Source organism: Glutamicibacter ardleyensis (assembly GCF_014644555.1).
Taxonomy (GTDB): Bacteria; Actinomycetota; Actinomycetes; order Actinomycetales; family Micrococcaceae; genus Glutamicibacter; species Glutamicibacter bergerei.
The window spans coordinates 159,313-269,679 of sequence record NZ_BMKX01000005.1; the positions used below are offsets into that span (position 1 = coordinate 159,313).

Below are 110,367 nucleotides of genomic sequence, written 5' to 3' on the forward strand. Positions count from 1 at the left end.
AAAAGTGCTTGTTTTCGCGCCGTTTCCGTTCGCTCCAACGAGTAAAAACTCTATACGAGTTTCCGCAGGCTTCCAAATCGAGAGCGTGAGATCTGGTTCACAAAGCCTAAAACCCGCGGAACTACGCGGAATATTCATGAATCTCGTTCGGACTAGGAGCAAAGCGTCCACAGGCCGTGCCATGATCGTGTGCATGACGTCACCAAAACTTGCTATTCAAACCGAATTGGGTCGAATGTACAGCCGTCAAGTGGGAGGGGAAGCCACCGTCCCTTCGATCACCACGGTCATCGGTATGGACAAAATGGATCTCTCCGGATGGGCCGGCTATCTGGCAGCCAAGACCCTGTCTGAAGATCAACGTTTGTCCGAGGCGTTGTCGCAACCGAGCAAAATGCGTTCATTGGTGCGTGAATCTGCCGCGGCCGCCGAACGCTTCCGGGACTCGGCTGCCGCTCGCGGGGATCGGGTGCATAACTACGCCGAACACTACGCATTGCGTGCCTTAGGAGAACCCGAGCAACTGGAGAAGGCGTACGCCGAACTGGAAGCCAATAACGAACTGGGCTTTGCGACACACTTTGAAAAATGGTGGGAACAGTATCAGGTGCAACCATTAGCCACCGAGGTGACGGTGTGGAATCACAGTGTCGGCTACGCGGGAACCATCGACCTGGTGGCCCGAATTGGCGGCAAGGTGTGCTTGGTGGATTACAAAACCAAGGCCATGGATCGTGAGGGGTTCGTGAAAACCCCGGATGACAAAGTCATCATGCAACTTGCGGCAGCCGCCAAGGCCGAGGAGCAAGTGCTCGACGCTGAAGCCGGCGCCTGGCAGGATTGGCCTCATGGCACCGATTCGATGCTGCTGGCGGTCGCGCTAGGGGAGGGCGGGAGTCGAACTTTTATGGCTCCGGTTCAGGCGCTCCCCGATTATTGGTCGAAGTTTTACGCACTGCGCCGCAACTGGGAAGCGCAGTTCAAGATTGCCCAAGCTCGTGCCTCACTGGTGGAAATCACGCCGCCGCCTCAGGACCAGTCGCCTGCGGCACCGTAGACTGGTGTAGTTAGTGTTGGTGCGCCCGACACTGACACTTCGCACAGCACTACTAAGGGAGCCACACGTACTATGGCGATTTTGGGAATTCGGATCATCGGTGATCCCGTTCTACGCACACCAGCGCAGGAGGTGACCGAGTTTGGGCCGGAAATCCAGAAGCTGGTCGACGACATGGATCAAACCATGGAAAACGTTGACGGTGCGGGCTTGGCGGCCCCTCAGGTAGGTGTTTCGCTGCGCGTTTTCACGTACCAAATCGGTGCCGAACGTGGCCATATCATCAACCCGGTACTTGAACTGAGCGAAGACTTTCAGGCAGACGAAAACGAAGGTTGCCTGTCCATTCCAGGGATATCCGCACCGGTTGCCCGCCGGCGCCACGTGGTAGCTACCGGCTTCGATAAGTTCGGAAAACCGGTTCGTATTGAGGGCGAAGGCATGCTTTCCCGGTGCGTGCAGCATGAAACCGATCACCTCGACGGGGTGCTGTTCTTGGATCGACTGGCCCCGGATGAGAAGAAAGCTGCCTGGCGCACACTGCGTGCCAGCAACTATGAGCAGATGACCACCGCTACCGTGGCGCAACGCGCAGGATTCCTCGGATCCAGCTTCGGCGCCGGACTGGGGAACTAACCATGCGCATCCTCTTTGCTGGAACTCCGCAGGTTGCGGTCACCTCACTGAACTACCTAAATGACGCGGGTTTTGAGATTGCCGCGGTGCTCACCCGCCCGGATGCCCCGCTAGGACGCAAGCGCGTCATGACTGCCTCCCCGGTGGCCGCGCGCGCCGCGGAACTAGGGTTGGAAACCATCAAGTCGAATAAAATCGATGCGCAGGTGACGGCCCAATTGGCGGAGCTGAACCTCGACGCGGCAGCCATTGTCGCCTTCGGCGGGTTGGTTCCCCAAGCCGCGCTGAACGTTCCTACCCACGGCTGGATCAACCTGCACTTTTCCTTATTGCCCCAGTGGCGTGGTGCTGCACCGGTGCAGCACTCGATCATTCACGGCGACGACATCACCGGAGCGGTCACCTTCCAGTTGGAAGCTGGGTTGGATACCGGGCCAGTCTTTGGTCAGGTCACCGAGCGTATTGGTGAGCTAGATACCGCCGGAATCATGCTGGAGCGGCTGAGCATTTCCGGCTCAATGTTATTGGTGCAAACTCTGCAGGCAATCGATTCGGGCCAAGCGCTAGCGGTTGCACAAAGCGGGTCTCACACCTATGCACCAAAAATTCTCGACGGTGACGCGCAACTAGATTTCACTCGCACCGCCACCGAGATTCGCCGCCGCGCCCACGGCACGAGCCCCTTCCCGGGTCCTTGGGCTACCGCCGACGGGTCCAGATACAAGTTTGGACCGCTTAGTGAACGCCGCGAGCGCACCGATCTGGCACCGGGCGTTGTGCATATTGAGCCGGGCAAGCACCCCCAAGTGTTTATCGGCACCGCCACCTGGGCGTTGGAACTGTCAACTATCCAGCCTCCAGGTAAAAAAATGATGAACGCCTCCGACTGGGCTCGCGGAATCTTGACCCAGGGAACGAAAGTGAGCTTCGCATGAGCGAACACGATCGACACAACGAACCTCGACGCAACGAAGCCGGTCGTACCCGCAACCGCGGGCAGGGGGACCGCCCTCGCCAGTACAGCCAGTCGGCCCCTGGGCAGCGTAAACGCGCCGCCGATCCGGCTCGACTAGTCGCTTTTAAAGTGTTGCGCGAGGTCTCCGCCAAGGACGCCTACGCCAACCTGGTATTGCCCAAGATGATTCGTGAGCATCAGCTCGAAAAGCGCGACGCCGGTTTTGCCACCGAGCTTGCTTATGGTGCGCTGCGCTCACAAGGTTTTTACGACGCGATCCTATCCACCTTGGTGGACCGGCCACTGTCCGAGCTTGACCCGGCGATCCTCGACGCACTGCGTCTGGGCGCCCACCAGTTGCTGGCGATGCGCGTGCCAAAACACGCGGCGTTAGATGAAACCGTGTCGTTGGCTCGCGCGCAGATTGGTGCTGGCCCCTCGGGACTCATCAACGCGGTCCTGCGCAAGGTCAGCCTGCAGGAGCCCGAACAGTGGGTCGCACAGCTGACCGCGGCTACTACCAGCGAGTCAGAAAAACTGTCCATCGAGCACTCGCACCCGGACTGGATCGTGCGTGCACTACGCGGCGCATTGATCGCGCACGGCCGCGAGGCCACCGAACTTTCCGCGTTGCTCGAAGCAGACAACCTCGCCCCGGTAGTCAACTTGGTCGCTCTGCCCGGTCTGGGCACCGTGGATGCGGCGCTGGAAGCTGGCGCCGAGCCGGGCACCCTGGTGGTGGATTCGGCGACCTATAAGCATGGCGATGTGGCCCGCGTGCCAGGCGTGCGTGAGGGAACCATCCGCGTGCAGGACGCCGGCAGCCAGCTGGTAGCCCGCGCGCTGGCCAACGTTGAGTTGCCGGTGCCAGGCGAAGATACCTACTGGCTCGATCTCTGCGCAGGTCCCGGCGGCAAGGCGGCGTTACTTGGTGCACTAGCCGTACAGCGCGACGCCAGACTAACCGCAAATGAGCCTACCGAACACCGTGCCCGACTGGTTGAACAGTCCATGTCCGCGGTGCCCGGAGACTTCTGGATGGTCACCACCAAGGACGGCCGCGACTACGGCACCGAAGAATTCGCCGGAGACTATGACCGCATCATGGTCGACGCGCCCTGCTCCGGGCTTGGTTCGCTTCGCCGCCGGCCAGAATCTCGCTGGCGCAAACAGCCTCGTGACATTCCGGAGCTGACCAGCTTGCAAGGAGAACTGCTCAGCGCCGCGTTCAGCGCGGTGCGCGTGGGCGGGGTCATCGGGTTTGTCACCTGTTCACCACATATGGCAGAAACTCGTCTGGTGGTCGAGGATTTCCTCAAATCCCAGCCGAACGCCACACTGCTAGATACCGGTGCCGCGGTCAACGCCGTTGCCCTCGAAGGTTTCCCCGCCAGCGGTCACGAACTTGCCGGTGGCAGCACCGCGCAGCTGTGGCCACATGTGCACGGTACCGATGCCATGTTCATGGCGATCATCACCAAAACCGCATAGTTCGCGACCTATTTCCCAGCGCCCCACCCAAGGAGCACCGATGAGTCACCCGCGCATTAACCCGTCGATCCTATCCGCAGACTTCGCCAACCTCGCCAGCGAGCTGGACCGTATCCACACCGCAGACGCCGTCCACGTGGATGTGATGGACAACCATTTTGTGCCAAATCTGACCCTCGGGCTTCCCGTGGTGGATTCGCTGCAAAAGGTTAGCAAGCTGCCGATCGATGTGCACTTGATGATCGAAAACGCCGATCGCTGGGCCCCGGAATATGCGCAACTCGGCGTGGATTCGGTGACTTTTCATGCCGAGGCCTCCGCCGCGCCGATCCGTTTGGCCCGCGAATTGTCTGCCGCCGGGTCCAAGGCGGCGATGGCCTTGCGTCCGGCCACCCCGATCGAACCGTACTTGGACATGCTCGGTGAGTTGGACATGATCTTGTTGATGACCGTTGAACCGGGTTTTGGCGGACAGAAGTTCCTGGACCTGGTGCTGCCGAAAATTAGGCGCACCGCGAAGGCTATCGCCGGCACCGGAAAGCCGATCGCCCTGCAGGTGGACGGGGGCATCTCCCGGGACACGATCCTGCGCGCCGCCGAGGCCGGCGCCGACGTATTTGTGGCGGGTTCAGCGGTGTATTCGGCACCCGAACCGGCCGCAGAAATTGACGCATTACGAAACCTTGCGCGCATCACCCACTAGGATGTGTCAGACTAGGTGTAAATAAACACGAATACGTGCTCCGGGGTCGGTGTAAGTCCGAACCGGCGGTGATAGTCCGCGACCCGCTTCCAAGGCCACAAGCTAAGGTAAGCGGTTGAGCCGGTGAAATTCCGGTACCGACAGTTAAAGTCTGGATGGGAGAAGCACGGGTTTGATTTGCCGTTGGCGTTGCTGACCGGACCGCTCTTTTGAGCCGTTCGAGCACCACGTCTAGGCCATCAAATGCACACCCCCGGAGCCGCCGCTTCGAGAAGGGTGAATGATGGATATTCTGCGGTGGCTCATTGAAGCTTTTAACTCACAAATTGCGATCGGTACCTCGGCACTTTTGGTGCGTGAGGTCGTCGGCAATATTTTTGGTCTAGCCAGCGCGCTAGGCGGCATGCGCCGTAAAATCTGGGCCTGGCCCGTAGGCATTATCGGCAACCTCTTACTGCTCACGGTCTTTTTGGGCAGCATTTTTGACACCGGCTACACCGCCAACCTCTGGGGTCAGGCAGGCCGGCAAATCATGTTCATCGCCGTGTCCTTCTACGGATGGGTGCGCTGGAAGCAAGCCCGCGATGAAAACGGTGCGGGCCACGCGGTCACCCCACAATGGGCATCAAATAGGGCCCGAGTCTCTCTGGTTGCGATCCTCATTGTCGGCACCGTGGCGCTGACTCCACTCTTTAGGGCACTAGGCTCCTACGACCCGGTCTGGGCCGACGCCTGGACCTTCGTCGGTTCGCTGCTGGCCACCTATGGCATGGCCAAGGGCTGGGTCGAATTCTGGCTGATCTGGGTCGCGGTGGACGCGGTCGGCGTCCCCTTGCTCTTCTCCGCCGGCTACTACGCCAGCGCCTTCATGTACCTGTTCTACGGTGGTTTCACCATCGTTGGCTTCTTCGTCTGGATGAAGGCTAAAAGGAACGAAAAACCGGCGATCGAAACCGAAATGCTCGATCCGACGATCAGGGGGAAACAGTCATGATCGAAACCACAGACCTGGACCAGGCACTGCGCACCGCACTGGAAGCTGCGACGCGTGGCGCCCGCGGGGCCAACCCACTAGTTGGCGCGTGCGTGCTAGACGGGGCGGGACGTGTGATCGCCACCGGTTTCCACCTGGGCGCCGGCAACCCGCATGCGGAGATTGACGCGCTGCGCCGTTTAGGCCGGATGGATCGTGACCAAGCGGCGGAGCTGACCATGGTGGTCACCTTGGAACCGTGCAACCACACCGGACGCACCGGTCCGTGCGCTCAGGCTATCGCCAACGCCGGCATCGGACATGTGCACTACGCGATGAGTGATGACACCAGCGCTGCCAGTGGCGGCGCGCAGTTCCTGCGTTCGCGCGGGGTGCAGGTGACACAGAGCGAAAATAATCAGCCGGCCTGGGAACTAAATCACCGCTGGTTCCGCGCCAAAGCAGAAAATCGCCCCTTCATCACCGTGAAGACCGCACAATCCCTGGACGGGCGGATCAACGCGCCCGACGGCAGCAGCCAATGGATTACCTCCGATGCCTCGCGCAACCACTCGCACGGGCTACGCGCCCGAGTAGACGCGATCGTTGTCGGTACCAATACGGTGATAGCCGACGATCCGCGGTTGACCGCACGCACCGCCGCCGGGGGACTGCACGAGCATCAGCCTTACCGCTTTGTGATGGGGCACCGCGAACTGCCAGAAAACCTCGCCTTAGCCTATGACAACAACTGGGAACAGCTGCGCACTCACGAGGTCTCCGTGCTCATCGAGCGCGCCACCGAGTTGGGCTTTAATCACCTGCTCATCGAGGGCGGTTCGATCATCGCCTCGGCCTTCATCGAAGCCGACCTGGCAGATGAAATTTACTGCTACCAGGCCCCGGTGATCATCGGTGCGGGCAGTACCTCGGTGAATATCGCCTCGGTGACCACCCTGTCCCAAGCCCGGCATTTTAGGCTCGACGCCCACCAGTCTGACGCACTGACCAGGCTGGATGCCGACGTGATGATGCATCTTGAACCGTTGCCGCAGCGCGTCGCCCAAACTTTTTAGAAGGAAACCACACCATGTTTACCGGAATTATCACCGGCACCGGAACGGTACTGGCAATCACAAACCACCCCGAGCAAGACCTCGCCGTACTGACCCTCAAAGCTCCCGGGCACGCCGAAGACCTCGGACTCGGTGGCTCCCTGGCGGTCAACGGCGTCTGCCTGACCGCCACCGAATTAGACGGCGACACCGTCAGTGTGGACGTGATGGGTGAAACCCTGCGTCGCACCAGCACCGGAGCACTGCATCCTCAGTCGGTCGTTAACTTAGAGCGCTGCACCCCTGCGGGCGCCAGACTCGACGGGCACGTCGTACAGGGCCACGTCGACGCTGTCGGCACCGTACTGGCCCGCGAGGATCACGGACAGTGGACCACCTTCCGCATCTCGGTACCCGATGACTACGCACCGCTCACCGCAGAAAAGGGCTCCATCGCACTGGATGGCATCTCGCTGACGATCACCGCGGTGTCCCCAGCCAGCGCCACCGGCGCACACTGGGTGGAGGTCGGCATCATTCCGATCACCCTGCAGGAAACGACCATGGGCACCCGCCAAGCCGGCGACGCCATCAACATCGAGGTAGACGTGCTGGCCAAGTACGTGGCACGGCTGAACGAGTTTGGAGGCCGAATCTAATGGCCGGCAAAGAACTTGATTCGATCCCTACCGCATTAGCCGCGCTAGCCGCCGGTGGCGCGGTAGTAGTAGTGGACGACGAAGACCGCGAAAACGAAGGTGACATCATCTTCGCCGCACAATTTGCCACTCCAGAGCTGATGGGTTTCACCATTCGTTACACCTCCGGGGTCATTTGTGTGCCACTGGACGCTGCCCGCGCCGATCAGCTCGGTCTGGCCCCCATGGTCGGTATCAATCAGGATTCCAAGGGCACCGCCTTCACCGTGTCCTGCGATGCCGCCAGCGGGATCAGCACCGGAATTTCGGCCGCTGACCGGGCGCTGACCTCACGCCTTTTGGCCGATCCTGACACTGTGGCGGCTCAGCTATCGAGGCCAGGGCATATTTTCCCGTTGCGCGCCGCAGCCAACGGCGTGCTCGAACGCCGCGGACACACCGAAGCAGCCGTGGACCTGTGCCGCGGTGCGGGCTTAGCACCAGTGGGTGTGATCGGAGAAATCGTCAACGATGACGGTTCGATGATGCGCCTCGATGAGCTGCGCGTCTTCGCCGCCGAGCACCAATTACCGCTGATCAGCATCGAGGATTTGGCTCGCTGGCGTCGGGTCAACGATGAAATCGCGTTGACCGAAGCGGTAAAGTTGCCCACCCCCTTTGGTACCTTCAGCGCACGGGCCGCCTCTGTGGAAGGGCATGAACATATTGTGCTCAGCCACCCGGCCCCCACCTTGGACGGACCGACTAACCTGGTGCGGATTCACTCCGAATGCCTCACCGGCGACGTATTTGGGTCCTACCGTTGTGATTGTGGCGAGCAGCTTCACGCGGCACTTCAGCAGATTGCCGCTGAGGGCGGACACCTGGTGTACGTACGTGGGCACGAAGGCCGCGGCATCGGGCTATTTAACAAGCTGCGCACCTACGCGCTGCAAGAAACGGGTGTTGATACGCTCGACGCAAACCTGCACCTAGGCTTCCCGGCAGATGCCCGCGAATACTTCGCGGTCGCCGCCATCCTCAAGCACCTGGGTATCGACGAGATCCGCTTGCTGACTAACAATCCCGATAAGCAGGCACAGCTCATCCAAGCCGGCGTGCACGTCACCGAGCTGGTCCCCAGCCGCATCGCCCCGCGCAGCGAAAATGAAAGCTACCTGCGCACCAAACAGCAGCGCTTCGGCCACGACCTGCAATTGCCGCACACTAAAACCAGCTTCTAACCCAGCTGCAAACCAAGATTTTCAAGGAGAACCCCATGAGCAAACACGGAGCCCCGAGCAACGTCGCCGATGAACTTACGGCACTTGACCTCTCCGGAGTTAAAGTCGCGATCGTTGCCGCCAGCTGGCATGAGGTCATCATGAACGGTCTGATCGACGGCGCACAGCGTGCCGCTCGCGACGCTGGCATTGTGCCCACGCTGGTCCGTGTACCGGGCACCTTCGAACTACCGGTGGCAGCCAGCCATCTGGCACAGAGCTACGATGCGGTGGTCGCGCTCGGCGTGGTCATCCGCGGCGGAACCCCACACTTCGATTACGTCTGCCTGGCTGCAACCAACGGGCTCACCGACGTTTCGGTAAATACCCGCACCCCGGTGGGCTTCGGCGTGCTCACCTGCGATGACGAAAAGCAGGCGCTAGACCGTGCAGGTTTGGAAGGCTCCAGCGAAGATAAAGGCTACGAGGCCTTCTCCGCTGCTGTGATGACCGTCGCAGCACTACGCTGAAATACGGTTTTGGCGTCACAAAGCGAGCTAGAAGTTCGGGCGTCGGCTGGAAAACCGATAAGCTGGTGCACGTGAAAACTTTTGACGAGCTCTTCAGCGAATTGTCGCTCAAGGCCCAAACCCGCCCGGAAGGCTCTCGTACCATCGCCGAACTCGATTCGGGTGTCCACGGCATCGGCAAGAAAGTTGTCGAGGAAGCCGCCGAAGTATGGATGGCCGCAGAGTACGAAAGTGACGAAGAAACAGCGGAAGAAATCTCCCAGCTGCTCTACCACTTGCAGGTTTTGATGATTGCCAAGGGTCTAACCTTGGCCGACGTTTACAAGCATCTCTAGCCGTCGCGCTGCTGCGACCGGGTTTTTGAACTCGGTCGTAGGCATCGCCCGGCGGCAGTAACAACGGCCAATTAATCCCTTGGCGCTTGTTTTTGGCATCTCGCCGCAGCGCCACACTCATGAAACGAGTAAATAAATGCTACGCGTAGCCCTGCCCAACAAAGGCGCACTGTCCGAAATCGCTTCCACCATGTTCAAGGAAGCCGGTTACCTCCAGCGACGCGACACCCGCGAACTGGTGCTCGTTGATGAGGATAATCAGGTTGAGTTTTTCTACCTGCGCCCCCGCGACATCGCCGTTTATGTCGGCCGCGGCATCCTAGACATTGGAATCACCGGTCGCGATCTATATCTAGACGCCGATGTAGACGACGATGTGGAGGAGCAGCTCTCGCTCGGAATCGGCAAATCGGCCTTCCGCTTTGCCGCCCCGGTGGGCGCCTTCAATTCCATTGAGGAACTTAACGGCAAGCGTATCGCCACCAGCTACGACATTCTGCTCGATCACTTCCTGAAGAAGAACGGTATTAACGCCAGCGTGGTCCGCCTGGATGGTGCCGTGGAATCCTCGGTACGCCTTGGCGTAGCCGACGCCATCGCCGATGTTGTCGAAACCGGCAACACCATCAAGGCTGCCGGGATGGAGATCTTTGGCGACGTGCTTCTCCAGTCCGAAGCCGTGCTCATCGGCCGAGTCGGACACAAGCCAGCCGGCCTTGACGTGCTGATTCGCCGCCTCTCTGGTGTGCTTGTTGCACGCCAGTACGTGATGCTGGACTACGACATTCGTCGCACACAGGTCGAAGAGGCTTGCGCGCTGACCCCTGGCTTAGAGTCGCCTACGGTCTCTGACCTAGCGAACTCCGACTGGTGCGCGGTGCGCGCGATGGTCAAAAAATCGCAGACCAATAACATCATGGACGAGCTGTACGACGTCGGCGCCCGCGCGATTCTGGTCAGCCAGATCCACGCCTGCCGCATCTAGTCACGCCAACTTAGGAGAAACAGCTCATGACCGTAGCAATCCGTGTCATTCCCTGCCTAGACGTTGACGCCGGCCGGGTAGTTAAAGGCATCAATTTTGAGGGCCTGCGTGACGCCGGTGACCCGGTGGAACTCGCCCGTCGATACAACCTGGCCGGAGCCGACGAACTAACATTCCTCGACGTCACCGCATCCAGCTCCGATCGCGAAACAACTTTTGAAGTTGTACGACATACTGCGGAAGAAGTTTTCATTCCGTTGACCGTTGGCGGGGGAGTACGCGCCGCAGAAGATGTAGATCGTCTGCTGCGCAACGGTGCCGATAAGGCCTCGATCAACACCGCCGCAGTGGCTCGCCCTGAGGTCATCAACGAAATTACCGAACGTTTCGGTTCGCAGGTATTGGTTCTGTCGCTCGATGCACGTCGTACCGATGATCCAAACATCGCTTCCGGCTACGAGGTCACCACTCATGGTGGCCGCAAAGGCACCGGTATGTGCGCGGTGGCTTGGGCCAAAGATGCGGCAGAGCGCGGCGTGGGTGAGATTTTGTTGAACTCGATCGATGCCGATGGGACCAAGGACGGGTTCGATCTGGAAATGATTCGTGCCGTGCGTGCCGCGGTGAAAGTTCCACTGATCGCTTCCGGCGGCGCGGGTAAGCCCGAAGACTTCCCGCCTGCGATCGAAGCTGGAGCGGACGCGGTATTGGCTGCCTCGATCTTCCACTTCGGCCCAACCGACATGATCGCCAAGGTCAAGGATAAGATTCGCGAAGCCGGTTATCCGGTCCGCTAATAGGTGCTTCTTAGATGGGTCAGTTCTCCGTGAACTGGCCCATTTTTTATACGTTGATCATTGTTGCTGTTGACCAACTAGTCTCGTGCGATGAGTTCTTTCTTGGTTCTCCAGACATCGATTTCAATTGGGTCGCTAGGCACCGCAGCTTGGCCTGGGATTGACTGCCAGGGGCCGCCATCAACACTAAATTCGCCTCGGAACAATGTCGTGAGACCGACACTGTAAGTGCCGGTTTCCTTGTAGGAATGGCTTGTTGGTGTCTCGTCGCGGAGCGTATGGTTTGGAGCCGGCTCACCGGGGAAATCTAGATTCCTCGTAGTCCCATCGCCGTACTGCCAATTCCACCCGTCAGGAATTGCTTTCACTCTTACTGGTTCACCATTCATACTTATATTGAAATTTTGGCGCACAGCATCGGCCCAGAAATGTGAGTTTCCATTGCGAAGAGAGAACTTTTCGGGATCACTTTTAACCTTGGAAGCTAGAATCGGTAAACTTCGAAATTTCGAAGGACTGATTATGACTTGTTCTTGGCGCAACTCAGCGTCGGGAATATTTGGCGGGGTTTCCTCTCCCGGACAGAGCCCGTGGGTGATTATCTGTTCACCTTTTCGCGGCCCTTCTATGAAACGAATGATACGCGTGTATGGAGAAGAGCCGTCTTCGCACAAAATAGCGTCAGGGTTTTGGTGACACCCACGCATATGCTCAATGCCAACAGAGCAGGGGTTGAGATATTGGATTTCGTACAGCGGTTTTGGTGGATTTTTATCTCGCTTACGTTCATCATTATTGTCGTTGTAAAAACGATCCTTCTCAGGGAGAGTCTCGCGACATTCTCTCTTTTTTGTTTCTCCATGGTCCTCTATGAATTCAATTACTTCCTTACAATCACTGAGAGCGAGGTCTTGCTGGAATCCAGTGAAGTACGGTGTGGTAACCATTGCCATTAAGAGCAGGACTTTTAGCATTGGAGATCACTTCGAAAAATCTACTTGAGACATCATCCAAGCTTTATCCCACTGGAGAGTCGCGATCCCCAAAGCTTCCTTTTTCCTTGCAGGGCTGTTAGCAACTTCTAGCGTAGGCGCTGAATAAACTGCTACTTCGTCTGTTCTCGTACCGAACTCGACTAGGGCCTCATCATCAGAGGTTAGCTTTACCCCGTAAACATTGGTTCGGTACTCTCCATCAACTTGCCAGTATTTCTTTTTTGCGTGGCTCTGGATTGGATCGATAAAGTTATCGCCGCATATACGACAAGTCCGGTTCGTAATCGCGATCAAATCGTCGACTGAGTAGGTTTCCAACGAGTAGTTCATCACGTCAAAGTAGTACTTGACGAAAGCGATTGCGCCTTCCTCATTGTGTTCCTTAGCAAGCTTTGGCATTTCAGGCTTTGGAACATTCTTTGCGGGACCTTTAGCCGTCGCAGGCTGATACTTGGGCTTCGTCGGAGATGGCGATGGTGTCGGCGAGGGGGATTGTTCAACCGAGGGTGAAACCGATTCTGGAGGCTGCGGTGGAGAAGCGCCACCGGTGCAGGCAGTAACCGTCAACGCACAGGCCAAAAGGATCGATTGTGCCATTGCATTTTTCCGAGTGTTCATCAGAACTCTCCGAGCATGTCGAGGATAGCGTGTGAGCGTTAGCCTAGACCCATTGCGCGGCTATTGGGAGAGTTAAACCGAAACCTGTGGATAGCGAAAGTTAGACCTTCGGCTAGGGAAAGTGCCCATCGGAGTTAAAGCGAAGGGTGATATCCGCGGATAATTTGCAACGCGCTCTCGCCAGCTTCGAAGGTGACTAGGGCTTCCGAGGTGCGACCGGAGGCATACATGGTCAACTCGGTCACCGGACCATTGACCGAAACCGCGTTAGGCGCTTTCTTCGCCACATGACGCTGTCCATCAGGGCGGCAAAGAATGATTCCGACCGGAGCCTTGCGGAAAAAGTAACGCGAGGTTTTGAGCAGTGACTGCCACAACAGCTCGGTGTATTCCTTGTCCAGTACGCGCGGGGCCCACTGACTGCGTGCGCGTCGAACATCTTCGGTGTGAATGAAAAACTCGTTCAGGTTCAGCGCCTTATCAAGTTTCTCGAATGCGAACGGAGAATAACTTTTGGGCCCAGAACGGAAACGTCGCACCAGAGCAGCGTAGCGTTCGGGGGTTTGCGATTCATCGGCGATCTCTTGCAGGCGCGCTTCAAGTTTCGAAGCAACGGGCTTGAGCACAACGCCAGCGCTGAGCAATGAATTTTCGCGGAGAACGAGGTGCGCGGCGAGGTGCCGAGTCTGCCAACCGGCGCACAGGGTATCGGCGGTGGGGCCTGCTGCGAGCAGGGTCTCGGCCAACGCTAAACGGGAAGCTTGAACTAGGTGCATCACCTCTGAAACTAGCACGTGCAGCAGGTTCTTGCGCGTTCTATACGGCGGGTGTCGCCCAACGGTTAACTTTGGCTTCTAGCGGTGCGTCATGCTCGGGCACATGGTCGGTGAAACCCAGTATGCTAAAGGGGATGTCTACTTCGCATAGTGGCTCGAATTCGAGCTCTGAAACAGAAAAACTTGACCCGCAGATCGCGCAAAAATTAAAGCGCGATGCCAATGGGCTCTTCGCCGCGATCGTGCAGCAGCATGATACCGGGATGGTGCTCATGCTTGGCTGGATGGACGACGAGGCATTGCGCCGCACCCTCTCTAGCGGCCGCGTCACCTTCTACTCGCGCTCGCGGCAGGAATATTGGCGCAAGGGCGATACCTCCGGGCACGCGCAGTATCTGAAGTCTGCCGCGCTGGATTGTGATGGCGACGCGCTGCTGCTCACGGTTGATCAGGTGGGAGCCGCTTGCCATACGGGCACACAATCCTGCTTCACCGATCGTGAGCTGCCAGCCACCATCGGCCACCGCCCGAGCTAGTTCTGCGCCGGTAGTACGGTCGCGCCCGGGCCGATTTCGGGCAGCATCACCAGGTTTAAGCGTTGAAAAGAAGTTGAATGAAAACCCTAGGCAAGATTTCCCCGTCCCGCGAAGCCTTTTTGGCCATGGCACCTACCCGCCGCGTCATCCCGGTCACCATTTCGGTGCTGGCGGATTCGCTGACCCCGATCGGTTTATACCGTTCCTTGGCCGGCGGACGCCCGGGCACCTTCTTGATGGAGTCTGCCGCCCCCGGTGGGGTGTGGAGCCGCTACTCCTTCGTGGGGGTGAACTCTCCGGCGACGCTCAGCACCCGCGGCGGCGAAGCGTATTGGCAGGGGCACGTGCCCGAGGGGTTGCCCACCGGCGGGGTGAGTGTCGAGGTTTTGCGCGACACCGTGCGCGCGCTACACACCGAACCGATCCCGGGGATGCCGCCCTTGACCGGCGGCATGGTCGGCTTCATCGGCTGGGAATGCGTCCGGCACTGGGAGCATCTGCCCAATCCGCCGATCGATGACCTGAACATCCCGGAACTGAGCATGAACCTGGTCGCCGATATGGCCGCCCACGATGCGACCGAGGGGACCGTGACGCTGATTGCCAACGCGATCAACTTTGACGGCAGCGCGCAACGTGTGGAGCAGGCCTATGACGGTGCTGTGGCTCGGCTTCAGGTGATGCTCGATCAGCTGGGCAGCCCACTAGAAACGACCGCCACCATCTTGCAGGGTACCGATGTGCCCCGCGAAAAATTGATGGAAGAGGTCACTCATTCCTGGGCGGAAAACGAGTACCTGGACGCGCTCGCCAAATCAAAAGAGGCGATCGTGGATGGGGAAGTCTTCCAGATCGTCGTTTCGCGGCGCTTTGAACTTCAGACGCAGGCCGATGCGTTGGACGTCTACCGGGTGTTGCGGGCGACGAACCCGAGCCCGTACATGTACCTGTTTAACTTTGAAAACGAGGATGGCGAGGCGTTCCAGATCGTCGGTTCATCCCCGGAAGCGCTGGTCACGGTCAACGACTCCCACGTGGTCACGCACCCGATCGCCGGATCCCGGCCACGCGGGGCAAACTACGAGGAAGACCAGCTGTATGAAAAGTCTTTGCTGGCCGATGAGAAGGAACGCGCCGAGCACCTGATGCTGGTGGATCTCTCACGCAATGACCTGTCCCGTGTCTGCCAGGCCGGCACCGTGGAGGTCACCCAGTTTATGGAGGTCGAACGCTTCAGCCACATCATGCACCTGGTCTCCAATGTGGTCGGTAAGGCGCGTGCGGACGTCGACGCCTACGACGTGCTCGCCTCCACCTTCCCAGCCGGCACCCTGTCCGGGGCTCCCAAACCACGCGCCCTGCAGCTGCTCGATCAGTACGAGCCGTACCGCCGGGGGGTGTACGGTGGCGTGGTGGGTTATCTGGACTTCGCCGGCGACATGGATATGGCCATCGCGATCCGTTCCGCATTGCTCAAAGACGGCCGCGCCTATGTGCAGGCCGGAGGCGGCATCGTGAACGATTCGAATTTCGCCGATGAGGCGCTAGAAACCGTGAATAAGGCCGCGGCTCCGCTGCGTGCGGTATATGCCGCCGCGACGATGCGCCAAGCCCAAACCGAAATTGGTGAAAGCAAGTGAACAAACACCTATCTGCCCGCAATACCGCGCTGCTTGGAATGCTCGGTGCGTTGCTGGGCCTCTGGACCGCGACGCGCACCTGGATTACCGTCGACGTGGAATCGGGTACCGTGCAGGTCCCGCAAATTATCGTTGCTGGGTCCACCGCCGCAGCCTCGGTCACCGCCGTCTGTGTGGCGGTGCTGGCCGGAGCGCTGGCGCTGCTGATCGCCGGAAAGATCGCCCGCTATGTCATCGGGGTCATCACCGTGCTGGCCGGTGCCTCGGTGATCACCTCCGGAATCAGCGCCTTGGCTAACCCGCAGGCGGCGGCGGCCAGTGCCGTGGCCGAGGCCACCGGGCTGACCACTAGCGCCGGAGAATATGCGGTGTCCGTGTGGCCCACGATCACCGTGCTGGCCGGGGTGATCATCGTGCTCCAAGGCCTGCTAGTACTGGTGATCAGCGGGCGCTGGAAGAAGAGCTCGAAGTACGACCGGAAGGTCAGTACCGCCGGGCAGCCGCCGGCGGATGCACAATCGCGTGGCATTTCCGATTGGGAGCAGTTGTCCAAGGGGGAGGACCCCACCACTGGCGAACGCTAAGTGATGCCCAACACCTGCTTGAAATGAAGCGCCGTGGAATAGGCCAACTGCGCGGGCAAGTGGCAGAATAGTATTCGAAGACCAAAGCGCTGACCGTCTCACGCGGACGGAGCGCACCCCCAGAAGAGTAAAGGGACACATCTAGTTATGTCGCAAAACACCGAGATTGATCCGGTCTACACCGAAGAAATCGGCCACGGCAACTCGATCGCAGCCTGGGCCTGCGTCGGCATTATGACCATCGGCTTCATCATCGGCGGGATCGCTTTCGCTTTCCACAACGCCACTGTGGTGTACGCGAGCATCGGCGTCGTAGTGCTCGGCTTGATCGTCGGCTGGATCATGAAGAAGGCCGGTTTTGGTGTGGGCGGTTCGCGCAGCGGAGCAGCACACTAAATTGAGCGTACTTGATGACATCATCGCGGGCGTCCGGGAAGACCTGGGCGCCCGTCGCGCCATCCTGAGTCTGGACTCGGTCAAAGCCGCGGCGCAGGACACCCCGGCAGCACTCGATGCCTACGCTGCGCTCGGTGGACACACCGAGCCAGGCGCACGAGACACCACCTTAAAGGTGATCTCCGAGGTGAAACGCAAGTCCCCTTCCAAGGGCGCGCTCGCGCAGATCCCGGAACCAGCGGTGCTTGCCGCGGCCTACCAGGCCGGCGGTGCGTCGGTCATTTCGGTATTGACCGAAGCCCGGCGTTTTGGCGGTTCGTTGGCCGATCTGGACGCGGTGCGCGCAGCGGTGCAAATTCCGGTGCTGCGCAAGGACTTCACGGTCGATGAGTACCAGATTTTCGAGGCCCGCGCCCACGGTGCGGACCTGATATTGCTAATTGTTGCGGCCCTAGATGATGAAACCTTGGCCAGTTTCCTACAATTAACTCACCAGCTAGGCATGAATGCCCTGGTGGAGACGCATACCGAAGAAGAAATCGCCCGGGCCGTGAAGGCCGGAGCGAAAATTATCGGTGTGAACGTGCGCAATTTGAAAACGCTCGAAGTGAACGTAGACACCTTCGCACAGCTGGCTCCACTGTTGCCGCTCGACGCGGTGATCATCGCCGAATCCGGTGTGGAATCGGTGGCACAGGTGCAAACCTATGCGGCGGCCGGCGCCGACGGTGTTCTGGTAGGCGAGGCGTTGGTGAAACACGCTGACCCGCAGGCTACCGTTGCCCAGTTCATCGCCGCCGGGACAGCTGCCAAGCCGGCACGCTAACCACGGCGCATCCAGTTTTTGATGCCCCGCCAAGGAACGCTCCTTGGCAGGGCATCGCCCAACATTTTCAAGAAAGAGGGAGTCGATGAACGCATCGGATGACTCATTGAAACATGCAAGTGGACCCTACTTTGGCCAGTATGGGGGACGTTGGATGCCCGAATCCCTGATGGCTGCCATGGACGAGCTGACGCAGACCTTTGAGGATGCGAAGGCCGATCCAGCGTTCATTGAAGAGGTCAAAGAGCTGAACCGGAACTACTCCGGACGCCCCTCACTGCTCACCGAGGCAAAGCGTTTCTCCGCGCAGGCCTGCGGCGGGGTGCGGATTTTCTTGAAGCGTGAAGACCTCAACCACACCGGCAGCCACAAGATCAACAACGTGCTCGGCCAAGCACTGCTGGCCAAGCGCATGGGTAAAACCCGGATCATCGCGGAAACCGGTGCCGGCCAGCACGGCGTAGCCTCGGCTACCGCAGCGGCCTTGATGGGGCTTGAATGTGTGGTCTACATGGGCGCAGAAGACACCCGCCGGCAGGCGTTGAACGTCGCGCGCATGCAGCTGCTCGGCGCCACCGTGATCCCGGTGACCGTAGGCTCCCAAACGCTAAAAGACGCGATCAACGAGGCGTTGCGCGACTGGGTCGCGAACGTTGATAACACCCACTACCTATTAGGCACCGCTGCCGGCGGACACCCATTCCCCGCCATGGTGCGTTACTTCCACCAGGTCATCGGCGAAGAAGCCCGCGAACAGGTGCTCGCGCAGACCGGACGCCTGCCGGACGCCGTCACCGCCTGCATCGGCGGTGGCTCGAACGCCATTGGCATTTTCCACGGCTTCCTGGACGACAAAGACGTTGAACTCTACGGCTACGAGGCCGGTGGCGACGGTGTGGATACCGACCGCCACGCCGCGACCATCACCCTGGGCAAGCCCGGCGTGCTGCACGGCGCGAGGAGCTACCTGATGCAGGACGACGACGGCCAGACCATCGAATCACACTCGATTTCCGCCGGACTGGATTACCCCGGCGTTGGCCCGGAGCATGCCTACCTGGCCGACATTGGCCGGGTGCACTACGAACCGGTCACCGATACCGAGGCGATGGACGCGTTTAAGATCCTGTGCCGCACCGAGGGTATTTTGCCGGCGATCGAGTCCGCTCACGCACTGGCCGGAACCATCCGTTTGGCCCAGCGCAAGCTCGCCGAGGGCGCAAAGCCCGAGGAAACGATCATCATCGCGAACCTCTCGGGGCGCGGGGACAAGGATGTCTCCACCGCCGCGCAATGGTTCGGAATGCTCGAAGACGACGCAGCTAACACCCCGGAAGGCAACTAAATGTCGCGTGTGACAAGTGCAGAAAAGATCGCGGCGGCACGTGCCGAAGGACGTCCGGCACTGATCGGCTACCTGCCAGCGGGCTTCCCAGATGTGGAAACCAGCATCGAGGCGGCCGTCGCGCTAGCCGAGAACGGTGTGGACGTCATCGAAATGGGCATCCCCTACTCGGATCCGGTCATGGACGGGGCGGTGATTCAGGAAGCCACGGTACAGGCACTGGCCAACGGTTTCCGCGTCGCACAAATTTTTGACATCGTACGCGGAATTACCGCGCGCACTAACGCCGCCGTGATGGTGATGACCTATTGGAACCCGGTGCTCAGCCTGGGCGTGGACGAATTTGCCAGGCGCTTCGCCGAAGCTGGCGGTGCCGGGCTGATCACCCCGGACCTGGTGCCCGACGAAGCCGATCAATGGTTTGCCGCCAGTGAAAAGTACGGTCTGGAGCGGGTCTTCCTGATCGCCCCAAGTTCCACCGAAGCCCGCGTGAAACGAACCGTCGAGGCATCCAGCGGATTCGTCTACTGCGTTTCGTTGATGGGTGTTACCGGCGCGCGCGCTGAGGTGTCCTCCGCCGCTCAAGCGGTAGTGGACGCGGCACATGGCGCCGGGGCAGAAAACGCCTGCGTCGGTTTGGGCGTCTCGCGCCGCGAACATGTGCAAGAAATCGGCAGCTACGCCGACGGCGTGATCGTCGGCACCGCACTGGTTGCCGCGCTACGCGACGGGGGAGTACCGGCCGTGGGCCGGTTGGCCGCACAGTTGAGCGGGCGGGCCTAAGAAATGTTTCCGACTTCCATCCCGTCACCGCCGGTCGAGTTTTCAAAGTTTTCGATCGGCCCACTGACTATCCACGCCTATGCGCTGTGCATCTTGGTGGGCATCGTGCTGGCGCTCTGGCTGACCAGCCGGCGAATGCGCGCCCGCGGCGGGGACTCGGATCAGCTCTGGGACATCGTTATTTGGGCGATCCCTTTCGGCATCGTCGGCGGACGGCTTTACCATGTGCTGATTACCGACCCCGGCTACTATTTTGGGCTCGGCGGGCGGCAATCGCACTGGGCCGAGATTCCGCAGTTGTGGCTGGGCGGATTGGGTATTATGGGGGCGATCTCGCTGGGCATCGTCGGCGCCTGGATAGGTTGCCGGCGCACCGGGGTACGGCTCTCGGCGTTTATCGACGCGGTAGCGCCCGGCGTATTGCTGGCCCAAGCCGCCGGCCGCTGGGGCAACTGGTTTAACCAAGAGCTCTTTGGTGCGCCGACCACCCTGCCCTGGGGACTGCAGATCGACCCGGAGCACTACAATTTCCCGGCCGGGCTCCCGGCAGATACGCTCTTCCACCCCACGTTCCTCTACGAATCACTGTGGAATGTACTGGGCGTGGTGGTACTGCTCGCGCTGGACAAAAAGTTCAAACTGCGCCGCGGGGCGATGTTCTGCTGCTACGTGATCTGGTACGGCATCGGCCGCACCTTCACCGAGTCGCTACGTCTGGACCCGGCAGAAATCATCACCATCGGGCCACTGTCCCTGCGCATCCACCAGTGGTTGGCCATCGGCTTGGTAATTTTTGGTTCGTTGGCGCTGAGCTATGTGTTGGCAAAGCTACGCCCCGAGGGCAAAGATTCGCTGTTCGCCGAGGGCCGGGAACCGGCGGCGGTGCAAGCGTCCGCGTCCGCAGAGAAGCATAAATCTCCCGGAGTCGAGAAAAAATCGAGCTCCGACGATGAATCCCAACCGCTAGCCTAAGCACTAGGCCGCGGCGAAAACCGGGGAGCAGACACCGAGACAGGGTGTCGGCTCCCCGGTTTTTTGTGTCCGCTGCAACACGCATTAACATTTTCGAAACAAAACTGCGTGCCAGCAAGAAACATAACGCGCGTACTGTGAAGCTACACGTCCGGACGAGCCGCACCGTCGGTGAGCCCGATCGGACGTCAAAAAGAACCACAGCGCGGTGGATTCCTGCACCCTGCAATGCAGGTATGGCGAGCGGCAGTAATTACCGATCAACGATTTATCGGCCCGGCCCGGCTCGCCTTTCACCGTACACCCCACGAAAGGCACGCTCATGAGCACGACCGGAGTCCAGCTGAACGCCTCCCCAGGTTTAGGCGGGGAAGTTACCTCGCCCTACACCCGATTCTCCGCGATTCCACCGGCTCAGGGTTTATATGATCCGGCCGCGGAAAAGGACGCCTGTGGTTTAGCGATGATCGCTTCGCTGAAAAATGCTGCCTCGCACCAGATCGTCACTCATGCACTGACCGCGTTACGCCGGCTGGAACACCGCGGCGCGATCGGCGCCGATGAAGGCACCGGCGACGGAGCAGGCATTCTGCTGCATCTGCCCGACGGATTTTTTCGTGCGGTCACCGAGTTTGAACTGCCCGCCGCCGGAACCTATGCCGTAGGCATGGGCTTTTTGCCGGCCGAGCCCGGCGAAGCCGAATTTGCCCGCCACGAGCTGGAAGCGCTGGCAGCCGAAGAACAGCTGCGCGTGCTCGGCTGGCGTGAGGTGCCCGTTGATGCTTCGGTACTCGGCGCCTCCGCGCGCAAGGTGATGCCGAAGATCACCCAATTTTTTGTCACCGGCTCCGCTACCGCGTTGAGCAGTCGTGAGCTAGATTCCGCGGCCTGGCGTATCCGCCGCCGCGCGCACAACAAGATCGGCGTGTACTTCGCCTCATTCTCCGCGCAGACCATCGTCTACAAGGGCATGGTTTCCACCGCGCAACTCGAACCGTTTTACCCAGACCTGTCCGATGCGCGTTTTGCTAGCCGCTGCGCGATCGTGCACTCACGCTTCTCTACCAATACCTTCCCTTCCTGGCCGCTGGCCCAACCCTTCCGGAGCATCGCGCATAACGGCGAGATCAACACCGTCAAGGGCAACCGCAACTGGATGCGCGCCCGGCAGTCCACGCTGTCCTCGTCGCTACTTGGCGAGGTACCCGAGGAACTATTCCCGATCTGCACGCCCGGCGCCTCGGATTCGGCCTCCTTCGACGAGGTCGCCGAGATGCTGATGCTCTCCGGCCGCAACGTCAGCGAAGCGATCATGATGATGATCCCGCAACCATGGGAGAACGATGAGACCATGGACGCGGACCTGCGCGCCTTTTACGAATACCACTCGATGCTCATCGAACCGTGGGATGGCCCGGCCGCGGTGTGCTTTACCGATGGGCAGATGGCCGGCGCCGTGCTGGACCGCAACGGTCTGCGTCCGGCCCGCTGGTGGGTGACCGACGATGACCTGGTGGTGCTTGCCAGCGAGGTCGGCGTCATCGACACCGCAGAGGAGCATATCCTCGCCAAGGGCCGCGTGGCCCCGGGCAAAATGTTCGCCGTGGACCTAGCCGGTGGACGCATAGTCCCCGACGCGGAAATTAAGGCACAGGTGGCGGCCGCGAAACCCTGGCGTGAATGGGTGAGCGCAAACCTGAAGACGCTCGATGATTTTCCGGATCTTGAACATGTGCGCCACTCCTCGGCCTCGGTGCAATTGCGCCAGCTGACCTTCGGCTACACCACCGAGGAACTGCGCATCCTGCTGGCACCGATGGCGAGAACCGGCGCCGAACCACTAGCCGCGATGGGCACCGACACGCCGATCGCCGCGCTAGCCGATCGTCCGCGTCTGCTCTTTGACTACTTCACCCAGTCCTTCGCCCAGGTGACCAACCCGCCGCTGGATGCGATCCGTGAAGAACTTGTCACCTCCATGGGCACCAGCATTGGCCCGGACGGCAACCTGCTCTCGCTGGATCGTGTGCCGCAGACCCATATCTCGCTGGACTACCCGGTGCTCTCCAACGACCAGCTGGCCAAGATCGTGAACCTGCGCGATGAGCAGGGGGAGAAGTACTCGCTGAAGGTGCGCGGGCTGTACCGTCCGGCCGGCGGCGAGTCCGAGCTACGGGCCCGGCTGCAAGAAATTTGTGAGAAGGTCTCTGCCGCGGTGAACCGCGGGGTGCGCTACCTGGTGCTCTCGGACCGTGATTCTTCCGCCGCGTGGGCTCCGATCCCGTCGTTGCTGCTGACTTCCGCGGTGCACCACCACCTGCTGAAAAGCTCAAACCGTACCCGTGTGTCACTGATTATTGAATCTGGCGATGCTCGCGAGGTGCATCATATCGCCGCGCTAATCGGTTACGGCGCCTCGGCAATCAACCCGTATCTGGCCCTGGAATCCGTGGAAGAAATGGCCGAGCAGGGCGAATTGTCCGGGGTTGACGGTGCACTAGCCAGCTCGAACCTGCGCAAGGCCCTGGGCAAGGGGGTGCTGAAGATTATGTCCAAAATGGGCATTTCAACGGTCTCCAGTTATTGCGGTGCGCAGACCTTTGAAGCCATCGGGCTGTCCCAGCGCGTGGTCGATCAGTACTTTACCGGTACCACCACGAAGCTTTCGGGCATTGAACTGGAGGTGGTGGCCGCGGAGGCTGCCGCCCGCCACGCGCGGGCCTACCCGGAAAACTCCGGTGGCGCCCAGCCCAACGAGTTGGAAACCGGTGGTGAATACCAGTGGCGCCGTACCGGGCCACCGCATCTTTTTGATCCGCAAACCGTGTTCCGCCTGCAACACGCAACACGCACCCGACGCTACGACGTGTTCAAGCAGTACACCCAGGCGGTAGATGACCAGGCAACGCAGCTTAAAACCTTGCGTGGCCTGCTGGAATTCGACACCTCCGGGATCACCCCGATCGACATCGACCAGGTGGAACCGGTTAGCGAGATCGTGAAACGTTTCGCTACCGGGGCGATGAGCTACGGCTCGATCTCCGCCGAGGCCCATGAGACGCTGGCCATCGCGATGAACCAGCTGGGGGCAAAATCTAATACCGGCGAGGGCGGCGAAGATCCCGAACGCCTGCTCGATCCGGCGCGCCGCAGCGCGGTGAAGCAGATCGCTTCGGGCCGTTTTGGGGTGACCAGTCTCTACCTGACGAACGCCGATGACATTCAGATCAAGATGGCCCAGGGTGCCAAACCCGGCGAGGGTGGCCAGCTGATGAGCCAGAAGCTCTACCCGTGGGTGGCGAAAACGCGTCATTCCACCCCCGGCGTGGGACTGATTTCTCCGCCGCCACACCACGATATCTACTCGATCGAGGACCTGGCCCAGCTGATTCACGATGCGAAGTGCTCCAATCCTTCGGCGCGGGTGCATGTGAAGCTGGTCTCCGAGTCAGGCATTGGCACCGTGGCCGCCGGGGTGGCGAAGGCCAAGGCCGACGTGGTGCTGATCTCCGGTCATGATGGTGGTACCGGTGCTAGCCCGATGAATTCGCTCAAGCATGCAGGAACCCCGTGGGAGCTGGGCCTCGCCGAGGCGCAGCAGACACTGATCCTCAACGGGCTGCGCGACCGGGTGACCGTGCAGGTTGACGGGCAGCTGAAGACCGGGCGCGATGTGCTGATCGGTGCGCTACTGGGCGCCGAAGAGTTCGGTTTCGCCACCGCCCCGTTGGTGGTTTCCGGTTGCATCATGATGCGCGTATGCCATCTGGACACCTGTCCGGTAGGCGTCGCCACACAGAACCCTAAGCTGCGTGAGCGCTTCACCGGCAAGGCCGAATTTGTGGTGAACTTCTTCGAGTTCATCGCCCAGGAGGTACGCGAGTTATTGGCCTCATTGGGTGCGCGCACGCTGCAAGAAGTGATCGGCCGAGTTGAACTATTGACCGGTTCCGCCACGCAGCTAGCCGCGCACGAAAAGATTCAGGGATTGGCGCTGGATGCGATCACTCATGTGCCGGGCGTGGAACTGACAGCGCGCAGCCGCCGGATCGGCCAAGATCATGGGTTGGAAGCGCACCTGGACCAGAAGTTGCTAGCTGCCGCGCAACCGGCGTTGCGCGATCGGCTGCCGGTGGTGCTGAATGCACAGATCGTGAACACCGACCGTTCGGTGGGTACGCTGCTTGGCCATCACGTGACCAAAACCTTCGGAATCCAGGAGTTGGACGCAGACACCATCACGGTGAACCTGACCGGTCGCGCCGGTCAGTCGTTGGGCGCGTTCCTGCCCGCCGGGATCACCGTGCACCTGGCCGGAGACGCCAACGACTACGTGGGCAAGGGCTTGTCAGGGGGCCGAATCGCTATTCATCCGCCGCACACCACCTTGTCTCAACCGGAAGAGCAGGTGATCGCCGGAAATGTTGTCGGTTACGGGGCAACGAGCGGCGAATTGTTCATCAACGGCATGGTGGGCGAACGCTTTGCGGTGCGTAACTCGGGAGCGGTAATCGTTACCGAAGGCATCGGCGAACACGGTTGTGAGTACATGACCGGCGGTCAGGTCCTGATTTTGGGGCAGACCGGGCGCAACTTCGGCGCCGGGTTCTCCGGTGGTACCGCCTGGGTGCTGGACTTTGACCCGGCCAAACTTAACCCGCTGGCGGCCGAACAAGGCGATGTGCTCATCGGCGCCATCAGCGATGCGGAAGCTGACATCATTTTTGCGCTGCTCACCGAGCATATTGCGCTGACCGCCTCACCGTTGGCGCAACGTTTGGTGCTCGATTGGGAGCACACCCGCACCCGGCTAAGCAGCATTATCCCGCGCGATTTTGCCGCGGTTCAACAAGTTCGTGCCCAAGCCGAAGCGTCGGGGGAGAACCCCGATTCGCCGCAGGTGTGGAGCAAAATTCTGGAGGTGACCCGTGGCTGATCCACGAGGATTCTTGAAGGTGACCGAGCGTGTCACCCAACCTAAACGCCCGGTGCCGATCCGCCTGATGGACTACAAAGAAGTTCTGCAACGGCAAACGGCGGGCACGCTCACCGAGCAAGCTGGCCGTTGCATGGACTGCGGCGTTGCCTTCTGCCACAACGGCTGCCCGCTGGGAAACCTGATCCCGGAGTTTAACGACTTGACCTACCGGGGCCGGATGGACGACGCTGCCGCTAGGCTGCTGAGCACCAACAATTTTCCAGAGTTCACCGGAAAACTGTGTCCGGCGCCCTGTGAAGCGTCCTGCGTGCTGGGCATCAACCAGCCTGCGGTGACGATCAAGCAGGTAGAGGCCGAGCTGGCCGAACATCTGATGGAGCAAGGCGATTTTGTGCCTTACCCACCGGCACGTCATACCGAGCACCGCGTGGCGATCGTCGGTTCGGGTCCGGCCGGACTGGCGGCCGCGCAGCAGCTGACCCGCGCCGGTCACACCGTGGCCGTGTACGAGCGTGACGAGGCGATCGGCGGACTACTGCGCTTTGGCATTCCTGACTTCAAACTAGAAAAGCAGGTGATCGACCTGCGCCTGGCGCAAATGGAAGCCGAAGGGACGATTTTTCGCACCGGCATCGAGATTGGCAAGGACATCAGCTGGGAGCAACTACGCCGCGATTATGATGCGGTGATCGTTGCCACCGGGTCCACCGTTGCGCGTGAGCTGCCCTTAACCGGGCGTGAGCTGGGCGGGGTGCATCATGCGATGGAGTACCTCACCGAGAACAATCGTGTGGTTTCCGGTTCGCAGCAGAGCACCAGCATCGACGCCAAAGGCAAGCATGTGATCGTGCTTGGCGGAGGTGACACCGGTTCGGATTGCATCGGTACCGCGCTGCGCCAGGGGGCCGCCTCGGTGACCACACTGGCGATCGGTGTGAAGCCGCCGACCGAACGTGGCGAAAATCAGCCGTGGCCGATGATGCCGTTGCTCTTTGAGGTGCAATCTTCGCATGAGGAAGGTGGGCAACGTAATTATCTTGCCTCAACGGTGAACTTCGTTTCCGGCGAGGGAACCGAGAAAAATAAGGTGATCGGTGTTACAGTTGCAGAGACAGAGATCGTTGCTGGCAAGCGCCTGCCGAAGCCTGGAACCGAACGCGTACTCAAAGCGGATCTGGTACTGCTGGCTCTTGGCTTTACCGGTCCGGAACCTTCCGGACTCACCGAGGCGCTGAGCATCGATTTTGACAACCGGGGCAACGTCGCCCGAGATGGCTACTACATGACAAATACCGAAGCGGTATTTGTCGCCGGAGATGCTGGTCGGGGGCAGTCGCTGATCGTTTGGGCTATCGCCGAGGGTCGCGCATGCGCCGCCTCGGTCGATAAATTCCTGACGGGAACGACTAACCTTCCTGCACCTGTTGCTCCAAATGATAGAGCCATCAGCATCATTTGAATGGCATAAGCTTTGATGCGACGAATCCACCACGGGTTCGTCGCATTTTGCCTATGTAAACATGAAAGGCATTTGGCTGACGGTATGAGACGCGCAAAAATTGTGGCAACATGGGGCCCGGCCCTAGCAAGCTATGAAAACACAGTAGCGGTACTCCAAGCGGGCGTTGACGTAGCCCGACTAAATATGAGCCATGGGGATTACTCCATGCATGCTCAATCCTTGGCGAATGTGCGTAATGCAGCCGCCGAGGTGGGACGTGCGGTCGGCATCTTCGCCGACCTGCAGGGCCCTAAAATTCGTTTGGGACGCTTCAAAGACGACGCCAAGTTCATCTTGGAGGTCGGCGAGAAGTTCACCATCACCATTGAAGACATCCAGGGCACACGCAACCTGTGCTCCACCACGTTTAAGGGCTTGCCAACCGACGTGAAGCCCGGAGACTTCCTGTTGATCAATGACGGCAAGGTCAAGCTCAAAGCACTTGAGGTGACCGACACCGAGGTTCGCTCCGAGGTTGTCGTCGGCGGCGAAGTATCGAACAATAAGGGTATTAACCTACCTGGCGTTGCGGTTAATGTGCCGGCGCTGAGTGAAAAAGACGAAGATGATCTGCGTTGGGCGATTCGCGCCGGCGTGGACATGGTTGCTTTGTCCTTCGTGCGAAACGCGAGCGACATCGAACGCGTGCACGAAATCATGGACGAGGAAGGCCGACGCCTGCCGGTGATCGCAAAGATCGAAAAGCCGCAGGCAGTCGCCGCCCTAGAAGAAATCATCCACGCCTTCGACGCGATTATGGTCGCCCGTGGCGATTTGGGTGTGGAGCTGCCACTGGAAGAGGTTCCACTGGTGCAGAAGCGTGCGGTGGAGCTTGCTCGCCGCTGGGCTAAGCCGGTCATCGTCGCCACCCAGGTGCTCGAATCGATGATCGAATCGCCAACCCCAACCCGTGCGGAAGCTTCGGACTGCGCCAACGCGGTGCTTGATGGCGCCGACGCGGTCATGCTTTCGGGGGAGACCTCCGTTGGTGCTTACCCGGTGGAAACCGTGGAGACGATGTCACGCATCATTTCCTCCACCGAACAGCACGGACTGGACCGCATCCCACGTCTTGGCTCGCAGCCAAAGACCCGTGGCGGCGCGATCACCCGCGCCGCGGTGGAGATCGCCGATCAGCTCGACGCGAAATACATCGTCGCTTTCACCCAGTCCGGTGATTCTGCCCGTCGCCTATCACGTTTGCGCCCGAAGAAGCCTGTGCTGGCTTTCACCCCGCTGCAGCAGACCTACAACATCATGACGCTGATGTGGGGCGTGCAGGCCCGTTTGGTCGCTTACGCGGATCACACCGATAAGATGACCGCGCAGGTTGACGAGCAGCTGCTCAGCGAAGGGTTGGCGCAGATCAATGATCTGGTCTGCATCGCTGCCGGTTCCCCTCCGGGACAGGCCGGTTCGACCAACTCGCTACGCGTGCACAAGGTCGGTGACCTGGCCGATGCCGGACAGCTGGTTGACGGTAAGCCGATGCCAGTGCGTGAACATGTTGGGCCGTGGGCACCATCAAATGTTTCAACACCTAAGGACCTGTAAACAACCGTTTCGGGTAGTTAGCTAAAAACCTGCCCGCACGCCTTCAAATTTGAGGCGTGCGGGCAGGTTTTTCCGTTACCGCACAGTATTGGGTGTTTTTGCGAAATGCATCACATTTATGCTCAGAGGTTAACAAAAAATGCCGTCGAGCAAAGTTTTCACTTTGCCCGACGGCATCTGCCTTGTGCCCAAGGTGGGACTCGAACCCACACATCTTTCGATACTGCATTTTGAGTGCAGCGCGTCTACCGATTCCGCCACTTGGGCGAGCACATTGACGAGTTTACTAGAGGTTTCGTAGATTTCCTAATCGAGAACCTCGCGTCATCGCCTCGATAATCGTACATGCAAGTAGGCTTAGAAAGGAAACCGGAGCAACGCGGCTCGCGGAGAAATAATTCTTTACTTCTGTCAGCACCCCGGCAGAAACGCAGACCACGAAGGAAGGCGCCCTATGAGCGAGCTACCAGAAATCACCAAAATCCCCTCCAAGGCGCCCACCAGTGCGCGCCGGGTGCTCGTGGCCGAGGACGAGACGCTGATTCGCTTGGACATCGTCGAAATCCTCCGCTCCGAAGGCTACGACGTGGTCGCCGAGGTCGACAATGGGCAAAGCGCGCTAGAGAAGGCACGCGAATTGAAGCCAGACCTGGTTTTGATGGACGTGAAGATGCCGGTGATGGACGGTATCACCGCCGCAGAGGCGATCGTTAAGGAACGCATCGCCCCGGTGGTTCTGCTCACCGCGTTTAGCCAGAAGGAACTGGTTGAGCGCGCTCGCGAGGCCGGTGCCATGGCCTACGTGGTTAAGCCCTTCACTCCGGCGGATCTGACGCCGGCCATTGAAATTGCGATCTCCCGCAACGATGAGCTGCGTGCCTTGGAATCCGAGGTGAGTAACCTTGCCGAACAGTTCGAAACCCGTAAATTGGTCGATCGAGCCAAATCGTTGCTGATTACCAAGATGGGGCTGACCGAACCAGAGGCGTTCCGTTGGATCCAGAAAACCTCCATGGATCGCCGGTTGAGCATGCGTCAGGTCGCAGACACCGTGATCGACCAGGTTAAGTAACCGAAGCAAAGTACCCCAACGCCGGGAAATCCGGCCATGTGCGCCAAGCCACCTATGGTTTGGCGCACATTTTTTGGTTAAAAAATAAAATAATCCGGCCAGTTTGCGCGAGTTTGATCAAAACCCACTAACTGTTCACCCAGATTTATACGTCTAGCAGTTGACAGTTCAGATTGACGTATCTGCTCAGGGGCATAAGATTGAAATTGCGCTTTGAGCCCAATCTGGCACGACACTATTTGCACCGGATTTTGTCACTCTAAGCCCAAGTTCTTTTTCCTTGCCGTTCGACCCTCAGGCTGGTATTCAATGGATTTGACGCTAATCGTCGTCCTTGTCATCGCCTTGGCGTTGTTTTTCGACTTCACCAATGGTTTCCATGACACGGCCAATGCGATGGCCACTCCAATCGCAACCGGAGCAATCACTCCAAAAAAGGCTGTAGCTCTTGCCGCAATTTTGAACCTTGTTGGCGCGTTCCTCTCCACCGAGGTAGCAAAGACAATTTCAGGCGGCATCATTAACGAAGACCCCACTACGGGCGTGCAAATCATGCCCGAAATGATTTTTGCGGGTCTGATGGGTGCCGTGGTCTGGAACGTATTCACCTGGTTGCTTGGACTTCCTTCGAGCTCTTCGCACGCATTGTTTGGTGGCTTGGTGGGAGCGGCGATCGTCGGTGCCGGGTTTGGTGCAATCGATTATGGCGTGCTGCTGTCCAAGGTGCTGCTGCCAGCACTGTGCGCTCCGCTGATTGCTGGTATTTCCGCCTATATGTGCACGAAGCTGGCGTATTCAATTACCAAACGTCAGAACGGTGTCTCGCCTAAGCGCGGAGGCTTCCGTTACGGACAGATCTTCTCCTCGTCGCTCGTGGCACTTGCCCACGGCACCAACGATGCGCAGAAGACCATGGGCGTTATCACGCTGACCCTCGTGGCCTCCGGCCTGCAGACCGCAGGCACCGGCCCGCACCTGTGGGTTGTAGCAACCTGTGCGATCGCGATCGCACTTGGCACCTACACCGGTGGCTGGCGCATCATCCGCACCATGGGTTCGGGACTGACCGATGTTAAGCCAGCACAGGGCTTTGCCGCTGAGGTTTCTACCGCATCGGCGATCCTCACCTCCTCACACCTGGGCTTTGCACTGTCAACCACGCAGGTCGCCTCCGGTTCCGTGATCGGTTCCGGACTGGGACGAAAGGGCGCCGAAGTGCGCTGGGGTACCGCCGGTCGCATCGCTTTGGGCTGGTTGTTCACCCTTCCAGCGGCGGCCATCATCGGCGGCCTAGCAGCCTGGCTCACGCACACTGGTGCGGTGGGCGTGGGCATCGTCGCCGTAGTCGGTGTCGGAATGCTCTTGCTCTTCTGGTACCTGTCACGCAAAAACCATGTAGGACATGAAGACACCCTGTCAGACATCGATAATTCGGGTGCCGCGGTGAACATTCTGTCGAAGAAGGAGCGTCGTGCTCGTGCTAAGGCTGACGCGAAGGCTGCCCGCAAGGCTGCCCAGGAAGCCATGGACAAGGAGCCAGATAACTCATGATCGATTGGTCAGCTTTTCTTATCGTCGCGCTGGTTAGCTGGGTTGCGGCCCTTTGCATCGTGACTGCCTATTCCTTTGGCGTTCGGCTACTTGCCGTGGCTCGCGACGAAGACAGTAATACGTCGGTTAATAAGTTCGGCGCGTACCTGTGCTTCGGCGTGTGCGGCGTGATCGTACTCTTTGGCGTGGTGCTTATCGTTCCACAATTGAGCCGGGCAATTCTGGGTGCGTAGCAGCGCCTCACCGGTAGTGCGTAACAACTAAATATTGCCTTCGATGGAGGCACCCCTAGACTGGAGCTATGACTAGCTTCAAGTACTACGTGGGTGCCTCCATCGACGGTTTTGTGGCCGATGAGGCGGGCGATACGCACTGGCTCCGCCCATTTCGCGAACTCGCTGGCTTCCACGGCGACCTGCAAGAATTTTTTGACGGCATCGGCGCGGTGGTGATCGGCGGGAAAACCTACGAAACCATCGTCCGAGATGTCAGCGAAGGGCACCTGCAGTGGCCTTTTGGCACCAAGCCGGTGTGGATTTTCACGCATCACGAACTGCCTACGCTGCCCGATACCGACCTCACATTTATCCGCGGTGAGATTAGTTTCTGGAGCCGGGATATCGCCAAAAGTGCCGGGGCGGGAGATGTCTGGCTGGTCGGTGGAGCGGATCTGGCCGGTGGTTTCATTCAGGCCGGGATACTTGATGAACTGACGGTCATCACCGTGCCAGTGTTCCTGGGTAGCGGAGTGAACATCTTTGGGCGCAACGCTAAGGCGCAATTGTCGGAACTGAAAATTCGCGAGCTCGGAGACGACATCTTCGCCTCCAGCTACGCGATTTCCTAAGTACCAGTCAGCTCTCGATGGGCAGGAGCATGTTGGTGATTCGTGCGGTGGCCACCCGGTGGCCCTCGTCGTTGCTGATGATGATTTCATGGGTGGTGATGCGCCGGCCCAAATGTATCGGCGTGCACACACCGGTGACCAGCCCCGCGCGTCCGGCCTTATGGTGGGTGATGTTCAGATCAACACCGACCGGGTTGGCCTTGCCCGCGCCATGCAACGCGGCGGCCATCGAGCCTAAGGTCTCGGCCAAAGCGGCCGAGGCGCCGCCGTGCAAAATTCCCACAACCTGCGTGTTGCCAGCCACCGGCATGGTGGCCGAAACACGTTCGACGCTGAATTCGGTGAAGTGAATATCCAGCTTTTCTACCAGCGTGCCGACTCCGTGTCCGTGCAACGCAGGCCACATCGTTGCGGGCACACCGTGCTTGGTTAGTTGGGCCGCAAATGGATGTGCTGAAGATTGCTCGGCGTGAGAAGTGTAATTGTCGCTCATGACAACTAGGCTAAAAGGCGTGAGCGAAACTACCAAAACGACTTCTGCGTCGGATAAGAAACTGCTGATCATCGATGGGCATTCGATGGCCTTCCGCGCGTTCTATGCGCTGCCAGCCGAAAACTTTGCGACAAGCACCGGCCAGCATACAAATGCCGTCCACGGATTCGTCTCCATGTTGTTGACGATGATCCGCCAACAGAAGCCCACGCACGTTGCGGTGGCCTTCGACCTTGATACCCCCACCTTCCGTTCCTTGGAGTACACCGAGTACAAGGGCGGGCGCAATAAAACACCCGAGGAGTTCTACGGCCAGATCGACCTCATCGCGCAGGTGATGAAGGCGATGAACATTCCAAGCATCACACTGGAAAGTTTTGAGGCCGACGATATTCTGGCCACCATGGCCACCCGGGGTGAAGAAGCCGGCTTCGAGGTACTGGTGGTTTCCGGGGACCGTGACGCCTTCCAGCTGATCACCGACAGGACCTTAGTGCTCTACCCGAAGAAGGGTATTAGCGATATTCCGCCGATGGACGCCGAAGCGGTGGAAACCAAATACTTTGTACGCCCCGAGCGTTACTCGGACCTGGCCGCATTGGTAGGCGAAACCGCCGATAACTTGCCAGGGGTGCCCGGGGTAGGACCTAAAACCGCTGCGAAGTGGTTAAACCTCTACGGGGATCTGGACGGAATTCTGGAGAACGCGGAATCTATCAAGGGCAAGGTCGGCGAATCTCTGCGCGCCCACGTGGATAACGTGACGCGTAACCGTCGGTTGAACCAATTGCGCCACGATTTAGAGCTACCGGTGAGCTTGGAGGAAACCGAGCTGGTGGCACCAAACCGCGAAGAGATTGAAAACCTCTTTGACGCGCTGGAATTTAACACCTTGCGTAAGCGCCTCTTTGACCTGTTTGCAGCAGACGAGGATGAAGAGCAGCCCGAAGCGGCGGTTTTTGAACGTCTGGAAGCGAAAGACGCGGGCGCTTTGGGTGACTTTATCGCTGCCGGTCAGGGCGCGCCGATTGCGGTGCAGCTGGCGGTGACCGCCGCAGAAGCCGTGGGTGTAGCGCTGTTCCGCGAAGGTAAGGCGATCTGGCTTGAACTGGCCGGACTGGATGAGGACAGCGAGAAGGTGCTGGCCGATTTCTTGGCCGATGCGCAGGCTCCGAAGATCTTCCACGATGCCAAGCTTGCCAAGCACCGGTTGATCGAACGTGGTTTTAACGTTGCCGGACTCGGCGATGACACGCTGATTAGTGCGTATCTGATTCAGCCTGATCGTCGCAGCCACGAGCTGGTTGATCTGGTGCAGTACCACCTGAAGTACACGGTGCCGGTGCTGAAACCGGCGAAGAAGGGGGAGTTGGATCTGGGGTTGACCGCGGATCTGGCCGAACCGACGCTCGCGCAGGCGCAGGCAATCTTTGACCTCTCCGCGTTCTTGGCGATTAAGGTTGCCGAGAAGCATGCCGCGCAGCTTGCCGCCGAGATGGAACTGCCGCTGATCGATGTGCTCTTTGACATGGAACGTGCGGGTATTGCGGTGAGCCGTGAGCGTTTAGACGAGCTCAACGCGCACTTCACCGGGCAGGTTGAACAGGCCACGAAGGAAGCTTACGAGTCGATCGGCCACGAGGTGAATCTTTCCAGCCCGAAGCAGCTGCAGGTGGTCTTGTTTGAAGAGCTGGATCTGCCGAAGACGAAAAAAATCAAGACCGGTTTCACTACCGATGCGGAATCCTTGCAGGATTTGTTGGTGAAAACCCAGCACCCATTCTTGGTCGCGCTGATGGCGTACCGCGAGGCGATTAAGCTACGTCAGACCGTGGAGGGGTTGCTGAAATCTATCGGCGACGATGGGCGGATTCACACCACCTACGCGCAGACCGTGGCGGCCACCGGACGGCTGTCCAGCCTGAACCCGAACCTGCAGAACATTCCAATTCGCTCCGAAGAGGGCCGGCGAATTCGCGACGTATTCATCGTCGGCGAAGGCTACGAAACCCTGCTGACCGTGGACTACTCGCAGATCGAGATGCGTATTATGGCGCACCTTTCCGGGGACGAGGGGCTGATCGAAGCCTATGAAAGCGGCGAGGACCTGCACCGCTATGTCGGTTCGCACGTCTTTGGGGTGAGCCCGGCGGAGGTGAGCTCCGAGATGCGTTCCAAGGTCAAGGCGATGAGCTATGGGCTGGCTTACGGGCTGAGCTCCTTTGGGTTGTCCAAGCAGCTGAAGATTTCCGTGGATGAGGCGCGCACGTTGATGAAGGACTACTTTGCACGCTTTGGTGCGGTGCGTACTTACCTGCGTGCGGTGGTCGATCAGGCACGCAAGGACGGGTACACGGAAACCATCTTCGGTCGACGCCGGTACCTGCCGGAACTGAACAGCTCGGATCGGCGGTTGCGTGATATTGCCGAACGTGCGGCGTTAAACGCACCGATTCAGGGTTCGGCGGCGGATCTGCTGAAGGTGGCGATGCTGAAGATTTCGCAGCGGTTGCGCGAAGGATCATACAAGTCGCGGATGCTCTTGCAGGTGCACGATGAGTTGGTGCTCGAAATTTCCGCCGGCGAGCTGGACGCGGTCCAGGAGTTGGTCACGCACGAAATGAGCCAGGCTGCGGACCTACTGGTGCCGTTGGATGTCCAGCCGGGCATCGGCAAGTCCTGGCACGAGGCGGAGCACTAAAGCCCGTTTAACATATTCGGAGCCGCCGGGGTGCCCCTGTTATTAGGTGCGCACTGGCGGCTTTGAACTCATAGCAGTGAGGGTTGCCCACATGCTGGCCAGCGAAAGGTACAAACCATGAGTTCTGCGACACCCCAGGGCATTAACCTTGAATTTTTTGCTGCCGAACAAGCAGCGAAGGAACCTGAGCAGCGTTGGGTGTCCTTCTCGCGTGCCGTCGGGCGAGGTTTTCATGACCCTGGCACCGATGCGGACAGCGATAAGATTCTGGCCGAGATGGATCTCCAGGACGGTGTGCAGTACATCGGGGCCTACGATCGGTCGGCGCTCGCGCCAAGCTTGCATGTCAGCGACCCGGTGGGCACGTACCAGTATTATCCCGGCACGCTCAATGTGGGTGGGCAGAACTGCCTGACGGTGCATCAGATCACCGCGGTGACCGTGAGCCCGACACATCGCCGGCGCGGAATATTGCGCTCGATGATCACCACCCACCTGCAGCAGGCCGCTGGTGCAGGGGTGCCGGTGGCCGTGCTCACCGCCACCGAAGCCACCATTTACGGGCGTTTTGGGTTTGGGCTGGCTGCCGAGCAGTGCCGTTTTGAACTGAATGTTGAACATGGGGCACGGCTACGCCGGCCACACACCGGAAGCGTGGTGGCCGTGGATCCGGCGAGCATCAAAGAGCAGATGCTGGCGCTGCGCCACGAGCACCAGCAGGTCACAGTTGGAGCGGTCAGCCACCGGGCCTTCGACATCGGGCGCGATACCGGAGCGTGGGAAAACCACGGCAACCTCAAACCGGTCAAAAACCTGCGCGCCGCGGTGCATTATGATGCCCAGGGAACCGCCGACGGGTATCTGACCTACACCTTTGAGGGGTGGGCCAAGGAACCGGCCACGATGTCGGTGAAAACCTTGTGCACGACTAATGGTGCCGCGCGACTAGAACTGCTGGACTATTTGGGCGCGCACGATCTGATTAAACGCGTGACCGGCTCGGCTCCGGTTGATGATGTGCTGCCGATCGCGCTTGAAAACCCGCGTTCCTACCGGGTGCTTGGCCGTGATGATCATCTGTGGTTGCGTATTTTGAATCTGCCGGCCGCGTTTTCGGCGCGCAATTATCACGGTGACGCGCAGCTGGTGATCTCGGTGAGCGACGAGCTGGGTTATACCGCTGGTACGTGGCAGCTGCAGGTTGTCGACGGGAGGATGTCGGTGCAGCGTGTCGAGGGTCAAGACCCCGAGGCCTGGCTTGACTGTCGCGAACTGGCCAGCCTCTATTTGGGCACTCGCAGTGCCACGCAGTTGGCCGAAGCCGGATTGCTAGACACCGCTACACCGCAGCTTCTCACCGTGCTTGATCGGCTCTTTGCCGGCCGGCAAGCACCCTATTGTCAGGTGGATTTTTAACCCCCTATGCAGTCAAATACACGAGTAGTGAACGCTGGGCTGTCACGTCGCCGGTTGTTACGCTTCGCTTTGGACGGCGGCGCCGGTGCGGTGGGACTGCTGGGTTTGGCGGCGCTGAGCGGATGTACCGAGCTGCCCGAAAGCTCAGCAACTTCAGCTACCGGGCAGGCATCTGCACCTGCGACAGCCAGTGGGTCTGCGCCGGCTTCCGGTCCGGCGAAGGCCAGCCCGAGCGCCGAACCGTTGTTTAGCCCTAATTTGAGTAAAAAGGAAGCGACGGCCGAGTTTGCTCGGCGTGCACCAGGGCAATTCGGACTGGAGGTGCCGGGTATTCAGCTCGCGCTACCCTCCGGGGCGCGGGGCGTGGCGCTCACCTTTGATGCCTGCGGGGGAGCCCATGGTAGCAAAATGGATCACCAGCTGATCGAAGTATTGCGCACACACAAAACCCCGGCCACGTTGTTCGTCAATCAACGGTGGGCACGGAGCAACCGGCAACTGCTCACCGAACTGATCGCGGATCCCATATTTGAGATCGCAAATCACGGCACCAAACATGCCCCGCTCAGTGTTGCCGGGCAGCAGGCATACGGAATACCAGGCACCGGGTCCGTGGCGGCGGCCTATGACGAAATTGTGCTCAATCAGCGGTACTTGGCGCAGGAATTTGGCGTGGAGGCGCGCTTCTTCCGTTCGGGGACGGCACATATGGATCAGGTGGGTGTTGCCCTCTGCCGAAAACTCGGGTTGGTGCCGATGAACTTCACCGTGAATATGGATGCCGGGGCGACGTTCCCGGCAGCTAGTGTGGCCACACAGGTGAGCGCGATGAAGGCCGGCGACGTGGGGATCGGGCACTTTAATCAGCCGAAGTCGGGTACCGCCCAAGGAGTGGATCGTGGGCTGAAGAAGCTGGCGGACACCGGGATAAAAGTTGTCCGGCTCACCTCTGCCTGAGTCGGCCGCGGTCCTGGTGAGTGCGTGGAGGCCTGAGGATCGGACGCCAGAAAAGCCAAAACGTAACGAACCTCACAAAGTGAGGCTGTCGATCTTAGACGTTTACGCTTTGACCCGCACTTAGCTCGGCGCGTAGACTGAGGAAGGCGTGTCATGGCTTTGTCATGTCCGCAGGTAAACTTTACCCACTCGAAACTCCGGGACTTCCGGGGTCTCGACTGATCAAATCTATCCACAACGGAGTCCCTACTACATGACCATCACCTCGAACGAGAACAACAGCGCACCAGTCGTTGCGATTAACGACATTGGATCTGCTGAGGACTTCTTGGCCGCAGTCGACGCCACCATCAAGTACTTCAATGATGGTGACCTCGTCGAAGGCGTCGTTGTTAAGGTTGACCACGACGAAGTTCTGCTCGACATCGGTTACAAGACCGAAGGTGTCATTCCTTCCCGCGAGCTTTCCATCAAGCACGATGTTGACCCAGGCGACGTTGTCGCTGTTGGTGACAGCGTCGAAGCCTTGGTTCTGACCAAGGAAGATAAGGAAGGCCGTCTGATCTTGTCCAAGAAGCGCGCTCAGTACGAGCGTGCCTGGGGCGACATCGAGAAGATCAAGGAAGAAGACGGTGTCGTTACCGGTACCGTCATCGAGGTTGTCAAGGGTGGCCTCATCCTGGACATCGGCCTGCGTGGCTTCTTGCCAGCATCGCTCGTCGAGATGCGCCGTGTGCGCGACCTGGCACCGTACATCGGTCAGGAAATCGAAGCCAAGATCATTGAGCTGGACAAGAACCGCAACAACGTTGTGCTTTCCCGCCGTGCATGGCTTGAGCAGACCCAGTCTGAGGTTCGCTCGACCTTCCTCAACAAGCTGGAAAAGGGCCAGGTTCGTCCGGGCGTCGTTTCCTCCATCGTCAACTTCGGTGCATTCGTGGACCTTGGCGGCGTAGACGGTCTCGTCCACGTTTCCGAGCTGTCCTGGAAGCACATCGACCACCCATCAGAGGTTGTCGAAGTTGGCCAGGAAGTAACCGTCGAGGTTCTCGAAGTCGATCTGGACCGCGAGCGCGTTTCGCTGTCGTTGAAGGCTACCCAGGAAGATCCTTGGCAGACCTTCGCCCGCACTCACGCGCTGGGCCAGGTTGTACCAGGTAAGGTCACCAAGTTGGTTCCTTTCGGTGCGTTCGTTCGCGTCGAAGACGGCATCGAAGGCCTTGTTCACATCTCCGAGCTTGCAGTGCGCCACGTTGAGTTGGCCGAGCAGGTTGTCTCCGTGGGCGACGAGCTGTTCGTCAAGGTCATCGACATCGACCTGGAACGCCGCCGCATCTCGCTGTCGCTCAAGCAGGCTAACGAAGGCGTGGACCCAGAGGGTACCGAATTCGATCCAGCTCTCTACGGCATGGCCGCAGAGTACGACGAAGAGGGTAACTACAAGTACCCAGAGGGCTTCGACCCAGAGACCAACGAATGGCTCGAAGGCTTCGACACCCAGCGTTCGGCTTGGGAAGCACAGTACGCTTCCGCTCAGGAGCGTTGGGAAGCTCACAAGAAGCAGGTTGTTGCTGCAATCGCTGCCGACGCAGAAGCAGAAGCAGAACCAGCCGCTACCGGCGGTTCGTCAGCTGCTGCTCCAGCATCGTACTCCTCGGAGGCGCCAGCCACCGACGCAGGCACCCTGGCTTCGGACGAAGCACTGGCTGCACTGCGCGAAAAGCTGACCGGCAACTAATTTCGATTGGTGCTAGTGAGCTTGGCGAAGAGCTAAGTAAACGCTGAATGAAAAGGTCCAACCCATTGCGGGTTGGACCTTTTCTGCGTCATCAGGTGCTTAACCGCAGGGGGTGGTGGTTCTTAGTCATCCTTCGTGCTGAGTGTGAAGCCTGCAGATCGACCCAAAGGTGCAGTGCCCGCAGAATGTAACAGTTATAGACTAAATCCTGTAGGTCACCAAGTCGGGGCCGGTGAGGGATAAGCATGAAGCAGGCAAAGAGCGGCGACGCGTTGATTGGTGATCGTATCGGTGAAGGGAAAATGGTACCTTTTTACTCGGTCGGCATCGATGAGTGGCGCGAGGTCCCTGGTGCGCTGCCCAATATGCTGGTGATCCTTGCCAGTTGGGTTCCGCTAATAGCTTTGAACATCTACCTGTTCCGCTTCGCTTTCCCGCAACGACCAGAGATGGAAGTCGGAAAACTGCTGACTTTCTCGGTCATTGCAGCCTGCATCGCGATCATGTGGGCCGCCGCGCGGATCGCCCCGTGGTTGGCTTTAGCCGCGACCGCCATGCTCTACGTCATCTTGCAACCAACGGGAAACGCGCAACTGGTGGTGTTGGCATGTGCAAGCTGGTTTGCGCTCCTGGCCCTCAGCGGAATGATCAACCAGTGGCGACTGATCCTCAGACTGCGTCGATGGCGAGCTCATGCAACCTCCACGGTGCTCATCCCGAGCGAACAATTACGACAATTGCGCATCTACCGGCAGCTGCCGACCACGCTCTGGTATCTGGCTTTAGGCTCGATCCTCTACCCGCTACTGAAGCTCACCTGGCAGTTCCTCACCGACGCCGAGCAGGTATTTTCTGGCCTGGATCGGGAGCGCATCGACGGGTTCTTGATCGGAAGCGTCGCGCTGGGACTGTGCTTGATCGTGTTATTGGTGCGTTGGGTCGAACAAGGCATCGTGGGGCATATTGCTCTAGAAGTCCCGTTGACCAGCGATTTTGGTCCGCTAAGTTTTGTGGCGATCGGCGCCTCGGTGGCACGCGAACCGGAAAACGGTGCGCGATGTGAATGTACCGACCCAAATGAAGATTCCAAGAGCAGCGAATATGAGCAGTTTGTTGAATGTTTGGATCGCTGTTCGGTGCACGGGGTTGGTGCGGTCAACGCGTTGAGCGAGGCTGAATTTACCCGGATTGCCGATCAGCCTTGGGTGTACGGCGAACATGCCAATGACCGGTTGCTGCGCAAATCAGCTCGACTGGTGATCGCCGGGTTCAGCGGGTGGGACTCCAAGCCGGTGCGTTTGCAGGTAGACACGGTGTTCGGGCAGGGCAGCGTTGCACCAGCAAACTACCTCCCGAAACGGGCCACCGAACCGCTCTGCCGGGCCAAGCGCAGACTGTCGTGGCGAAACTGTGCTGATACCCCGCTGGTGGTAGAAGAGTTTAACCCCGCGACGATGCGGGTGTTGGATCAGATTCCACTGGGCACGCTGGGACTGACTGGCTATGCGGTGCGCGTGGCGGGTCGACGACCATTTCTTGTTGACCACCCGGTGCGCTAAACCTCGGGGCGGTCACTGATCGTGTTGCGACGTGGTCTTTGGGTGGGATCCATAAATTTGGGCAGGATCACCTGGGGTAGGCCGCCATTGGAGATGACCTTAAGGATTCCCGCATGCACGTCGTGATGATGCGCGGTGCACAGGCAGCAGCCAAGATGCACGGCGGTCGGCCCGCCAAGTGACCACCACCAAATATGGTGTAGTTCGCAGTGTTCGGGCGCAACGGTGCACCCGGGCACAATGCAGCCGCGGTCTCTGGCCTTGATCGCCCGGCGCATATACGCCGGGAAATTTCGTTGTTGGCGGCCGATATCCAAAATTTCTCCGCGGCCACCGAGTACCAGCGGAATGATTTTTGCTCTGGCCAGAGCCTGGCGTAGTTGGGCGGGGCGCAGCGTGAAGCCATGTTCGGTTACCCCGTAGGTTGTGGCCAGGCCGGTGAGTTCGGCTAGGGAAAGGTGAACCATGATGGTGGGCTGGACTACCGGGATTTCTGCTTCTTCCGGTTCCGTAAGCTGCGCTGCGGCTGGAGTTTCGTGAATTTTGCTGAGCAACTGGTTCAGCTTTTTGCCGTTGACCTTCAGCAGCATCAACAAGGCCTGCAATCGTCGCCTGGCAACGCTTGCCTCGGTGAGCGGGTTCCAGGTGGCACTGGCAGCTTCGGCCTCGGTTACAAAATCAGGATGTTCGGCGGTGCTGCCTGGGGAATGCTCGGCGGCCACCTGCCGGCTGGCCGCACCGGCTGCGGTGCGTGGGTTATTGGCCTGAGTGAGCAGCGACTCGAAGCCGTCGGCGTCCAGCGGGGTCAGGCGCACCTCATAGATGATCAGACCGTCTCTTTCGCCTTTGCGATAGACCCCGGCTTCGGCTTGTGGGTCCGCTAATGCGTGTTGTTCCTTGGCGGATTTGATCAGCCGGTTCAGTTTTTTGGTGCGAGTTTTAGGTTCTGGCTCGGTCAGTACCTCAAGCGCTGCGTCTTCGAGCAGTTGGCCGGCGGCATTCTGGGCGCTGGCGGTGACGGGGGAATCAAATTCACCGGTAGTCGGTTCGAACTTTTCTAAGCGGCGAGCTGCGCTCAGCGACTCGCGCGGGTCCGGGCCAACGGTATTAAACCGCTGGGCAAGTGCCGTGAATTGTGCGGGGCAGCGGTTACCTTGGGCATCGAACTGGCAAATCATCAGGTGGGAGTCGTTCACCCTGCGTCGGGCTTCAAAAAAGTCTAGGTTCAGCCAAGCGGCGAGCACCTCGGGCGCGCCCTTAAAGCTGGGGCGGGAAGCGGTGAGAACCGGCGGCGCTGCTAGATCACAGGCGTTGGCACGCAAGGCGTCAAGCTCGGTGATGTCTAGTTGGTGGGCGCCGGTGGCCTCGATCAGGTGGGCGCAGTGAATTTGGGTGCGCACGGTCTCATGAGCTAGCGCCTCGGTGTCGGAGGCCAGTAGCAGTGCGGCCCGGGGCTCGGCCAAGGAAGTTAGCTTGGTGCGAATGGCGGATTGAAGTTCCGGGGCAAACGCGGACAGGGCGAGCAGCTCGGAGGTGGAAAGCGCCTCCAAGTCGGCCAAGGTTGTGTGCAGCTCGGTGAGCAGCTGCATGATCCGCGTTGTCATAAAGCTAGTGTGCGCGCAGCGCCGAGCCTGGGATTTAGCTGCGCTGCCGGATGTGGAAAAGACTAACGGCGGCGGATAGAACGGGTCACGGTGAAGGTTGCATTGCGCGCCAGCTGTGTGGTGGGGCCGATGCGACGGGTCAGCTCGCTGCGGTAGCGCAGGTGTGAGTTGAACACGCACAGTAGCTCGCCGCCGTCGGCAAGGACGCGGGCGGCCTCATCGAACAACTTTAACGCGATCCCCGCGTGCACGGTGTTGCCGATGTGAAACGGCGGGTTCAACGTGATTAATGTGGCGCTGGCCGGTGCATGGCGGCTCAGTCCGTCGTCTTGCACCGCGGTGATCCGCTCGGATAGTCCGTTGGCGTGCGCGGATAATCCGGAGGAGGTGACCGCGGAGGCCGAATGATCCGAGGCGTCGATGAGCAACCGTGGGTGGGTGAGCGCCGCATAAACACCGATGGAACCGTTGCCGCAGGCAAGATCGAGCAAGCTGGCGTGCCCGCTGAGATCTGGAAGGTTTTCCAACAACAGTCGGGTGCCCGGATCCAAGCGTTGTGCCCCGAAAGTGGCGGCCCCGGCACGCAGCGTGAATTCGGTCCCATTAACCGTGTGGGTGGCGCTGCGTGGGTAGTCGCGGGTGGACGCGTCCGGCTGCGGGGTACTGGCGGAAAGTACGCGCGCCTTCTGCCGGGCTAGGGATACATCGAGCGTGGAAAAATATTTGCTGAGCGTCTCATTCATCGCGCGGTTCATATGCTTGAGCATCCCGCCGGCATGCACGATGACCGTGGGGTCGCAGGCGGCGGCGATGGCCGCGGCCTGCTCGTCGAGCACGTCAAGACCGCGCGGCAGGCGTAGCAACACCAACGACGCATCTTGGGCCACGGAATCGAGAGGAAAAAATTCCACGAAGTTGACCGCGTGCGGGGCGAGGGCTTGCAGATTGGCGGTGATCGCGCGCCGGGAAGTCAGCGAATCGGTATGCACCCGCAGCGCGGTGGCACCGGCCGCTAGGGCACCCAGGGTCAACGCGCCGTAGTGATCGCCGATGATGGACACGGTGTGTGGCCAGTGCGTGACGGTATCGAGCATAAGCCGGTCCGCGGCGTCGTGGGCAAAGAGGTTTTGTCCCTCAACCTCGGGCCAGCGGCGCAGTGTGTTCAGCAGTTCGTGAGTCATGAATCCAGCCAGGTGGTGTGGCCGGCGCGGAGCAATCCGGCGCCGGAGGTGAGTGTGGCGATAAAAGTGTGTAGTTCTTCGGTGGCGGCCGGTTCATCGTTGATGCCGATGCTCAGTACCGCATGGGCGTCGCCCCAATGGGTGTCGCCGAGTTGATAGCCGGCGGAGCGCAGCTCATTTTCCCAGCGTGCGGCCCACCCATGATCGGCGGACAGCTCAAAGATGCGTAGTCGCTGTACGGTGCAAAGGCTCGCGTGGGCTAACGCCTGAGAGACCGAATCCGAGTACGCGCGCACCAGTCCGCCGGCGCCGAGCTTGATGCCGCCAAAGTAGCGTACGGTCACCGCGAGGATATCGGAAAGATCTGTCCCACTGCCGGTGTCGCGTTTTGCCAGCGCTTCAAGCATCGGCAGCCCGGCGGTTCCCGAGGGTTCGCCGTCGTCGTTGGAGCGCTGAGTCATTCGATCCGGACCAAGAATGAAGGCGCTGCAGTGGTGGCGGGCGTCAAAATGGGTTTTGCGTAAGGCCGCGATGTGGGCGCGGGCCTCGGCCTCGGTCTGCACCCGGTATAAGTAGGTGATGAAGCGCGAACGCTTAATTTCGATCTCATGCACCGCGTCGACACGAAGCGTCGTGTAGCTAGTCGCGGCCGAGTCGTTGGTGTTCATCGTACTTAGTTTATAGGGTGGTAGACATGATCCATGTGGGACTGACCGGCGGCGTGGCTTCCGGCAAATCGGCAGTAGCAGCACAATTAGCCAAACTGGGCGCGGTAGTGATCGACGCGGATAAGCTCGCCCGTGAGGTTGTGGCGCCCGGAACTGACGGGTTAGCCCAGATCCGGCAGGCCTTTGGCCAAGCAGTTTTTAGCCCTGACGGTTCGCTGGACCGGGCGGCCCTCGGTGCGCTGGTCTTCAGCGACGAGGCGCAACGACTGACGCTGAACGCGATCGTGCACCCATTGGTACGCGCCGAGGCTAACCGTCTGCGTGCGGCCGCCGCCAACGAAGCGGTGGTGGTCGAGGACATCCCATTGCTCGTCGAATCTGGGCAAGCGGATCGTTTTGATCAGGTTCTGGTGGTGCAGGCACCACCCGAAGCACGGATTCGCCGGATGGTTGAAGACCGGGGGTGGAGCGTGGCCGAGGCCAAATCCCGGATGGCCGCGCAGGCCAGTGACGCGGATCGCGCGGCGATCGCCGATCATTTGCTGATAAATGATGGCACACTTGAACAACTCCAAGCGCACGTGAGCGAACTATTTGAGAAGGAACTAAACCGCTGATGCAGAAAATTTCGAAGTGGACGATGCTCGCCAGTTTTGCCGTGGCACTAGTGCTCTGGTTGGGCTTTGGCGGCCGCGCCGAATTTGTTGCCTCGGCTGGTCCTTACTCACCGGTGGTTTATATCTCCGGATGGATTGCCCTGCTCGGATTGCTCGCTGCCACCGTGCTTACCGTGGGTTTCTTCGGCGCTCAGATCCGCCGGACCGCTACGCGCAACGCGATTCGCACCGGAATGCGCCTCGGCGGCAAGTAATTTCACGTTCAGCGTGCACACAGGCGTAGGCGAGTGTCGGTTGCGCTGGTTATGCTGGAATCATGAGTCTTGCCCAGCCGATTAAACGTGTAGTAGCTCCCTTCGAAGTCATCAGCGATTATGTTCCGGCGGGGGACCAGCCCACGGCGATTAAAGAGCTGACCGAACGGATCAACGGCGGCGAAAAAGATATCGTGTTGCTCGGTGCCACCGGTACCGGTAAGTCCGCGACCACCGCCTGGCTGATCGAACAGGTACAACGCCCCACCTTGGTGCTGGTGCAAAATAAGACGCTCGCCGCACAGCTAGCCAATGAATTCCGCGAGCTGATGCCAAATAACGCGATCGAATACTTCGTGTCTTATTACGACTACTACCAGCCCGAAGCGTATGTGGCACAGACCGATACCTTCATCGAGAAAGACTCCTCGGTCAACGAAGAGGTAGAACGGCTACGCCACTCGGCGACTAACGCGTTGCTTACCCGCAGAGACGTGATCGTGGTGGCAACGGTCTCCTGCATTTACGGCTTGGGTACGCCGGAAGAATATGTGGCCGGCATGGTGACGGTGCGCAAAGGCGAAGAATTAAACCGCGATGCGATGCTTCGCCAGTTCGTTAACATGCAGTACACGCGCAACGACATGGACTTCCATCGAGGAACCTTCCGGGTGCGTGGGGATACGGTGGAGATCATCCCGATGTATGAGGAGCAGGCGCTACGCATCGAGTTTTTCGGTGACGAAGTCGAAGCAATCTACACCCTGCACCCGGTGACCGGTGAAGTGATCCGCGAAGAAACCGAGATGTACATTTTCCCGGCTAGCCACTATGTTGCCGGTGCCGAGCGCATGCACAAGGCGATTAAAACTATCGAAGATGAGCTGGCGGCTCGGCTTAAAGAACTTGAATCGCAAAATAAGCTCGTCGAAGCCCAGCGGTTGCGCATGCGCACCACCTATGACCTGGAAATGATGGAGCAGATGGGCTTCTGCAATGGCATCGAAAACTATTCACGGCATATTGATGGACGTGAATCGGGCAGTGCACCACACTGTTTGCTAGATTATTTCCCCGATGATTTTTTGATGGTCATCGATGAGTCTCATGTCACCGTGCCGCAGATTGGTGCGATGTATGAAGGTGATATGTCGCGTAAGCGAACCTTGGTGGAGCACGGCTTCCGACTTCCTTCGGCTATGGATAACCGACCTTTGAAGTGGGACGAGTTCTTGGAACGCATCGGGCAGACCGTGTATCTTTCGGCGACCCCGGGCAAATATGAGCTGGGCAAGGCCGATGGTTTTGTGGAACAGATTATTCGCCCAACAGGCCTGATCGACCCTGAAATCATCGTGAAGCCAACCAAGGGTCAAATTGATGACCTGCTCGATGAGATCCGCATGCGCGTGGATCTCAATGAGCGCGTGTTGGTGACCACACTGACCAAACGGATGGCCGAGGACCTGACTGACTACCTCACCGAACATCAGGTTCGTGTGCAATACCTGCACTCAGACGTTGATACGATCCGCCGTGTGGAGTTGCTGCGTGAATTGCGCATGGGCTCCTACGACGTGTTGGTGGGAATTAACCTGCTGCGTGAGGGGCTGGATCTACCTGAGGTGTCCTTGGTCGCGATTCTGGATGCCGACAAGCAGGGGTTCTTGCGTTCGGCGACCTCGCTGATTCAGACCATCGGCCGTGCTGCGCGTAACGTGTCCGGCCAGGTGATCATGTATGCGGACAAGATCACCGATGCGATGGACAAGGCCATTGACGAGACCAATCGTCGACGCGAGATCCAGCGGGCACATAATACGAAGCACGGCATCGATCCGACTCCGTTGCGCAAGAAGATTGCCGATATCACCGATCAGCTGGCCCGTGAGGATGCAGACACTCAGGAGTTGCTGAACAACAACCGGCTGGCCAAGGACGCGAAGCGCACGAAGTCCTCGAAGATTCGTCAGGATGGTTTGGCGGCCGCCCCGGCGGAGGACCTGTTGGGTCAGATCGAAGAGATGACCGCTCAGATGCATGCCGCCGCGGCGGAACTGCAGTTCGAACTGGCGGCACGTATTCGCGACGAGGTGGGCGAGCTAAAGAAGGAATTGCGTCAAATGAAAGACGCTGGCCACGCGTAACACGATGTTAACCTTAGCTAGTTAAAGCGTGTTTGATAAGTGATTATACCGTTTTGTCAGGTTAACAGAGAGGAGCTGGAAGTGCGTGATGGCACGTATCACGCGTCATGGATAAGGCTTGTGCGCTAGACTTAACTCTCGTACGTAGGGGAGTATCCCAAATGCTGTGAACGTCAACACGCGAACCATCGAAGCTTCGCCGGGCGCAGCAGCCGAACAAGAACTAGTTCTTGACGGCGGAGAGACTTGCGAATCTTTGTCCTAACCTTACGACGAAAGGCTACTCTTCTATGGGTGCTTCAGGGTTAACACTCCAGTTTGAAATCATTGCCTTGGTGGCGCTCTGCGTTGTCTTGCTGCTTGATTTGCTCTATGTGGTCAAGCGACCGCACGAACCATCGATGAAGGAAGCCGGAATTTTTGTTGGCTTCTACATCGCACTGGCAATAATTTTCGGTGGCATTGTCTGGTGGCAGGCAGGCTCCCAGCTAGGCCAGGAGTTCTACGCCGGCTGGATTACCGAATACTCGTTGTCGATTGACAACCTCTTTGTCTTCATCATCATCATGACCCGCTTTGCCGTGCCGCGTAAGTACCAGCAAGAGGTGCTGATGTTCGGCATCATCATCGCTCTGGTGCTGCGCGCAATCTTCATCATCGCCGGCGCTGCGATGATCGAACACTTCTCCTGGGTCTTCTACATCTTCGGCGCGTTCCTGCTGTGGACCGCGTGGCACCAGCTGAAGGACGCTGACGATGAGGACGAAGAAAGCGATAGCGGTCTGGTCAAGAAGCTGACCAGCAAGATGCCATTCGCCAAGGAATACGACGGCAATAAGCTGCGTACCGTCGTGGACGGCAAGAAGCTGTTCACCCCTATGGTGATGGTCTTCATTACCATCGGCATGACCGACCTGCTGTTCGCAGTGGACTCGATTCCAGCGATCTTCGGTCTGACCAACTCGGCGTTTATCGTCTTCACCGCGAACATCTTCGCGCTGATGGGTCTGCGTCAGTTGTACTTCCTGCTCGGTGGGTTGATGAACCGTCTGGTCTTCCTGAAGCACGCACTGAGCTTCATCTTGGCGTTCATCGGCGTCAAGTTGGTGCTCCACGCACTGCACACCAACGAACTGCCATTCATCAATGGTGGTGAAGGCTTCGCTTGGGCTCCAGAAATTCCAACCAGCATCTCGCTGATTGTTATTCTGGCGACCATCGTGATCGCTACGGTCTTGTCGCTGTGGACCCCGCTGGGTCGTAACGCGGCAGCCAAGGTCGAGGCAGCAGAGGCCGAGAAGGCAGCTGCTAAGGCTTCAATCGAAGGTGAGCAGGAGTCGGGCAAGTAACGACAACAAGCTATAAAGAATACCCACCGTAGCTGCTTCTCCAAGCAGCTACGGTGGGTATTCTTTAGTGTTAAATGAATCTGGAGCGTGACTCACCGATGCGGCTGAGTCACGCTCCAGACTGCTGTAAGCGGTGTTAGTTCGTCGGGGTGAGGATGATGCGCAGTGGTGCGAGCAGTGCCTCTTCCTCGGCTGGGAGTCCGAAGGTCTCGGCCAGCATCACGATGAACGCTGAACCCATGGTCGGGTGCAACATGTGGTGGTTGGTGTAGACCAACGGGATTTCGTCTTCGTCCTCGTCGGGGTCCACCTCGTAGGCTTCGGTGTCGATTGGACGTGCCAGCACCAAGTGGTCGCCGTTTTCTACGAACAGTAGTTCATAGCGGTAACCATCTTCGTAGAGCAGAATGCTGTTTGGCTTATCTGAGGGACCGAAGTACTCAGGGTTTTCGGCAACGAATGGCAGTTCGGAAACTTCTTGCCAATTTACCGCCAGGTTCACGAAGTCGGTGAGCCGCTCGGCGAAGTCCTCGGCGGTGAGTGGGTACTCAGGGTCGAAGGTGTATACCGGTTCAAAATCGGCGTCCGAATCGTCTAACGCTGGGGTGGTGACAAAGAATGCCTCGCCATGGAGCACGAGTGCGAAGTCGATGTCAGAATCTACAAACTTGTAGACCAATCCATCTTCATCGGCGCGGTCTAAAGCAATGTTGTATGGCACGTGGGCGGCTGCGATGATGCCGTCCAACTCTTCGACCTTCGAGACCAGATCGGCTGGAACATCGACACCATTAATACTGTTTCCCATAGTGTTCCTTTCGACCTTTATGACGGGCAAGATGCCCTTATGCGAAACCTAGCACGGCGGTAGTGGCAACGTGTAACAAGCCACTCCGTGCGCTTGGTCTGACGCGAAACAAGAACCGAGAAGTTGCCCCTCGCTCTTGCTTGTGTGCCAGTCTAACCATGTGCTGGCACCTGCGATAGCCACTAGCCTGCGTTGGCGGCCGCCTCGGGATCTTCACCGTTGGTCATTGCTAGTAGGCGGCGGAAGATTGCAGGTCCTTCGTCGCCGATTCCATCGTGGTGGAATTCCTCGGTGACCCAGGCCTGCAGCCCGTTGACTTGGGAAGCGGTGCGCAAGGAAAGTTCGCGGTCCACATAAACATCGTCGTGATAAACCGCAGCCGCCACCGGAACCGTATTCTGCGAAAGGACATCCAGATCGTAGAGTGGCCCGAAATGTTCGTGCTCAGCTAAAATTCTTGCCACCTCTTCGAAGGGCCGGAGTACCGGATCGTCGGTGAAATGCCAGCGATAGATCATCTCTCCGGTCAAAAGTGGGGTGTCCGAATGTTCTGTGAAATCCGGGAATTCTTCCATGACGGACTCGGCGGCCCAATTGGTAGCCGCGCCTTGCGCATAAATGGTTTCATGCATCAGCGCGTAGAGCGGGTTCGTAGCGAAAGAGGCCTGAGCGTAGAGGGTTGCCAAGAAGGTGTCGGAAAGTCGTTCTCCACCTGGAGTCGATACGAAGGCTTCTTCAAAGACATGGTGCAACAGGTGTACTCGAGTATTGCCACCTAAGAACATTCCCAGCATCTGCACCAAAGGCACGGTGACTTTGCGACCGTCGGGCAACAACTCGTCGTCGTTGTGCCTCAGGTGCTCATAAATTTTGTGCAACGTATCAAAATCCTGCGGGTACCAGGAGAAGTACTCACGGTTACGTTCGGCCATGCGCTGATAGGTGGCGCGGTAGACAGTCTGCGCATCACCGTCCAATGAAGCCAGGCCCCCGGTGACTAAACACCGCTCCAACGAGTGAGGGAACATGGAGAGATACGTCAGCGTGCAGAAGCCACCATAGCTCTGACCCAAGGTGCTCCACTTGTTGATAGCTAAGTGTTCGCGCAGTGCCTCTGCATCACGAACGATTGAGTCCGCGCGGAAGTGTGACAAGTAGCGGGCCTGAGCTGCTGCGTCGCCGCGAAGCCCCAAAGACTGGCGGTTAGCAGGGGTGGAGAGGCCAGTGCCACGCTGATCTAGTAGCAGTACGCGGAAGTTTTTGGCAGCTTCGGCTAGCCAGCCCGACAAGGAGCCGGGGCGCGGTGATTTACCGCCGGGGCCGCCTTGCAAGAATAGCAACCAAGGCTTTGACTCATCGGTGCTAATTTCGCGGGCGAAGACGGTGATTTTTTCACCGTTTGGGTCATGATGATCTAGGGGAACTTCAATACGGTGTTCGGTGACATCCATGCCGCGGTAGTGAATCATCGAGCCATCTCCTGTAGTGCGTCGCCGTCCAGCCGGCGGGTGCTCCAGCCGTCCATGGTGGACGAACCGATCGAATCATAGAATCCAATGGCTGGAGCGTTCCAGTCAAGAACGGCCCATTCCATTCGGCGGTAGCCGCGATCTATGCAAATTTGTGCGAGTGTCTTCAACAGTGCGGTTCCGGTTCCTTCACCACGTTCACTGTCACGAACGTAGAGGTCTTCCAAATGAATACCGTGACGCCCTTCCCACGTGGAGTACGTCAGAAACCACATCGCGATACCGACCAGCTGGCCTGACTCATCCTCGGCGACGTGCGTGAATACCTTCGGGTCTGCGCCGAAAAGGTGCTTTTCCAGCTCGTCGACGGTGTTTTTGACCGCGTCTGGTTCCTTCTCGTAGACCGCTAGTTCGTGGATTAATTCCAGGATCTGGGGGCAGTCTGTAAGGCGCGCTTCTCTGATTGTGCTCATGTGTTTAAGCTTACCGCCGTCATGTAGCTATATCGTCGGTGACCAGTCCTAAGGTTGAATTCATGATGGGTGGACACCACGCCATGAGCGGCGCGGCCGCCTGGCTTGCAATAACAACTCCGGTAACGGTTGGTTCGATGAATCTTGGATTCGGCGTACTCCATATGGAGCGGTGGGAAACCTTGGCCGGCGCGATCGTTTGCGCCGGGGCAGCGTTGCTTCCCGACGCGGACCATCACAAGGCGACGATTGCGCGTTCCTTGCCACCGATTTCAAATATGGTGACTCGGATGATCGGTAAGGTTGCTGGCGGACACCGTAACGGTACCCACTCAATCTTGGGGATCTTGTTCTTTATATTTATTGCCTGGTTGGCTGATTCTTGGTCAACGGAAGTGGACCAACTGGGGGTGGTCTATCCCGGGGCGGCGCTCTTCGCGATCTTGCTGATTTCCTTCGCGGTAAAGAGCGTGAAGTTCATGCCTCCGCTTTTGTGTTGGGTGATTGCGTTGGCTGCTGGCGCGTTTGTTGGAATGAACGCACCGGATGAGAGAGCTTGGTTTCCGCTGGCGGTCACCGTTGGGGTGATCGTTCACATCGTGGGGGATATGCTCACCATTGGCGGTTGCAACCTGTTGTGGCCGATCAAGATTGGCGCGCCTCGCTGGTTCCGCAAGCTACCGGTGATCGGTGACTGCTGGAAAGCGAACGGACGCGTAGCACTTCCGATCCTTGCCGAAACCGGATCGAAAGCGGAATGGATCCTTGCCAGCCTCCTGACTTCCTATGTCGCAGTTGCGATAATTCTGACCTAGCTTGAGCGTTCGTATTCGGTGATGCTGACTCCCGATTCGAAGTTTCGGGTACGGGTGTGGCTAAACGGAAACGGCTGGTAACTTGCCTGCCCGAACAGCGCAATGCCCGAGCCAAAAACCAACGGGTTGCGTTTGAGGACGAGCCGATCAATTTCAGGTAGCAGCTCGCCTGCTAGCGCTCCGCCGCCACAAAGGTAGATGTCCAAGCCGGATTCCTGTTTCAACTCGCGGATCCTGGCCAGTGGATCATGAGTAAGTTCGACATTCTCCGGCACGGTGCGCGCATTTCTGGATGCGACGATCTGATGCAAATGCGCGTAGGGGTTATCTATTCCGCCACTGATTTCTGGGTTGTAGGTATTCCACCCCATGATGACGGTGTCAAAGATCGTGTGGGGAGCAGCGAGCCCCAAAGCTTGCTGCACGTGGGAAGGAACGGCATCGGTGTATTCTCCGAGCACCACGTGCATATGGTCACCTTCGACAGGGAAAGCTGAAGGATCGCCATTAGGCGCGGCGATGTATCCATCGAGGCTCACCGCTACATAGTAAACGAGCTTGCGTGGCATTTTTGGCTCCGCCCAATAGTGGATAAAATCCACGACAAATCCTAGAGCAGGATTCTTAAGGTGTACAGAGAACGACAAAAAGGACATCGATTTCAACTTTGACTTCATACCGTCCCGTTAAAGTTTCCACCTACGGCCGAAACCAGTAACGGTTGCGCTGGGCTGTGGAAACACCCTTAGAAACGGCTCAGTCTCAAGAGGAATTACGCCAACGTTCAGTAGCAGTTTGGCTTGACGGAGCCGCCACGCATCGAGGATCTATCGCGACCAAGATTAGAAATCTATATGCTGCCCGGGGCAGCGACTTTCGGTACTGTTCATCAGTCGATGTGCTGATAGTCCATGGCAGGATTAATCTTGTGAACAACATCTTTCTGACGGGACAGCTGATTTGCCACGACGTCGATGAAATTGCAATTGTTGTGGAATTTTTGCCTAAGCATATTGAGCTGACACGTGCTGAGCTTGGATGCGTCTTCTTCGAGGTGAACCAAACTGACGACCCGATGGTATGGGATGTCGCGGAGTGTTTTCGCGACGCAGCATCCTTTGAGCTGCATCAAAGCCGAGTGCAATCCAGTGATTGGGGACGAGCCACGACAGGAATGAAACGACAATACTCAGTGTCAGGATTTTAGAAGCAGTGTCCTCGCTGCCTGGCCCTTGTTGGAGGCTTCAGAATCTTCAGTGACCGAAATGGCTACTGGTTTGAGGCGTGCACGGCCGGTGAATTTGTCGCTCACAACGGCGCAGCTTAAAACCTGGTCGGTTGGCTTCGCCCGGTCCTCGTTGGCCCCGGAGTGCGAACAGCTAGCCATGCGTTGCCGAACTATGGAGAATCGAAGCGGCTCCTCTTGGCCTCATCAGAGTGTTCAGGAGCAGGAGTGCCTGCACAATTACTCGGATGGATCAATGACACGGCTGGGTCTTAGGAATGTCGCCGACCTGCTTTGCGTGACTGCCAACAGTTACGCTTTTAGAATGGTTCCTTTGATTCAGCCTGCCTTGGATGCTTCGGAATATCGGCTGCGTCCATTTACATTGCAAGATGCTGGATTGGTTCGGCAAGCTTCGCTCGACCCACTGATTCCGCTCATCACTACTGTTCCCGCCAACGCTGCAGATGAAGAAATAGTCGATTACATCGGACGGCAACATCAGCGACTTGTTACTCATTCCGGATACTCTTTCGCCATCGCGGATGCAAAAACCGATCAAGCCGTGGGCCAAATCGGCCTGTGGCTGAAAAACATCGATCAGGGTCGGGGCAGCGTTGGCTACTGGGTTGGTGCGGCTCACCGGAATAAAGGGATAGTCTCTAGTGCCCTAGATGCCTTATCAACGTGGGCAATTGCCCGGCGGGACATTCACCGTCTCGAACTCTATGTGGAACCATGGAATGAAGGCTCTTGGCGAGCGGCGGAGCGGTGTGGATACACGCGTGAAGGGCTGCTGCGTAGCTGGCAGGAAGTCGGCGGGCTGCGTAAAGACATGTACATGTACTCACGCCTCAAATAAAGAGCATTCAAGCGGTGCCACTTGAAAAAGCTTGAGTTCGTGCCATGGCCTTGCTGTCTAAAAAGTTTCCCTCCGTTTCCACTGGCTGCTCAGAAGATCCTGTGAGCCATTACGCAGGACCCTCAACAGAGGACAGTCTTCAGCGATTGATCTTGGCTGTAAAGTGAGGTGCTATGCCGCTGGGACGAGAGTATCGGAAGCTTTGGGCTGGAAACGCCGCTTCAAATTCCGGGGATGGCATAAACTTCGTTGCCATTCCACTTCTGGCTACCGCACTTACCTCTGATCCCGTGCTGATTGCAGGCCTATCGATGGCCTATACGGCGGCAAAGCTCATGGTGGTTCTGCCCATCGGCGCGTTTGTGGATCGGCTAGACCGCAAAACCATTCTGTGGATCGCCAATCTCAGTCGAAGCATTCTCTTGATCGCACTGGCGGTAGTAGTAGTTAGCGGGGCAGGGTCAATCGCCGCACTCTACGTAGTCTTTAGCCTAATAGGCATCCTAGAGACAGCAGCAGACAACTCGGCACTATCGATATTGCCGTCAGTTGTTGGTAGCAAAGACTTGGATAAGGCCAACAGTCAGATTACGGCGACTCAACTTATCGCTGATGAATTCATTGGACCACCCACTGGGGGCCTATTATTTGCTGCCGCAGTATCGTTACCCATTGCAATCACGGGTAGCGCCTACGCTGCGGCGGCGCTATTTTTCTTGGGAATGACCGGCACCTTCCGAGCTAAGCCCCGAACGAAACAGCCTCCTTCGTTGCGCCGCGAAGTGTTCGAAGGTGGTGCATGGCTCGTTCGACACAAGTTATTACGTTCCTTGGCTATCGTCAGCGGGTTAGTCAGCATCGCATATATGATGCCGTTTTCTATCCTTGTCCTCTTCGCCGAGGACGTCTTGGGGCTTGGCTCCGCGGGCTATGGTCTTTTACTTTCTGTATCGGCGCTCGGCGGACTTCTTGGATCAGCCATTGCCTCAAGGCTGCGACGTAAATTCGGATACGCGGCCATGACGACAGGAAGCTTATGCCTTGGATCAGTTAGCCTGTTTGCCATCTATCTGACCGATATTCCATGGTTGGTGGCAGCGCTACTGGCCGTTTACATTTTGCATGCCGTGCTTTTTGGTATCTGTGTCAGTTCGTTGCGCCAACGGTTGGTCCCGGATGAACTACGTGGAAGGGTCAACGCCGTCACCAAATTGTTTGGACTTGCTGGTCTTACTATCGGCGCTGGTCTCGGAGGGATATTGGCAACGGTGGGCAGTCTGGCAACTCCGTTCCTCGCTGGAGCGCTTGTCTTTATCGTTTGTGCACTGGTTGTATGGCCGAGTCTGCGGAATTGGGAAAATAGAAGTTCTTCGCTCGAATGACATTCGTTCGACACGAAGGTTACTTGTAGCAGAGGAGGTTCTTAAATTTTCGGGGTCCCGATATTGACGAGATAATGGCTGAGGGAGACTCCCATGTTCTTTGGATCGAGATGAGGGCCACTCTGCGCGGGGACTGACCACACAGGTGAAGCTGCGCCTCGTTGCAGTTCGAGTGCGGAAAGAATTCATTAGGCAGTCGCGCTCCGCATACGCATTGTCCCGGCGGTCTCCCTGGGGCAGCACGGCGATATTGATAGCCACAAATGAAGAAACTTCCATGTGCCGCAGTAGCATCCGGGAGCCGCTGGTATCTACGTGTCATGTCTGAGAACGGTACCGGCCCTGTACCTTCGTCTAGAACACTACTGTTGTCTTACTCGTCCCCAAAAAACCGAGTTAAGAGTATGGCATGAAGCAACAACGGACGTATCACGTCGATTCGTGGCGCCACCAGAGTAAGAAGTAGCTTCAGAGTCGGAAAAGCACCCGTCTGCCGCAGTCGAGTCCGGGAAGTCAGCGCCTTTACGGATCTCAGATGAGAACTGTGCCGGACGTATTTCTTCATGCCATAAGTATCTTCGAACATCTGATGCCGCGAAAATTTTTCTCGCGTGGGGACATCAAACGAGACAAGAGCACTGTTGGAAGGTAGCCGGCAAAGTCTGGGCAGATAGGAATACCGAGCACGAGAAGTAGCTCCTATATGCCGCAGCAGTCACCGGGATCTTACGTCCTTGACTAAGAAAGGTATCGGTCGCGTTGCTTCTTCATCCACGACTGTCCAAAACCGTGAAACGCCAAGCCCACGGGAGGGAGGCATAAATCCGGGTTTAAGGTTGGTTGCCGTCCACCTTCGGAGCCCAGCTCACATAGAGTAATCCGGTGCCAACGAGCACCAGTCCCACCTGGAGAAGCGTGGGGATGAAGCCTTCAACGGTGAAGAGCACTGCGTAGTTGCTGATCAGGGCGAGCCATGCGATAAACATGACGAGGCTGCCGAGCATGCGCAGTCGAATGCGATCCATGGCCACGACCATACCGTCGCGGAGGCACGAAAGTACTCCATATTAAGCGAATATTTCGTGAACTGTGAACGTCTAATCCATGCGTCCTACGCCGGTCACCGTGACCACCGGATATCCGGCCTCATCCGAGGCGTCTAGGGAGATGGTTGCGTTGATTCCCCAGTCGTGGTTTTCTTCCGGATCGGCAAAAATCTGACGTACCTCCCAGATACGATTTGGCTTCTCATTGATCACGAAGAGGTTCGAGCCGCGGCCGTTAGGGCCATCGTCGATATCTTCGTGTTCTTCGAAGTAGCTATCCAGCGCCTCGGCCCAGGCATCTGAATCAAAACCGTTGTGCCCATCAAGTTCGCCCAGCGCCTGATCCTGCTCGTCGGCGAAGAGCTTGACGCGGCGGAACATTTCGTTGCGAACCATCACCTTGAAGGCACGCACATTGGTGGTGAGCTTATCCGGTGCTGGGGGAGTGATCTCGGTTTCTTCGTGCAGCTCACCGCGCGAGAGTTCCTCCCACTCATCCAGGAGTGAGGAGTCGATTTGGCGGATCAATTCGCCGAGCCACTCGATGAGGTCTTCCAGATCTTCGCGCAGCGAATCCTGCGGCACCGTTTGGCGCAAGGCCTTGTAGGCGTCGGTGAGGTAGCGCAGTAGTACGCCCTCTGAGCGAGCCAGCTGGTAATACTGAACGAAGTCTGAGAAGCCCATGGCCCGCTCGTACATGTCTCGCACCACGGACTTCGGCTGAAGCTCGAAGTCTGCAAGCCACGGGGCACCGGACCGGTACTGTTCGAAGGCCGCTTCAAGCTTTTCGGCCAGTGGCTGAGGGTAGGTGACTTCTTCCAAAGCTGCCATACGCGCGTCGTAGTCCAGCCCGTCCGCCTTCATCGCGGCAACGGCTTCACCGCGGGCCTTCTTCTCTTGGCCAGAAAGCACCTGACGCGGCTTCTCCAAGGTTGCCTCGATGACCGAAACCACGTCTAGTGCATAGCTTGGAGAGTCGGGGGAGAAGAGCTCCAGCGCTGCCAGAGCGAAAGGCGAGAGCGGCTGGTTCAGTGCAAAGTTCTGCTGAAGGTGCACCGTCAGCTCGTAGTAGTTGCCGTAGACATCGGGTTCATTGCGGCGAACCACCACACCGGTGGCGATCAGCTCGCGCAGAATGCCTAGGGCGCGTAACTTCAGCTTCCGCTGAGACGCCGGTGTTTCATGATTCTCGGTGAGGATGCGCTTGGCTGCTTCGAAGGCGTTATCTTCGCGTTCCAGCAGGTTCAGTAGCATCGAGTGGGAGACCTGGAAGGAAGACTTCAGCGTTTCCGGATCCGCATGCACGATTTTGTCGTAGGTTTTCTCGCCCCAGGTGACGAAGTTCTGTGGTGGCTTTTTCTTGGGGATCTGCTTGAGTTTGGAGGAGCCTTCGCCGTGCTTCTTCAGCGCCTTTTCCATGGCTTTGTGATTTTCAATGGCATGCTCGGGAGCCTGCACCATTACGGTGCCCGCGGTATCGAAACCTGCGCGTCCGGCGCGTCCGGCAATCTGATGGAATTCACGGGCGTTGAGGGTGCGGGTACGTGTGCCGTCAAATTTGGACAGCGCGGTCATGAGCACGGTGCGGATTGGCACATTGATACCGACACCCAGGGTGTCGGTGCCGCAGATGACCTTGAGCAGCCCGGCCTGAGCGAGCTGCTCAACCAACCGGCGGTACTTAGGCAGCATGCCTGCGTGGTGCACTCCGATGCCATGGCGGACCAGACGGTTCAGCGTCTTACCGAACCCGGCTGCGAATCGGAAGCCTGCTACCAGCTCAGCGATGCGGTCTTTTTCCTCGCGGGTGCATACATTGATGCTCATCAGCCCGGTGGCACGATCGATCGCGTCCAACTGCGAGAAATGCACAATGTAGATGGGGACCTGCTGTGTTTTGATCAGTTCCTCGACGGTTTCCTGTACCGGGTCCAACGAGTAGTAGAAATGCAGGGGGATGGGACGCTCGGAGTGGGCAACGGTGACCGTAGTCTTCCCGGTACGCTCTTCGAGCTCCTTTTCGAAGCGCGAGACATCGCCCAAGGTGGCGCTCATCAGCAAGAACTGCGACTGCGGCAGTTCAATCAATGGTAGCTGCCAAGCCCAACCACGCTGTGGGTCAGCGTAGAAGTGGAACTCATCCATGATGACCACGCCGACATCGGCCCGTGAGCCTTCACGCAAGGCGATGTTAGCCAAGATCTCAGCGGTACAGCAGATGATCGGAGCGTCGGCGTTCACCGAGGAATCACCGGTGACCATGCCAACGTTTTCGGCACCGAAGATCTTACATAGGTCGAAGAACTTCTCCGAGACCAGTGCCTTGATCGGTGCGGTGTAGAAGCTGATTTCATCGCGGGCCATTGCGTAGAAGTGCGCGGCAATGGCGACTAAGGACTTACCTGAGCCGGTGGGCGTCGCCAAAATGACGTTGCTTCCGGCGGCCAAGGCCATGGATGCCTCGTCCTGGGCTGGGTACAAGTCAATGCCACGGGTGGTTACCCAGCGGCCAAATGATTCGTAAATCTCGTCGTCGGAAACGTTCTTGGCATCTGCAGGCAGGTAATCGGTGAGCAACATGATGTTCTAAGCCTATCTCGTTGAGAAGTGTGACCGGGCGCTAGTGCGGTAAGTAGTGTGGGGCTAGGCTGACAAACATGAAGTGGGGTCCGAGCAAATACACCGAATTCGCCAATTACCGAGGACGTCCCTACGAAGACCTACTAGGTCAGTTAGGCGAAATCACACCCCAAAGGGTCGTAGACTTGGGCTGTGGGCCAGGCAATAAGACGAGCCTATTGGCGCAGCGTTGGCCCGCCGCACAGGTAACCGGGCTGGATTCCTCCCCGGAGATGATCACCCAGGCTCAAGACACGGCACGTCTAACCAATCTGGACTTTGAGCTGGTTGATGTCCGCCAGTGGCACCCCAACGACGAAGTTGATCTGCTCTTTTCAAACGCAATGCTGCAGTGGTTGCCTGAACACCGCGACTTATTAAAGACGTGGCTCAAGGATTTGAAGACCGGAGCCCACGTGGCTATACAGGTGCCGGGCAACTTCGGCTCTGCATCACACGTGGTGATGCGGCAGCTAGCGGACTCGCATAAATGGGCGGACAAGCTTTCCGGAATACTTCGCCACGACGACGCTGTCAGTGAGCCAGAGGTCTATCAGCGCCTGTTGCTGGATGCAGGCTTCCAGGCCAACGTCTGGGAGACGACCTATCATCAGGTGCTGCTGGGCGAAGACCCAATTCTTGACTGGGTACGTGGCACCGCACTGCTTCCGGTCAAAGCGGCACTCACCGAAGGTGACTACGTGGACTTCGAAGCTGACTATTCACGCGAAGTCGCTGGGCATTACCCGTCGGTTAGCGCACCAGACGGGGCGAAACTCACAAATTTCCCTTTTCGGAGAATCTTCATGATCGGGCGCAAACTGGGCTGAAGAGTGCCGGGTAAGAATATTGCCTGAGATAAGTGCCGGGGCCCGCGGATGAGAACATCCATGGGTCCCGGACTCTAGGTAGAAGTAGCGCTAAATTGGCGCTCACCGGTGGTTACCAGCCGCGCTGGCGCCACTCGTTCAGGTGCGGGCGCTCGGTGCCCACTGTCGTGGATTCACCGTGGCCGGGTAGTACACGCGTCTCATCCGAGAATTTCTCGAATATACGTTCGGATACGTCGTTGATCAGCGACTCGAAACGTTCCTGGTCTTTCTCGGTATTACCTACGCCACCAGGAAAAAGGCTGTCGCCGCTGAAAATGACCTGTTCGCCCGAAGAATCACGTAGGGCGTAGGCAATCGATCCCGGGGTATGGCCGCGAAGGTGAATCGCTTCCAACACCACTTCGCCTACCGTAACGCGGTCGCCGTGGTTCAAACCATGGGTAATCGACACCTCCGCCTCTCTGTTGATACCGGCAACGTCGTCGACTCCCGCATAGGTGGGTACCTTGTAGGTTTCGACGGCAGCGGATAACGCCCGCACATGATCCCAGTGCTGGTGTGTCGTGGCGATGCCTATGACCTGTGGCGGAGGGCCATCCGAAGCGGCGCTGGCAACAAGTCCTTGAATCGCCGGCAGGTCATCTGCAGCATCGATGATCAACTGTTTTCCGCTGGTACGCTCGGTGACCAGATAAACGTTATTATTCATTTCCGAAACGCTCACCGAACGAATCGTGACGTCAGTTAAGAGAAGTTCGCTCATAGGCTTTAGCCTACGCGGGGCAGCCGCCCGAACACGATAGGCTCAGTTAATCACCTCAAGCATTGCACCGAATGGAGCGCCCATGGCTAATCTGGATTTCATCCGCATCGACCCGACGTCGGCAGTGGCCCCATACCAGCAGGTACGCGAACAAATCTTAGCCAGCATCGCCCACGGTGACTTGGCGCCAGGAACAAAACTACCTTCGGTTCGGGCGCTCGCCGGCGAACTTGATCTTGCGGTCAATACCGTGGCAAAAGTCTACAAGGAGCTTGAAGCGCAAGGCGCCGTAGTGACCCGCGGCCGTCATGGCACGATCGTGCAAGCAACGGAAGACCGTGGCGAACAAGAGGTCAGCGATGCCGCCGCCGATCTGGCACGAGTATCCCAGACCTGGTCGGTAAATGAAGAGACCGCGGTAAAGTACCTGCGTGCTGCTTTTAGTTCGCTACCGCGCTAATCAGCTTCCTTCCGGTCACAGGCGGCATTTGAATGCGCCTAGTGCGCAGGCGCAACTTCACCAGTGGTTACCCTTTTTAAGATGCTCAGTTAACAAACGCCGCAGAACCTGTGGCTCATCGCAATTAAAAAAGTATGAAAAATGCTGGCTAACTAGCGGGTAATCAACGAGTACAAAAAAATTGAACCGGCTAACTGTGATCAGATAGCCGGTTCAATACTCGTTATAACTATTTTGCGTCGTGACGGATCTGTCCGACTAGTTCTTCGAGCAGGTCTTCCAAGGTGACCAAACCGGTGACCGCACCCGTCGTTGAATCTCTGACTAGTGCCAGGTGGGCGCCGCTGCGCTGCATGGACTGCAGTGCCGGTCGAACACTTTGCTCCGGAGCGAATTCAGGCAGCACACGGACCACTGCCTCTTCCAAAGGCAGCAAGCGCGAAGTGCCCTTGCGCCCTAGAACATCCTTAATATGCACATATCCAACAGGTTCCCCTGCGCCATCCCTTAGTGGGAAACGAGAGAACCCCAGAGCCGCTGCTTCCTCCACCTGCGCGACGGTCGCGTTAACTGGGAGGGTCTTCACCTGAGCGAAATCGATCGCGACTGAACCGATAGTTCTCGCATCAAAGCTCAACGCTCCCAGAAGCAGGCGTTCATCTTGCCCGTCCAACAATCCACCTTGACGCGATTCGGCAACCATATTGGCTACTTCGTCACGGGTAAAGGTGCTGGCCACCTCGTTCTTGGGTGTCACGCCCATGGCGCGGAGCACCAGGTTACCCATGGCGTTCATGGACCAGAGCACCGGACGCAGGACCTTGACCAGGACAACCATGCTGGGAGCAAGAATCAAAGCCATGCGTTCCGGTCCGGCCAACGCCATATTCTTCGGGACCATTTCCGCAAGAACCACGTGCAGGTATGTCACCAGAGCCAGGGCAATGGCATAGGAGAGCGGATCGATCCACGACACAGGAATACCGATCGATTCGAACGGTCCTGCCACCGCATATTTCACCAGCGGCTTGGTGACGTAGCCTAGCGCGAGCGAACAGACGGTAATGCCAAGCTGGGCGCCAGCCATGACCAATGAAACATTCTCAATGGCCCACAGGGTCATCTTTGCGCTTCGGCTGCCATGCTCGGCCTTCGGCTCGATAATGCTTCGACGTGCCGAGATCAGAGCAAACTCTGCCCCGACAAAGTAGAAGTTCGCTAACAAGAGCAAAATTGTGACGATTATTCCTGTCAGGTCGCTCATCGTGCCTCTTCCTCGTCGAATAGCTCAATAGCGGTGACGTCCAGCGTGGCGATTCTCGGTCCATCGGTGGCATGAACCAGCAAGGTCAGCTCCTTGTGGGGCCTTCCAGGTAAGCCGGGAACCGTGAGAGTTATTGAGTCGCCGATTTGTCCAAGCCGGCCCAGGTGTACCGTGACAAGGCCTGCAAGAGTTTCATAGTCGGAGTCATCCGGAATCTCGAAGCCAATGATTTCATTGGCTTCATAGGAGTGCAGTGAAGCGTCCAGGCGCCATGAGTTTTCAGACAGTGCTTCGGAGGTACTCTCTTCACGGTCATGTTCATCACGCACCTCGCCGACGATCTCTTCGACAAGATCTTCCAGCGTTAGCAATCCTGCGATATCTCCGGTTTCATCGATGAGAATCGCCATCTGGGAACCGGTCTGGCGCAGTTGGTCCATGAGGCCATCAAGTTCAACGGTGTCGGGTACCAAAGTGGCCTGATCCTGGTGTTCGCCTACTGCGGTGAGGTCTCGTTGGTCATGTGGGATGCCAAGAAGCGTACGAATATGTACCAGGCCGTGTACCTCATGCCCATCGGCACTAACCAGTGGGAAGCGAGAGTGGCCAGTTTTCGCGGCCAGCTCAAGCACCTGGTCGACGGTATGAGCGGCATTGACGGTGACCATTCGAGTTCTTGGGGTCATCACATCGTGCGCTCGCCGATTTCCAAAGGCGACCGTACGGCGCAGCATTTCTGCCGTTTCCGAGGGCAGGATTCCTTCGCGTGCCGAGTGTCCGACTAGAGCTACGAGTTCTTCAGCCGAACGCGTGGAAGCGAGTTCTTCTTTCGGTTCGATGCCAAAGCGTCGCACGATCCAGTTGGCGTTGCCATTAAAGAAGGACAACAAAGGTTTTGTCACCGTGGAAAATCCGCGCTGGAATCCCACTACTGCTTTGGCCGTAGCAAATGGTTTGGCAATAGCGAGGTTCTTCGGAACTAATTCCCCGAAGACCATGGTCAGAATGGTAGCAAGCACTAAAGCCAGGCCGATCGAAATTGAACGAGCCATTGCTTCGGAGAGACCGGCCGATTCAAGCGGCCCATCCAGAAGTGCTGCGATAGCTGGCTCGGCGAGAAAGCCGATACCCAGATTGGTCAGGGTGATGCCTAATTGTGCTCCGGAAAGCTGGGTAGACAACGTGCTCATTCCTTTGAGCACTCCGGCTGCGCGCCGGTCTCCCTGATCTGCGGCGTTTTTCACCTCATTGCGGTTGACCGTGATGAGGGCGAACTCGGCAGCTACAAAAAGTCCGCAGGCGAGAATTAGAACTACAGCAATAAGCAGTGAGATCCATTCCATTATTTACACCCCCTGCCGGATTGCGTTCCTGTGGTTTGCATACCTAACAGGGGGATCGGACTGTGATAGCGACTGTCGCTTGTAGCGTTCATCATTCCCTTCTGGTCGGAGTATCTTCCTCCGGCCCAATTACTGACATCTATTATCCGGTAGTTCCCTGTGCGATTCTCCAAAGGAAGCGGGAGTTAACCGAATACCCCACAACCTCACAGAATATTCATAAGTTGCGGATTCGAAGAGGAAGCCAAGGAACGCGGGCTACTTAGACATCAGCAGATAGTCGCGCCGCGCTTTGATCGGATTATGCCGCCGTCGGAGTTCGGGGGTTGCCTGGTGACGAGTCTGGCACCAACGGGGCCGCCCGTATCGACGGGAGGCTCATTTGGTCCGCGGACCCAGAGTCAGCAAGTCGAGCGCTAGTCCTTTGGCATATATGTGACGATTCGGAACACTCATGTGCCAGCGCGCAGAGCGACCGCCACGCTCCCTAAGGCTGCGCGGTTCTAACTGTGGCTCGGGAGCGCCCGGGCTCACCGCAAAGTTTCTTCCGATGGCTGGTCGAGATTCTGACCTGAAGGGTTTGATGTACAGGAGCGCCGCGGGGTTGGCGATCGGCGTGCTATCTCGGTAGTGATGGGGCCTAGAAGGACTCTCGTTGTTCCTGGCCATGGACGCCGGCTTCGGTGTGGATTGCGCGCGGTTAGTTGTCGTCGAAGACGTAGTTCGAATTGCAGGGGAAAGAATCTGTTGATGTTCGCGGGAATGCACCCCACCAAGCCTGCACAAATTGTAGATTCGACCTAGGCGGCACGTCGATTTTGACCCGTTAGCTACCCTAAGGCGGCCGGCAGCGCTTGCTCGAGTGTTTTTAGTGCTTACTCCTGAATTCCTGAAGCGGAGTCAATAAGAGGCAAACGACCCGTAGCCGGTGTCAGCTCAGGCACCAAAGCGATCAACGGATGCGTCCGATTTTTCCTAAGCCTCGCTCAGATCCGAAGGCAGAGCATTTCAAAGCAGTGAGTCCGAGGCGTTCCAGAGTTGTTCTGCAGTCTGCGAATTGTGCATTTCCGGATTGACCTTCGTCGCAATCCTGCGCGATTCGTAGTAGGCGCCGGGGTGGAAAGTTACTCCAGGGGTACCTTCGGCTAGCCAAACGAGCTGATCTGAACCCTGCGCGGGAGTGACGGTAAAGAGACGCTTGAGCGGGCCATGGTAGATGTACCGCATGAAGTGTGTGGTTTCGCTGGCGAAGCTGCTGGCAACGATACCCGGGTGGAAAGCCACGGCGGTGATGCCTCGTGTCCCGAATCGGTGCTGCAATTCCTGGGTGAAGAGGATATTGGCGAGTTTCGCGTTGCCGTAGGCCCGCTGCGGGGTGTAGCCATCCGCGTTTTGCAGGTCTTCGAGGTTAAGCCGTCCGAAGATCCGCGCAGCCACACTGGCTGTCTGGATAATCGTTGCGCCACCGGCGATGAGTGCCGGCATGAGCAAACGAGTCAGCAGGAATGGGGAAAGGTGATTGACTTGGAAAGTTTTCTCATAGCCAGCGGTGGTCAGGGCGCGCTCGCCCATGATGCCGCCCGCGTTGTTCGCCAGCACGTTGATCTCCGGGTACATCTGAAGAAGTTCTTCGGCGAGCCCTCGTACTTGGGCCAGGTCAGCGAAGTCCGCAACATAACAAGGGATACCGAGCTCTGCGGCGATCTTTCTGGTTTTGCTTTCCGAACGGCCGACGATGACCACTCGATGTCCACGGTCAACCAGCGTGCGTGCAGCGGCCGCGCCTATGCCGTCGCTGCCACCGGTGATGATGATGGTTTTGCTCAAGTTAAACTCATCCCTCATGGTCGACTCTGAAACTCGGCCTCCACTTCCGGAACGACCAGCAGGATCATCCTAACCGAAGAGCGGAGCGGCGGTCAGCGCCCTGCTCCGAGTTTGCGGGCTTGGTCGTCAACGGTTGTTCGCTGCCTTTGGTCAGGTCCTCATGGCATTGCTGCGCAGTGGAGCCGATGCCAGAAGTGCCATTGGGCCAGCACTCCGCTGAACCCGGAATACCGACGAATATCGCCCTTCGTGAAAGTCACCCCGATATGTGCCACATGCCATGTTTATTCGAAGTAGTTTTCGATTAGTATTACCTCGTGGCTATTACTGCAGAAAGCAAAAAACTCGATTTGTCCCGTCTGATCGTTAAGGGTGCGCGCGAGCATAACCTGAAGAACGTGGATGTGGATCTACCTCGTGACGCGATGATCGTCTTTACCGGCCTGTCCGGTTCGGGCAAATCATCACTGGCCTTTGACACGATTTTCGCCGAAGGACAGCGACGCTACGTGGAGTCCCTCTCCGCCTATGCGCGCATGTTCCTCGGGCAGGTCGACAAACCGGACGTAGACTTCATCGAAGGTCTTTCCCCGGCAGTGTCGATCGACCAGAAATCCACGAACCGCAATCCGCGTTCAACCGTTGGCACCATTACCGAGGTGTACGACTACATGCGCCTGCTCTGGGCCCGTGTAGGACACCCACACTGCCCTGAATGCGGTGAGCCAATTTCTAAGCAGACACCACAACAGATTGTTGACCAGCTGCTGGAAATGCCGGAGAAAACACGCTTCCAGGTGCTCGCGCCCGTGGTTCGTGCGCGCAAGGGAGAGTTCGTTGACCTGTTCGCTGAGCTATCCTCCAAGGGCTTTGCCCGCGCGCGAGTAGATGGCAAAACTATTCAGCTTTCAGACCCACCGAAGTTGGGCAAACAGATCAAGCACACCATCGAGGTAGTGGTTGATCGCCTAGCGATTAACGACACGGTGCAACAGCGCTTGACCGACTCGGTAGAAACCGCATTAAACCTTGCCGAAGGCCGTGTGCTGGTGGACTTCGTTGATCTTGAAGAAGATGATCCGAAGCGGGTACGTGCATTCTCCGAGAACCTCGCGTGCCCGAATGAGCACCCGTTGGCTATCGACGAGATTGAGCCGCGCACTTTCTCCTTTAACAACCCCTTCGGCGCATGTTCGGCCTGTAGCGGCATCGGCACCAAGCTTGAGGTTGACGAGCATCTGATCATCCCGGATCCAGAGCTTCCATTGACCGAGGGCGCCATTGCGCCGTGGTCCCTAGGTAAGGCGACTACCGAGTACTGGAACCGTCTGATTGAAGGTCTAGGTAAGGAGCTGGGGTTCACCATGGACACCGCCTGGCAAGACCTTCCGGCTGCCGCGCGCCAGGCAATCTTGCACGGCAAGGATCATAAGGTGGTCGTGCAGTACAAGAATCGCTTTGGCCGCGAACGTAAGTACTCCACCGGCTTCGAAGGTGTCATCTCCTATGTTCACCGCAAGCATCAGGAGACCGAGTCGGATCACGCTCGTGACCGTTATGAGCAGTACATGCGTCAGATCCACTGCCCGACCTGTGGTGGGGCGCGACTCAACCCGGCCTCACTGTCGGTGCTGATTGGTGGCAAGTCGATCGCCGCGGTGGCAGCAATGGACCTGCGTTCGGCCGCAGAATTCCTGACGAGTCTGGAACTGAGCGAGCGCGAGGCGCAGATCGCCAACCAGGTTCTGAAGGAAATCGGCGCCCGCATGAAGTTCTTGCTAGACGTGGGGTTGGAATACTTGACCCTTGAACGTGCAGCCGGCACCTTGTCCGGTGGTGAAGCTCAGCGTATTCGTCTAGCCACACAAATCGGTTCCGGGCTGGTGGGTGTCCTCTACGTTTTGGACGAGCCATCCATTGGATTGCACCAGCGTGATAATCGCCGGTTAATTGAAACTTTGTTGCACTTGCGTTCGCTGGGCAACACTCTCATCGTGGTTGAACATGATGAGGACACCATCGCCGAGGCCGACTGGATCGTTGACATTGGGCCGGGCGCCGGTGAACACGGTGGCGAGGTAGTGCACTCAGGCTCGCTGGAAGATCTGAAGAAAAACACCCGCTCCCTGACGGGTGACTACCTCTCGGGACGTAAGCAGATTGAGTTGCCGGCCAAGCGCCGAAAGATCGATAAAAAACGTGTACTGAAGCTGGTGGGCGCGAAAGAAAACAACCTGCAAGATGTCACGGTGGACTTCCCTCTGGGCGTGCTCACCGCCATTACCGGTGTCTCTGGTTCGGGTAAGTCGACTCTCGTTAACGACATCTTGTACAAGGTGCTGGCCAATAAGCTCAATGGCGCCAAGCAGGTTCCCGGCCGCCACACCCGTGTGGTGGGTCTGGACCAGCTGGACAAGGTTGTGCATGTTGACCAGTCGCCAATTGGCCGAACCCCGCGTTCAAACCCGGCCACTTACACCGGTGTGTTTGATAACATTCGTAAGCTTTTCGCAGAAACTAACGAAGCGAAGCTACGCGGTTACCAGCCTGGTCGGTTCTCCTTTAACGTCAAGGGCGGACGCTGTGAGTCATGCTCGGGTGACGGCACGCTAAAGATCGAAATGAACTTCCTTCCTGACGTGTACGTACCGTGCGAGGTCTGCCATGGAGCGCGCTACAACCGCGAAACCTTACAGGTGCTCTACAAGGGCAAGAACATTTCAGATGTGCTGAACATGCCGATTTCAGAGGGCGCCGAATTCTTCGCTGCCTTCACCCCGATCGCCCGCCACCTGCGCACCCTAGTCGACGTGGGGCTTGGTTATGTGCGTCTGGGGCAGCCGGCCACCACGCTGTCCGGTGGTGAAGCGCAGCGCGTGAAGCTTGCCGCAGAACTGCAGAAACGCTCTAATGGTCGCTCCATTTACGTGTTGGACGAGCCGACCACTGGGTTGCACTTCGAAGACATCCGTAAGCTGCTCAAGGTTCTGCAAGGATTGGTCGACAAGGGTAATACCGTGTTGACCATTGAACACAACCTTGATGTCATCAAGTCCGCTGACTGGGTGATCGACTTGGGTCCTGAAGGCGGTTCCGGCGGTGGCACCATTCTGGCGACCGGTAGCCCGGAGCAAGTGGCGAAGGTTGCCGCTTCACATACTGGAAAGTTCCTTTCCGAAGTTCTCTAGTTCAACAATTCACTACTGAAGCGGACCCACTGAATATGCGATTTCAGTTATGGATTGCTTACGTGAGTCCGCTTCATGGGAAGATGTCTAGGTGAATATGTCGGTAACAAGTGTGCTCTTTGATCTGGACGGGACTCTCGTGGACCCGGCAGGTTCCATAACATCCGGAATTCGTCATGCCCTAGTGGCCAATGGCGTCACCGATCCGGGGGAGGAAGCTGTCGAAGCGTTAGTGGGTCCACCCCTGCAAATCGGGTTGCGCACTCTGGACGGTGTCACCGATGGGAATATCGACCAGATCATCGCCGATTACCGGGCCCGATACGCCAAAGTTGGCATGGCAGCGTCCCGGGTTTATCCGGGTATTCGCGAACTTTTGAAAGCTCTGCGAGAAGCCGGGATCTATGTGGCGGTCACTACCGCCAAGCCAGAACCTATCGCGCGAGAGCTGATTAGCAAGCAGAACCTCGGCCCGTCGCTAGATGCAATCTTTGGCAACGCATCAGAGCACGGTTCCCTGGGATCGAGCAAAACCCATATTGTCCACGCCGCGCTCACCGCAGGTAAGCTGGACCCGGCGCGCTGCGTGGTTGTGGGGGATCGGTACTACGATCTCGACGCCGGTCGTGAAAATTCGGTTGCCTCTATTGGTGTCAGCTGGGGTTTCGCGCTTGAAAACGAATTAGACGTGGCCGACCACCAGGTAGCTACCGTGCAAGAACTTGCGGTGCTACTGCTTGGTGAAGAACGTGCGGCACGGTTTGAAGGACAATTGATGCAGGAGGGCCAGAAGTAATGAGTCTTTACACTATGACCCGCTCATCTATTCGCGGGATGCTGCACACCCTGTGCCGCCCGGAAATCACCGGCCTGCATAACGTGCCCAAGGAAGGCGGCTTCATCGTCGCCTCAAATCACCTCTCTTTTCTGGACTCGATTATCGTCCAGGCACTCACCCCACGAGATGTCGCTTTTTTTGCGAAGGCGGAGTATTTCACCACGCCGGGTCTTAAAGGCAAAGCCATGAAGACCTTCTTCGAGTCTGTAGGTTCTATCCCTGTGCAGCGTGGTGAGCAGGCAGCTTCCGTGGCAGCCTTGGACTCGTTAGTTGAGATCGTTGAAAGCGGAAGCGGAATCGGTATTTATCCAGAAGGTACGCGTTCCCGTGACGGGAAGCTGTACCGAGGCCGTACTGGCGTGGGATGGTTGGCGCTGACCACAGGTGTTCCTGTGATCCCCGTGGGATTGATCGGCACAGAAAAGCTTCAGCCTGCGGGTGCGAAGGGGATTCGCCCCACCAAATTCTCCATTCATTACGGCGAACCGTTGTACTTCGAGCAGTTGGGACGTAAACACCCGCTGCCGGAGCGTCGTCGTGCCACCGACAGGATTGTCGACGCAATTGCCGAACTAAGCGGACAGGAACGCGTCGACTCGTACAACCAGCTGCCACCGGACGCGAAGTAGTTATGGCAGATCCAGCCACTTACCGTCCCCAATCATCGGATATCCCCACTAAACCCGGTGTCTATCGTTTCCGCGACGAGCACGGTCGGGTAATTTATGTCGGCAAAGCCCGTGTGTTACGCAACCGGTTGGCCTCCTACTTCGTTAACCCACAGCGGCTAACGGCTAAAACTCGTGCGATGGTATTCACCGCGGCGAGTGTTGAATGGACCACCGTAGGCTCGGAGCTTGAAGCACTGCAGCTGGAATACACCTGGATCAAGGAATACACCCCACGCTTTAACATCGTCTTCCGAGACGACAAAACCTACCCGTACCTGGCAATAACGATGGATGAGAAGTTCCCTCGTGCCTTGGTGATGCGGGGAGACAAACGTAAGGGCGTCAAATACTTTGGCCCGTTTTACCCAGCCAAAGCAATTCGCGAAACGCTCGACACTCTTTTGCGTGTATTCCCGGTCCGCACCTGCGCACCGGGCGTTTTTAAACGCGCCGAAGCGTCGGGCCGCCCTTGCCTGCTGGGCTATATCGACAAGTGCTCCGCGCCCTGTGTGGGTCGTATCAGTCCCGAGGAACACCGGGAACTAGCAGATGACCTTTGCACTTTTATGGGTGGTGAAGCAGGGAAATTCACGCGCCAACTCACCAGTCAAATGCAAGAGGCAGTGGGTAAGCTCGAGTACGAAAAGGCCGCGCGCTACCGTGATGACATTGCTGCGTTGAATAAGGTCTTCGAACGTAATGCCGTGGTTCTTGCCGAGAATACCGAGGCTGATGTTTTCGGTATTCATGCAGATGAACTCGAAGCTGCCGTGCAGGTCTTCCACGTACGAGACGGCAGAATTCGTTCACAACGCGGCTGGGTCGTGGAAAAGGTTGCGGACCTAACCGACGCCGAATTTGTGGAGCAATTACTTACTCAGGTTTATGCCGATCATGCGGACCGGATCCCACGCGAGGTACTGGTCCCTACCTTGCCTGACGATATTGAAGACGTAACAACCTGGCTGACCGAACTGCGCGGATCCAATGTTTCACTGCGGGTCGCACAGCGCGGTGACAAAGCGGCACTGGCCTCGACCGTGGTTGAAAACGCCGAACAAGCATTACGTCTGCACAAGTCCAGACGCGCCGGAGATATTTCGACTCGTTCGGCCGCAATGCAAGAACTCCAGGAAGCCCTGGGTGCGGAAACTGCGCTCTTACGTATCGAATGTTACGACGCTTCGCATACGCAGGGAACCAACGTAGTCGCCTCGATGGTGGTCTTTGAAGACGGGCTGCCGAAGAAGAGCGAGTATCGAAAATTCTCTATCACCGGCGACGCGGCGAGAGATGATACGGCCAGCATGTATGACGTCATCTACCGTCGTTTCAACAGATATCTGAAAGAAAAACTTGACCCGGATACGTTTAGTACCGGGGAAGTTGAGGCTGGAACGACCGAGAAGAGAAAATTCGCTTACCCCCCGTCGTTAGTGATTGTTGACGGTGGTCCGCCACAGGTAGCGGCCGCTCAGAAAGCCCTAGATGACTTGGGTATTGATGATATTCCGGTGGTCGGTCTAGCGAAACGTCTCGAAGAGCTCTGGTTGCCTGAAGATCCGTTCCCGGTGATTCTGCCTCGTGCTTCAGCAGCTCTATATCTAGTACAGCGACTGCGCGACGAAGCGCACCGTTTCGCCATTACGTTCCACCGGGCGAAGCGTTCTAAGTCGATGATTTCTTCGGATTTGGACGCTATTAACGGTTTGGGCAAGTCCAAACAGGAAGCGTTGCGTAAACATTTCGGGTCCATGAAAAAGATCCGTACTGCGACGCTGGAACAACTTATGGAAGTCCCCGGAGTCGGGGAAAAACTTGCGACTTCCATCAAGGAATCCTTAGAAGATACTTCACGTGCGGGTGTGAACATGACTACCGGTGAAATTGTCGACTAGCCTTGAGTTATGACCACCGAGTATGAAGCTGTAAAACCTCCGGAATCCGAGCTCGTGATCGTCACGGGCATGTCTGGCGCGGGACGAACCACTGTTGCCCATGCGCTAGAAGACCTTGGCTGGTACGTGGTGGAGAACCTCCCACCATCGATGCTGGGCATGCTCACCGAGCTGATGAGTCGATCGCGTGGAACCATTGCACGGCTTGCAGTGGTCATGGACGTTCGCTCGAAGGATTTGTTCCCAGAGATTCGTGAATCTTTGGCCCTGCTGACCAGTGGCGGGGTGAAGTACCGCATGGTTTATCTGGATGCCAGCGACGAAGTCCTGGTTCGCCGGTTCGAACAGGGTCGCCGCCCGCACCCGTTGCAGGAAGACGGGCGTATCCTCGACGGTATTCAACGTGAGCGTGACGTTACAGGACCACTGCGTGAAGCTGCCGAACTGATCTTGGACTCGACCTCAATGTCGGTCCATGACCTTGCGCGTTCGGCCACCGAGCTGTTTGCTGAATCTGGGCCAATTATTCTGCGTATTAACGTGATGAGCTTTGGGTTCAAATATGGTCTTCCTACCGACGCCAACTACGTGGCGGATGTACGTTTCATTCCGAATCCACACTGGGTTCCCGAGCTACGCCCGCAGACCGGAAAAGACAAAGAAGTCTCAGATTACGTCTTGAGTCAGCCGGGGACCAATGAATTTATCACTAATTACCTGAAGGCACTTGAACCTGTATTTGAGGGCTACCGCCGCGAAAACAAGCACTATGCCACCATCGCTGTGGGTTGCACCGGCGGTAAGCACCGTTCAGTCGCGACTACCATCGAATTGGGGCGTCGCTTGGCGCAGCTGCCAAATGTGCGAGTGAATATCACGCACCGTGATCTAGGCCGGGAGTAGTCTTCGATGGCATTCGCAACGGGACCGATCCCGATTCAGGGTCTTACCCGGCCCGATGATATGCGCAACCCTTCGGTGGTTGCGTTGGGTGGAGGACATGGTCTGTCCGCCTCACTTTCGGCACTTCGCCGACTAACTACCGAATTGACCGCGGTAGTGACGGTAGCAGACGACGGTGGCAGCTCAGGTCGCTTACGCGGCTCCTTTGACGTCTTGCCTCCAGGAGATTTGCGCATGGCGCTCGCAGCGCTCTGTGACGATAATGACTGGGGCCGCACTTGGCGCGATGTCATGCAACACCGGTTTAAATCGGATGAGCATCCCGAAGAACCGCTCAATGGTCACGCGGTGGGTAACCTGCTGATTCTCGCACTTTGGGAACTGCTGGATAATCCAGTGGCCGGCTTGCGCTGGGCCGGTGCGCTATTGGGCGCACGCGGTCAGGTACTTCCGATGAGCACCGTTCCTTTGTCCATTCATGGTGAAGTCCTTGAAGCGGACGAAGTGACCGATACCTTAATTAAGAGACGCATTGACGGGCAAGCCCGACTGGCAGCTGCCGGGGGTGGGGGACTGGTCGCTAACGTTCATCTCGAACCAGTTGATGCGCCTGCTTGTTCCGAAGCGTTGGACGCGATTGAGCTGGCCGACTGGGTCATCCTTGGCCCAGGGTCTTGGTATACCTCGGTGTTGCCACATTTATTGCTACCCGATATGCGTCAGGCCCTTGCCGACACAACCGCTAAAAAACTGCTGACGATGAACTTGGCCACGGACACCGCGGAAACCAGTGGAATGGACGCTGCAGCGCATCTTGAAGTATTAGGACGCTACGCTCCAGAAGTAAAATTTGATGCGATTATCGCAGATGAAGCGCGGATTCGTAACAAGGAGAGATTTGAGCTGGCAGCGCAAAAACTCGGTGCGCGTGTCTTCTTTAGTAGAGTAGGGGTATCTGACGGTCGTGCCGAGCACGACCCGTTGCGCTTAGCGGCGGCCTATCATGAGGTGTTTACCGCAATAGGGTCCTAATCGGATCTATGTAAGGGAGTTTGATTCATGGCATTGACGGCTTCCGTCAAAGACGAGCTGTCGCGGGTTGAGATTCGCAAGCCATCGGTACGTAAGGCCGAGGTTTCGACCATGCTCCGCTTCAGCGGCGGACTACATATTGTCTCCGGGCGAATAGTTATCGAGGCCGAGGTTGACTTGGCTGCGACCGCTCGCAGACTCAAGGTCGCCATTGGCGAGCTCTACGGGCACGACGCAGAGATTGTCATGGTCTCTGGTTCCGGAATCCGCAAGGGTAGTCGATACATCGTGCGCGTTGCCAAGGATGGCGAAGTTTTAGCGCGGCAGACCGGCCTGCTAGATCAGCGTGGACGTCCCGTGCGTGGGCTTCCCTCGGTGATTGTTAACGGTTCCACCGCGGATGCGGAAGCGGTCTGGCGCGGTGCGTTCTTATCGCATGGTTCGTTGACCGAACCTGGACGCAGTTCCGCATTAGAAATCACTTGCCCTGGGCCGGAAGCCGCACTGGCTCTGGTCGGTGCTGCTCGACGTCTTGACCTCACCGTTAAAGCGCGCGAGGTACGTGGCGTGGACCGCGTGGTCATTCGCGATGGCGATGCTATCGCTCAGCTTTTGACCCGTATGGGTGCACATGATGCACTCATGGTGTGGGAGGAACGTCGGATGCGTAAAGAGGTTCGCGCAACCGCGAACCGCCTAGCGAACTTCGACGATGCTAACCTGCGCCGCAGTGCACAGGCCGCCGTAGCTGCTGGCGCCCGTGTAGAGCGGGCGCTAGAAATTCTTGGTGACGAGGTGCCCGAGCATCTGCGTTACGCCGGAGTCCTGCGTCTGGAGCACAAGCAAGCGTCATTGGACGAGCTGGGTCGCATGGCCGAGCCGCCGATGACCAAAGACGCGATCGCCGGTCGCATTCGCCGCCTTTTGGCGATGGCTGATAAAAAAGCCGGTGATATGGGAATACCTGGCACTGAGTCCAGTGTTCCAGTAGATGAACTGGAACAGTAAAAATTGTCCCCGCGGGAGACCTTCCGCGGAGATTCAACCAATTGAGAAGATTGAGGAGAATCATGGCTGTTTATTCACTGCCTGAATTGCAGTACGACTACGCTGCACTAGAGCCGAACATCTCGGCTCGCATCATGGAGCTGCACCACTCGAAGCACCACGCAACCTACGTTGCTGGCGCAAACTCGGCGTTGGAGCAGTTGGCAGAAGCTCGCGAAAAGGGCGAATTCGGTAACATCCCGAAGCTTTCGAAGGACCTGGCGTTCCACTTGGGTGGACACACCAACCACTCGATCTTCTGGAACAACCTCTCCCCAGAGGGTGGCGACAAGCCAGTCGGCGAGTTGGCAGCAGCCCTGGACGAGTTCTTCGGCTCGTTCGACGCTTTCCGCGGCCACTTCACCGCTTCGGCCATGAGCCTGCAGGGTTCGGGTTGGGCAATCTTGGCTTACGAGCCACTGGGCGGCCAGCTGGTCATCGAGCAGCTCTACGATCAGCAGGGCAACGTTCCAGTCGGAACCATCCCACTGTTGATGCTGGACATGTGGGAGCACGCCTTCTACCTGGACTACGTCAACGTTAAGGCTGACTACGTCAAGGCCTTCTGGAACATCGTGAACTGGGCAGATGTCCAGGCACGCTTCGAAGCAGCCCGCACCGGCGCCGCTTCGCTCATCGTTCCAGGTAAGTAATTTTCATTGAATTAACCTTCGGGTAATTCACCTCACATTTTCCGCGTTTATCGCGTAGAATGTTTCAAGTGTGTTGCGGACCTCGCGTCTAGCGAGGTCCGCAATCACGGCACAACGGAGTGTCCTCTTAGATAAGCAGGCCACCTCCGTGAAAAGCACGGTTGTGGCAACGTCATCCCATTTAGAGGAGATAGTCACGTGACAACTCGTGTTGGAATCAATGGTTTCGGTCGAATCGGACGCAACTTCCTGCGTGCAACTCTTGCACACAACGCAGACATCGACATCGTCGCCGTCAATGACCTTGGTTCAATCGATTCCCTTGCTCACCTGGTGAAATTTGATTCCGTGCTCGGCCCAGTCGGCCAGCCGGTATCCGTAGACGGCGATACCATCGTCGTCGGAGAACGTCGCATCAAGGTTCTGTCCGAGCGCGACCCGGCAAACCTTCCATGGGGCGAGATGAACGTCGATGTCGTCATCGAATCGACGGGCTTCTTCACCAAAGCCGAAGACGCCAAGAAGCACATTGCTGCTGGCGCAAAAAAAGTCATCATCTCGGCTCCGGCCAAGGATGAAGACATCACTATCGTGATGGGTGCCAACCACGAGAAGTATGATCCGGCAAACCACCACATCATCTCCAATGCTTCATGCACCACCAACTGCTTGGCCCCTATGGCCAAGGTGTTGAATGATGAATTCGGCATTGTTGACGGTCTAATGACCACCATTCACGCCTACACCGCAGACCAGCGCCTGCAAGATGCCCCGCATAGCGATCCTCGCCGTGCGCGTGCCGCAGCGCTGAATGTCATCCCAACTTCCACCGGTGCCGCCAAGGCCATCGGTGTGGTCCTGCCAGAGTTGAAGGGCAAGCTCAACGGTTACGCCATGCGCGTGCCGGTTCCAACGGGCTCAGCTACCGACCTGACGGTCAACCTGGCACGTACCGCCACCGTGGAAGAGATCAACGCGGCCTTCGAGAAGGCTGCAACCGAAGGCAAAATGGCTGAGTACCTTGAGTACTCGACCGATCCATTGGTTTCCTCGGATATTGTGACGAACTCTCACTCGGCTATTTTTGACTCTGGTTTGACTACGGTGATCGGCAATACCGCCAAGGTTGTGGCATGGTACGACAACGAGTGGGGTTACTCTTCGCGACTCGTTGACCTTGTTGAATTCGTGGGATCAAGCCTCTAGTCGATAACCTAGAGACATGACTTCTCACACTCTCGACGATTTACTCGCTGACGGTGTCCGCGGGCGGTACGTTTTGGTTCGTAGTGACCTGAATGTACCGCTCGACGGGGCGACCGTAACTGATGACGGACGCGTACGCGCGTCCCTTCCGGTGATCACCAAACTGACCGAGGCTGGCGCCAAGGTCATTGTGATGGCGCACCTGGGCCGCCCAAAGGGTCAGGTCGATTCGAAGTATTCCATCGCTCCGGCAGCACATCGGTTGAACGAGTTATCCGACTTTGAGGTCAGTGTAGCAACCGACGTTGTGGGCGATTCTGCTCGCGAGTCCGCTGCAGCGCTGACCGAAGGTTCGGTTCTCGTACTTGAAAACGTGCGTTTCGACGCTCGCGAAACCTCCAAGGTGGATGCCGAGCGCGAGGAATTCGCTAAGGCCTTGACTCTGCTGACCGGCGATAACGGCGCGTATGTGAACGATGCCTTTGGCGCGGTTCACCGTAAGCACGCTTCGGTCTTCGACATTGCGGCTTTGCTGCCTAGCTATCAGGGCGATCTCGTCGCTACTGAGATCAAGGTTCTCAAGACCCTAACCGAGGCTCCGAAGCGTCCCTACGTTGTCGTTTTGGGCGGTTCAAAGGTTTCGGACAAGCTTGCGGTCATTGACAACTTGCTTGGCAAAGCAGATCAGTTGCTGATCGGTGGAGGCATGGCGTTCACCTTCCTGAAGGCTCAGGGGCACGCTATTGGCGGATCCTTGCTTGAAGAAGATCAGATTTCTGTCTGCCAGGAATACCTGACCCGAGCTGAAAAGCTTGGCTGCGACATCATTGTTCCTAGTGACGTGGTGGTGGCCAGCAAGTTTGGTGCCGACGCCGAGCACGAGGTGCTTGACGCCGACAAGATCGAGGACGCAAGCTTCGGCGCTAACGGTTTGGGCTTGGACATTGGTCCAAAGTCTGCGGAACTGTTCGCCAGCTACATCACGAGTGCAAACACGGTGTTCTGGAACGGCCCAATGGGCGTCTTTGAAATCCCAGCTTTTGCCGAGGGTACCCGTACGGTGGCCCAGGCTCTGGCTGATTCCGAGGCGTTCAGCGTAGTTGGCGGTGGCGATTCTGCTGCTGCGGTACGTGCATTGGGCTTCTCTGAGGATGATTTCGGCCATATTTCCACTGGTGGCGGAGCGTCACTTGAATACCTTGAAGGTAAGACCCTGCCCGGTGTTGCCGCTTTGGAAGGCTAAATTATGACGATGTCGAATAACGGCGCCTATGTGCGTCAGCCGCTAATTGCCGGCAACTGGAAGATGAACATGGACCACGTCCAGGGCATCACTCTGGTGCAGAAATTGGCGTGGACTCTGAAGGATGCACAGCACGACTATGATCGCGCTGAGGTTGCGGTGTTCCCACCGTTTACCGACATCCGTGGTGTGCAGACCCTGACCCTTGGCGATAAGCTGGATGTCGTTTATGGCGCTCAGGATTTGTCCGCCCAGGATTCGGGTGCGTACACCGGAGAAATTTCCGGTCAGTTCCTGAACAAGCTCGGTTGCAGCTATGTGCTGGTTGGCCACTCGGAGCGACGTGAGTACCACAACGAGACCAACGCAGTGGTGGCCGCGAAGCTTACCGCCGCTTACCGCCACGAGGTGACCCCGGTACTTTGTGTTGGGGAAGGCCTTGAGGTGCGTCAGGCAAGCGAACACGTTGCTTACACGCTGACACAGCTTGCCGAGTCGTTGGAGGGCATTACCGCCGAGCAGGCAGCAACCCTGGTTGTAGCCTACGAACCGGTATGGGCCATTGGAACCGGTGAAGTTGCCGGACCAGCAGACGCTCAGGAAATGTGTTCCGCGATTCGTGGGGCACTGACGGAGCGTTTCGGTGAAGAAGTTGCGCAGAAGGCGCGCCTGCTTTACGGTGGCAGTGTCAAGGCTGCAAACGCCGCCGCAATCATGCGCGAACGAGATGTTGATGGCGTGTTGGTCGGTGGTGCTAGCTTGGATGCCGAAGAATTTGCTAATATTGTAAGGTTCGAGCACCATCTGGTCACCGACTGAATCTAATTAAGGAACCGTCGACTTGGATATCATCAAGATCATTCTGCAAGTACTACTGGGCATTACCAGTGTCTTGCTAACCCTCCTGATCCTGCTTCATAAGGGTCGAGGCGGCGGTATGTCCGACATGTTCGGTGGCGGCATGACCAGCTCGATGGGTTCGTCAGGCGTTGCCGAGCGCAACCTGAACCGAATCACCATTATTTTGGGTCTGGTCTGGGGCGCCGTCATTATCGGTCTGGCGCTAGTGATGCGATTTAGCGTCGAGTCATAAGCGACTAAAATTTGAGGGTCTCACGTAAGTGGGACCCTCAAATTCGTTAAGCTTGCGTGCATCCTGTTAACGTAGCTGCCCAAATCGATCAGTATCTACGGTGGAGCCGAGCACCAGCACCCGATCGCCTTCATTGAGCACGGTGTCTACATCGGTGTTCTGCCAGATACCTGTTCCGCTGGCCTTGGCCGCGATGGTCACCCGGTACTTTTTTCTTGTCTGAGTTTCGCTCAACGGAATCCCACAGAGAGACTTTGGCGCCAGCATCTTAACCATGGCGTATCCGGGGTCCACTTCCAGGTAATCCATGATTGACCCGCGGACCAGGTGGGCCACCCTGCGGCCCATGTCTTTTTCTGGATAGACGATATGGTTAACGCCGAGTTGCTCAAGTATCAGCCCATGCCTGTCATCTTGCGCCTTCGCCCAAATCAGCGGAATCTTCATGCTCACAAGTAGAGAACAGCACAAGATTGAGGACTGCAGGTGGCTGCCCACGGCAACAACTACTCGGTCAAAGTCATGGATGGCTAGCTGTTCAAGAACCTCCCGGCGGGAGGCATCGGCCTTGACTACCTGCGTCAATTCGCCATTGAGCGCCTGAACATTGTCCTCATGCTGGTCAATACCCAATACATGAGTGCCGGTTTTCATCAGCTCTAACGCAAGTGAACTGCCAAAGCGGCCCAACCCAATGACAGCCACCGAATCGGCAGTGGCGGCAATCTTCGATTCTGAACGGAAATTTAGTAGCTTAGCCAATGGCCGGCCTTTCTTTGGGGAGCTCATAGAGAGCCTTTCGATTGCGCAGGGCTAGTGCAGAGCCTAGGGAAAGCACTCCCACGCGCCCCAGATACATCAGAGTTATCAACACTGCTTTGGCCGCGTCGGGCAGGTCCGCGGTGATGCCCGTACTCAGCCCGACGGTACCAAAAGCCGACGACGCTTCGAAGAGGCAACGATCCAGTGAGTAGTCGGTAAACAACACCAAGCACATAGTCCCGGCAAAAACTGCTGCGGCACCCAGTAATGCAACGGTGAGCGCTTGGCGATGGACCGAACGTGAGAGACGTTTGCCCAACACGTTCACGGCAGCATCTCCACGTAGCTCAGTAATGATGATGAATGCCAAGACCGCAACCGTCGTGATCTTTATGCCACCAGCAGTACCAGCCGGTCCGGCGCCGATAAACATGAGCACATCCATGCCTAGCCAGGTTGCCGGATGCATGGCTCCGATGTCGATGGAGTTGAAACCCGCGGTACGCGTCTGCACTGATTGGAAGAATCCGGCCAAGAGGCGGCCTGCTGGATCCAGTGCTCCGAGCGTCTTGGGGTTGTTCCATTCCATTATTGTGATGAATGCGGTGCCGCCGACGAGCAGAATCGCTGTCATCAGCAAGACCAGTCGAGTATTCATACTCCATTTCAGGGTGTTCGAACCGTAACGGCGCAGCTGTACGAGCACGGGGAATCCTAGACCGCCGAGGATGATGGCAAAGCTGATCGGTAGGCTAATCCACGGGTCGTCAACAAAGCCCATGAGATTATCCGAATACAAGGCAAAGCCGGCATTGTTAAAGGCCGAGATCGAATGGAATGCGCCATGCCACAGGGCCAACGGCAAGCTGTGGTCGTAGCTGAGCCAGAACCGGATGGCCAACACACAGGCCGTGAGTGCTTCGATGGACAGGGACAGGAATAACACCGTCTTCGCGGCGGTGCGGATATCCTGCCCACTGAGTGCACTGCTTTCGCGTTGACTGGAGAGCCGGGTAAGCGTGCCAATTTTTCCCATCAACAACATGCTCAACAGCGACGCGACGAGCATGATCCCTAAGCCACCGAGCTGGATGAGCACAATGATGATGATTTTGCCGAAGAGCGTGTAGTAGGTCGCCGTGTCCACCACGGTCAGCCCGGTCACGCAGACTGCGGAAGTCGCGGTGAAAATCGCATCGACCAAGGAAGTGAATTGGCCTTCGCTGTTCGCCCACGGACTAGCTAGCAATAAGCCGCCAACAAGAATCGCACCTAAGAATCCCAATGCGACGACCTGGGCTGGTTGTGCCAGTGCAATTTGTCCCCGGCTGTGCGGGGGTCTAGATGAATTTGCGCGCATAGTTTCACATCGTTCGAAGTTGCATCGTGCTTATGCGCGTGCGGGAGTAACGAATGAAATACTACGCCTGAACCGTGTTTTGTCTAGTGTGATTTGTAGCGCATATTAGCGGCTCAAAAAGCGAAGGGACCAAGCGTAGCGGAAGCCCCGATTGTCACCCCTCTGGGTTGTTTTCGAGGGGTGACTAATCGTCGGTTTTGTGCCCGACTACGCCGCGGAGACACGCTTACCAGGGCCCATGTTGTGGGTCAACTAAGTGCGCTGTCCACGAGTTCAGCAACGCGTTGTGCCGTACCCCAGGAGAGGGTCACTCCCGCACCACCATGGCCGTAGGCAGCCACCACTGGCAGCGGGTGGCCCGAGACGAGTTCTAAACGGATGCTCGCTCGTGCCGGACGCAAGCCAACCTTATGCTCGAGAACTTGTAGTCCTGCCAGTTCCGGCACCAGCGCGGTGGCACGGCACAGGATTTGTGTTGCGGTAGCTGGGTCAAATTCTTGGTTCCAGTCATGGGCGGTGTCGGTGCCGCCGACAATAATGTCGTCACGCCGCGGAATAATGTAGCTAACCCCATCCGGATAGTCATCGTCGCACAACCAACTTCTCAGGTTATTCGGGTTCGCCAGTCGGAGGACCTGGCCACGAATTGGGTACACCGTATCGTCATCGCCCAGTAGCTCGCCGCCACGCAAGCCGCCGGCGATCACCACTACGTCGGCGTCATGCTCCAGCTCTTTAAGTTCCTTGATGGTCTCATGGATGAAAGTCACTCCCAGCTTTTCCACCTCGTGTTTCAGCCACAACAGATAGGTGCTCATTGTGATGATGGGAACCGTTGCATAGGCTCCGGCGAAGGCGCCTTCGGGCAGATCTGCTGGGGGTGCCTCACTCACGTTTGCCACGATTTTTGTCCATGAGCGGTCGGCTCCAGGCACATGGTCGACGTTTAATCCGGTGCGCAAATCCACCCCGGTCTCGGCGATGTCAGCTAGCTGTTCAAAGCGCGCCAGGGAGCGGGCAAGTAACAGGTCCGCGGCGGGGGAGTTCTCGGAATGGTAGGGGAACCAGATGGCGGCGGCTACCGCCGAGACGGTTTCTAAGCTGTCTTGATCGGCGATCACGGTGACTTGGTGGCCGGCACTTGCTAACTCATGGGCGCTGGATAACCCGATGACGCCGGCGCCGATCACCGTAATTCGAGTTGGCTGTTCTGAATGTGCGAGGGTACTCAAGGGAAGTCCTTTCAAATCACAAAAACCGGTGCTTCCCACACATGGGAAACACCGGTTTTTGTCTGTGCTTAGAGTAGCGTGGCCGCGCTACGGTCAATCAACCAGCGAGTTGCTTCGGTGCCTTGAACGGCGCTAGCCGGCACCGCCAGCTCGTTAACCTCGTGCTGGGCTGCTGCCAAGGCCGGGGCTTTCTCCGCACCGGAGACCAACAACCAAACCTCACGGGCGGTGTTGATGGTGCTCATGGTCAGCGACACCCGATGAGGTGGTGGCTTAGGGGAGTCATGTACCGCAATCGCGCCGAGCTCATCGGAACGAGTGTGATTCGGGAACAGCGACGCCACGTGCGAGTCCGGGCCCATGCCCAACATCAATACATCAAACACCGGATTTGCGGCACCATCGCTGGCTTCCTCGGCCAGCAACTGCGTGTAGGCAGCTGCCGCGTCCTCGGCACTAGCGTAGGAGTCACTGTCACCGGTCATGTGCACGTTAGCCCGCTCAAGTCCTAGTGAGTCTAAGGCAGCGAATAACGGTTCGGCCTGCACCGCATTGCGGTCCGCACTGTCGGCAGCGACAAATCGTTCATCACCCCACCAGAAGTGGACGGCGGACCAATTCACCGCGATGTTTGCAGGGTTTTGTGCCACGGCAACCAACGTCGCAATGCCCAGCGAACCGCCGGTCACCACCACGTGGGCCACTCCGCGAGCGGCAATAGCGTCGGCGATCGAGGTGATCAATCGCGCGGCGATACCTTGCGCGGTCGCATTAGCATCTTCATGGATGACAATTTGTCTAGCGATCACTGGAACGGATGCTCCTAAGGTTGGTCAAGGCAAGTCCACGGGTGATGACTTCGCCAAAGACGTCGTCGGCGTCGAGTCGGCGCATTTCTTCGGCCAGGCACTCGGCCACCGAACGCCGTGGCAGCGAGATTCGCTGGGGAGCTGAGCCAGGTAGGTACAGGTGAGCCACCGCACCGGAAGGACGCGAAAGTTCCACGTCCCCGGCCTCGCGGGTTAGTCGGACACTAGATAGACCACCGGTGGACTTATCCGCCGCGATGGTTACCGGAACCTCCAAGCACATAGTCAGCCAGGCTGCCAGCAGTGAGGTGGACGGTGAATTTTCTGAACCCTTCACGGTGATGCCGGTCAAGCCTTCGGTGCCGATCAAATCAATGATGCTGGCCAGCTGCGCGCGCCACAGGGTGATGCGTGTCCACGCAAGGTCGGTGTCTCCAGCCCGGTAGGTGCTGGCCCGTTGGAACAGCGCCTCGGTGGGGTCACTAGTCTCGTTGGAGTCCGTGATCCGTCGGTGTGCAAGTTTGCCCAGCGCGGTGTTATACGGATCTGCTGGAACCCCATGTGGCCACCAGGCAACAATGGGGGCATCTGGCAGTAACAGGGCCGAGATCAACGCTTCATCCGCGACCATATTAGGGCCGTGCGTACGCATCACGATGACTTCGGAAGCTCCGGCGTCTCCGCCGACGCGGATCTGCACGTCCAGGCGATTTTCGCCCTTTTCCGAACCGCGCACCACCACAATAATTCGGCAGGGGTGCTCGCGGCTGGCCAAGTTGGCCGCCTCAATGGCATTCTCAGCGAAACCCTCACGAGTAATGACCACCAAGGTCAGTACCCGAGATAGCGCCACCACACCGTGGGTGCGGCGCGAGGAGATCAACTTCTTGGCCACCTTATTGGTGGTTGTATTGGGAAGATCAATCATCATGGTCGTCGCCACGTCCTTCCATCTTTAGCCATCAACTCATCCGCGCTGGCCGGACCCCACGAACCTGGCAGATAAGGATCTGGCTGTTCGGGTTGCGCGGCCCAATACTCTTCGAATGGGTCAAGGATGCGCCAAGACTGCTCAACTTCTTCGTGGCGGGGGAACAACGGTGGTTCACCCAGTAGCACGTCGAGGATCAAACGCTCGTAGGCCTCGGGGGAAGACTCGGTGAACGCGTTACCGTAGCCGAAGTCCATGGTGACATCGCGGATCTCCATCTGGGTGCCGGGTACCTTGGAGGAGAAACGGATAGTTGCCCCCTCATCTGGCTGGACTCGGATGACAAACGCGTTCTGACCAAACTCGTCATCAGCGTGATCTGTGAACAGCAGGTTTGGTGCCCGCTTAAAGACCACCGCAATCTCGGTGACTCGGCGGCCCAAACGTTTGCCTGCACGCAGGTAGAACGGGACACCATTCCAACGACGGGTATTGATGTTCAGCCGGACCGCAGCGTAGGTTTCGGTTTTGGAAAGCGGGTTAAAGCCTTCTTCATCCAGGAATCCGACTACTTCCTCGCCACCCTGCCAACCGGAGGTGTACTGGCCGCGAGCGCTTGCCTGCCCCAGATCCTCGGGTAGCTGAACAGCGGTGAGTACCTTTTCCTTCTCGCTGCGCAGATGATCCGCATTGAAGGAAATAGGTTCCTCCATGGCGGTCAGTGCGAGCAGCTGGAGCAGGTGGTTCTGGATGACATCGCGGGCTGCGCCCACACCGTCGTAGTAGCTTGCACGTCCACCGATGCCGATGTCCTCGGCCATGGTGATCTGCACGTGGTCCACGTACTTGTTGTTCCACAGTGGCTCAAACATCTGGTTGCCGAAGCGCAGTGCCAGTAGGTTCTGCACTGTTTCTTTGCCCAGGTAGTGGTCAATGCGGAAGACCGAATCGGCGGGGAATACCGATTCAACGATTTGGTTCAGTTCCCTGGCACTTTGTAGGTCATGGCCGAAAGGTTTCTCAATGACTACGCGTTCCCAACCCGGGTTCTCATCCTTGGCGAGTTTATGCTCGGAGAGCTTCTGGCAGACTACGTCGAACCAGCTCGGTGGGATGGAAAGATAAAATGCGTGGTTTCGTCCGGTGGACCGGGACTCTGCCAGCTCGTCGAGGGTTTCGGCGAGCTTTTCATAGGCATTGTCATCATCAAAGGCGCCGGAAATGAAACGCATTCCAGCGGCCAGCTGGTCAAAGACCGTCTCGTTAAACGGGGTTCGCGCGCTGGCCAAGATCCATTCGCGAGCCTGATTGGCGAAGTCTTCTGCCGTCCAGTCGCGGCGGCCGAAGCCGACAATGGCAAAGTTTGGGGGTAGTAGGCCGCGGTTGGCCAGGTCATAGACCGCGGGCATAAGTTTTTTGCGGGCCAGGTCGCCGGTGATTCCGAAGAACACCAGCGCGCCCGGACCGGCGATGCGGTTAAGCCGCCGGTCGCGGGCGTCGCGAAGTGGATTACTCATATTTTTTGTTAGCTCGCAGCCTCAAGCAGCGCCGCGATACCCGCGGCGCGGTCGGTTAGATTCACGCGCAGTACCGGACGGCCATGTTTTGCGTCCGAGAGCACCGCACCATCACCGGTCGCCTGAGCGGTAATTAAACCGCCAAAGCTGAAGGGACGGCCCGGGATCTCTAGATCCTGCTCGTGGTTTGCGGTGACCTGCAGGAAGACTCCCTGACGGGGGCCACCCTTATGGTACTGGCCGGTGGAGTGCAAGAACCGTGGACCCCAGCCGAAGGTCACCGGGCGTCCGGTGCGTTCGGCCAGTAGGTCGCGTAGCGCTTCTAGGCCAGCGTCCGCATGGCGGTCCAGATAAGCGTGGATGGATAGGTATCCGTCCTCACCCAACTGTGCAGTCAACTCGTCCAAGGCGCCAGCTAGGTTAGTGGCTTGCGTGCCGAACAGTTCAACGCTGCCATCCACCGTGTCCGGGGAACCGGCGGTTGGAGCGTCCAACAGTGAACGAGCGGCAACCTTAGCTGCCTCCACATCTGGCTGGTCGAACGGGTTGATGCCCAGCAGGTAGCCGGCGACCGCAGTTGCATATTCGAAGATCATGAAGCTGGTACCCAGTGGCGCACTGATGTGAATCGCCGTGGCTGCTTCATCAACTTCTTCGGGCAACTGCTCGTGGAGGTAAAGCGGCAGGATGTCTGCTGCGATATTCTTCAGCTCCGGTGCGTTCGCGTCAGCGACCACTGGAAGAACACCCTTGCCGAGCTTGCCGGTGGATTCTGCGATGAGCTGTTCGGCCCAGTCGCCGAAGCCCGGAAGCGCGTCACCAATTTCTGCAATGACTAGCTTGTCGCGTCCTGCGGTCACCAGCGCTGCACCCAAGTGCAAGGCGATATTGTCTTCGTCGTCGCTGCTCAGCAGGTCGGAGATTAATCCGGCCTCCTCGATAAGCGCTTCAATATCTGCCCCGGCAAGACCGCTTGGTACTAGACCAAAAGCGGTGAGCGCCGAGTATCGTCCGCCAACGTTAGGGTCGGCATTGAAGATCGCGCGCACACCTTCCGGGTTATCCATGGGGGAGCTCGGATCGGTGACCAGCACTAGCCGCGTGGCAGGATCGATGCCTGCGGCTTCGAAAGCCGTGGTGAAGGCCCGACGCTGTGAATCAGTTTCCACGGTGGAACCCGACTTGGAGGCGACAACCACTACGGTGCGCTCCAGATCGGTGTTCACGATGGTCGAAACCATTTGTGGGTCGGTCGTGTCGCAGATGACCAGGTCTACCTCGTCATGCGCGGCAATCACCTCGGGTGCTAGCGAGGAGCCACCCATACCGCACAAGGCGATCCGAGTAAGACCTTCAGCCAGCAACTGCTCGCGCAGCTCCAAGATTTGTGGAAGCAACTTTTCGGCCGCTTCGAAGGGCTGTGCCCAGCCCAAACGGATTGACGCCTCAGACTTTGCTGATGCACCCCACACGGTTGGGTCCTGATTGGCGATACGGCTGCCAATCCGGGCTTCGATCAGCTTCGGCAGAAGCTGGTCAACCGACGCGAGGGCCTCCCCGGAAGTTACCAGGCCCAATTCCATTTACTTGGCCTCTTTCAAGGCCACCGACATGTCTTCCAACAGTTCGTTCCACGCGACGTCAAACTTCTCAACGCCCTCGACCTCAAGCAGAGACACAATCTCGCTGTAGTCGATGCCCTGGGCTGCCAGTGCGTCCAGCACGCCGTTAGCCTGGGCGTAGCTGCCCGAAACCACGTTGCCGCGAATCTCAGCCTCGGCCGCGGTAGCGTCCAAGGTCTTCTCCGGCATGGTGTTCACGGTCTGCGGTGCCACAAGTTCGGTGACATACAGGGTGGACGGGTAGGCAGGATCCTTCACGCCGGTCGAGGCCCACAGTGGGCGCTGGACGTTGGCGCCGGAGGCAGCCAGTGCCTCGAAGCGTGCGGAAGCGAAGGATTCTTCGAAGACCTGGTAAGCCAAACGGGCGTTAGCCACACCGGCCTGGCCGCGAAGGGCCAAGGCTGCTTCGGTGCCAATCGCATTCAGACGCTTGTCGATTTCGGAATCCACGCGGGACACGAAGAAGGAAGCAACCGAGTGAATCTTGGACAAGTCAAGGCCCTTAGCCTTGGCCTTCTCCAGGCCGATCAGGTACGCGTTGATGACCTCGCGGTAGCGTTCCAGCGAGAAGATCAGGGTGACGTTGACGCTGATGCCCTCGGCGATGGTTTCGGTGATTGCTTCGAGACCGGCCAGTGTTGCTGGGATCTTGATCAGTACGTTTTCACGGTCTACACGCTGGTACAGGGCCTTGGCCTGGATGATGGTCTGTGCGGTGTCGTGGGCCAGACGAGGGTCAACCTCGATGGAGACACGGCCGTCAAAACCGTTGCTGGAATCGAAGATCGGACGGAACAGGTCGCACGCTGCGGCCACGTCGTCACTGGTGATCTCGGTGATCGCGTCCTCGACGGACTTGTGACGCTGCTCGGCGATAGCTTCGCCGTACACGGTCGCGTTGGACAGCGCCGCGGCAAAGATGGACGGGTTGGTGGTGACACCAACTACGTTCTTCTCTTCAATGAGCTTGGCTAGCGAGCCGCTGGTCAAGCGTTCGCGGGAAAGGTCGTCGAGCCAGATGGATACGCCGGCGTCGGACAGGGCCTGGGTGTTTGGGTTAGACATATTGTGTACCAGTTCCTTACTTAACAACTTTTTGGGCGGCTGCGACAACTGCTTCGGTAGTGATACCGAATTCGCTGTAGAGCTTCTTGTAATCTGCGGAGGCACCAAAGTGATCCAGCGAGATGATCTCGCCTGCGGAACCAACTAGTTCACGCCATCCCTGAGCGACTCCGGCTTCCACCGAGACGCGGGCGGTGATGGCTTCCGGAAGAACTTCTTCACGGTAGGCGGCGTCCTGCTTGGCGAACCATTCGAAACTTGGCAGTGAAACCACGCGGGCTGCAATACCCTTGGTTGCCAGTTCTTCGCGGGCTTCAACGGCCAACTCAACCTCGGAGCCGGTGGCCAGCAAGATGACATCTGGGGTGACTTCTGTGCCGTCGAGGACAGCTTCGGCCAGAATGTAACCACCCTTCAAGGTGCCCTCGGCGCCGCGGAAACCGGCGGCCGAACGGTCGTAGATTGGCAGGTTCTGACGTGAAAGCACGATGCCCGATGGGGTGTCGGTCAGTTCCAGCATTCCGCGCCATGCGTAGGCAACCTCGTTGGCGTCCGCTGGGCGGACGACGTCGAAGTTCGGGATGATGCGCAACGATGCCAGCTGTTCTACTGGCTGGTGGGTTGGGCCGTCTTCGCCCAGTCCAATGGAGTCGTGGGTCCACACGAAGATCGATGGAACACCCATCAGCGCTGCCAAGCGGATAGCCGGGCGCTGGTAGTCCGAGAAGATCAGGAAGGTGCCGGAGAATGCGCGAGTCGGCGAGGACAGCACGATGCCGTTCACGATCGAAGCAGCAGCGTGCTCACGGATACCGAAGTGTAGGACGCGGCCGTATGGGCTGGTATCCCACGAGTCCGTGGAGCGACGCTCTGGAGCGAAGGACTTCGCGGTATCGATGGTGGTGTTGTTTGAGCCTGCCAGGTCGGCCGAGCCGCCCCATAGTTCTGGCAACTCGTCGGCAATGGCGTTGATGACCTTGCCTGAAGCCGCGCGGGTAGCCATCGTGGAACCTGGTTCGAAGGTTGGGATCTTTTCGGTCCAGCCCTCGGGCAGTTCGCCAGCCTGCAGACGCTCAAGTAGAGCAGCCTCTTCAGGGTTGGCGCTCTTCCAGGCGTTGAAGGTTTCATTCCACGACTCGTGCAGTGCCGCGCCACGGGTAACAACCTCGCGGGCGTGAGCCAACACTTCGTCTTCGATATGGAATGACTGTTCTGGGTCAAAGCCTAGAACCTTCTTGAGCCCTGCAACTTCTTCAGTACCAAGCTTTGAACCGTGAATGCCGCCGGTGTTCTGCTTGGTTGGTGAAGGCCAACCGATAATGGTGCGCAGAGCGATGATCGAGGGACGCGAGGTCTCTGCCTTGGCGGCACGGATCGCTGCGTCTAGGGCTGCCATATCTTCGACGTACTCGCCGGTGACGGTCCAGTCCACACGCTGGGTGTGCCAGTTGTAGGCGTCGTAGCGACCCAGAACATCTTCGGTGAACGCGATGTCGGTGTCGTTCTCGATAGAAATTTTGTTGTCATCGTAAATTACGACGAGGTTGCCAAGTTCCTGGTGACCTGCCAACGAAGATGCCTCCGAGGTGACACCTTCCTGCAGATCGCCATCGGATGCAATTACGTAAACCGTGTGATCAAACGGGCTGGTGCCAGCTTCTGCGGCAGGATCCAGCAGGCCGCGCATGCGACGCTGTGAGTAGGCGAAGCCAACGGCTGAGGCAAGACCCTGGCCCAATGGGCCGGTGGTGATTTCCACGCCGGCGGTGTGACCGACCTCTGGGTGACCCGGGGTCTTAGCGCCCCAGGTGCGTAGCGCCTCAATATCTTCCATCTCTAGGCCGTAGCCGGAAAGGAAGAGCTGTAGGTACAAGGTCAGCGAAGTATGACCGGGGGAGAGCACGAAGCGGTCGCGACCGATCCAGTTCGGATCCTTCGGGTCGTGACGGAGGTGCTTCTGGAAGATTAGATATGCTGCCGGAGCCAAGCTCATGGCGGTACCTGGATGGCCGTTGCCAACTTTTTCTACGGCGTCGGCTGCCAAGACACGGGTGGTGTCGATGGCCTTACGATCCAACTCGGTAAGTGAGAACTCTTCTACTAAGGATTCAGTCGCCACTGCGGCGTTCCTTCCATTGAGGCTTGGACGGGGATAATCCCGCTGACACGCAATACGCCGTCGACCCTCCTACCCGAAGTCGAGCTTATTTGGGGTATTTGGTGGCGACGGCGCGATTACTGTCCACTCTATCGCGAATCGGGCATTGTCTGTATGGCTTGAACAAACATGACACGCAGAATTTGAATCTATCTTTGACCCCTCGAACATCGCGGAGCGCAGAAACCTGGTGTCCTAACTCGAACCTTGAGCCCGCCACGGCAGTAGTAATTTCGACCGAGAGTTGAGAAAAGCCCGCCACAGAGGTGTTGCGTCATGCTAAATGGAGGTTGGAGAGTCGGTTATGGAACCGCCAAACGCCATCAGCCTACAAATTGTAAACTTTGTTGAAGGTCAGATAACAAATCTATAAGCATGTGATTAGCGTGCAGTGACTGCGGAACTGAAAACCCAGTGGCCCGGTGAAAGTCACCCTGTATACACCTGAGTATTGGGAAGTCAGTGACTGCGCGTTGATGTATAAGATGACTGGAATCACGCCGATATTCGGCAATACTTCCTCAAGGCAACTACCGCCCGACTTCTATTCGTCGTAGAATAAAAGATGTCTGTCTTGTACCCGTGTAGAACTGAGTGCGTTTAATTGAAGACTCTTAATGTCACCGGAACGTCAGTGCCGCGCTCGTCGCGTCAACCTGATGAAAGCACCGGGGATTTTGTCAAGCGTAAGGCCGGTTCCTATGTGGCGTTGACTAAGCCTCGCGTCATAGAGCTGCTCCTGGTGACCACCCTGCCCACGATGATTTTCGCGCAGCGCGGTTTCCCCGATGTCTGGCTGATGATCGCAACCCTTGTAGGTGGCGCAATGTCCGCAGGTGCGGCAGGATCGTTTAACTGTTATCTGGATCGCGACATGGACAAGCTGATGAAGCGGACCAAGGGTCGCCCGTTGGTTACCGGTGATGTCACCCCTCGCGAAGCATTAATCTTCTCTTGGGTATTGGCAATTGCTTCACTCGCGGTGTTCTGGTTCGGCACCAACCCGCTCACCACTGCACTTGGTCTTGCCGCGATTCTTCTATACGTGGTTCTTTACACGATGATTCTTAAGCGTCGCACCTCGCAGAATATCGTCTGGGGCGGAATTGCAGGCTGCATGCCAGTGCTGATCGCCTGGGCAGCTGTGACCGAAACCGTCGAGTGGCCGGCGATCATCTTGTTCCTGGTGATCTTCCTCTGGACTCCGCCACACTATTGGCCATTGTCAATGAAGTACGCCGATGACTACAACGCTGCTTCGGTGCCAATGCTTGGTGCTATCGCCAATGCACGTCGAGTCTCGGTTCAGGTTGTACTCTACGCATGGGCCACGGTCGTTTGTTCGTTGCTCTTGCTTCCTATGGGCTATGCAGGCATCGTCTACACTGCGGTTGCCGGCGGGGCGGGCATTTGGTTCGTTTATGAATCGCACGTTCTTTACCGCGAGACCCAGCGTGACCATAGTCCTGCTGAGATGAACCGTAAGGCCATGAAGGTCTTCCATATCTCGATTACCTACTTGTCACTGGTCTTCGTGGCTCTGGCATTCGACCCATTCGTGGGCAGTCCGCTGTTTGGCTAAAAGTCCTGAATAGATCCCCGTTTCCGTTGCCGGAAGCGGGGATTTTCCATTTGCCCTGGTTACTGTCTGGAAAATCGGCGTAGTGGCAACGGACGTGGCGCTGATGAGTTGGTAAAGAATAGCTAACGTTTAGCTCTCTTGCTATACAAGACTTGTTACGCAAGGTAAGTTCGATGTATGAATCTCAACGCGGAAAAGATCGCCACGAACCTGCGCAAGGGAGTGCTTGAATACTGCGTTCTTGCGTTGTTGTCGGAGCGGGATATGTATGGGCTTGAGATTGCGAATCAGCTCGTTGAGTTGGAACTGACAGCCAGCGAGGGGAGCCTTTACCCCCTGCTAGCCAGAATGAAAGACGCGGGAAGTGTTGCGACGCGCTGGGAACAAGTCGACGGTTCACGCTCTCGCAAGTATTACGCAATTACCGGCAACGGTAGGCAATCACTAGAACTCTTTGGCTCGGTCTGGGGTCAGCTGAGTTATCAGGTGGACGGTTTATTAGGAGGACATCATGTTTAGTACCAAGCCGGATGTGACTGCCAAGCGCTATGTACGTCAACTTAGCGGATACTTGGCGGACCTGCCTGAAGCTCAGCGACGAGTCATTCTCCAAGACATCTCCGAGCATATCGAGGAGTCAAGACTGAGTGGCCGTACCGAATCGGAAGTCATCAGTGCCTTGGGGGAGCCCAGAGAAGTGGCCAAGGCATCTCGCAGTGAGCTGGGGGTCCCCGAACCGCGTGGAACGGGTCCCTGGCCGGTAGGGAATACTCTCATTGGCGTTGCTATCGCACTGGCAACTTTTACCGCGGCGATTGTAAGTTTCTTTCTTCGTAACGCGGAGGGCCAGCATCCGGACTACACGAGTTCAACCGAACGTTCGCTAACAGCGCTTGTGGAACTTTATGGGCCCGGAATAGCGGTGCTCACACTGGTGCCGGCTGCTCTGCTAGCGGTGCTCTTACTGGTGCCATTGAGGATGCGTCGCTGGGCAACATTGATCTGCGCCGTGGCAGCTTCCGCATTAGTTGTTTCTGATCCAATTGACGCTGGACTGTTCTATGCTCCGATGGCAATCGTAATTTGGTTGGCCACGATGCTGCCCTTTGCTAAATCTTTGCAGGCGGGGAGAAGAGAATCGCTTGTCCTGCGAATTATCGGTGTGCTGATTATGCTTCTTCCCGTTGTGCTCGTCGCAAGTGGGGTCGAACGCGGCAATATTGGAGTTTTCATGCTTCCCGCGCTGATCTGGGCCGTTGCTTGCTTGGCGATAGCAGTCGGGATCATACTCAATTTGCGTATCTCTTACTGGGCCGTGTTGGCATACGGAGTGTTGGCCCTGATCGTCGCGGTATTCGATAGTGGAATGCTCGTGGGGGCGATCTGGCTGTTTGGCGGGATTGTTTTGTCTTTCGGAATTTATGGGCTGCTGCGACTGCGCCCTAGAGCAGGCATCACCCGCTAGAACGACCACAGCGGCAGGGCAAAGCAAAAGCGGCTGGATCCCCCGGGGATCCAGCCGCTTGAGTCTTAGATAGCGTTTAGCGCTGTTCTACGCGTTCGCTCCGAGGAAGCCGGACGGCACAGTCCCACAGGTTGGTGGCCGCCACCAGCAGCAGGCTAGCGCCGAGCATATGTAGCAGTACCAAGGTGATAGGTAAGCCAGTGAAGTGCTGGGTGTATCCGATGGCCGCCTGCGCGAGGATGACCACTACCATCCACCAGGCAGCTGTACGGACCTTTGAGTTGCCATCGGCGCGGTAGGCCAAGACGAGTACTGCAATAGTGGCCACAATCAACAGGTATACCGGTGCGGTATGCATGCGAGTGACTAGCAATGGATCAAAGAGGTGACGAGGTGCAGAAGCGTCACCTGCGTGTGGGCCGGTGCCGGTGACGATGGTGCCCATAATGACTGCGAGCATGGACAATATCCAAGCGGCGGTGGCGAACTGACCAACCGATTTCGTCGAAGCTTGGTGATTTTCTTGCTTTAGCTCTCGTCGGGTGCGGTTGACCAAAATGGTGGCCAAGCAGACCAGCGTTCCCGAAAGAATGAAGTGCAGGGACACAACCCAAGGGTTTAGGTCGGTCAATACGGTGATGCCACCGATGACGCCCTGAGCGGGAATGCCTGCCAAAAGAACCCAAGCAAGGGTGAAGATCGAGCGATGAGTTTTGCGCATATTCCAGACGGCGATAAAAAACGCCACTGCAATAGCCAGCAACACAAAGGTGAGTAGGCGGTTACCGAACTCAATGAGGCCGTGCACGCCCATCTCAGGGACCGGGGTCATGGAACCCGGGACGCAGTTTGGCCAGTGTGAGCAGCCCAAACCAGATTTGGTCAGTCGTACTGCGCCACCGGTGATGATGATGCCAACCTGAGAGATCAAGGAGGCGATCGCCAGACCGTGAACAAGCCGGGTGACGTGCGTCGGCAACCTATCGGCCCAGCTTGGGGTGACTAGGTTTGAAGACATGGAAATCTCCCTTACTTTGTGTTGGTTAGTTCCATTTGAAAAGTTTGATGGCGGCAAAGGAGCCGGCAGCGGCCCAAAGCACCAAGAAGATCACGCTGGCAAGGCTGAAATGCCCCTCGATGAGCGCCGCGCGAAGGGCGTCACCGAGTGCAGCCGAAGGCAAAGCATCTAGCGTTGGCTGAAGCCAGGCCGGGGCCATCGTTAAGGGGAACAGCACTCCGCCGACTCCGGCGAGGAGGACCCAGGCCAAGTTGGTGATAGCAAGTGTCGCTTCGGGGCGAACCGTACCGGCAATAAGCAATCCCAAAGCAGTAAACGTCGCAGCGCCAAGGAGTAGGAACAACACGGCGGGAATGATTCCCAAAAGGTTTGGCTCCCAGCCCAGAAGTAAGGCCACGATGGTAATCAGTACTACCTGGATAGCTAATACGGTGAGTACCGCAATTACCTTGCCGAAGATCAAGCCTGCTTTACCCAATGGGGTAGTAGAGAACATTCGCAGTACGCCGTAGCGTCGGTCAAAGCCAGTGCCGATGCCTTGACCGGTGAAGGCTGTGGAAATGACGCAGAGGGCCAACACTCCGGGCACTGCTGCATCAATGCTGCGTGGTGCCACACCTTCCAGAAGATCCGTGAAGGTCAGTCCAAACAGGGCAATAATGGGCAACACTACGGCGAGTACTAACTGCTCACCGTTGCTGAGCATCATCAATGTTTCGTATTTGCCCTGTAAGGCGATGCGCTTGGGCATGGACACGGCGTTGGATTGGCTCATTGTCGGGCTCATACCGTTTCCTCTTTTTGCGCAAATTCCAAGAAGACATCTTCGAGGCTGCGTGCCTGCAAGTTCATGTGGGTCGGCAAGATACCTTCACGGGCCCACCAGCTTGTCAGCCAGTTAAGATGCTCCGCCGAACTGACGCCGGTTAGATGGTATTCGCCAGGTGCAGTCTCGCTCAGATGTAGTCCGGCTGGCGGTTGCGGCAATTCTAAGGATGGGCTCGCGCCAAAGTTCACCGGACGGTTTTCGTGCTCAGAAGCGGCCAAAGTTGTCAGCTCGGTGACGGTGCCCTGTGTAACGGTTCGGCCCTTGTCGATAATGTACACATAGTCACTTAAGCGCTGTGCATCATCCATCAGGTGTGTGGTCAGTACGATGGCTTTACCGAGGTCGCGTTGTTCGCTGATTAGATCAAAGACGACCTGACGTGATTGCGGGTCTAATCCGGCGCTCGGCTCGTCTAAGAAGAGGACTTCAGGGTCCCCGGCTAGCGCGAGGGCTAAGGCGACACGTTGTTTTTGTCCCCCAGAAAGCCGGCGAATAGTGCGGCTACCGAATGATTCAAGATCCAGCCGAGTGATCAGCGCATCGATATCGATGGGTTTTTTGTACATTCCAGCCACGTGGCGCAAAAGCGGAATCGGTCGCATTGACGGAGGCAATCCTCCATCTTGCAACATCACGCCGACCCGCGAACGAAGGTCGGGGTTGTCGCCAAAGGGATCTTGGCCGAGCAGTTCAATCGTTCCACCCTCGGGTCGCAAAAGGCCCTGAGCGCAGGCGAGCGTGGTGGACTTGCCGGCACCATTAGAGCCCAAAAGGGTTGTGACTTGGCCGGGGAGGGCTTTGAGGGAGACGGAATCCAGGACCCTGAGCATGCGATTATTCAGCGCAGGAACCGGTCCCAAATCCTTGCTCAGCTCACTAATAATGAGGCTGGGAGTAACTGAAGACACCACAGCATTCTACGTCATGTCGAAGTCGTAAGGGCTGAGTCTTTAGTCACGAAGGCTCGATTTAGGTTTCGGCGCGGAGGATGATAGCCATAGGGCACGAAATCCCTGAGATTCCCGGAATGACTAGCCCTACCTTAGTAAGTCCTTCCTTACTAGACGTGGGGGAAAAATATAGGCATGCTTGTGTTGTGTATTCATCTAATTCAGACACAGCTAGTACCGCAACCGGCACTACGGTTGGCACGGTTGGGGATACTGAGGAGCGCACGCGAGACCGAGTTCTAAACGCGGTGCTCGAAGACGGACCGGTCAGTGCGGCCGAGCTTGGCAGCAAGCTCGGGTTCACGCCAGCAGCGGTTCGCCGTCACCTTGACGCGCTGTCAAAAGCAGGGCTTGTTGAGGTAAAGCTGGTAGCAAATCAGAAGTCGGGCGCAGGTCGGCCGTCCCGCAGGTACGTACTATCGCACCGCGGACAGACGAAGCTGGGCAACGATTACCTAGACATCGCCACCCAAGCACTGAAGGTGCTGGGAGATGCGGCCGGCGAAGATGCGATTCGCAAATTCGCGCGGGACCGCTTCGCGACGATGGAAATCCGTTATGCGAAGGCAATGGACGGTATAGAAGGACTTGAAGAACGAGCAACGAAGCTTAGCGAGTTGCTCAGTTCCGACGGTTTTGTGGGGTACACCCGCAATGTCGAAGCGAAAGTTTCGAAAGCACTAATGCGCAGCGTTCAGCTGTGCCAGGGGCATTGCCCCATACAAGATTTGGCACGCGAGTTTCCGGTGTTTTGCGACATGGAGACTGAAATGTTTGCTCGACTGGTCGGTGTTGATGTGCGAAGGCTCTCGACATTGGCCGGTGGCGGACATGTGTGCACGACCCACATTCCAGTGGGTCGCGGAAAGGCGCCGTTACGCGCTGAGAAGAGAACTCGAATTCAGTTCACGAAGATGGAGAGGCCGCGATGACGGATCAGATTGCACAGGAGTCTGCTGACCCAGGTGTAATTTCCGAAATTCTGGAGAAGAACCCCGAACTCCAAGGAATCGGTAATTACGAATACGGCTGGTCAGATAAGAACGACGCGGGTGCAAATGCACGCCGTGGCGTTGACGCTGAAGTTGTAGCCAACATTTCCAACCTCAAGTCAGAACCTGAGTGGATGTTGGAGCTACGCCAGAAGGGCTTGAAGTACTTCGATCGCAAGCCAATGCCAACCTGGGGTCCAGACCTCTCGGGCATCGACTTCGACAACATCAAGTACTTCGTTCGCTCGACCGAGAAGCAAGCCACCTCGTGGGAAGACCTTCCGGAAGATATCAAGAACACCTATGACAAGCTGGGTATTCCAGAGGCTGAGAAGCAGCGTCTGGTTTCCGGTGTTGCCGCGCAGTACGAGTCCGAGGTTGTTTATCACCAGCTGCGTGAAGACCTTGAAGCTCAGGGTGTGATCTTCCTCGATACCGATACCGCGTTGCGGGAACACGAAGATGTCTTCAAAGAATACTTCGGCTCGGTCATCCCGGCAGGCGATAACAAGTTCGCTTCGCTGAACACCGCGACTTGGTCCGGTGGCTCCTTCGTGTACGTTCCTAAGGGCGTCCACGTAGAGATCCCACTGCAGGCCTACTTCCGTATCAACACGGAAAACATGGGTCAGTTCGAACGTACTTTGATCATCGCCGATGAAGATTCCTACGTTCACTACATTGAGGGTTGCACCGCTCCGATCTACCAGTCGGACTCGCTGCACTCGGCAGTAGTCGAGATCATCGTGAAGAAGAACGCTCGCGTTCGCTACACGACGATCCAGAACTGGTCGACCAACGTGTACAACCTCGTGACCAAGCGTGCCATCTGTGAAGAAGGCGCCACCATGGAATGGGTCGATGGCAACATCGGCTCCAAGGTCACCATGAAGTACCCAGCCGTATACCTGGTTGGCGAGCACGCCAAGGGTGAAACCCTGTCCATCGCCTTCGCCGGCGAAGGTCAGCACCAGGACACCGGTTCGAAGATGGTTCACATCGCTCCGAACACCTCTAGCGCTATTGTCGCTAAGTCGGTGGCTCGTAACGGTGGCCGCTCCGCTTACCGTGGCTTGGTCCAGGTCCGCGAAGGTGCCAAGGGTACAAAGAACTCGGTCGTGTGTGACGCGTTGCTGGTTGACCAGATCTCGCGTTCGGACACTTACCCATACATCGACGTCCGCGAGGATGACGTGACCATGGGCCACGAGGCGACGGTTTCCCGTGTTTCTGAAGAACAGCTGTTCTACCTGATGTCCCGCGGCATGGCCGAGGACGAGGCAATGGCAATGATCGTGCGTGGCTTCGTTGAGCCAATCGCACGTGAGCTTCCAATGGAATACGCGCTGGAACTGAACCGCCTTATTGAACTCCAGATGGAAGGATCGGTCGGCTAAGAATGTCGGAGACCACCACTCAGATTCCCGAAGAGAAGGCGCGCATTGGCGCCCCATCGATTCCGGGCTTCACCGAAGAGGGCGAAAACCTTTCGCCACTAAACGACAGCGCTTCCTCACCACTAGCCGGGGCTTCTTCCAAGAGCCACAGCCATGGTGGCGGCGAAGGTGTCACGGATTCTTCGCGTGCAGGCCGGTTGACCAGCTACAACGTTGAAGATTTCCCAAAGCTCACCGGTCGTGAAGAAGACTGGCGCTTTACCCCGCTGAAGCGTATCGGTTCACTGCACACCGCAGAACTGACCGGTCAGGCACCAAAGGTCGAGCTGACCGGCTCAGAGAACGTCACGCTGCGCACCGTCGCGGCAGATGACGCGATCCGCGGCAACGCTTTCACCCCCGATGACCGCGTGTCGGCCAACGGCTGGAAGTACGCCGATGGCGCACAGGTTCTTACCATCCCGGCTAACGCCGAGAACACCAAGAGCATCCTTCGCATCACCGGTGAGTCGCTGGAACCTGCAGCTCAGCACCTGATCATCGTGGCCGAGGAGAACTCCGAAGCCATGGTCGTTATCGACCACGTTGGTTCGGCAGTGCTGGCGCAGAACATCGAATTTGATGTTCGCCAGGGCGCGCGCTTGCGTGTTGTCTCCCTGCAGGCTTGGGAGTCGGATGCAATCCACGCTTCCTCGCAGCAGGCTGTGGTAGCCAAGGACGCGACCTTCAAGCACATTGTTGTCACCTTCGGTGGCGACTTGGTGCGCGTGAACCCATCGGCTCGTTTTGCTGGGGAACACGCAGAGATCGAGCTGTACGGCCTGTACTTCGCCGACGCCGGTCAGCACCTGGAACACCGCTTGTTCGTTGATCACGCGGTTCCTAACTGCAAGTCGAACGTGCTGTACAAGGGTGCCTTGCAGGGCAAGGGCGCACACACGGTCTGGGTTGGCGACGTGCTGATCCAGAAGGCCGCTGTGGGTACCGACTCCTACGAAGCAAACCGCAACCTGGTGCTCACCGACGGTACTCGTGCCGACTCGGTTCCTAACCTGGAAATCGAGACCGGCCTCATCGACGGTGCCGGACACGCATCCACCACCGGACGCTTCGACGACGAGCACCTGTTCTACCTGATGGCCCGCGGTATCGATGAGAAGACCGCCCGCCGCTTGGTGGTTCGTGGCTTCCTGAACGAAATCGTCCAGCAGATCGGTGACGAGCAGCTCGAAGAGCGCTTGACCGACACCATCGAAGAAGAATTGGCAGCTACTCACCTTTAAGTAGCGCCGGTTCTACCAGCCTTTTAGATATAGAAACGGAACGACGTATGTCTACTCTGGAAATCAAAGACCTGCACGTCTCGATCGACACCGAGCAGGGCGAGAAGGAAATTCTCAAGGGTGTTTCGTTGGTAATCAACACCAACGAAACCCACGCAATCATGGGCCCTAACGGCTCGGGCAAGTCCACCTTGGCTTCGACCATCGCCGGTCACCCACGCTACAAGGTCACCTCGGGTTCGATTACCCTTGACGGTGCCGACGTACTGGAGATGAGCGTTGACGAGCGTGCCAAGGCAGGCCTGTTCCTGGCCATGCAGTACCCAGTTGAGGTCCCAGGCGTGACCATGACTAACTTCCTGCGTACCGCCAAGACCGCAATCGACGGCGAAGCGCCGAAGCTGCGTACCTGGACCAAGGACGTCAAGGAAGCCATGGCGAAGCTGAAGATCGATGCGGACTTCGCTAGCCGTAACGTCAACGAAGGCTTCTCCGGTGGCGAGAAGAAGCGCGTTGAAATCTTGCAGATGGAACTGTTCAAGCCTAAGTTCTCGATTCTGGATGAGACCGACTCGGGCCTTGACGTTGACGCGTTGAAGACCGTTTCTGAGGGTGTTAACCGCGCTCAGGAAGAAAACCAGATGGGCACTTTGCTGATCACCCACTACACTCGCATCCTGCGCTACATCAAGCCAGACTTCGTGCACGTGTTCGTTGATGGTCGTATCGCTGAGCAGGGTGGCGCAGAACTCGCAGACCGTTTGGAAGAAGAAGGTTACGACCGTTTCCTCAACGTTCAGGCCTAGTAAGGTATAACCCATGAGTGAAATAACCGAACAGAGCACAGGAGCCAAAACGACTCCGCTGGAAGATGTCGAAGAGGCGCTCAAAGACGTGATTGACCCGGAACTCGGCGTCAACATTGTCGACTTGGGTCTGCTTTACGGAATGAAGTACGCCGAAGACGGCGTGCTAATTCTCGATATGACGCTCACCACCGCAGCATGCCCGCTCACCGATATTATCGAAGAGCAGGTCGCCCAGGCTATGGAAAGCGTTGTCGACGAGCATCGTCTGAACTGGGTCTGGATGCCACCTTGGGGTCCAGAACGTATCACCGATGATGGTCGCGACCAGATGCGAGCACTTGGTTTCAACATCTAAGTTGTATTGCTAAAGGCGCCTTTCGAAATCCGCTACGGATTTTGGAAGGCGCCTTTTCTTTGCGTTTAAAGTGCTTATCGCAAGCCTTAGCGATCTGGTGTGTGTACCGTTTCAAAAGCCATTGCGGTGCCGGTACCACCGGCTGCCGCCATCAAAGCCAAGCACAGCTCGTCTTGAATCTTCTTTTCTTTAGCCTGCCAGAACAGCCTGGTGCTCAGAATGGCACCACTGGCCCCGTAGGGGTGGCCCAGTGCCAACGCCCCACCCTCACGATTTACATCTTCAGGGGCTATGCCAAGTTGAGCCAGGCAGGCGAGGGCCTGTACAGCAAAGGCTTCGTTAAACTCAATGAGTCCAGCCTGGGCCAGTCTGCGTTTGCCCAGGAGCAGCTCGAGTTTTTGATACGCGAGAACGGCTGCCATGCCCAAGATTTGTGGGTCGCACGCGCCACTGCCGGTGGACAGGTAACGCAGCGCAAAATTTGCGCCCAACTGATTAAAATACTCGGCGTCAACGATTAGCACCGCTGCGGCGCCATCATTAATGGGACAAGAATTACCTGCAGTCACCGTGCCACCCGGAACAAACGCCGGGCGCAACGCCCCAAGCTTTCCCTCCGTGAGTCCCGGTCGCGGACAAGTATCGCGGTTGACCAGACCGGTAGCGGTGTGAACTTCCACTATCTCGTTATCGAATCGCGCGGTTTGCTGAGCCTGGACCGCACGTTGGTGGCTTCGTAATGCAAAATCGTCTTGGGCTCTGCGTGAGATGTTAAACTCTGTGGCAATGTTTTCTGCCGCGACGCCCATATCTGGGTCCGCGTGAGGGCGTGGGGTAAAACGAGCTCGTGAATAGATGCGTGGGGGAGAGCCGGGCACAACATTCTTTTCCATCCGCCACGGCGCAGTACTCACCGATTCGACGCCTCCGGCGATGACTGCGCGCGCTTCGCCACACTGAATCATTCTTGCGCCAGCAGCAATGGCTTCTAAAGCGCTGGCACACTGCGCGTCTAGCGTGGTGGCTGGAACGGACAGGGGTAGACACGATGCCTGAGCGGCTACTCGGGCTATATTTCCGCCCGGGCCGGCAGCGTTTCCGGCAAAAACGTGCTCTACCGCGGCAGGATCTAAGCCTGAATCTTCGAGCAACGCGTTAAAAACCTTTGCTAGCAGGTCCTCGGCGTCTAGCTGCGCGAACTCTTTATTCGACCTCACGATGGGCGTGCGCCGAGCTGCGATAATCAATGCTTCATTCATCGTAGACGCAGCTTTCTTAGACCCGCGGTCGTCGGTAAGGGAAGGTTGAAAACATCTCGCTTTCCACTGTTCGTTAGTGGCCAGTCAGATAAAAACACAAGGTCATGGGGAATCTTGTAGGTAGGAAGTAAGTTTTTCAGCTCGCCGTGCAGTTCCAGCGTATCGGGAAGCGTTCGTGGATCAGGAAGTAGACAATAGGCGGTAATTCTTGCCTTGTCCGTAGCATCGCGATAAGCCTGAACCACTGGTTGGATAAGCCCGCATTGTTCTAGGGCGGCGCTAATTTCTGCCGGGTAAATATTGTTCCCATTAATATTGAGCATCTCACCGTGACGCCCCAATATTTGGACCCGGTTTTCCGGTAGTAAGCGGGCAAGATCTCCCACCCCGGTTGAATCTTTGCAGCGTTCCAACTCGCCTGGACCTCGTGGGTCATAACCGGTGGCATTAAAGTCGCTAGCAATCATGAGCCGTCCAACGCCGTTGCGTTGTGGCGCATGTAAATGAGCTCGGACGCCGTCGAAGAAGGTCCCGATGAATTCGGGCATCGAATACCTGGCCGAGCGTTGATGCGCCCGATAGGCAATGAGGCTGTGCTCACTACTCCCGTAGTATTCGGTGCAAGTGATCTGTGGAGAGATTCGCAAGATCCGTTGGGCCAGCTGCGAAGCCAACGGTTCACCGCCAGTAACCACGTGACGAAGCGTGGCAAGTAGGTTCGCCTCGAGCTGGTCAAGCATGAGCCGTACCAGCGAAGGAACAGCGACGACCCTATTGCAATTTTCGGTTTCTAACAACGTGGTCACGTCCTGAGCTTTCCAGCGCCCGGGTGCCACGATTGTTCCCCCGGTGGCAATCGATTCCACAAGAGCGTAGAGGCCAAGCCCATGGGTCAGTGGGCCGGGCACCATCGTTCGTGCGTCCTTGGTGGCACCGAGGGTCGTGGCACACCTAGCGATCGACTGCTCCCACGAATCGCGACTGCGCATTACTGCCTTCGGAGATCCGCTAGATCCAGAAGTGAACACCACCAACAGCTCGCACTGTGCGTCGTAGGAGGCCGTTAAAGCCGGTACGGCAGCTACGTCGTCAATATCTGATGGCACTCGCACCGGGTTCTGGCCTAAGGCCCGTAGAACTGCCTCCCCATCGCGGTCGCAAAGCAGGGTGGGTGAGTCGAAGAGTTCCAGCATTTGGAGAAGCCGTGCCGAAGGCCATGCCGGATCTAGGATGATCGCGCTAACACCTGCCAGCATGCACCCGTGGAAGGAGATAGCCAGGGCGATGGGGTCGGTGCAGTAGATGCCAACACGGTTTCCGGGTAAAACTTTCTGGCGTAGCTTGCCAGCCAACGCATTGCTGCTCGCAGCTAAGGAAAGATAATCCAAAACGTGAGTTGTGCTGATGACCGCGGGGTGTCTTGGACGGGTCCGCGCGTTCTGTTGCAGCTGGCTGGCAAGATCCATCGGATTAGCTCATCAGTGCCCGGTAGCTGCGGTGCACGGTGACGGCCACCAGCGTGGTGACCACGGCTTTGATTAGATCACCCGGAAGGAATGCGATGGCGCCAATCGCGGAGGTACCAAGATCAAGCCCTGTCACTGCGGCCGTCCATGGAATTCCGAACAGATAGATCACGCCGATACCGCCAATGATGACCGAAACCAATCCTGTGATGATACGACCGGTTTGACCCTTTTGGCGGAGTACCCAGAATTTGAACAGCGCGCCGATTACCAAGGAACCAAAAATCCAGCCCAGCAGGTAGCCGCCGGTTGGGCCTAGCAATACGGCCAGCCCACCGCGGCCGCCAGCTAACAGTGGTAAGCCGGCTAAAGCAAGGACAACCACAATCAGACTGGAGAGCATGCCGCGTACCGGGCCAAGGAGTGCTCCAGCGAGCATGACGCCCAAAGTTTGCAGTGTAATGGGCACCGGCACAATGCCGATCACGATGGGCGGAACTAAGCCCATAGCGGCGATCATGGCCGCAAATATTGCAACATAAACAGTATTTCGGGTTTGCGAACTAGTGGCAGTTGCCATTGGAGTGTCCTAACGAATGATTGTGCGAGAGAGTCTGGGTAGGATTATTTGGAATGTTCGGCGGAGTCGTAACCGCGTGCTTCTAGCGCCTCGGCCGTATCTTCAGCGATCCGTAGGGATCGAATCACCAGAGGGACTGCTACGGCGAGAGGATTATTTGCTAGCCCGCGCGCATGTTGGGCTTCGCGGACTTCAAGATATGCGCGCTTGAGTTCTGGAATGAAGCGAATAGCCAAAGATAGCCCTAAGGAAATTTGTGCCGGGTTGGCGCCGACATGCCGTAGGGGAGATGCCACCTGTTGAAAGAGTTCGAGCATGGCATCAAAGGTCGTCGTCAAGCTGACGGCATAGGCAAACATGCACATGGTGAGCAGGCGAAGCACCGACACTAGCGCGCTGTCCCATGTTGTCTGGATCCCTAAGGAGACAAAGACGATAGCAAGGATGAGAAGCAAGGTCACCAGAGGCATGCGTAGCTGGCGGAAGTTCACACGGGCACTGAGCAAAACGAGGACGCTCACAAGGAGTAACACCGAGAGGATCTGCCAACTACCGATTAGGTATAGGCCGATGCTGACGACCAGCAGTGCTCCAAATTTTAGTCCTGCAGGTAATTTGGCGAGGTACGAGGTGTTGTGTGCGGCGATCATACGTGGCTCCACTGGCGGTAATGATCAATAGCATCCGCAGGCTGACCATCAAAGGCTATGATCCCGTCAGTTACCACCAGGACACGATCAAAGTCTTCTAGCAGTTCTAGATCGTGAGTAATGACGATGGCTCGTTGCGGGAGTTGGGCGATTTCGCGTTGGAAGCGGAGCCGATTTCGTAGATCAAGCATGGTTGTTGGCTCGTCAAAAACAATCGTGCGAGGTTGCATTGCCATCACTGCTGCAAGGGCCACCATTTGCTGCTCGCCTCCGGAAAGCGTATGGCTCTCCCGATCTGCCAGATGGGCAATGTTCAGTTCCTCAAGGGTCTGCGTGACTCGAACCTTGCGTTCGGCTTTGGACAAGCCGATGTTTTTCAGGCCAAAAGCTATGTCGTCTGCAACCAGTGGCATGATGATTTGATTAGCTGGGTTCTGGAAAACGAAACCCACATCGCGGCGAATCTGTTTCGCGTTTTTGGACGTATCTAGTCCTCCCACACGGACGGTTCCAGTGGTAGGAATAACTAGTGCGTTCAGTAATCGCGACAGTGTGCTTTTACCGGCTCCGTTTGCCCCGATGATTCCGATGCGACGTTCATTGAGCGTCAGGGTGATATCAGTGAGAACCGGGCGGTCTTCAAAGCTGACAGTGACTTGCTCAAGTTGGATCTCTGGTAATTCCACAATGCTCCATCGCGACGTACTTTTTCATCCAGTAGGTCACCGTTGGTTGTTCGGTGTCTGGATGGCGTTCCTAGTGGAGTTTTGTACCACTGAGAAAAGAGCATACTTGATCACTGTTCAATTGTCTTGATCAGTGTTCAATATATTGTGGTTAGCCAAAGAATTGATCATAGATAAGTGCTAGTGAAAGCCCAATCATGATGATCCCCGAACATGCAGTCACAATTCGTGCGGCAAGTGGTCTGGAGCGTAATAAAAGACGTGCGGTTAAGGCAACGGCAAAGTATACGGCGACCGATACCGCGAAATGGGTGAGGCCAAGTGCGCCGGTCTGAACGGACAATGGCCAGCTTCCGGCCGGACTGATGAACTGCGGAATCAGCGCCAAATAGAGTAGTAGCGCTTTCGGGTTGACCCCGCTGGTGAGCAGTCCCTTGAAGAAAGGTGCGCGCCAGTGGGCACTCAAATTGTCTTGTGGCGGAGCTTCAGTCAGAAGCGCAAGGGACCCGGGGGGTGCATTGTGCGCGCCACCGGGTTGGTCGTTAGTCGACGCAAATTCTGCGCGGTCCGCAGAGGGAGCTGGGTAGAATTTTGCCGACTTCCAGCTAGTGAGCGTAGTAATTCCGAGCCATAGTAGATAGATGGAACCCGCCATGGTTAGCCAAAGGAGCAGTTGTGGCGAACTGGCTACTAACGCTGCCACGCCACAGACAAGTAGCGCGGTGTGGAATAGGTAGCCTGTCAGCAGTCCCCATACTGCCGCGCGGTAACCTTTGGGGCCGATAGCCGAGGAAATTATATAAGCCCAATCGGCGCCAGGTGTGCAAGCTAGGGTGACGGAGACCAAGAGGAAGCCGGTTAGTTGAGTGATTTCCATGGTGTCTCCTCATAGTTCCTGACGTGCTTATATAAGGTTAGGGAAATTCTGTCGAAAAGTGCTTGCTGTTTTTGCCTAAGAAGCGCCGATGTAAGCAATATTTTCTTGATTGATTGGTGAAATACGCAAAAATATTGCGTTGTATGCTGGGTTCATGGATAAATTGGACCGGGCTATCATCGCTGAATTGCAGCTGGACGGCCGGATGAGTGCAACTGCGGTAGCAAGTAAAGTTGGACTCTCGGTTGCCCCTTGTCATCGACGTATTCGCGAGCTCGAGCGAGCGGGGGTCATTGCCGGCTACCAGGCTGTCATTGCTCCTGAACGCGTTGGCTTGGCATTCGAGGCCTTGGTCTTCGTTACACTCAAGGATCGTGCGCAACTCAAAGCCTTCGAGGCGGCAGTCGAAAAAGATGAGTTGATCGTAGAAGCACAACGACTCTTTGGGGAACCAGATTTCTTGTTGCGTGTTTACGCCAAAGATCTGAGTCATTATCAGCACCTTTACGATGAGGTGTTAGTTGAACTGCCCGGAGTGGAGAAGCTAACTAGCACTATCGTGATGCGAAATATCAAAGAACGAGCAATCCTACCCGTTTAGCTTTTTACTCGAGAGACTGGCCGGTTTGGGCTGCTCGTGGAGTAATGATCAACGAAATCACCAAGATCGTGACAATGAGCCAAAGGGCTTGCGGTAATCCGATGACGTCTGCGACGAACCCAATAACCGGCGGTCCGCTGAGCATAGCTCCATAGCCAAAGGCGCTGATAACGCTCACGGCACGTGGGCCAAGATGATCACTGCGCGAGGCTGCAATGGACATTCCCACAGGGAACCCGAGTGAACTGCCCAGCCCCCAAAGTAGCGCCCCAGCTCCAAACATCCAGATGTTGTCTCCGAGAATAAACAAGACAATCCCGACCAGACCGATCAGACCCATGATCATCAGGGAACACTTGGTTCCAATGCGATCAACAATTGATCCGCCGGTGAATCTGCCGACGGTCATAGCGCCGGTAAAGAGGGTAAACATCAGCGCACCGCTGGGATGGCTGAGCCCATGCCCGACGACGGAAGCCACTGCAAGCCAATCGTTGGCAGCCCCTTCCGCAAAGCTGAGCCCGGCAACCATAAGACCCAGTAGTAACAACAGTCCGCGCCGTGAACGTGCACCGGAGGCCTTCAGCTGGGTTTTGTCTCGTGGTGCCGAGTAATTGTAATTCCAGGTTTTAAAACCGGTCTGTGCAAAGAGTGTTAAGCCAATAATTACTACGGCGACAAAGCTGAAATGCCAGATAGTTTCGATTTCTAGGCTCAGGGTAGCCGTTGCGATGCCTGCGCCGAGTAAGGAACCGAGACTGAAAAATCCATGCAATGAGGGCATGATGCTTTTGCCGAGCTTCCGTTCAACCTTGGCACCGTTAACATTCATGGTGATATCAAGGCAGCCGAATATTAGCCCGTTGAAAAATAAGATTATGAAGGCGGCGATACCACTTTCCAGAATCGTGACAGATACGCCAAGGGTCACCAATATCGCAGCCAGGAAGATGGGGAGCACGAGTAGAAGGTTTTTGGCTGAGAACGTCCGGCTAAGGGTCGGAGCCAATGCAATTCCGGCTAAGGTACCAGCCGTCATGAAAAAGAGAAAAGCACCTAGCTGTGAGCCTGAGAAGTCAAAGACCATATCGATCACCGAAAGTCTTCCGGCCCAAGAGGCGAAAGATAATCCTGCGATCAGGAAAATAAGGTTAACGCTGGAGCGTTCGCCGAGTAGCGGCTTAGCTAAAGCGGGGGCGATAAGCGCCATCTACCTGTTCCTCCTGATTTGTACAGCACCTAGAGTTTATCCCACATTAGGAAAAGTTGAAACTAAAATCATCGACTACAGGTGCACTGCTAGCGCACTTCTAGGTGTTGCATATGAAACTCCAAGTATCGGGTACCTGCCTAGTTCGAGTTCGGCTGAGTACTTGAAGGTGAGGGGCGGTCATGAGGCCACTTTGGATCGACTTTTAGTCAAAACCCCTGGACAATGACCTGAGGAAATTTCACTATCAAATACATGCGCGAGACCTGCAACCGAAAAATCCTTTTAGCAAGGATCGGCAAATCTAAGCACTAGGAAATGCCAGGCCCGACCTGAGCGATCGCGTTACACGTGCGGTGGCGCAGCACAGAATTCTGGAGCCGAACGGTCGGCCAGCGAAAGGTTTCTACGACGAGGGCGAAACCAGTGGGTTCAAGAGTCGATGAAACGTATAGATATAACGTGCGAGAAGGTTAGCTTCTTTGGCGGTTGTTTGTTTAGGGATGTCAAACTTGAGGCCTATTGCAGACTCGTAGTTTTGAATTTAGTGCCGGAAGAAGTCCTGACGGAGCCTTCGTGTCCATAAAGCATGCCCCCAAGCGGATCGTGGTGTCGCTTGGAACTGATTGAGAAAGCAAAAAGAACCGCCGTTCACTCGTTTTGCTAAGTGAACGGCGGCTCTAAGTTGGTACCCCCGGCCGGATTCGAACCGGCGACCTAGAGATTAGAAGAACACTCAAACGATTTACACCGAGTTCTATCCACGCCCAAAACCGCATGACCCCGCCGATTCTTGGGGGAGTGGATAGCCGTTTTCCCACATGCATCCACTAAAAATGTGGTGCTAATTGTGGTGCAAAATAGAAAACCGCCCCACCTCGTTTTGAACTGGTCCCCGAAAGTTGGACAAGGTAATTAAAGTCTAGACGGGTCAAGCTGCCAGG

Annotated in this window: 100 protein-coding genes, 1 tRNA gene and 1 riboswitch; of the genes, 64 read left to right on the forward strand and 37 right to left on the reverse strand. The window is 57.5% G+C overall.

Going from position 1 to position 110,367, the window contains the following annotated elements:
- Nucleotides 1-193: 193 nt before the first annotated feature.
- From IEX04_RS11215 to hisF, 13 genes are all read left to right on the forward strand, one after another.
- The gene (locus tag IEX04_RS11215) at nt 194-1,057 is read left to right on the forward strand and encodes a cytochrome (protein ID WP_188685787.1); all 864 of its coding nucleotides are present in this window, start codon (nt 194-196) and stop codon (nt 1,055-1,057) included.
- Between the two features lie 72 nt (nt 1,058-1,129).
- Complete coding sequence (gene def / locus IEX04_RS11220; RefSeq protein ID WP_096253831.1) at nt 1,130-1,693, forward strand: peptide deformylase; 564 nt, start codon at nt 1,130-1,132, stop codon at nt 1,691-1,693.
- A 2-nt stretch (nt 1,694-1,695) separates the two neighbouring features.
- Nucleotides 1,696-2,628, forward strand: a complete 933-nt coding sequence (locus IEX04_RS11225) for a methionyl-tRNA formyltransferase (RefSeq protein ID WP_188685789.1) — start codon at nt 1,696-1,698, stop codon at nt 2,626-2,628.
- Nucleotides 2,625-4,139 (forward strand): RsmB/NOP family class I SAM-dependent RNA methyltransferase, encoded by a 1,515-nt coding sequence (locus IEX04_RS11230; RefSeq protein WP_096253829.1) that lies wholly within the window; start codon nt 2,625-2,627, stop codon nt 4,137-4,139. The genes IEX04_RS11225 and IEX04_RS11230 overlap by 4 nt, the downstream gene beginning before the upstream one ends.
- 40 nt (nt 4,140-4,179) lie before the next feature.
- The gene (gene rpe / locus IEX04_RS11235) at nt 4,180-4,842 is read left to right on the forward strand and encodes a ribulose-phosphate 3-epimerase (RefSeq protein ID WP_096253828.1); all 663 of its coding nucleotides are present in this window, start codon (nt 4,180-4,182) and stop codon (nt 4,840-4,842) included.
- 32 nt (nt 4,843-4,874) lie between these two features.
- Nucleotides 4,875-5,013: riboswitch (FMN riboswitch) on the forward strand.
- 112 nt (nt 5,014-5,125) lie between these two features.
- Nucleotides 5,126-5,836 (forward strand): nicotinamide riboside transporter PnuC, encoded by a 711-nt coding sequence (gene pnuC / locus IEX04_RS11240; RefSeq protein ID WP_096253852.1) that lies wholly within the window; start codon nt 5,126-5,128, stop codon nt 5,834-5,836.
- A complete protein-coding gene (ribD, locus tag IEX04_RS11245) occupies nt 5,833-6,891 on the forward strand; it encodes a bifunctional diaminohydroxyphosphoribosylaminopyrimidine deaminase/5-amino-6-(5-phosphoribosylamino)uracil reductase RibD (protein WP_096253827.1) in 1,059 nt (352 codons plus the stop codon). The genes pnuC and ribD overlap by 4 nt, the downstream gene beginning before the upstream one ends.
- A 14-nt stretch (nt 6,892-6,905) precedes the next feature.
- Nucleotides 6,906-7,529, forward strand: coding sequence for a riboflavin synthase (locus IEX04_RS11250; RefSeq protein ID WP_096253826.1), 624 nt, complete (start codon nt 6,906-6,908; stop codon nt 7,527-7,529).
- Nucleotides 7,529-8,752, forward strand: coding sequence for a 3,4-dihydroxy-2-butanone-4-phosphate synthase (ribB, locus tag IEX04_RS11255; RefSeq protein WP_096253825.1), 1,224 nt, complete (start codon nt 7,529-7,531; stop codon nt 8,750-8,752). Before IEX04_RS11250 ends, ribB begins: the two co-directional genes overlap by 1 nt.
- A 35-nt stretch (nt 8,753-8,787) precedes the next feature.
- Nucleotides 8,788-9,261 (forward strand): 6,7-dimethyl-8-ribityllumazine synthase, encoded by a 474-nt coding sequence (gene ribH / locus IEX04_RS11260; protein ID WP_096253824.1) that lies wholly within the window; start codon nt 8,788-8,790, stop codon nt 9,259-9,261.
- A gap of 71 nt (nt 9,262-9,332) precedes the next feature.
- The gene (locus tag IEX04_RS11265) at nt 9,333-9,596 is read left to right on the forward strand and encodes a phosphoribosyl-ATP diphosphatase (protein ID WP_096253851.1); all 264 of its coding nucleotides are present in this window, start codon (nt 9,333-9,335) and stop codon (nt 9,594-9,596) included.
- Between the two features lie 136 nt (nt 9,597-9,732).
- Nucleotides 9,733-10,581 carry an ATP phosphoribosyltransferase gene (gene hisG, locus IEX04_RS11270; RefSeq protein ID WP_188685790.1) on the forward strand — a complete coding sequence of 283 codons (849 nt, stop codon included), beginning with the start codon at nt 9,733-9,735 and terminating at the stop codon, nt 10,579-10,581.
- Nucleotides 10,582-10,607: 26 nt separating this feature from the next.
- Nucleotides 10,608-11,378 carry an imidazole glycerol phosphate synthase subunit HisF gene (gene hisF, locus IEX04_RS11275; protein ID WP_096253822.1) on the forward strand — a complete coding sequence of 257 codons (771 nt, stop codon included), beginning with the start codon at nt 10,608-10,610 and terminating at the stop codon, nt 11,376-11,378.
- Nucleotides 11,379-11,455: 77 nt separating this feature from the next.
- On the opposite strand, the gene IEX04_RS11280 is transcribed toward hisF, so the two are convergent.
- From IEX04_RS11280 to IEX04_RS11290, 3 genes are all read right to left on the reverse strand, one after another.
- The gene (locus IEX04_RS11280) at nt 11,456-12,331 is read right to left on the reverse strand and encodes a PKD domain-containing protein (RefSeq protein WP_188685793.1); all 876 of its coding nucleotides are present in this window, start codon (nt 12,329-12,331) and stop codon (nt 11,456-11,458) included.
- Nucleotides 12,332-12,358: 27 nt separating this feature from the next.
- Complete coding sequence (locus IEX04_RS11285) at nt 12,359-12,970, reverse strand: DUF6318 family protein (protein WP_188685795.1); 612 nt, start codon at nt 12,968-12,970, stop codon at nt 12,359-12,361.
- Between the two features lie 155 nt (nt 12,971-13,125).
- A complete protein-coding gene (locus IEX04_RS11290) occupies nt 13,126-13,785 on the reverse strand; it encodes a TIGR03085 family metal-binding protein (protein WP_188685797.1) in 660 nt (219 codons plus the stop codon).
- Between the two features lie 116 nt (nt 13,786-13,901).
- Between IEX04_RS11290 and hisI the strand changes: the two genes are divergently transcribed.
- The 11 genes from hisI to pyk all read left to right on the forward strand — a co-directional run bounded on the left by hisI (nt 13,902) and on the right by pyk (nt 28,843).
- Entirely contained in the window at nt 13,902-14,303 is a 402-nt protein-coding gene (gene hisI / locus IEX04_RS11295) for a phosphoribosyl-AMP cyclohydrolase (RefSeq protein ID WP_188685798.1), read from the forward strand.
- A gap of 77 nt (nt 14,304-14,380) precedes the next feature.
- Nucleotides 14,381-15,943, forward strand: coding sequence for an anthranilate synthase component I (locus IEX04_RS11300; RefSeq protein WP_188685800.1), 1,563 nt, complete (start codon nt 14,381-14,383; stop codon nt 15,941-15,943).
- On the forward strand, nt 15,940-16,527 hold the full coding sequence (locus IEX04_RS11305) for a Trp biosynthesis-associated membrane protein (protein ID WP_188685801.1): 588 nt from the start codon (nt 15,940-15,942) through the stop codon (nt 16,525-16,527). Before IEX04_RS11300 ends, IEX04_RS11305 begins: the two co-directional genes overlap by 4 nt.
- A gap of 147 nt (nt 16,528-16,674) precedes the next feature.
- Nucleotides 16,675-16,923 carry an HGxxPAAW family protein gene (locus IEX04_RS11310; RefSeq protein ID WP_096253816.1) on the forward strand — a complete coding sequence of 83 codons (249 nt, stop codon included), beginning with the start codon at nt 16,675-16,677 and terminating at the stop codon, nt 16,921-16,923.
- 1 nt (nt 16,924) lies between these two features.
- Nucleotides 16,925-17,749, forward strand: coding sequence for an indole-3-glycerol phosphate synthase TrpC (gene trpC, locus IEX04_RS11315; protein ID WP_188685804.1), 825 nt, complete (start codon nt 16,925-16,927; stop codon nt 17,747-17,749).
- Between the two features lie 85 nt (nt 17,750-17,834).
- Nucleotides 17,835-19,094, forward strand: a complete 1,260-nt coding sequence (gene trpB, locus IEX04_RS11320; RefSeq protein WP_096253815.1) for a tryptophan synthase subunit beta — start codon at nt 17,835-17,837, stop codon at nt 19,092-19,094.
- Complete coding sequence (gene trpA / locus IEX04_RS11325) at nt 19,095-19,877, forward strand: tryptophan synthase subunit alpha (RefSeq protein ID WP_188685806.1); 783 nt, start codon at nt 19,095-19,097, stop codon at nt 19,875-19,877. It begins immediately after the preceding gene.
- A 3-nt stretch (nt 19,878-19,880) separates the two neighbouring features.
- Nucleotides 19,881-20,849, forward strand: coding sequence for a prolipoprotein diacylglyceryl transferase (gene lgt / locus IEX04_RS11330; protein ID WP_188685808.1), 969 nt, complete (start codon nt 19,881-19,883; stop codon nt 20,847-20,849).
- Between the two features lie 322 nt (nt 20,850-21,171).
- Nucleotides 21,172-25,785, forward strand: a complete 4,614-nt coding sequence (gene gltB / locus IEX04_RS11335) for a glutamate synthase large subunit (RefSeq protein WP_188685810.1) — start codon at nt 21,172-21,174, stop codon at nt 25,783-25,785.
- Nucleotides 25,778-27,247 carry a glutamate synthase subunit beta gene (locus IEX04_RS11340; RefSeq protein ID WP_188685812.1) on the forward strand — a complete coding sequence of 490 codons (1,470 nt, stop codon included), beginning with the start codon at nt 25,778-25,780 and terminating at the stop codon, nt 27,245-27,247. Before gltB ends, IEX04_RS11340 begins: the two co-directional genes overlap by 8 nt.
- Nucleotides 27,248-27,331: 84 nt before the next feature.
- Entirely contained in the window at nt 27,332-28,843 is a 1,512-nt protein-coding gene (gene pyk / locus IEX04_RS11345; RefSeq protein WP_096253810.1) for a pyruvate kinase, read from the forward strand.
- Nucleotides 28,844-29,028: 185 nt separating this feature from the next.
- Here pyk and IEX04_RS11350 read toward each other — a convergent pair.
- Nucleotides 29,029-29,110: transfer RNA gene (locus IEX04_RS11350), tRNA-Leu, on the reverse strand.
- Between the two features lie 187 nt (nt 29,111-29,297).
- Here IEX04_RS11350 and IEX04_RS11355 point away from each other — a divergent pair.
- The 4 genes from IEX04_RS11355 to IEX04_RS11370 all read left to right on the forward strand — a co-directional run bounded on the left by IEX04_RS11355 (nt 29,298) and on the right by IEX04_RS11370 (nt 32,313).
- Entirely contained in the window at nt 29,298-29,915 is a 618-nt protein-coding gene (locus tag IEX04_RS11355) for an ANTAR domain-containing response regulator (RefSeq protein WP_096253809.1), read from the forward strand.
- A gap of 309 nt (nt 29,916-30,224) precedes the next feature.
- Nucleotides 30,225-31,466 (forward strand): inorganic phosphate transporter, encoded by a 1,242-nt coding sequence (locus IEX04_RS11360; RefSeq protein WP_188685814.1) that lies wholly within the window; start codon nt 30,225-30,227, stop codon nt 31,464-31,466.
- Nucleotides 31,463-31,699 carry a hypothetical protein gene (locus IEX04_RS11365; RefSeq protein ID WP_096253807.1) on the forward strand — a complete coding sequence of 79 codons (237 nt, stop codon included), beginning with the start codon at nt 31,463-31,465 and terminating at the stop codon, nt 31,697-31,699. The genes IEX04_RS11360 and IEX04_RS11365 overlap by 4 nt, the downstream gene beginning before the upstream one ends.
- Before the next feature lie 68 nt (nt 31,700-31,767).
- Entirely contained in the window at nt 31,768-32,313 is a 546-nt protein-coding gene (locus IEX04_RS11370; protein ID WP_096253806.1) for a dihydrofolate reductase family protein, read from the forward strand.
- Between the two features lie 7 nt (nt 32,314-32,320).
- Here IEX04_RS11370 and IEX04_RS11375 read toward each other — a convergent pair whose 3' ends face one another.
- Nucleotides 32,321-32,806 carry a hotdog fold thioesterase gene (locus IEX04_RS11375; protein ID WP_096253805.1) on the reverse strand — a complete coding sequence of 162 codons (486 nt, stop codon included), beginning with the start codon at nt 32,804-32,806 and terminating at the stop codon, nt 32,321-32,323.
- An 85-nt stretch (nt 32,807-32,891) separates the two neighbouring features.
- Between IEX04_RS11375 and polA the strand changes: the two genes are divergently transcribed.
- The 5 genes from polA to IEX04_RS11400 all read left to right on the forward strand — a co-directional run bounded on the left by polA (nt 32,892) and on the right by IEX04_RS11400 (nt 41,177).
- On the forward strand, nt 32,892-35,507 hold the full coding sequence (polA, locus tag IEX04_RS11380; protein ID WP_229677117.1) for a DNA polymerase I: 2,616 nt from the start codon (nt 32,892-32,894) through the stop codon (nt 35,505-35,507).
- Nucleotides 35,508-35,624: 117 nt separating this feature from the next.
- Nucleotides 35,625-36,923 carry a GNAT family N-acetyltransferase gene (locus tag IEX04_RS11385; protein ID WP_188685818.1) on the forward strand — a complete coding sequence of 433 codons (1,299 nt, stop codon included), beginning with the start codon at nt 35,625-35,627 and terminating at the stop codon, nt 36,921-36,923.
- A gap of 6 nt (nt 36,924-36,929) precedes the next feature.
- Nucleotides 36,930-37,880, forward strand: coding sequence for a polysaccharide deacetylase family protein (locus tag IEX04_RS11390; protein ID WP_188685820.1), 951 nt, complete (start codon nt 36,930-36,932; stop codon nt 37,878-37,880).
- A gap of 253 nt (nt 37,881-38,133) precedes the next feature.
- Complete coding sequence (gene rpsA / locus IEX04_RS11395) at nt 38,134-39,618, forward strand: 30S ribosomal protein S1 (RefSeq protein WP_188685821.1); 1,485 nt, start codon at nt 38,134-38,136, stop codon at nt 39,616-39,618.
- Between the two features lie 245 nt (nt 39,619-39,863).
- Nucleotides 39,864-41,177, forward strand: a complete 1,314-nt coding sequence (locus IEX04_RS11400) for a hypothetical protein (protein WP_188685823.1) — start codon at nt 39,864-39,866, stop codon at nt 41,175-41,177.
- On the opposite strand, the gene IEX04_RS11405 is transcribed toward IEX04_RS11400, so the two are convergent.
- The 3 genes from IEX04_RS11405 to IEX04_RS11415 form a co-directional block, all read right to left on the reverse strand.
- Complete coding sequence (locus IEX04_RS11405) at nt 41,174-42,766, reverse strand: HNH endonuclease signature motif containing protein (RefSeq protein ID WP_229677111.1); 1,593 nt, start codon at nt 42,764-42,766, stop codon at nt 41,174-41,176. The genes IEX04_RS11400 and IEX04_RS11405 overlap by 4 nt on opposite strands.
- A gap of 77 nt (nt 42,767-42,843) precedes the next feature.
- The gene (locus IEX04_RS11410; RefSeq protein ID WP_188685827.1) at nt 42,844-43,962 is read right to left on the reverse strand and encodes a class I SAM-dependent methyltransferase; all 1,119 of its coding nucleotides are present in this window, start codon (nt 43,960-43,962) and stop codon (nt 42,844-42,846) included.
- Entirely contained in the window at nt 43,959-44,630 is a 672-nt protein-coding gene (locus IEX04_RS11415; protein WP_096253797.1) for a YigZ family protein, read from the reverse strand. The genes IEX04_RS11410 and IEX04_RS11415 overlap by 4 nt, the downstream gene beginning before the upstream one ends.
- A 26-nt stretch (nt 44,631-44,656) precedes the next feature.
- Here IEX04_RS11415 and coaE point away from each other — a divergent pair, with 26 nt between their 5' ends.
- From coaE to IEX04_RS11435, 4 genes are all read left to right on the forward strand, one after another.
- Entirely contained in the window at nt 44,657-45,247 is a 591-nt protein-coding gene (gene coaE / locus IEX04_RS11420) for a dephospho-CoA kinase (protein WP_096253796.1), read from the forward strand.
- Complete coding sequence (locus tag IEX04_RS11425; RefSeq protein ID WP_096253795.1) at nt 45,247-45,501, forward strand: hypothetical protein; 255 nt, start codon at nt 45,247-45,249, stop codon at nt 45,499-45,501. The genes coaE and IEX04_RS11425 overlap by 1 nt, the downstream gene beginning before the upstream one ends.
- A 62-nt stretch (nt 45,502-45,563) precedes the next feature.
- Nucleotides 45,564-47,648, forward strand: a complete 2,085-nt coding sequence (gene uvrB, locus IEX04_RS11430) for an excinuclease ABC subunit UvrB (RefSeq protein ID WP_188685829.1) — start codon at nt 45,564-45,566, stop codon at nt 47,646-47,648.
- 290 nt (nt 47,649-47,938) lie between these two features.
- Nucleotides 47,939-48,997 carry a TerC/Alx family metal homeostasis membrane protein gene (locus IEX04_RS11435; protein WP_188685833.1) on the forward strand — a complete coding sequence of 353 codons (1,059 nt, stop codon included), beginning with the start codon at nt 47,939-47,941 and terminating at the stop codon, nt 48,995-48,997.
- Between the two features lie 136 nt (nt 48,998-49,133).
- Here the strand turns inward: IEX04_RS11435 and IEX04_RS11440 are convergent, their stop codons facing one another.
- The 3 genes from IEX04_RS11440 to IEX04_RS11450 form a co-directional block, all read right to left on the reverse strand.
- Nucleotides 49,134-49,805, reverse strand: a complete 672-nt coding sequence (locus IEX04_RS11440) for a hypothetical protein (protein ID WP_096254557.1) — start codon at nt 49,803-49,805, stop codon at nt 49,134-49,136.
- A gap of 182 nt (nt 49,806-49,987) precedes the next feature.
- Nucleotides 49,988-51,274 (reverse strand): alpha/beta fold hydrolase, encoded by a 1,287-nt coding sequence (locus IEX04_RS11445; protein WP_188685834.1) that lies wholly within the window; start codon nt 51,272-51,274, stop codon nt 49,988-49,990.
- Nucleotides 51,271-51,747, reverse strand: a complete 477-nt coding sequence (locus IEX04_RS11450; RefSeq protein ID WP_096254559.1) for a GNAT family N-acetyltransferase — start codon at nt 51,745-51,747, stop codon at nt 51,271-51,273. Before IEX04_RS11450 ends, IEX04_RS11445 begins: the two co-directional genes overlap by 4 nt.
- 62 nt (nt 51,748-51,809) lie before the next feature.
- On the opposite strand from IEX04_RS11450, the gene IEX04_RS11455 reads away from it, so the two are divergent.
- A complete protein-coding gene (locus IEX04_RS11455; RefSeq protein WP_096254560.1) occupies nt 51,810-52,562 on the forward strand; it encodes a metal-dependent hydrolase in 753 nt (250 codons plus the stop codon).
- Here IEX04_RS11455 and IEX04_RS11460 read toward each other — a convergent pair.
- On the reverse strand, nt 52,559-53,164 hold the full coding sequence (locus IEX04_RS11460) for a dihydrofolate reductase family protein (RefSeq protein ID WP_308422418.1): 606 nt from the start codon (nt 53,162-53,164) through the stop codon (nt 52,559-52,561). The genes IEX04_RS11455 and IEX04_RS11460 overlap by 4 nt on opposite strands.
- A 326-nt stretch (nt 53,165-53,490) precedes the next feature.
- On the opposite strand from IEX04_RS11460, the gene IEX04_RS11465 reads away from it, so the two are divergent.
- The 3 genes from IEX04_RS11465 (at nt 53,491) to IEX04_RS11475 (ending at nt 56,031) form a co-directional block, all read left to right on the forward strand.
- Nucleotides 53,491-53,769, forward strand: coding sequence for a putative quinol monooxygenase (locus IEX04_RS11465; protein WP_096254561.1), 279 nt, complete (start codon nt 53,491-53,493; stop codon nt 53,767-53,769).
- A gap of 343 nt (nt 53,770-54,112) precedes the next feature.
- Entirely contained in the window at nt 54,113-54,649 is a 537-nt protein-coding gene (locus IEX04_RS11470) for a GNAT family N-acetyltransferase (RefSeq protein WP_188685836.1), read from the forward strand.
- 173 nt (nt 54,650-54,822) lie between these two features.
- Nucleotides 54,823-56,031, forward strand: coding sequence for an MFS transporter (locus tag IEX04_RS11475; RefSeq protein WP_188685838.1), 1,209 nt, complete (start codon nt 54,823-54,825; stop codon nt 56,029-56,031).
- Nucleotides 56,032-56,861: 830 nt separating this feature from the next.
- Here the strand turns inward: IEX04_RS11475 and IEX04_RS11480 are convergent.
- On the reverse strand, nt 56,862-57,056 hold the full coding sequence (locus IEX04_RS11480) for a hypothetical protein (protein ID WP_141392867.1): 195 nt from the start codon (nt 57,054-57,056) through the stop codon (nt 56,862-56,864).
- 72 nt (nt 57,057-57,128) lie between these two features.
- Nucleotides 57,129-59,657 (reverse strand): DEAD/DEAH box helicase, encoded by a 2,529-nt coding sequence (locus tag IEX04_RS11485; protein ID WP_096254565.1) that lies wholly within the window; start codon nt 59,655-59,657, stop codon nt 57,129-57,131.
- 77 nt (nt 59,658-59,734) lie between these two features.
- Between IEX04_RS11485 and IEX04_RS11490 the strand changes: the two genes are divergently transcribed.
- Complete coding sequence (locus IEX04_RS11490; protein WP_188685840.1) at nt 59,735-60,526, forward strand: methyltransferase domain-containing protein; 792 nt, start codon at nt 59,735-59,737, stop codon at nt 60,524-60,526.
- 112 nt (nt 60,527-60,638) lie between these two features.
- On the opposite strand, the gene IEX04_RS11495 is transcribed toward IEX04_RS11490, so the two are convergent.
- Entirely contained in the window at nt 60,639-61,292 is a 654-nt protein-coding gene (locus IEX04_RS11495; RefSeq protein WP_096254567.1) for an MBL fold metallo-hydrolase, read from the reverse strand.
- 82 nt (nt 61,293-61,374) lie between these two features.
- Here IEX04_RS11495 and IEX04_RS11500 point away from each other — a divergent pair, with 82 nt between their 5' ends.
- Nucleotides 61,375-61,752, forward strand: coding sequence for a GntR family transcriptional regulator (locus IEX04_RS11500; RefSeq protein ID WP_096254568.1), 378 nt, complete (start codon nt 61,375-61,377; stop codon nt 61,750-61,752).
- A 229-nt stretch (nt 61,753-61,981) separates the two neighbouring features.
- Here IEX04_RS11500 and IEX04_RS11505 read toward each other — a convergent pair whose 3' ends face one another.
- The 3 genes from IEX04_RS11505 to IEX04_RS11515 form a co-directional block, all read right to left on the reverse strand.
- Nucleotides 61,982-63,016 (reverse strand): hemolysin family protein, encoded by a 1,035-nt coding sequence (locus tag IEX04_RS11505; RefSeq protein ID WP_096254569.1) that lies wholly within the window; start codon nt 63,014-63,016, stop codon nt 61,982-61,984.
- Nucleotides 63,013-64,359 carry a hemolysin family protein gene (locus tag IEX04_RS11510; RefSeq protein WP_188685842.1) on the reverse strand — a complete coding sequence of 449 codons (1,347 nt, stop codon included), beginning with the start codon at nt 64,357-64,359 and terminating at the stop codon, nt 63,013-63,015. Before IEX04_RS11510 ends, IEX04_RS11505 begins: the two co-directional genes overlap by 4 nt.
- Before the next feature lie 1,008 nt (nt 64,360-65,367).
- The gene (locus IEX04_RS11515) at nt 65,368-66,204 is read right to left on the reverse strand and encodes an SDR family NAD(P)-dependent oxidoreductase (RefSeq protein WP_188685843.1); all 837 of its coding nucleotides are present in this window, start codon (nt 66,202-66,204) and stop codon (nt 65,368-65,370) included.
- 299 nt (nt 66,205-66,503) lie between these two features.
- On the opposite strand from IEX04_RS11515, the gene uvrA reads away from it, so the two are divergent.
- The 12 genes from uvrA to secG all read left to right on the forward strand — a co-directional run bounded on the left by uvrA (nt 66,504) and on the right by secG (nt 79,958).
- Nucleotides 66,504-69,374 carry an excinuclease ABC subunit UvrA gene (uvrA, locus tag IEX04_RS11520; RefSeq protein ID WP_096254572.1) on the forward strand — a complete coding sequence of 957 codons (2,871 nt, stop codon included), beginning with the start codon at nt 66,504-66,506 and terminating at the stop codon, nt 69,372-69,374.
- A 97-nt stretch (nt 69,375-69,471) separates the two neighbouring features.
- Nucleotides 69,472-70,170: an HAD hydrolase-like protein gene (locus tag IEX04_RS11525; protein WP_229677113.1), complete on the forward strand. Its 699-nt coding sequence runs from the start codon at nt 69,472-69,474 to the stop codon at nt 70,168-70,170.
- A complete protein-coding gene (locus IEX04_RS11530) occupies nt 70,170-70,841 on the forward strand; it encodes a lysophospholipid acyltransferase family protein (RefSeq protein ID WP_096254573.1) in 672 nt (223 codons plus the stop codon). Before IEX04_RS11525 ends, IEX04_RS11530 begins: the two co-directional genes overlap by 1 nt.
- A gap of 2 nt (nt 70,842-70,843) precedes the next feature.
- On the forward strand, nt 70,844-72,781 hold the full coding sequence (gene uvrC, locus IEX04_RS11535; RefSeq protein ID WP_096254574.1) for an excinuclease ABC subunit UvrC: 1,938 nt from the start codon (nt 70,844-70,846) through the stop codon (nt 72,779-72,781).
- Between the two features lie 9 nt (nt 72,782-72,790).
- Nucleotides 72,791-73,684, forward strand: coding sequence for an RNase adapter RapZ (gene rapZ / locus IEX04_RS11540; RefSeq protein WP_096254575.1), 894 nt, complete (start codon nt 72,791-72,793; stop codon nt 73,682-73,684).
- 6 nt (nt 73,685-73,690) lie between these two features.
- Nucleotides 73,691-74,716: a gluconeogenesis factor YvcK family protein gene (locus tag IEX04_RS11545; RefSeq protein WP_188685845.1), complete on the forward strand. Its 1,026-nt coding sequence runs from the start codon at nt 73,691-73,693 to the stop codon at nt 74,714-74,716.
- 27 nt (nt 74,717-74,743) lie between these two features.
- Nucleotides 74,744-75,724 (forward strand): DNA-binding protein WhiA, encoded by a 981-nt coding sequence (gene whiA, locus IEX04_RS11550; RefSeq protein ID WP_096254577.1) that lies wholly within the window; start codon nt 74,744-74,746, stop codon nt 75,722-75,724.
- A 62-nt stretch (nt 75,725-75,786) separates the two neighbouring features.
- Entirely contained in the window at nt 75,787-76,416 is a 630-nt protein-coding gene (locus IEX04_RS11555) for a superoxide dismutase (RefSeq protein WP_096254578.1), read from the forward strand.
- 198 nt (nt 76,417-76,614) lie between these two features.
- Nucleotides 76,615-77,622 (forward strand): type I glyceraldehyde-3-phosphate dehydrogenase, encoded by a 1,008-nt coding sequence (gene gap / locus IEX04_RS11560; protein ID WP_096254579.1) that lies wholly within the window; start codon nt 76,615-76,617, stop codon nt 77,620-77,622.
- A 16-nt stretch (nt 77,623-77,638) separates the two neighbouring features.
- Entirely contained in the window at nt 77,639-78,865 is a 1,227-nt protein-coding gene (locus IEX04_RS11565; RefSeq protein WP_096254580.1) for a phosphoglycerate kinase, read from the forward strand.
- Between the two features lie 3 nt (nt 78,866-78,868).
- Nucleotides 78,869-79,684 (forward strand): triose-phosphate isomerase, encoded by an 816-nt coding sequence (tpiA, locus tag IEX04_RS11570; protein WP_096254581.1) that lies wholly within the window; start codon nt 78,869-78,871, stop codon nt 79,682-79,684.
- A gap of 22 nt (nt 79,685-79,706) precedes the next feature.
- Nucleotides 79,707-79,958, forward strand: coding sequence for a preprotein translocase subunit SecG (gene secG / locus IEX04_RS11575; RefSeq protein WP_096254582.1), 252 nt, complete (start codon nt 79,707-79,709; stop codon nt 79,956-79,958).
- Between the two features lie 66 nt (nt 79,959-80,024).
- Here the strand turns inward: secG and IEX04_RS11580 are convergent, their stop codons facing one another.
- The 9 genes from IEX04_RS11580 to tkt form a co-directional block, all read right to left on the reverse strand.
- Nucleotides 80,025-80,747, reverse strand: coding sequence for a potassium channel family protein (locus IEX04_RS11580; RefSeq protein ID WP_229677114.1), 723 nt, complete (start codon nt 80,745-80,747; stop codon nt 80,025-80,027).
- Nucleotides 80,713-82,080: a TrkH family potassium uptake protein gene (locus IEX04_RS11585; RefSeq protein WP_188685847.1), complete on the reverse strand. Its 1,368-nt coding sequence runs from the start codon at nt 82,078-82,080 to the stop codon at nt 80,713-80,715. The genes IEX04_RS11580 and IEX04_RS11585 overlap by 35 nt, the downstream gene beginning before the upstream one ends.
- Before the next feature lie 248 nt (nt 82,081-82,328).
- Nucleotides 82,329-83,312 (reverse strand): FAD-dependent oxidoreductase, encoded by a 984-nt coding sequence (locus IEX04_RS11590; RefSeq protein WP_188685849.1) that lies wholly within the window; start codon nt 83,310-83,312, stop codon nt 82,329-82,331.
- Between the two features lie 68 nt (nt 83,313-83,380).
- Complete coding sequence (gene pgl / locus IEX04_RS11595) at nt 83,381-84,121, reverse strand: 6-phosphogluconolactonase (protein ID WP_096254586.1); 741 nt, start codon at nt 84,119-84,121, stop codon at nt 83,381-83,383.
- Nucleotides 84,111-85,052 (reverse strand): glucose-6-phosphate dehydrogenase assembly protein OpcA, encoded by a 942-nt coding sequence (locus IEX04_RS11600; RefSeq protein ID WP_096254587.1) that lies wholly within the window; start codon nt 85,050-85,052, stop codon nt 84,111-84,113. Before IEX04_RS11600 ends, pgl begins: the two co-directional genes overlap by 11 nt.
- Entirely contained in the window at nt 85,049-86,569 is a 1,521-nt protein-coding gene (gene zwf / locus IEX04_RS11605) for a glucose-6-phosphate dehydrogenase (RefSeq protein WP_096254588.1), read from the reverse strand. The genes IEX04_RS11600 and zwf overlap by 4 nt, the downstream gene beginning before the upstream one ends.
- An 8-nt stretch (nt 86,570-86,577) precedes the next feature.
- On the reverse strand, nt 86,578-88,152 hold the full coding sequence (locus IEX04_RS11610) for a phosphoglucose isomerase-related protein (RefSeq protein ID WP_188685851.1): 1,575 nt from the start codon (nt 88,150-88,152) through the stop codon (nt 86,578-86,580).
- The gene (gene tal / locus IEX04_RS11615) at nt 88,153-89,256 is read right to left on the reverse strand and encodes a transaldolase (RefSeq protein WP_096254590.1); all 1,104 of its coding nucleotides are present in this window, start codon (nt 89,254-89,256) and stop codon (nt 88,153-88,155) included. It lies immediately after the preceding gene.
- Between the two features lie 16 nt (nt 89,257-89,272).
- Nucleotides 89,273-91,375: a transketolase gene (tkt, locus tag IEX04_RS11620; protein ID WP_096254591.1), complete on the reverse strand. Its 2,103-nt coding sequence runs from the start codon at nt 91,373-91,375 to the stop codon at nt 89,273-89,275.
- 673 nt (nt 91,376-92,048) lie between these two features.
- Between tkt and IEX04_RS11625 the strand changes: the two genes are divergently transcribed.
- The 3 genes from IEX04_RS11625 (at nt 92,049) to IEX04_RS11635 (ending at nt 94,461) form a co-directional block, all read left to right on the forward strand.
- Complete coding sequence (locus IEX04_RS11625; protein WP_188685879.1) at nt 92,049-92,996, forward strand: heme o synthase; 948 nt, start codon at nt 92,049-92,051, stop codon at nt 92,994-92,996.
- A gap of 177 nt (nt 92,997-93,173) precedes the next feature.
- Nucleotides 93,174-93,515 (forward strand): PadR family transcriptional regulator, encoded by a 342-nt coding sequence (locus IEX04_RS11630; protein WP_096254593.1) that lies wholly within the window; start codon nt 93,174-93,176, stop codon nt 93,513-93,515.
- Nucleotides 93,508-94,461 carry a DUF1700 domain-containing protein gene (locus IEX04_RS11635; RefSeq protein WP_188685853.1) on the forward strand — a complete coding sequence of 318 codons (954 nt, stop codon included), beginning with the start codon at nt 93,508-93,510 and terminating at the stop codon, nt 94,459-94,461. The genes IEX04_RS11630 and IEX04_RS11635 overlap by 8 nt, the downstream gene beginning before the upstream one ends.
- A gap of 76 nt (nt 94,462-94,537) precedes the next feature.
- Here the strand turns inward: IEX04_RS11635 and IEX04_RS11640 are convergent, their stop codons facing one another.
- From IEX04_RS11640 to IEX04_RS11650, 3 genes are read right to left on the reverse strand one after another with little or no spacing between them, the layout of a single operon-like run.
- Nucleotides 94,538-95,479, reverse strand: coding sequence for a COX15/CtaA family protein (locus tag IEX04_RS11640; RefSeq protein ID WP_096254595.1), 942 nt, complete (start codon nt 95,477-95,479; stop codon nt 94,538-94,540).
- A 25-nt stretch (nt 95,480-95,504) separates the two neighbouring features.
- Nucleotides 95,505-96,266, reverse strand: coding sequence for an ABC transporter permease (locus IEX04_RS11645; RefSeq protein WP_188685855.1), 762 nt, complete (start codon nt 96,264-96,266; stop codon nt 95,505-95,507).
- On the reverse strand, nt 96,263-97,216 hold the full coding sequence (locus IEX04_RS11650) for an ABC transporter ATP-binding protein (RefSeq protein WP_382344695.1): 954 nt from the start codon (nt 97,214-97,216) through the stop codon (nt 96,263-96,265). Before IEX04_RS11650 ends, IEX04_RS11645 begins: the two co-directional genes overlap by 4 nt.
- A 188-nt stretch (nt 97,217-97,404) precedes the next feature.
- Between IEX04_RS11650 and IEX04_RS11655 the strand changes: the two genes are divergently transcribed.
- Genes IEX04_RS11655 through IEX04_RS11675 form a run of 5 tightly spaced genes read left to right on the forward strand, consistent with a single transcriptional unit; the run spans nt 97,405 to nt 102,094 of the window.
- The gene (locus tag IEX04_RS11655; RefSeq protein WP_229677115.1) at nt 97,405-98,190 is read left to right on the forward strand and encodes a helix-turn-helix transcriptional regulator; all 786 of its coding nucleotides are present in this window, start codon (nt 97,405-97,407) and stop codon (nt 98,188-98,190) included.
- The gene (gene sufB, locus IEX04_RS11660) at nt 98,187-99,647 is read left to right on the forward strand and encodes a Fe-S cluster assembly protein SufB (protein ID WP_096254598.1); all 1,461 of its coding nucleotides are present in this window, start codon (nt 98,187-98,189) and stop codon (nt 99,645-99,647) included. The genes IEX04_RS11655 and sufB overlap by 4 nt, the downstream gene beginning before the upstream one ends.
- Before the next feature lie 2 nt (nt 99,648-99,649).
- Nucleotides 99,650-100,930 (forward strand): Fe-S cluster assembly protein SufD, encoded by a 1,281-nt coding sequence (sufD, locus tag IEX04_RS11665; RefSeq protein WP_096254599.1) that lies wholly within the window; start codon nt 99,650-99,652, stop codon nt 100,928-100,930.
- Nucleotides 100,931-100,977: 47 nt separating this feature from the next.
- Nucleotides 100,978-101,736, forward strand: coding sequence for a Fe-S cluster assembly ATPase SufC (sufC, locus tag IEX04_RS11670; protein ID WP_188685857.1), 759 nt, complete (start codon nt 100,978-100,980; stop codon nt 101,734-101,736).
- A 13-nt stretch (nt 101,737-101,749) separates the two neighbouring features.
- On the forward strand, nt 101,750-102,094 hold the full coding sequence (locus tag IEX04_RS11675; protein WP_096254601.1) for a metal-sulfur cluster assembly factor: 345 nt from the start codon (nt 101,750-101,752) through the stop codon (nt 102,092-102,094).
- An 86-nt stretch (nt 102,095-102,180) separates the two neighbouring features.
- Here the strand turns inward: IEX04_RS11675 and IEX04_RS11680 are convergent, their stop codons facing one another.
- From IEX04_RS11680 to IEX04_RS11705, 6 genes are all read right to left on the reverse strand, one after another.
- Entirely contained in the window at nt 102,181-103,353 is a 1,173-nt protein-coding gene (locus tag IEX04_RS11680) for a thiolase family protein (RefSeq protein WP_188685858.1), read from the reverse strand.
- Nucleotides 103,350-104,819: a class I adenylate-forming enzyme family protein gene (locus IEX04_RS11685; protein WP_188685859.1), complete on the reverse strand. Its 1,470-nt coding sequence runs from the start codon at nt 104,817-104,819 to the stop codon at nt 103,350-103,352. The genes IEX04_RS11680 and IEX04_RS11685 overlap by 4 nt, the downstream gene beginning before the upstream one ends.
- A gap of 4 nt (nt 104,820-104,823) precedes the next feature.
- The gene (locus tag IEX04_RS11690; protein ID WP_096254604.1) at nt 104,824-105,399 is read right to left on the reverse strand and encodes a biotin transporter BioY; all 576 of its coding nucleotides are present in this window, start codon (nt 105,397-105,399) and stop codon (nt 104,824-104,826) included.
- Nucleotides 105,400-105,443: 44 nt separating this feature from the next.
- A complete protein-coding gene (locus IEX04_RS11695; protein ID WP_188685860.1) occupies nt 105,444-106,049 on the reverse strand; it encodes an energy-coupling factor transporter transmembrane component T family protein in 606 nt (201 codons plus the stop codon).
- Nucleotides 106,046-106,735 (reverse strand): energy-coupling factor ABC transporter ATP-binding protein, encoded by a 690-nt coding sequence (locus tag IEX04_RS11700; protein ID WP_188685861.1) that lies wholly within the window; start codon nt 106,733-106,735, stop codon nt 106,046-106,048. The genes IEX04_RS11695 and IEX04_RS11700 overlap by 4 nt, the downstream gene beginning before the upstream one ends.
- Before the next feature lie 151 nt (nt 106,736-106,886).
- On the reverse strand, nt 106,887-107,612 hold the full coding sequence (locus tag IEX04_RS11705; RefSeq protein WP_188685862.1) for a LysE family translocator: 726 nt from the start codon (nt 107,610-107,612) through the stop codon (nt 106,887-106,889).
- A 154-nt stretch (nt 107,613-107,766) separates the two neighbouring features.
- On the opposite strand from IEX04_RS11705, the gene IEX04_RS11710 reads away from it, so the two are divergent.
- Nucleotides 107,767-108,213 (forward strand): Lrp/AsnC family transcriptional regulator, encoded by a 447-nt coding sequence (locus IEX04_RS11710; protein ID WP_096254675.1) that lies wholly within the window; start codon nt 107,767-107,769, stop codon nt 108,211-108,213.
- Nucleotides 108,214-108,217: 4 nt separating this feature from the next.
- Here the strand turns inward: IEX04_RS11710 and IEX04_RS11715 are convergent, their stop codons facing one another.
- Nucleotides 108,218-109,423 carry an MFS transporter gene (locus IEX04_RS11715; protein WP_188685863.1) on the reverse strand — a complete coding sequence of 402 codons (1,206 nt, stop codon included), beginning with the start codon at nt 109,421-109,423 and terminating at the stop codon, nt 108,218-108,220.
- Nucleotides 109,424-110,367 lie beyond the last annotated feature (944 nt).

Excerpts from the sequence above, each read along its gene's own strand:
- IEX04_RS11215 (WP_188685787.1), top strand. The coding sequence starts at position 194 with ATGACGTCACCAAAACTTGCTATTCAAACCGAATTGGGTCGAATGTAC.
- def (WP_096253831.1), top strand. The coding sequence starts at position 1,130 with ATGGCGATTTTGGGAATTCGGATCATCGGTGATCCCGTTCTACGCACA.
- IEX04_RS11225 (WP_188685789.1), top strand. The coding sequence starts at position 1,696 with ATGCGCATCCTCTTTGCTGGAACTCCGCAGGTTGCGGTCACCTCACTG.
- IEX04_RS11230 (WP_096253829.1), top strand. The coding sequence starts at position 2,625 with ATGAGCGAACACGATCGACACAACGAACCTCGACGCAACGAAGCCGGT.
- rpe (WP_096253828.1), top strand. The coding sequence starts at position 4,180 with ATGAGTCACCCGCGCATTAACCCGTCGATCCTATCCGCAGACTTCGCC.
- pnuC (WP_096253852.1), top strand. The coding sequence starts at position 5,126 with ATGGATATTCTGCGGTGGCTCATTGAAGCTTTTAACTCACAAATTGCG.
- ribD (WP_096253827.1), top strand. The coding sequence starts at position 5,833 with ATGATCGAAACCACAGACCTGGACCAGGCACTGCGCACCGCACTGGAA.
- IEX04_RS11250 (WP_096253826.1), top strand. The coding sequence starts at position 6,906 with ATGTTTACCGGAATTATCACCGGCACCGGAACGGTACTGGCAATCACA.
- ribB (WP_096253825.1), top strand. The coding sequence starts at position 7,529 with ATGGCCGGCAAAGAACTTGATTCGATCCCTACCGCATTAGCCGCGCTA.
- ribH (WP_096253824.1), top strand. The coding sequence starts at position 8,788 with ATGAGCAAACACGGAGCCCCGAGCAACGTCGCCGATGAACTTACGGCA.
- hisG (WP_188685790.1), top strand. The coding sequence starts at position 9,733 with ATGCTACGCGTAGCCCTGCCCAACAAAGGCGCACTGTCCGAAATCGCT.
- hisF (WP_096253822.1), top strand. The coding sequence starts at position 10,608 with ATGACCGTAGCAATCCGTGTCATTCCCTGCCTAGACGTTGACGCCGGC.
- IEX04_RS11280 (WP_188685793.1), bottom strand. The coding sequence starts at position 12,331 with ATGGCAATGGTTACCACACCGTACTTCACTGGATTCCAGCAAGACCTC.
- IEX04_RS11285 (WP_188685795.1), bottom strand. The coding sequence starts at position 12,970 with ATGGCACAATCGATCCTTTTGGCCTGTGCGTTGACGGTTACTGCCTGC.
- hisI (WP_188685798.1), top strand. The coding sequence starts at position 13,902 with ATGTCTACTTCGCATAGTGGCTCGAATTCGAGCTCTGAAACAGAAAAA.
- IEX04_RS11300 (WP_188685800.1), top strand. The coding sequence starts at position 14,381 with ATGAAAACCCTAGGCAAGATTTCCCCGTCCCGCGAAGCCTTTTTGGCC.
- IEX04_RS11310 (WP_096253816.1), top strand. The coding sequence starts at position 16,675 with ATGTCGCAAAACACCGAGATTGATCCGGTCTACACCGAAGAAATCGGC.
- trpB (WP_096253815.1), top strand. The coding sequence starts at position 17,835 with ATGAACGCATCGGATGACTCATTGAAACATGCAAGTGGACCCTACTTT.
- trpA (WP_188685806.1), top strand. The coding sequence starts at position 19,095 with ATGTCGCGTGTGACAAGTGCAGAAAAGATCGCGGCGGCACGTGCCGAA.
- lgt (WP_188685808.1), top strand. The coding sequence starts at position 19,881 with ATGTTTCCGACTTCCATCCCGTCACCGCCGGTCGAGTTTTCAAAGTTT.
- gltB (WP_188685810.1), top strand. The coding sequence starts at position 21,172 with ATGAGCACGACCGGAGTCCAGCTGAACGCCTCCCCAGGTTTAGGCGGG.
- pyk (WP_096253810.1), top strand. The coding sequence starts at position 27,332 with ATGAGACGCGCAAAAATTGTGGCAACATGGGGCCCGGCCCTAGCAAGC.
- IEX04_RS11355 (WP_096253809.1), top strand. The coding sequence starts at position 29,298 with ATGAGCGAGCTACCAGAAATCACCAAAATCCCCTCCAAGGCGCCCACC.
- IEX04_RS11360 (WP_188685814.1), top strand. The coding sequence starts at position 30,225 with ATGGATTTGACGCTAATCGTCGTCCTTGTCATCGCCTTGGCGTTGTTT.
- IEX04_RS11365 (WP_096253807.1), top strand. The coding sequence starts at position 31,463 with ATGATCGATTGGTCAGCTTTTCTTATCGTCGCGCTGGTTAGCTGGGTT.
- IEX04_RS11370 (WP_096253806.1), top strand. The coding sequence starts at position 31,768 with ATGACTAGCTTCAAGTACTACGTGGGTGCCTCCATCGACGGTTTTGTG.
- IEX04_RS11375 (WP_096253805.1), bottom strand. The coding sequence starts at position 32,806 with ATGAGCGACAATTACACTTCTCACGCCGAGCAATCTTCAGCACATCCA.
- polA (WP_229677117.1), top strand. The coding sequence starts at position 32,892 with ATGGCCTTCCGCGCGTTCTATGCGCTGCCAGCCGAAAACTTTGCGACA.
- IEX04_RS11385 (WP_188685818.1), top strand. The coding sequence starts at position 35,625 with ATGAGTTCTGCGACACCCCAGGGCATTAACCTTGAATTTTTTGCTGCC.
- IEX04_RS11390 (WP_188685820.1), top strand. The coding sequence starts at position 36,930 with ATGCAGTCAAATACACGAGTAGTGAACGCTGGGCTGTCACGTCGCCGG.
- rpsA (WP_188685821.1), top strand. The coding sequence starts at position 38,134 with ATGACCATCACCTCGAACGAGAACAACAGCGCACCAGTCGTTGCGATT.
- IEX04_RS11400 (WP_188685823.1), top strand. The coding sequence starts at position 39,864 with ATGAAGCAGGCAAAGAGCGGCGACGCGTTGATTGGTGATCGTATCGGT.
- IEX04_RS11405 (WP_229677111.1), bottom strand. The coding sequence starts at position 42,766 with ATGCAGCTGCTCACCGAGCTGCACACAACCTTGGCCGACTTGGAGGCG.
- IEX04_RS11410 (WP_188685827.1), bottom strand. The coding sequence starts at position 43,962 with ATGACTCACGAACTGCTGAACACACTGCGCCGCTGGCCCGAGGTTGAG.
- IEX04_RS11415 (WP_096253797.1), bottom strand. The coding sequence starts at position 44,630 with ATGAACACCAACGACTCGGCCGCGACTAGCTACACGACGCTTCGTGTC.
- coaE (WP_096253796.1), top strand. The coding sequence starts at position 44,657 with ATGATCCATGTGGGACTGACCGGCGGCGTGGCTTCCGGCAAATCGGCA.
- IEX04_RS11425 (WP_096253795.1), top strand. The coding sequence starts at position 45,247 with ATGCAGAAAATTTCGAAGTGGACGATGCTCGCCAGTTTTGCCGTGGCA.
- uvrB (WP_188685829.1), top strand. The coding sequence starts at position 45,564 with ATGAGTCTTGCCCAGCCGATTAAACGTGTAGTAGCTCCCTTCGAAGTC.
- IEX04_RS11435 (WP_188685833.1), top strand. The coding sequence starts at position 47,939 with ATGGGTGCTTCAGGGTTAACACTCCAGTTTGAAATCATTGCCTTGGTG.
- IEX04_RS11440 (WP_096254557.1), bottom strand. The coding sequence starts at position 49,805 with ATGGGAAACAGTATTAATGGTGTCGATGTTCCAGCCGATCTGGTCTCG.
- IEX04_RS11445 (WP_188685834.1), bottom strand. The coding sequence starts at position 51,274 with ATGATTCACTACCGCGGCATGGATGTCACCGAACACCGTATTGAAGTT.
- IEX04_RS11450 (WP_096254559.1), bottom strand. The coding sequence starts at position 51,747 with ATGAGCACAATCAGAGAAGCGCGCCTTACAGACTGCCCCCAGATCCTG.
- IEX04_RS11455 (WP_096254560.1), top strand. The coding sequence starts at position 51,810 with ATGATGGGTGGACACCACGCCATGAGCGGCGCGGCCGCCTGGCTTGCA.
- IEX04_RS11470 (WP_188685836.1), top strand. The coding sequence starts at position 54,113 with ATGGTTCCTTTGATTCAGCCTGCCTTGGATGCTTCGGAATATCGGCTG.
- IEX04_RS11475 (WP_188685838.1), top strand. The coding sequence starts at position 54,823 with ATGCCGCTGGGACGAGAGTATCGGAAGCTTTGGGCTGGAAACGCCGCT.
- IEX04_RS11480 (WP_141392867.1), bottom strand. The coding sequence starts at position 57,056 with ATGGATCGCATTCGACTGCGCATGCTCGGCAGCCTCGTCATGTTTATC.
- IEX04_RS11485 (WP_096254565.1), bottom strand. The coding sequence starts at position 59,657 with ATGTTGCTCACCGATTACCTGCCTGCAGATGCCAAGAACGTTTCCGAC.
- IEX04_RS11490 (WP_188685840.1), top strand. The coding sequence starts at position 59,735 with ATGAAGTGGGGTCCGAGCAAATACACCGAATTCGCCAATTACCGAGGA.
- IEX04_RS11495 (WP_096254567.1), bottom strand. The coding sequence starts at position 61,292 with ATGAGCGAACTTCTCTTAACTGACGTCACGATTCGTTCGGTGAGCGTT.
- IEX04_RS11500 (WP_096254568.1), top strand. The coding sequence starts at position 61,375 with ATGGCTAATCTGGATTTCATCCGCATCGACCCGACGTCGGCAGTGGCC.
- IEX04_RS11505 (WP_096254569.1), bottom strand. The coding sequence starts at position 63,016 with ATGAGCGACCTGACAGGAATAATCGTCACAATTTTGCTCTTGTTAGCG.
- IEX04_RS11510 (WP_188685842.1), bottom strand. The coding sequence starts at position 64,359 with ATGGAATGGATCTCACTGCTTATTGCTGTAGTTCTAATTCTCGCCTGC.
- IEX04_RS11515 (WP_188685843.1), bottom strand. The coding sequence starts at position 66,204 with ATGAGGGATGAGTTTAACTTGAGCAAAACCATCATCATCACCGGTGGC.
- IEX04_RS11525 (WP_229677113.1), top strand. The coding sequence starts at position 69,472 with ATGTCGGTAACAAGTGTGCTCTTTGATCTGGACGGGACTCTCGTGGAC.
- IEX04_RS11530 (WP_096254573.1), top strand. The coding sequence starts at position 70,170 with ATGAGTCTTTACACTATGACCCGCTCATCTATTCGCGGGATGCTGCAC.
- uvrC (WP_096254574.1), top strand. The coding sequence starts at position 70,844 with ATGGCAGATCCAGCCACTTACCGTCCCCAATCATCGGATATCCCCACT.
- rapZ (WP_096254575.1), top strand. The coding sequence starts at position 72,791 with ATGACCACCGAGTATGAAGCTGTAAAACCTCCGGAATCCGAGCTCGTG.
- IEX04_RS11545 (WP_188685845.1), top strand. The coding sequence starts at position 73,691 with ATGGCATTCGCAACGGGACCGATCCCGATTCAGGGTCTTACCCGGCCC.
- whiA (WP_096254577.1), top strand. The coding sequence starts at position 74,744 with ATGGCATTGACGGCTTCCGTCAAAGACGAGCTGTCGCGGGTTGAGATT.
- IEX04_RS11555 (WP_096254578.1), top strand. The coding sequence starts at position 75,787 with ATGGCTGTTTATTCACTGCCTGAATTGCAGTACGACTACGCTGCACTA.
- IEX04_RS11565 (WP_096254580.1), top strand. The coding sequence starts at position 77,639 with ATGACTTCTCACACTCTCGACGATTTACTCGCTGACGGTGTCCGCGGG.
- tpiA (WP_096254581.1), top strand. The coding sequence starts at position 78,869 with ATGACGATGTCGAATAACGGCGCCTATGTGCGTCAGCCGCTAATTGCC.
- IEX04_RS11580 (WP_229677114.1), bottom strand. The coding sequence starts at position 80,747 with ATGAGCTCCCCAAAGAAAGGCCGGCCATTGGCTAAGCTACTAAATTTC.
- IEX04_RS11585 (WP_188685847.1), bottom strand. The coding sequence starts at position 82,080 with ATGCGCGCAAATTCATCTAGACCCCCGCACAGCCGGGGACAAATTGCA.
- IEX04_RS11600 (WP_096254587.1), bottom strand. The coding sequence starts at position 85,052 with ATGATGATTGATCTTCCCAATACAACCACCAATAAGGTGGCCAAGAAG.
- zwf (WP_096254588.1), bottom strand. The coding sequence starts at position 86,569 with ATGAGTAATCCACTTCGCGACGCCCGCGACCGGCGGCTTAACCGCATC.
- IEX04_RS11610 (WP_188685851.1), bottom strand. The coding sequence starts at position 88,152 with ATGGAATTGGGCCTGGTAACTTCCGGGGAGGCCCTCGCGTCGGTTGAC.
- tal (WP_096254590.1), bottom strand. The coding sequence starts at position 89,256 with ATGTCTAACCCAAACACCCAGGCCCTGTCCGACGCCGGCGTATCCATC.
- IEX04_RS11630 (WP_096254593.1), top strand. The coding sequence starts at position 93,174 with ATGAATCTCAACGCGGAAAAGATCGCCACGAACCTGCGCAAGGGAGTG.
- IEX04_RS11635 (WP_188685853.1), top strand. The coding sequence starts at position 93,508 with ATGTTTAGTACCAAGCCGGATGTGACTGCCAAGCGCTATGTACGTCAA.
- IEX04_RS11640 (WP_096254595.1), bottom strand. The coding sequence starts at position 95,479 with ATGTCTTCAAACCTAGTCACCCCAAGCTGGGCCGATAGGTTGCCGACG.
- IEX04_RS11645 (WP_188685855.1), bottom strand. The coding sequence starts at position 96,266 with ATGAGCCCGACAATGAGCCAATCCAACGCCGTGTCCATGCCCAAGCGC.
- sufB (WP_096254598.1), top strand. The coding sequence starts at position 98,187 with ATGACGGATCAGATTGCACAGGAGTCTGCTGACCCAGGTGTAATTTCC.
- sufD (WP_096254599.1), top strand. The coding sequence starts at position 99,650 with ATGTCGGAGACCACCACTCAGATTCCCGAAGAGAAGGCGCGCATTGGC.
- sufC (WP_188685857.1), top strand. The coding sequence starts at position 100,978 with ATGTCTACTCTGGAAATCAAAGACCTGCACGTCTCGATCGACACCGAG.
- IEX04_RS11675 (WP_096254601.1), top strand. The coding sequence starts at position 101,750 with ATGAGTGAAATAACCGAACAGAGCACAGGAGCCAAAACGACTCCGCTG.
- IEX04_RS11680 (WP_188685858.1), bottom strand. The coding sequence starts at position 103,353 with ATGAATGAAGCATTGATTATCGCAGCTCGGCGCACGCCCATCGTGAGG.
- IEX04_RS11685 (WP_188685859.1), bottom strand. The coding sequence starts at position 104,819 with ATGGATCTTGCCAGCCAGCTGCAACAGAACGCGCGGACCCGTCCAAGA.
- IEX04_RS11690 (WP_096254604.1), bottom strand. The coding sequence starts at position 105,399 with ATGGCAACTGCCACTAGTTCGCAAACCCGAAATACTGTTTATGTTGCA.
- IEX04_RS11695 (WP_188685860.1), bottom strand. The coding sequence starts at position 106,049 with ATGATCGCCGCACACAACACCTCGTACCTCGCCAAATTACCTGCAGGA.
- IEX04_RS11705 (WP_188685862.1), bottom strand. The coding sequence starts at position 107,612 with ATGGAAATCACTCAACTAACCGGCTTCCTCTTGGTCTCCGTCACCCTA.
- IEX04_RS11710 (WP_096254675.1), top strand. The coding sequence starts at position 107,767 with ATGGATAAATTGGACCGGGCTATCATCGCTGAATTGCAGCTGGACGGC.
- IEX04_RS11715 (WP_188685863.1), bottom strand. The coding sequence starts at position 109,423 with ATGGCGCTTATCGCCCCCGCTTTAGCTAAGCCGCTACTCGGCGAACGC.